Here is a 114,519-nt window from a genome sequence, read left to right on the forward strand (position 1 = left end):
AGGGGATGCGCCCGCGCAACGCGGTTAGCAGTAGATCCCTGGCCTCACGAATGCGGTGCCACAAATCCGGAGATACCAAACTTCGGGGTAGCCCACGGTTCAGGCTACGCCACAGCGGATGCAGATGCGGTCCGATAGCGTTCAGAGACGCGAAGGCCGGCCCGATTAGTGCCGTTTACTCGAGTTCCGGCTCCCGTCCTCGAGGAACAATGCGCCGCTTGTGACCCGTGTGACGGCGGTCAATGCAACCTGAATTTTCAAGGTGCAGGCACCCCCTGCCCGTGAGCCGACGTGTTTGCTTTCAAACGTAGTCGCCGGCAACACCGATACGCAGCCTTCTGGACGGCGACGTTCGAGGTTGCCGCGTGACCCGCAGGAGCAACTGTGCGAACTATAATTTGTTGGTGGATCAGTCGTGCGCGGTTCTCATGAGGAACGCTGCCCGGCCTTTCGCAGCGGCACTCACGCCCTTTCGTCTGACATGGCCATCCACCTGTCGCTAATGCCTGATATTGTTAGGCTTGGTTGCGGATGCGGCGCGGTTCTGGACAGTATGCCGGGGAGCGAAACATGTCAGACGAGCATCGTCGGAACGAGAATCACCTGCTTGCGGTTCTGTCTGAAGCCGAGTGGGCTCGCCTTTCCCCGCATCTGATGCTGGTCGATATGCCGCTCGGGCAGGTTGTATATGAGTCAGGCGATCGCCTCGACCACGTTTACTTTCCGACGACTTCAATCGTATCTTTGCTGTACGTGATGGAGGACGGCGCGTCGGCTGAAATCGCGATCGTGGGCAACGAAGGATTGATAGGTATTGCGCTTTTCATGGGCGGTGAGACCACCCCAAGCCGGGCGGTTGTGCAAAGCGCAGGGCGCGCATTTCGGCTAGACGCCCGATTAATGAAAGAGGAATTTCGTCGGGGCGGTCCCATGCAGCGACTTTTACTGCGCTACACCCAGGCACTGATCACGCAGATGGCGCAGACAGCCGTTTGCAACCGGCACCATTCGATCGACCAGCAATTGTGCAGATGGCTGCTGCTGAGCCTGGACCGTCTTGGGTCGAACGAGCTGAGGATGACGCAGGAGCTGATTGCTAACATGCTCGGTGTCCGGAGACCCGGCGTGACGGAAGCAGCGATGAGGCTGCAGGATGCGGGGCTGATTCGTTACAGCTACGGGCATATCGCGGTACTAGACCGACCGGGGCTCGAAAAGCGCGTGTGCGAGTGCTATGCCGTAGTGAAACGGGAATTCGACAGGCGCCGATTGAAGCGCCCATACAGCGTCACAACGGAAAACGACAAAAGATGCAGCCTCACAACGTTTCAACCAGCGTCAAGTTCGAATGTCCTGTTTGCGACAACCTGGTCGACACAGAAGTCGAAGTGCCCGAGGTCGACTGCAACTGATCTCAGGGCCGGACCAAGGCTATACGCCTTCGCGATGAGTCGTTCAACGCTGGCTGAGCCCAGCCTAACGCATAGCCAAGGCATTGTAGGACTTAAAGTCGTGACCGCTCAGGCAGACCCATGGTTAGCAACGGTCTAGCGAACGGCCGATATCCGCCGGAACTTGTCGTTGGGGCGATGTAGAGCTGGACGACGGGAATGGGTCGACTGCTGCCCGACGTGGGAGCCTCAATGTCGGAGCGCACTGTTGGCTCATCGTCGGACCGGGTTCGGCCACAACCGGTCATTCGACACTGACGCGAGAATCGTCAACAATCTGAGCGCGGGGACGACGGCGCGCTCTGGGAACAGCGTGATTCTCTACAATGTCTTTACGATATTCGAGTTCAACCTATGATTCCTGTTATGAACAATACGAAATGGGCCGAGCTGCGAATCGGAATGCATGAACTCGGGGAGTTGTCACCTCGATTCCGGGTTCAGAATCTTTGGAGTGGCAGTACCGGCGCGTGGGATCGAGAATGGTTTTATCATTTCTTCGGCCATCATGAAGAGGATGAATGGGTTGAGGTCGAAGTGACCTCGTCGGCTCAACACGACGCTGTGTTGCGGCTACTCCGGTCGGTGCATGTCCCCGGCGTAAAGACAAAGCACGGCTTCAAAATTTATGGTTACGTTGCTAGAGGCACGCAGGTCGACTACCTTTAGCCGCCCCGACCTAAGGACGAATTGCGGCCAGGAGCGGCCCTTCGACCCTACAGCGAAGATCGTCGACAATAAGCGCACTAGATTCGGTGGAGTTTTCACATGTCAAACGTTCACGACTACCGTTCGAACTGGAGCAAGACGTCAGAGTACCTTCGCGAAGCGAGAGCCAACCTTTCCGAAAGTGCAGACGGAGTCTGTGCGGACGAAATTGTCGAATTCGAAGAGTACCTAGGTCACAATGAATTCGAGTTGGCTTTAGATGCGATTGAGGCGGCGTTCGAGAAAGGCGATCAGGCCAATTGGCGCGTTCTTGAATATATGGGTATGGCAGCTTTGAGCATGCAGTTGCTTGATAGGCAACGACGGTACGATGATCGACTGACGCAGGCGCGAGGTTGGCCGTACAAAACGTTTTTGCCACGATAGATCAGGTCAATTCCAATGACCGCTATGTAGTAGCCCGGCTGACCGCAACGGGTCGACTACAGCCGGTCAGGAAGATCACAAGTTGGATTCGCAACGCGGCGTTCGCCGAGAACGGCTGTGCGCACACTATCGGCACGCGAAAGGAGTCTGCGCTGTTTTTGCAACAGGCGGCGCCAAAATATTATTTAACACACGCCTTCGCCGGATTTTGATAGCCTTGGTCGTGGCAGAAGAAGAGCATCCAACGACAGGAGGACTTCGCCATGTTGAAGTGGATCGCAAATTGGGCTGTGCACAATGCACTCACTCCGGAGAAACAAGCCGAAAGAGCATTGCGAGAACTGCGTTTGGAGCTTTTCCAGGCGGAACAGCGCATCCTCGACGCGCAGTTGCATGCAGATTACTACCGCGCACGTCTTGCCTTTTGCGAGGAAGTCATAAAAAACGGTATCGAGCAGGTGGCGGATCGGCGCAAAGGTCAACAGGAAACCTCACAGGTGTCGCGGCCGGGACTCAAGCTCACAGCAGCTCAATAGCGAGTTGATCAGAGACATTCAGTCCGTATGCCGCGTGCGGGAAGGCTCACCACATTTTTAAACCGTGAAGCAGTTATGACGGTTTAGATGCTGTTGATTTTCACCTTCAATGGTTCCAGACCGCGCGAATTGGCATATAGATCGGCAACCGCGCCGGTCATGTGGCCAAGCAGCGCCTTTGTATCGATCCCACCTTGTTCCATGTAAAGCCGCTTCGTCAGGCTTCGCATTTCGTGAAAGGTCGGTGCGTCGTCGCCCGTGATACCGGCGAGATCTCGCGCCTGTTTGAACTTCGACGTGAAGGTCTTGATCTTGATCGCCGCGCCTTTGGGGGCGTTGACGTTTGGCCGGATGTGATGGATCAAATATTTACTGACTATCCCTGTGGACCTGCAGCGCGCGATCACGTCGGCGAGTGACATTCCAAGCACATCGAGCCTCAGCTCGAGTGGGATCGCGATGCACACGCCTGTCTTGCCGCGCGTCAACACTGCATAGCCGTCCCGTTGGAAACCACGCTCCCAACGGGCAACTGTGGACTGGTCCTGCCCGGACACGAGTGCCAGCAACATGGCGTTCTGGAGCCATAACGCTACCTGTGGTGCCTTTTCGTAGATCGCCTGGAATTCCGCGAACGTTAGCCGGCGGCGCTTCACCGTGACCTTCGCCTTGTCGGTTGCGTCGGCCGGGTTCTTGTCCATCCAACCATGCGCCATCCCTCTGCGACACACTGCACGCATGCGACTACGGATGTTAACAGCCCATTGCATCTTGCCGCGCGCCTCGACCTTTTCCAGCATGTCGGCGACGTGTTTCGTCGTCAGGTCCGCGCACAGTACCTTCCCGATCTCGTCGCGGATTGCCGAATCCACATACTTCCTGTGGCGTACCGTCTCGGGCTTTGCTTTGCCAACGGGCATCTTGTCCAATAGATCGCCGATCGTCTCGCTCGGCGTGTCCAGGCGCTCAGCTAGGCTCTTCGTTACCTTGCCAGCGGCGGCCTTTGCGTTTGCCTCCTGCGCCTCAAAGATCGCGAGAGCGAGGTCGATGCGCCCGAGGACGTACGTCTTTCCGTCGCGCGGATCGCGCCAGGTGTAATAGCCGGGACGTGGTTCGTGCATATTGGCTGGCCAGTTGGCGCGGCGCCGGATGCGTGGTCGTGCTGCCATAGTTATTGTGGAATTCGTTGTGCGAGACGTGGGCGAACCGTACCGTCCTGAAAGACCGCGTTCTGTTCGACGTAGTAAGCGCGGCCGACCTTGACCGGCGTGGGAAAGATTTTTACCGCGTTGATCCAGAGGCGTGCTGTGCGGATCGCTGGCGGTGGATCGAACTCGCGTTTCAGCCACTCATCAAGCCTGATTTTCATTTGACCTCCCAGAGTTTTTGCATGGTTTTGAGTATTCGTTGAGTTGCTCGTGTCAGCATCTGCGAGCCATGGCCGCCACAGCCGACTAGCGTCACATTCACGCGTTTCTCGAGAAAAGTCGCGGGGGTACTGTGCGTCATGACCCCCCCCCCCGCAAAAGGGGCGCGCTCCTCCACCAAAGCGGGCCGAAATCGCGCCCGATCAATGCCGCGCATTCAGAGATCGCGCGGCGCGTCGCGCGACGCCGCTCAGCACAATCCAGGTCGGGCAGCTTGTCGACGTTGATATCTTCGTGCGTGAAGATTCGCATTGCACCAACGCCAGCCATCGCAGCGACATACTCGTCGTGATGGCTGACGTCGACGCGGGCACCCATATCAACGAAGGCGACATCCTCAACCGGTTGCAGCAGCAGCGCCTCGAGGTGCTGGAGCAGACCATGACCAAAGTAACAAGATAAGGAACGGATCAATGACACCTGATAAAAAAATCGATGCGCTGATCGGCCGCGAGGGCGGCTACTCGAACAATGCGGCCGACGCTGGCGGCGAAACGATGTGGGGCGTTACCGCCGCGGTCGCACGCGCATTCGGCTATACCGGCCCAATGCGCGACATGCCACATTCGACGGCAGTGCAGATCTATCGCAGCCGCTACTGGTTACAGCCGAAGTTCGATCTGGTCGACGCGGTCTCGCCCGCGCTCGCCGACAAATTGTTCGACATTGGCGTGAACGCCGGGCAGGCGACGGGCGTGCGGTTCCTGCAGCGTGCGCTGAATGTGCTGAACCAGAACCAGCGCGCGTTCGCCGATATCGCCGTCGACGGTGGCATTGGTGCCATGACGATTGCGGCGCTGAAGGCTTTCCTCGCCGCGCGCGGTGCGGACGGCCACCGGGTTCTGCTTGGCATGGTGACCGCACAGCAGTCTGTCTATTACATCGAGTGTGCCGAAAAGCGCGTGGAGAACGAGACGTTCGAATACGGCTGGCAGCTCAATCGTGCATTTGGGGTAAGCGCATGATGGATTTCCTGAAAACGGTGGCACCATGGCTTGTCACGGCACTGACAGGTGGGGTACCTGGCATTGCCGCGATGGCCGCATCAGCGATTGCCGGCAAGCTCGGCCTCGAAGATGGTTCAGCCGATGCGGTCAGGTCCGCACTGACCGGCCAGCAGATCACGCCCGAGCAACTGCTCGCGCTCAAGCAGGCCGACGACGAGTTCGCGCTGAAGATGCGGCAGGCGGGTTTCACACATGCGGAGAATATGGCCGGCATCCAGGTGCAGGCCGACAGGGTAGCGGCCGACGACCGTGCGAGCGCGCGCAATTTTGCGGCGGTGGAGCATGACCATACGGCGCGCAATCTTGCCTACATGTACACGGTCGCGCTTTTTGCCGTAATTGGCCTCGAGTTCCTGCTTGCGGCGCAGCAGATCAGGCTCGACGACGGCGTGATGCGCGCGCGCGATACGCTGTTCGGGATTCTGATTGCCATGGTGCTCGGCGCGAAAGAGTATTTCTTCGGGTCGTCTTCGCGCGCGGACAAGCAGGCTGCGGCCATCACGCAGTTTGCGGTGTCGCCGGACACCGTGGTGTCGCGTTCTGATGCGGTCGATGAACAGACGTCCGCACGGCACCAGACTAGAGCGGATTGAGCAGGTCGGGCCCGTCCGCGCCGGGCTATTGACCGTGCTCCAGTGGGCCTGCGACTCAGTTCTTTGCAGGTGTTTTGAGCGGCAGGTATTGCTCGCTGTCGTACGCGGTGGTGATGGCGTAGCCGTCGCGTTTGCGTATCTTCAGAAAGAACAGGGTAGGCGAGACGCCGGCGGCGCCCCCGCACGCCTCCGTGTGGTTTTCGCGCACCCGCACCAGAAAGTATTCGCCTTTGTCGGCAGTATCGAAGAGAAGGCACTCGGTCTTGTCTTTCGAGAGACCGTAGGTGCGCGTGATGTCGGCCGCTCGGGCGGCTGCGTTATCGTCATTCGTCACCGGTTGCTGGGCAGCGCACGCCTGCGTGCAGACGATCAGCGCTGCCGTGATGATCACGCGGCGCATCATCATGGCTCGGTCCTGCGCGCGTCATACTGGTCGAGCTTGTGCGCACGGATGATCGCGTTGAGCTTGACTGCGTAAGCCGGATCCGTCGCATAGCCGTTGTGGGCGAGCGCGTTAGCAAACTGCGAACTGCGGGTGTAGAGAAAGGACGACCGGAAGCGCGGGTTGTTTCGAAGCACCTGCGCATAGTCGTCGGCGGCATCTTCATAGCTGCCGTAGGCGCGGAACGCGTCATCGATCTTGATGGCCTTGCCATTGACCACTTCGTGCGTGGTGAACGTCGTGCTGTCGCCGCTCGGGGCGCGGCCCTTGACGCCGAAATAGGCGTTGCCGACGACCGACCTTCCCCAGTTGCTTTCAAGTGCAGACTGGGCAATGACAACGCCTGCTGGCACCTGGTACTTGCGCTGGATTTCCTGCGCCGCGGCCAGATGGGTATCGATGAATTGCTGCACATACGCCGGCGCCACGTGAGGCTTCGGCGTGTGCCGGGTCGCGGGGTGATGGTGCGTAGACGGCTGTGCCATGACCAAGCCTTTCCTCGTACGAAACGGCGTTCAGCATGCCACACGGGCGTGTCACGGGCAATCAGCCACCCGATGCACACAGCATAAAGTTACTTTGACCGTGCTTCGTGGCGCGGGAGAAGACAGGGCGACCGGGATGATGTTCTCGCATTTCCCCCAGCCGCCTTTCCACTGCACCAGCCAGTGAATTAGCCAAGGCCCTGACACCTACCGGTAGGCGGGGCGAATTCTAACAAATTCCCAACAAGGCAATCCACATATGGCAACACCCATCATTCCCTGGATCGGCGGCAAGCGTCGTCTGGCAGATCACATCATCCCGCGCTAGTGCTACGTCGAGGTTTTCGCGGGCGGGGCCGCGTTGTACTTCATGCGCCCCCCGGCGAAGGTCGAGGTTATCAACGACATCAACGGTGAGCTGGTGAATCTTTATCGCGTCGCGCAGCATCATCTCGAGGAATTCGTGCGCCAGTTCAAATGGGCGCTATCGAGCCGGCAGGTATTCACGTGGCTGCAGGACACGATTCCGGAAACACTCACCGATATCCAGCGTGCGGCACGCTTCTACTACCTTCAGCAGAATTGTTTCGGCGGCAAGATCGAGGGGCAGTCATTTGGTACGGCAACCACTGCGCCACCGGGACTGAACCTGCTGCGACTCGAAGAGACCCTGTCGGCCGCTCACCTTCGCCTGTCCAACACATTTGTCGAGCGTCTTGACTGGAAGACGTGTATCGACAAATACGACCGGCCGCATACGCTGTTCTATCTGGATCCGCCGTATTGGGAGACGGAAGGGTACGGCGTGCCGTTTCCGTACTCCGAGTATCTCGGGATTGCAGTCCGCCTGCGGTCGCTGAAGGGCAGGGCTATCGTAAGCCTCAACGACCATCCGGATATCCGTCGGGCGTTCGAAGGTTTTCACATTGAGACAGTCGACATCAAGTACACCGTGGGTGGCGGGGGCAAAGAAGCGTCGAGGAAGGAAGTGATTATCTTTAGTTGGGATGACGCGGCACAACCAACAGGTCTGTTTTAGGGGAGCTGGTCAATTCACTGATGGTTGGCGCCTTGACTACCGTTCGCAACTCGTGCGTTGGCTGCATGACGTTTGCGATGCCCATTTACACGGCAATGGTGGCTTGCCGTTCTTTGGCGCGCCTGTTCATAACCCTCAGTAACTGGTTGATTCCATTAGGAGGTGTCGAGCCGTTTTTGCATCCGATTTTTTGCTCAAAAGCGATCGTAAGTGATTGATTATAAGATGGAATCTGGCGTGCCCGAGCCTCTATCATTTCGACACGCATCGCCAGCTCGTCATGCTGCGCGGTCAGCCGGTCCAGCTATCGGGTACGCAATACCGGTTGGCGTCGCTGTTCTTTTCCAACATTGGCCGTGTGATGTCGCGCGACCATATCTTCGCGATGGTGTGGGGCCGTGAGTTCCGCGAGTTCACCCGCACGATCGACAGCCACGTGTCGCGCCTGCGTTTGCTGCTCGAGATCGAGCCGCAAAACGACTTCCGCCTGCAACCCGTTTACAAGAGCGGATACCGGCTGCTGCATCTGCGGCAAGGCGAGGCGGGTGCGGAAAAGCAGGCGGCCTGAGCGGGACTGGGTGGGCGTTGCGCGGCGGATGCCAGGCGCCACGCCGGGGCAACGCCCAGCGCGCTGCTCGATGTGCCGTCGGCGGCGACATCGGTGTAGCGTGGCTAGATACGATACCCGGCGCGACACCGGTGTGGCGTCTCAGCAAAACGGCGCATCACCCGTCACGCCACGACCGGGCGCGGCACCCCATCAACTTGCCGCAAGTCAAACCTACGGCAGCGCCGGCCGAGCCTCAATCTCCCGGCGGATCAACGCTTCCACCGCCTTGCGTTCCTCGCCGGCCAACGGCCGACGCTGCGCCCACCCAGCCATGTGCGCCCATCAAGATCGCTTCCATCGCCAGGTTATCGATTCCGTACAGCGACGCCGCACAGGATCGCGCCCGCCGTTCAGTCCGGCGCCAATCGGCACCTTGATGGCGGCGAGCGCGGAGCAGCCCCCGGTCGAATGACACCGGTATCCTGACGCTTGCCGGATATTATCGGTGGCGGCCCAGCCCTATAATCGAGCGCAGACGCACACCCGCAATCGCCTGGCTGCGTGGCTGCACGGATGATGAACGTACCGGAAAATGTAGCGGTCAACGCGGGGGAAAGCGCCGAAAAATGGAACAACGAACGCACCGCTGAATGTACGGGCGAGCACGCCGATAACGTACAGCCAACGCACAACCGCCCCGACCACGGAATCCGCACGATGAACACGCTGGCTCATCCGCTCGAACCGGACGACGCAACGCTGTCCGGCATGCTGTCGCATTTCACGCTGCTCGAGCCAGTGTTCGACGCGATGCCGGACGTCGCGTTCTTCGTCAAGGACGAGCACGCCCGCTATGTGCTGGTCAATCGGACGCTGGCCTCGCGCTGCGGTTTCAAGGAAAAGGCCGCGTTGCTCGGCAAGACCGCCGAGGACGTCTTTCCGCGCCGTTTCGGCCGCATCTACACCGCACAGGACAAAGCGATCATCAACGTCGGCAACCAGATGATCGATCAACTGGAGTTGCATCTGTATCCCGGCCGCCAGCCGGGTTGGTGCCTGACCTGCAAGCAGCCGTTGCGCGATCCGGCGGGCAAGGTTGTCGGCCTCGCCGGCATCTCCCGCGACCTGAAAGCGGACGAAAGCAGTCATCCCGCTTACAGCCGGCTGGCAGCGGTGGTGCAGTCCATCCAGGAAAATTACGTGCAGCCGTTAAATCTGAAACAGCTTGCTACGATGGCGGATATGTCGGTGGCGCAACTGGAGCGCTACTTTCACAAAGTGTTTCATTTGACGCCGCGCCAGGTGTTGCTGAAAACGCGACTGGACGCCGCCACCGCGCTGCTGGTCTCGCACGACAAAGTCACCGACGTCGCCGCGCTCTGCGGCTACACCGACCACAGCGCCTTTACGCGCCAATTCAAGGCGACCGTCGGCGTGACACCGACCGAATACCGGATGCTGCTGCACGGAACCACGCGAAGCTGAACTGCCGCCTATATGGTTCGTCGCAAGCATCATTACTACGTCTACGTTGTCGCACTCGACGATACGGTCTGGAACGAGGCGCGCTTTCGCCGCGCGAATCCGGATTACCGGTTCGACAAACCGTGCGTCTACGTGGGAATGACGGGACTGGACCCGGATCTGAGATTCGACCGGCACAAGGCCGGCATTCAGGCAAATCGCTATGTGCGCGATTACGGCCTGCGCCTCTTGCCCGAGCTATATGAAGTGTTCAATCCCATGCCTTACCGCGGCGCACAGGATATGGAGGTGGAATTGGCGATTGGACTGCGGGAGGCGGGGTACGGCGTATGGCAGGCGTAATGAAACGCAAGACTCGCCTTATTTCACGCCAAGCCCGCGCAGCACTGCATTGCCTTCTGGCGTGAGACGGATATGCGAGGCGCCTGCTTGGCCGGCGACCGTTTCGATCAATCCGGCTTCGTGAAGCTGCGGAATCTCGGGTTTCGCGGACGCGTCGATCGGCGCGTGCAACAACAGCAATAGCGTTGCCAGTTCGTGGTGGCTCAGCAGGCGGCGCAGAATCGTGGGCCGCTTTGCCGGTGCCGTCGTCTCGTTCGTGTTGTGATCGGGCTGGTTCATGGAGCGCACCTTGTGCGGGATAGTGTCGGACGGATCATGCGGACGAAGTCTTAAACGATTCTTAAGACACCATTGTGGTGTAACACCGTGACACTATGATTGCGCCGGAACAAGTTACCGACAGTTACACCTGGCCGATTATTACCTTTGCTTACCTTACGGCGCGCAGGTTTTGCTCGCGGATTCAATCCACATATTGTTCACGTGGCGCTTGCCCGCGTAGAAGCGATAAGTCGTCGCGCCATTGTCGCTGCGCACCTTGATGACATTCGAATCGCCGAAGTCGAGCATCTGACCCTGCGGGATGCCGGTCGACTTGAACGCGGCGTTGTGGCTGGTCGCCACTTGCGTCAGGCAGGCGACCACGTCGTTGACCGAGCGCTGCGTCGTGGTGTCGATGACGGGTTCGCCGGCATCCGGATTCTTCTGGAAGTACGCGCAAGCGCTGAGAAGCAGGGGCACTGACAGGACTAAGGCAAACTTCTTCATATCTCTCCTGGCGTTTCATTCGGACGACGGGTGCGCGCGGGACGCCCCGATGGAGCAGCGCGCGCGGCACCGGGCCGCGGATCAGGCCGCCATTATATCGGTGCGGCGCGCTCGCTTGAGCCGATGAAGCACGGGCCGTGCCCGATCCGCCTGAATCCACCTGAATCCGCCCGAATCTACGGACAGCAGGCCGCCAGCCGCCGTCCTCCCGCGTGGCGGCCCGAACGCCTATTTGCGGCGCTGGGCCTGCGCGGCGAGCCGCACAGCCGCATTGGCCGCGCCATAGCCGTCGTAACCGCCGCGCCGTTCGACAATCTCCATGAAAAAGCGCTGATCCAGTTGTTCGGTGTACGCGTGGAAGAACTCGCCACCGCGTTCGTCCCTGTCATACAGGATGTTGTGCGCGCGCAGCGCCTCGAGCGTCTCGTCCGGTAGCGCATAGCGCGCGGCGAGGTCGTCGTAGTAATTACGCGGGATGCGCAGCACCGGCAGACCGTCGGCGACGAATTCGGGAACCGCGCTGAAGATGTCGCCTGTGCTGAACGCAACGTGGTTCAGGCCCGAGCCGTGGTACGTGTGCAATGCCTCGGCCACCGCCGTGTGATGGTCCACCGACGCGTTCAGGACGATGCGCACCGACCCGTCATGACTGCGCAGCGCGCGGCTGCGCACCAGCCCGTACGGGTCCGGCACCAGAACGCCCGGCTCGGCCTGAAAGCCGAGCGCGGTCCGCAGAAACAGCACCCACGTATCCAGCGAAGGCGCCGGCACCGACAGACAGACGTGGTCGATGCGCGTGAGCGGCCCCACTTCGGTCGGCCCGTTAACGTCGGTGAGCACGAAATCGGCTTCGAACAGGGTGGGCTGGTCCGGCGTCTCGTCGACGAAATAGTTCAGGCTGCCGTCGGGCGCCTGCACCGCGGGCAGCACGCGTTCGTTCGGGCCGATCTGGCCGGAGAACGGTGCGTAGCCGAACCCGGCGGCGCGCTCGAACGCCTGATTGGCGTCGTCCACGCGAAACGCCGACGCGCAGAGTGACAAACCGTGCTGCTGAAAGAAGGCGTTGGCGAATGAATCCGGTTCGGCGTTCAGCACGATCGACGCCGCGCCGTGCTGAAACAGGGTCACATCTTTCGACCGATGCTGGCCGGCCTGGCGAAAGCGCAGCTTGCCGAGCCAGTCGACGAGATGCGCGCGGGTGGTGTGGTCGACCGCGAACTCGAGAAATTGATAGCCGACGTGCGCGGGCGCGGCGGGCGATTGATAAAGCTGGCCGACCGGCTGCTGCGTGGACTCGAGCAGCGCGCGGGTCTGCTCCTCGAGGAAGAGCAGCGAGCGATGGCCGTCCGCCGCGGTGATAGTGGTCGGCGCGGCGCGAAAGCCGTCGTTGAAAATTTCGAGCGAAAGTGGCCCTGTGTAACCGGTTTTCACGACCTGCGCAGTGAAACCTGCCAGATCGAAATCGCCCTGGCCCGGGAAGCAGCGGTAGTGGCGGCTCCATTCGAGCACGGCCATTGCCAGCTTAGGCGCGTCGGCGATCTGCACGAAGGCGATGCGTTCGCCCGGAATGTCGGCGATCCCGTCCACCGTATCGTTCAGCGAGAGCGTATGAAAGCTGTCGAGCACGAGCCCCAGATTCGGATGATTCACCGCGTTGACGAGCTTCCACGCATGGCGGTAGGTCTTCACATGCTTGCCCCATGCGAGCGCCTCATAACCGGCGATCACGCCGGCTGCTTCGGCCGCGCGGGCCAACGCGCCCAGCTGGTCGGTCATCAGCGAATCGTCGCCGATGGTGTCGGGCGAGACGTTGCTGCACACCAGAATCCGGTCCGTGCCCAGTTCGTGCATCACGTCGAACTTGCGCTTCGCCCGATCCAGGTTGCGCTCGAGGCGCTCCGGGCTCACTCCGTCGAAATCGCGGAATGGCTGGAACAGCATGATTTTCAGCCCGAGATCCTCGGCGATGCGCCGCACCTCGGCTGGCGAGCCGTCGAAATACAGCAGGTCGTTTTCGAAGATCTCGACGCCTTCGAAGCCCGCCGCCTGGATGGCGGTCAGCTTCTCGACAAGGGTCCCACTGATTGACACGGTGGCAATCGAACGCTGCATGAACGGCTCCTGCAAAAACAATGAAACGGCTGTTGGGAGGGCGCGAAACGGCCGCTGTGCCGCGTCCGTCTGCCTTGCGTCCTGCCATGTTGCAACGCGCAAAATGGTCTAGCTAGTTACCATCAACCAGAAAGAGGCAGGCTGCAAACACACATTAACCGCAATTTTCGACAGTTTATACAAACTAACTAGATGGTACAAATTCGTAGAAACCCCGAATGACGATTGCGGCCAATGCGCGCACACTGCGCTCATGTTGTAGAGCCGCGGCGCGTGCTGTGGCCCGCTTTATGTCTTACTTTTGCAGGAGTAGTCGTCATGAGTTTTGCATCAGTGCTGGTCCTCAACGGACCGAATCTCAACCTGCTCGGCACGCGTGAGCCGGCCATCTATGGCTCGGAAACGCTCGATGACGTCGCGCAACTTTGCCGCGACGCGGGCGATCGGCTGGATCTGGCGGTCGACTTCTGTCAATCGAACGCCGAGCATCAACTCATCGACTGGCTGCATGCGGCGCGTACCAAGGTCGACGGCATCGTGATCAATCCTGCCGCTTACACGCATACCTCGGTGGCGATTGCCGACGCGCTTACCGCCATCGAAAAGCCCGTCATCGAAGTGCATATTTCAAACGTGCATCGCCGCGAAGCGTTCCGGCACCACTCGTACGTGTCGGCGGTGGCCGAGGCGATCATCATCGGTTGCGGCACGCAGGGCTATGTGCTCGCGCTGGAGCGGATGGCGACCATCCTTAAGAATAGGGCGGCAAAATGAGCCAGCAAGCGAACACGCAAGCGAACCCACAGGCGAGCGCAAAATCGTTTCTGGTCGGCCTGATCGGCTCGGGCATCGGCGGATCGCTCAGCCCCGCGATGCATGAGGAGGAGGGCAGCAAGCTCGGCTTGCACTATGTGTACCGGCGCATCGATCTGGAAGCGTTGAAGCTGGACATCACGGCGCTCTCCGACTTGCTTGTTGCCGCCGAACGCATGGGCTACAACGGATTGAACATCACGTACCCGTGCAAGCAGGCCGTGATCCCGCTGCTCGACGAACTGTCCGACGACGCGCGCGCACTCGGCGCGGTCAACACGGTTCTGTTCAAGGACGGCAAACGTATCGGCCACAACACCGATTGGTCCGGTTTCGCCCGTGCGTTTCAGCGCGGCTTGCCTGACGTGTCGCTGGAGCGCGTCGTGCAGTTGGGCGCGGGCGGCGCGGGCGCGGCAGTCGCGCATGCCGCGCTGACGATGGGTGTGCAAACGCTCACGCTGTTCGACGTGGACGCCGCGCGCGCCGCATCGCTCGCTGCGGAATTGCAGCAGCGTTTCCCCGCATCCACCGTGACCGCCGGCAGCTCGCCCACGGAATCGCTCCATGAATCGCTCCATGAATCGCTCGTGGCCGCTAACGGCCTGATTCACGCGACGCCCACAGGAATGGCGAAATTGCCGGGCTTGCCGTTGCCGGTCGAATTGCTGCACCGCGATTTGTGGGTCGCCGATATCGTCTACTTTCCGATCCGCACCGCGCTATTGCAGGCAGCCGAAGCGCTCGGCTGCCGCACGCTGAGCGGCGGCGGGATGGCGGTGTATCAGGCGGTCGACGCGATGCGTATCTTCACGGGCCTGGAACCCGACGCCGAGCGCGTTTACACGCATTTCCAGTCGTTGTTACAACGCTAAGCCGGTAGCACGCGAGCCGGCCACAGCCGGACCACAACCAGACCGAGGAGACAGAGACGCCATGCCGCAACCCATTCAATCCACGCCCGCCGACGCACCAGGCCAAACGAACGCCACGGCGAGCACCGTACGCCGTTCGAAAGCCCGCTACCAGATTCTCTCGCTGCTGGCGGTCGGCACGATGATCAACTATCTGGACCGCACGGTGCTCGGCATCGCGGCGCCGCAGTTGACCAGGGAACTCGGCATCAACGCCGCGCTCATGGGGCTGCTGTTCTCCGTGTTCTCATGGAGCTATGTCGCTTCGCAGATTCCGGGCGGGCTCTTTCTCGACCGCTTCGGCAGCAAGCTGACGTATTTCCTGTCGATGACGTTCTGGTCGCTGTTCACGCTGGCACAAGGGCTCGTGCATGGCATTGGCGCGTTGTTCGTGTTCCGTCTCGGCCTCGGCGTCTCGGAAGCGCCGTGCTTCCCGACCAATAGCCGCGTGGTGGCCACATGGTTTCCGCAGAGCGAGCGCGCGATGGCGACCGGCACCTACACCGTCGGCGAATATATCGGCCTCGCGTTTTTCAGCCCGTTTCTGTTCATGCTGATGGGCGCGTTCGGCTGGCGTTCGTTGTTCTACGTGGTGGGCGGCGTGGGCCTGGTGTTCGGCGTGATCTGGTGGATGTTCTATCGCGAGCCGCACGATCATCCGTCCATCAATCAGGCGGAGCTCGACTATATCGAAGCAGGCGGCGGTCTGACGCACGGGAAGAAGGACGCCGATTCTGCCGGCGCACCGGCTGCACCGGCAGCGGTGGCAAAGAGCGGCTTCGAATGGCGCACCATCGGACGCCTGCTCAAGCATCGTCAACTGGCCGGCATCTGCCTTGGCCAGTTCGCCGGCAACTCGACGCTGGTGTTCTTCCTCACCTGGTTCCCCACGTATCTCGCCACCGAACGTCATATGGCGTGGCTGAAAATCGGTTTCTTCGCGATCATGCCGTTCATTGCCGCGTCGATCGGCGTGATGTTCGGCGGTATCTTCTCCGATTGGCTGCTGCGTCGCGGCAAGTCGCCGAATGTGGCGCGCAAGCTGCCGATCATTGCCGGCCTGCTGCTCGCGTCAACGATCATTCTTGCCAACTATGTCGAGAGCAACGTGGTGGTGATCGCGATTCTGTCGGTGGCGTTTTTCGCGCAGGGGATGGCGGCGCTGGGCTGGACACTGGTGTCGGACATTGCGCCCGAAGGCCTGCTCGGTGTGACCGGAGGCATCTTCAACTTCGCCGCCAATCTGGCCGGTATCGTCACACCGCTGGTGGTGGGTTTCATCGTCGCGGCAACCGGCTCGTTTGTCGGTGCGCTGGTGTTCATCGGCGCGGTCGCGTTGATCGGCGCGCTGTCGTACATCTTTATCGTCGGCGATATAAAGCGGATCGTGCTGGTGGATTGAGCCGCACGGCTTGATCCAATCGCCTGATGGAATGAAGAAGGGGGACGTGCCGATGCACGTCCCCCTTCTTTCGTTTCAGTCTTGCCTCAGTCTTCCTTGCGCACGAAACGCAGCACGGCGTCGACGATCATCGCGCGATGACGCGCACGCAGGCGCGGGTGCGACGGATCGCGGCCGAACGCCGTACCAAAGGTATGGCGATTGCCCACGCGGTGAAAGCACAGCGAACTGATCATCAGGTGCAGGTCGATCGCATCGACGTCGCTGCGGAACAGTCCCGCCGCGATGCCGCGCGAGAGCAGGTCTTCGATCGTATGAATGACGGTGACGTTGCGGCCTTTGAAGCTCTTTACCTGCTCGACGTACTTCGCGCCGTGAATGTTCTCGATCGTCACGAGGCGGACGAAGTCGCGCTGGCGGTCGTGATAGTCGAACGTAAACTCGACCAGCGCGCGCATGCCCTCGATCGGGTCGAGTTCGCTGACGTGCAGATCCTGCTCGAGTGCGCGAATGTCGCCGTACACTTTTTCCAGCACGGCCTGATACAACCCTTCCTTGCTGCCGAAGTAGTAGTACAGCATGCGCTTGGTGGTGTTCGTACGCTCCGCAATCGCGTCGACGCGCGCGCCCGTTAGCCCCATCGCGGAGAACTCCTGGGTCGCGACGTCGAGAATGTTGCGCTTGGTCTGTTCTGGATCGTACTTGCGTCGGGCGTCCGTTCGCGGGGCGTTCGACACGATGCCGGTGGTATCAGGCTCGGCGGCCTTGCTTCCCTTTTTCATTGTGTATTCGAGCGGCAGTGACGGCGCATTCTAGCACGGTCAAACCGGCCTCTGGAGCGGGTCTCCGGCATAAGCGCCCGCGTATTGCCTGGCGTCACGTCGTCGACCTGCCCGCGGGGCGCCGGGCGGCGAGTGCGTCGCGCGTCTGCATGGCGGTGTAGGTGAGTTGCGCGGCCGCGAGACCGAGCGCGCCGTAGGTCGGCGTCAGGCCGAAGGCCGCGAACGCGTCGGGCACTGGCCGTTCGCCGGAGATGGCCGCCGCCAGTAATTCGCCCGAGACGGTGGTGGGCGCCATGCCGTGCCCGCCGAAGCCGACCGCGTACCAGATGCCGTCCGTACTGCGGCCGATTTGCGGCATCTTGTGCCGCGCGTAGCTCATCAGGCCGCCCCAGGCGTGCTCGATACGCACGTCGTGCAATTGCGGATAAACCTTCAGCAGATCACGCCGCAACAGCCGCGCGATGGTCTCAGGGGCGCGGTCGCGAACCGAAATGCGGCCGCCCCACAGGATGCGTGTATCCGGCAGCGGGCGGTAGTAGTCGAAGGCGAAGCGCGTGTCGTAGACGGCGGCGCGGGTGTCCATCGCGTCTTTCAGACGTGCGCCGAGCGGTTCGGTGGCCATCACGTAGGTGGCGATCGGCAACACCGCGCGTTCGACCCGTGGATAGACGTTGCGCGCATAGCCGCCGCCGGCCATCACGACGTGGCGCGCTTCGAGCGCGCCGTGCGGCGTATGTACCACGAAATCCGAGCCTTCGAGCTGCAAGCGCACAACGGGCGATTGCTCGTGAATCTGCACACCCGCGTTAGCCGCGGCACTCGCGATACCGAGCACATATTTCAGCGGATGAAAGTGGAACGCGTTGCGCTCGAACAGGCCGCCGTGATACCGGCTCGTCTTTAGTTGTGAAGCGAGTTCCGCAGCCGCCACGGGTTCCCACTCGACACCGAACGAATCCCGCATCAAGCGCCGTTGCGTGTCGAGCCTTGCCGGTTCGTCGAACCAGTTGGCGAGGATTACACCGGCATCGGTCACGTCGCAATCGATCCGGTAGCGCCGAATACGCTTCCTCATCAGATCGACGGCCTCGGTGGTCAGCGTATAGAGTTCGCGCGCGCGGGCCGGCCCGAGGGTTTTCAGCAGATCCGCGCAATCGAGGCTGTAGCCGCCGAACACGAATCCGCCGTTGCGCCCGGAGGCGCCGAAGCCCACCTGCTCGGCTTCGAGGACGGCGACGTCGGTGACGCCGCGCTCGGCGAGTCCCAACGCCGTGGATAAACCCGCGAGCCCGCCGCCAATGATGCAGACGTTGACGCTACGCCGGCCGGTTAGCGGCGCGTAAGCGGACGGGTGCCCGGCAGAGCGGCTCACGGTGGCTTCATAAAAGCTTTGCATGCAGCTAGCGTAGCGGCAATGGCGCGCCCGCGTCCAGCCATCTGACAATGCTTGCACTTCCGAATGGTTAAACAGAAGGCCGGCATCCGCAAAAAACGGATGCCGGCCTTGTCCGCTGATGCCGGACCGGTTCAGGACACCGGCAGCAGCTTGCCGCTGAACACCACCGGCCCCGTAGGCGCATTGTGATCGGGCGAGCCGCCCGGCGCTTCGATCGAGACCGCCAGCGCTGCGTATTGCTCAGGCTTTTGCTGACCGGCCGTTACCTTGCCGGTGGCGCTGTCCGGCAGCATGCCGAGCGACACCGGATGGCCATTGGCCGGAATGCCCCATAGCTCCATCGCCCGTCCGGCCGGCAAGTCGACCTTGCCGAGCGGATGCAGCGTCATGGTGGCGTGGGCTTCGTCCCAGGCCACCAGCATGACCGGATGCGCTGCCTTGTCATTCAGCACCGCGACATGCGAAACGGCCGCTTCGGGTGTTTGCGGCTGTTGCGCGACGGTCGGCGCCGTGGCAGGCGTCACACTGGACGGCAACAGCGAGCGCACGGCGACCACCACGGCGACTGCGGCGAACCCTGTCACGCCGATCGCCCAGCCACGCCAGAACGCGAGGTTCTCGAAGATGCTGCCGGACGGACGCGCGGTTTTTTCGACCACGGTGCGGGGGTGGGTAACTTCGCGTGCCGCCTCACGTGCCGAGCTCAGGCCGAGACGCCGCTCGATGGCATCCCACACGGCGGCCGGCGGCATGCGCGGTTCCGCGAGTTCGGCCAGCGGCGAAATCCGTCGCTGCCACTCTTCGACGGCCTGACGAATCACCGTATCGTGGTCCGCGTACTGCTGGAAGCGGCGCCGCGCGCCACCACGCAGCGTACCGAGCGCATACTCGGCAGCCAGCATATCGACCAGCTGAGGATAGCGATGGAGATTCATCACTCACCTCCCAGGCAGGTTTTCAGCTTGGCAAGGCCGCGCCGGATCCAGGATTTGACGGTGCCGAGCGGCACGGTCAGCACTTCGGCGATCTCGCTATGGCTCTGATCGCGCAGGTAGGCGAGCGCAACCGCCTGACGCTGCGCCGGGTCCAGTTGCTGCATGCAACCGGCCAGCAGACGTGCCTGCAGGCTGACCGCGGTCAATGCTTCGGGATCCGGATCGCCGCTTGCCACAAGATCGTCCAACGCATCGCTCCATTCTGTTTCCTGCTTGCTCACCCGCCGCAGGTGATCGAGAGCACGGTTCCGGACGATTGCGGACATCCACGTCATCGGCGCGGATAGAGCCCGGCGGTAGTCGCCGGCAAAACGCCAGATGTTGACGAAGCTGTCCTGCAGTACTTCTTCGGCCCACTCGTGCTTGCTCAATATACGGAGGGCGAGGCCAAACAGTTTCGGGGCGGCGAGATCATATAGCTCGCGCAGTGCCGCAGCGTCTTCCTTGGCAATGCGTTCGAGCAACTCGGCGAGGGTTTCCGGCGTCAGTTCTCGAGGATTGGCGGTCATGGGAAGTGGTGTGGTGAGCGTGCGCGCCTATGGTACTCAATTTCTTCCCGGCCTTATATGCGGTTTTTTCCCCGCGGGCTGCCTTAGACGCCCCAGCGCAACACCAGCGGATCGAGCCGCCGCGCGACTTTCAGCAAGCCTGCACGCGTGGCCGGATGCATCGGCGGCAAAGGACGGCGCACCGCGTCCGATCGAATTACCCCGCCTTCTTTCATTAAAGCCTTACACGACGCAAGGCCACCCTGGCGATTTTCGTAGTTGATGAGCGGCAGCCATTCCTGATAGTGGGCGGCGGCCGCTTCGGTGTCGCCGGCCGCATAGGCGTCGACGATCAACCGGATGCCGTCCGCATAGCCACCACCGGTCATCGAACCGGTTGCGCCCGCATCGAGATCGGCCATCAGCGTGATCGCTTCTTCGCCATCCCACGGACCCACCACGGCGTCGCCGCCCAGTTCGATCAGCTCGCGCAGCTTGCGGCACTTCGATCTTGAAGTACGACACGTTCTGCAGTTCACGGGCCATGCGCGCGAGAAACGGCGCGGACAACGCGGTGCCGCTGACCGGCGCGTCCTGGATCATGATCGGGATCCCGATTGCATCGGACACCGTGCGATAGAACTCATAGATGCCGCGCTCGCCAATGCGGATCGTCGCGCCGTGGTACGGCGGCATGATCATGACCATCGCGGCGCCCGCAGCTTGCGCGCTGCGGCTGCGTTCAGCGCACAGGTGCGAGCTGAAATGCGTGGTCGTGACGATCACCGGCGCGCGCCCGGCGACGTGTTCGAGTACCAGGTGCATCAGCGTGTTGCGCTCGTCGTCGGATAGCGCGAACTGCTCGGAGAAGTTCGCCAGAATGCACAGGCCGTTGGAACCCGCGTCGATCATGAAATCGATGCAGCGTTTCTGGCCTTCCAGATCGAGACGGCCGGCCTCGTCGAAGATGGTCGGTGCGACGGGGAACACGCCGCGCATTGGAGCAGGGTTATGTGTTTGGGTCATGGCGATGTGCGTTGTGCCGAGGTGAGGTGATGACGCGATGAGGCGTGGGTTTTTGAATGTCTCCGTCGCTGACTATGCGGCGGCGTGCGTGGCGGGTATATTGAATTGTTTCCATCTTGTGATCGCTTTTACGACTCACCTCGTGGGTCCGCGGCAAGCCATGAAAGACACCCTGAACGTTCTGCTGTCGAGACTGCGGATGAAGCAGCTGCAATTGCTGATCGCGCTCGACGACCACACGTCGCTGCACAAGGCAGCCGGCGCGATGTCGATGACGCAATCGGCTGCCAGCAAGGCGTTACAGGAGCTGGAGTCGATGCTCGAGGCGCCGCTCTTCGAGCGCTCGAAGAGCGGCATGATTCCGAACCAGCTTGGCCACTGCGTGATCCGCTACGCGCGGCTCGTGGCGACGGACCTCACTGCGCTGTGCCAGGACGTTGCCGAGATACGCTCGGGGCGCGGCGGCCGTCTCGCGATCGGGGCGATCATGGGCGCGATTCCCGAGTGCGTGGCGCCGGCGCTGAATGAATTGCATGCCGGGCAGCCGGGCCTGTCGATCGAAGTGGTGGAAGACACGAGCGCGCGCATGCTGCTGCAACTCGACGAAGGTCGGCTCGATCTGGTGATCGGCCGTGCGGCAGTCGCCGCCGATCCGACGAAGTATCAGTACCATCCGCTCGATGACGAGCCGTTATCCGTGGTGGTGGGTTATGAGCATCCGTCCTTGTCCAGGAAGGAAGTGACACTGCGTGATCTGACCGGTCACCGCTGGGTGATGTATCCGTCGCATATGCCCTTGCACGCGTTGCTCGAACGCGAGATGGATCTGGCGGGGCTCGAGATGCCGGACAACCCGATCTCGACCGCCTCCACCTTTGTGACAGTCGCGTTACTGCAAAACAGTGTCGATCTGGTGTCACTTTTGCCGACCGCGATCGCTACGTTGTTCGCCCGGCAAAAAATGCTGCGTCTCGTGCCGGTCAAACTGAAGTCGCCATCGCAAACCTTCGGCATTGTGACGCGCAAAGGCGGCGTGCTGTCGCCGCCCGCCGAGCAATTCATTGAATTGCTGCGAGGACGAAAGTCGGGGCAGGTCGTGGATCAGGTGACGCAGAAGCAAAAAACCGCTTGAAACAGCGGTTTTTCGACTTGCGAAAGACATCCAATATCTCACGCTAACTGGCGCTCCGCCATGTCTTGCGATGGGGTGTTGCTGCGGCGACACTCTCGGGTAAATCCGAAGCGATTGCACGCTCGTTTTCCGCGCTACACTTGATCGAAGGTGCGCCGAATTCAAGAGCATGGCGCACGCTCGGGGAGAGCAGCCATGAATCGGCCACTGGTTCGGTTACCGCTTCGCGTGACAGGCATCGCGCCCGTCAGGAAGTGGCTTAAATGGGGGCTGGCAGCGGCGTTTCTGCTCGCGCTGGCTTTGGCGGCCCGCTTTATCCAGGTCGAGATCGAAACGTCGCGATTGCAGGCGCGCTATCTCTCCGAACTCACGCGCGACGTAGGTTTCTCCGTCGACAGCGGTCCAAGTCACTCCATCCGATTTCCTCAAGCGGACAAAGGCCCCTACGACAGCCGGCTCGGCTACGCGTTGCTGCCGTCGTTCCAGAAACGATTGCTCGAACGCGGGTTTGAAATCAGCGCACAGTCGCGTGATTCCGAGCGGATGCTGTCGCTGGCCGATGACGGTCTGTTTATTCCTTACGCTGAAAAAGACCAGGAGGGGCTGCAACTCTTCGACGGTACCGGCGCGCCGCTCTTTGGTGCACAGTTTCCTGGCCGCGTTTACGGCAGCTTCGATTCGATCCCGCCGCTGGTCGTCAATTCGCTGCTGTTTATTGAAGACCGCTATCTGCTCGATCCGGACCAGCCGAACCGTAATCCGGCGATCGACTGGGGGCGCTTTAGCCGCGCGCTAGTTGATCAGGGGGCGCGCGTGTTCAACCGGCATCAGTCGACGCCCGGCGGCAGCACGCTCGCTACGCAGATCGAGAAGTTCCGCCACTCGGCGGGCGGACGCACGGCAACGCCGCCGGAGAAATTGCGGCAAATCGCATCGGCCTCGGTACGCGCCTATCTGAACGGCCCGCAAACCATGCCCGCGCGCCAGCAGATTGTCGTCCACTATCTCAACTCGGTGCCGCTTGCCGCGCAACCGGGCATCGGCGAAATCAACGGGATTGGCGACGGTCTGGCCGCCTGGTACGGTCGCGATTTCAACGACGTCAACCGCATCCTCAAAGCGCCGTCGACAGAAGAGAATCTTGCGGAGCAGGGCACGGCGTTTCGCCAGGTGCTGTCGCTGATGATCGCGCAGCGTGCGCCGTCGTATTTGCTGAATCACGGCTATGCTGATCTCGAACGTCTGACGGATAGCTATCTACGGCTACTGGCGAGCGGTGGCGTGATTTCGACTCCGCTGCGCGATGCCGCGCTGTCGGCGCAAGTGGATTTGCGGCACGCACCGGGAAAAACGCAGAACGCGGACTCGTTTGTGTCGCGCAAGGCCGTGACGTCGATGCGCTCGCATCTGTTGGCGGCGCTCGGCATTCCGAGTTTCTATGAACTCGACCGGCTCGACTTGCAGGCAACGGGCACGCTCAACAACGCCGTGCAGCAGGCCGTAAGTGAACGCCTCGCCGCCGCCGCGACGCGCGATGGCGCGCAAGCCGCCGGGATTGTCGGTTATGAAATGCTGCGCCCCGCCGACGACCCGTCGAAGATCGCCTATAGCTTCACGCTGTTCGAACGGCGTGGCGGCGCGAACCTGGTACGGGTGCAAACCGACAGCGTCAACCAGCCGTTCGACATCAACTCGGGCGCGCGGCTGAATCTCGGTTCGACCGCAAAAATGCGCACCGTTGTGACGTATTTGCAGATTGTCTCCGATCTGCATGCGCGTTATGCCCCGCTGAGCATAGCGGAGCTGAAAGCGGTGAAGCCCGATCCGAACGATCAGCTAACGCGCTGGGCGCTCGATTATCTGACGCATACCTCGGATCGCTCGCTGCAAGCCATGCTCGATGCGGCGGTGGAACGCAAATACTCGGCGAGCCCGGGCGAAACGTTTTATACGGGCGGCGGCGCGCAGTCCTTCAACAACTTCGATTCCGACGACAACAGCCGCATTCTCACCGTGCACCGCGCATTCCAGCATTCGGTGAATCTGGTGTTTGTGCGGCTGATGCGCGATATCGTCCACTACGAGATGGTGCAGACCACCGGACCGTCGTCGCAATGGTTAGGCGATCCGGCGATCCGCAAGATGTATCTCACGCGTTTCGCCGATCAGGAAAGCCGCGTGTACATGAATCGTTTCTACACGAAGTACCACGGCAAAGCGCCCGAACAACAGCTCGCCTTGCTGCTGCTCGGCGTGCGCAAATCGCCGCCTAAAGTAGCGACGGTGTTGCGCAGCGTCGCACCGGACGAATCGAATGTGTGGTTCAACGCGAAGATGCGTGCCGCGTTGAAGAACACGCCGGCGGCCTCCATGCTGGACGATGAGGATCTGGGGAACCTGTACGACAAGTATGGGATCGACCGCTTCAACCTGAACGATCGCGGCTATATTTCGAGCGTGCATCCGCTGGAACTGTGGACCCTCAACTATCTGCGCGCCCATCCCGATGCGACGCTCGATCAGATAGAAAACGCGAGCCGCGACGTGCGCCTGTCGACGTATTCCTGGCTCTTCAAGACCCGCTATCACGCCACCCAGGATCGTCGCATCAAGCGGATGGTGGAACTGCGCGCATATGATGCGATCGGCAAGTCATGGCAGGCGCTCGGTTATCCGTTCGCGACGCTCACGCCGTCGTATGCGGCGGCGATTGGTGCGTCCGGTGACCGGCCGGCCGCGCTCGCGCAATTAATTGGCGTGATTTCCGACGGTGGCAACAAGCTGCCGACCGAAACCCTCACGCAACTCGACTTCGCGAACAATACGCCATACGAAACGCATTTCCAGCGCGCGGCAGTGGCGCCACAACAGCAGATTTCGCCGGAGATCGCCGGGGTGGTCAAGGGGCTGTTGCGTGATGTTGTATTAGGCGGTACAGCTAAGCGTCTCGCCCAGGGTATGACATTCCCTGATGGTCAGACACTGGAGATTTACGGCAAGACCGGCACCGGCGATCAGCGCTTCAATGTGTGGGCCAAGGGCGCGCGCCTGATTGAGTCGCGCAAGGTGAACCGCAGCGCAACCTTCGTGTTTGTGATGGGAGACCGGTTCTACGGCACGCTGACCGCCTGGGTGCATGAGCCGTATGCGGCCCATTACGAGTTCACGAGCGCGCTGTCGGTGCAATTGCTGAAGTCGCTTGCGCCGGTACTGCAACCGTTGCTGCAAAACCCGCCGGCCAAAACTGTTTCTGTGGCGAAGGTGGCGACACAATGAGCGGCTGGTGAAGCACGGGCAATGACTGCGTGAGGGCGGTGCAATCTTCATGGGCGACGGTGCGCTCGGTGCGGACCCGTGCGCAACAGGAAACCGATGCGTGTCGACGCCTAATATCCCGCGTCCGTCGCCGGCTTAAGGAAGAGTTCGTGCACGGGAGCGAAATGCGCGTATAGCGGCAGAATCGCGCCACCCATTGCCCGCGCATCGGCGCCGATGGTGCCTTCCAGGAGCTGCGGGCGCACCATGCCTTCCCATTCAAAGCGATCGAGCACGCGCTCGGTTCGGCGGATGATTTCGCGCACCAGTTGCCGGTCGAGCTCGCCGTCGATCACCACCGCTTCCAGGTCGAGCAGGGCAGCCGCATTGGTCAACGCATTGGCGATCGCGGGGCAAGCGGTGTCGAGCCATTGTTCGGTCTGCCGCCACAGTTCAGGCGACAGCGCGCGATGGTCATGCGCGGCGGCGGACGGCGCACCCGCGTCGATCAACAGCTTTTCCAGAACGAAACCCGATGCGGCGTGCAGCAGTTGCCGCGCTGGCTTACGCACGCTGCCGTCTCTCAACGGAATCGAACCGACAGCGCCCGCGTTGTCATGCGGGCCGCCATGCAAACGGCCGTCGATTACCAGACCGCCGCCTATAAAGGTGCCGACGAACAGGTAGAGGAAATTGTGAATCCCGCGGCCCTGGCCCATCACGAGTTCGGCGGCGCAGGCGGCGGTGGTGTCTTTGGCGAACTCGACGGGCAAGCCCGTCATAGCGCCGATACGGGTACGCAAGTCGATCTCGTGCCACGCGTCCAGCGCTTCCTGCGGTGCGCCGAGAAAATCGCGCCAACCGCCGAGCCACAACGGCGCCGCCACGCCCACGCCCACCACTTTGTTCGCCCTCGCGCCGAGCGTCTGATTCACGCGCGCCAGTTTGCTGTCGAGCGCCGGGAATAGCGTGCGCGGGTCGGGATAGGCATACTCGAAAACGTCGCGGCACACGACGTGACCCGCGAAATCCATTGCCAGCACGTCGAGACTGCGGCGCCCCACCTTGATGCCGATGGTGTACGCGCCGTCGGCACGCAATGCGATCGGCACCGAGGGTTGACCGATGCGGCCGCGCACGCGCGCCTGCTTCTCGAGCAGGCCGTCGTCGATCAGACGGTCGACAATCATCGACACGGTCTGCATCGACAGACGCGTGAGACGGCCCACCTCGGCTTTCGGCAGCGGCCCGTGCAGACGGATCGTCTGCAGGACGATCCGTTCGTTGAACTGCCGCATGCCGACCTGATTCGAGCCGACCGTGCGTTTGAGGGGTGAACGTGTACCGGTGGTTTCCATCGTCGTGTGCCCCTCAGCGGGATGCAGGCATCATGCAATCGCCTTGACGTCCGCTTCCTTTGCGCCCGTCATGATCGCCACGGCCTCCGACATATGGATGTCTTTGGTATTCACCACCGCGGCACGCCGGCCGAGCCGCTGGATATGAATGCGGTCCGCGACTTCGAACACGTGCGGCATGTTGTGGCTGATCAGGATCACCGGCAGTCCGCGCTCGCGCACGCGGCGGATCAGTTCGAGCACCATGTTGCCTTCCTTCACGCCGAGTGCGGCAGTGGGCTCGTCGAGAATCACCACATGTCGCGCGAACGCCGCGCTGCGCGCCACCGCCACGCCTTGGCGTTGACCGCCCGAGAGCGTTTCGACCGCCTGGCGCATCGAGCGGATACCGATTTGCAGATCCTTCATGTGCGCGGTGGCTTCGTCGAGCATGCGGCGCTTGTCGATCATCTTGAAGATCGAACCGCGCCAGCCTGGTTTGACGAGTTCACGGGCGAGGAACAGGTTCTCGGCGATACTCATGGCGGGCGCGACCGCGAGTTCCTGGTACACGGTTTCGATGCCTTGAGCGCGTGCATCCAAAGGGCTGCGGAATTTGACCGGCTTGCCGTCGAGCAGGATTTCGCCTTCATCGGGGACGGTCGCGCCTGAAAGCGCCTTGATCAACGACGACTTGCCCGCGCCGTTGTCGCCGATCACAGCGAGAATCTCGCCGGGCAGCACTTCGAAGTCGCAGCCGTCGAGCGCGGTGACGTTGCCGTAGCGTTTGACGAGTCCGCGCGCCTGTAGAACGGGCATCACGGCGGAAGCTGAAGTAGATGTCGACATGACAGGCTCCTGAGTGGTCAACCGCGACGATGGGAAAGTTTGTCCGCGGCCACCGCGAGAATCACGAGCATGCCGGTGATCAACACCTGGTAGACCGAGGAAACGCCGATCAGCGTCAAGCCATTGCGAAACACGCCGACAATCAGCGCGCCGAGTAGCGTGCCCACAATCGAGCCGCGTCCGCCGAACAGACTCGTGCCGCCCAGCACCACCGCGGTAATGCTGTCGAGGTTCTCGGTCTGCCCGGCCTGCGGGTCGCCGACACCGGTGCGCGACACCGACAATAGCGCGGCGATGCCGTAGATCGCACCGGCCAGCGAATACACGGTGAGCAAAATCTTTTGCGACGAGAGGCCCATCAGGCGCGCGGCTTCGGGGTTGTTGCCGAGCGCATACAAATGCCGGCCGGGCACGGTGTCGCGCAAGACGAACCACGTCGCCCCATACATCAGCAGTGTGAGGGCCGTGCCGTAGGTGACGTCGGCGGGGCCGAACTTGAACGTGTTGCCGAGGAACATGATCGCGTCCGGCAGGTTCGAGACGCTCTCCGCGTTCGAATAGATCTGCGTGAGCGCGAACGCAATATTCAGTGTGCCCAGCGTGACGATAAAGGCCGGCAATTTGATCCGTGTGATCAGCACGCCATTGAGTGCGCCGAACAGCGTGCTCGCGGCGACACCGCACAGAATCGCAAGAACGGGCGGCACGCCGAGCGTGACCGCGAATTTGGTCATGATGATCGAACCGAACGCCATCACCATCCCGCATGACAGATCGATCCCGCCTGTCAGCACGATCAGCGTCTGACCGATCGCGATGGTGGCGACCACCATCGTCTGTTGCAGGATCAGCGAGAGGTTCTGGAACGACAGGAACCGGTCGCTCTGTGAAATGAAGAAGCCGCAGGCCAGCAGCAGGGCGATCAGCGGTCCGATTTCAGCGAGCGAGGGCAGGCGGTCGGCGAAGGTGCGTGGGTGGCCGGCGGGCGCGGAAGGGGTCGACATGATAGGTGTCCTCGATGCATGAGCGTGGCGGGCAGGGCCACGCGGTAAATGCGCGGGGCCGGCCATCTGGTGGCCGGCGATCCAGCAATGAAGCAATCCAGCGGCCCAGCGCAGTGGGCCGCCGTTCAAGACGCGTTACTTGTTGCCCCAGCAGTTGTCGAGGCCGAACTTCGTATCCTTGCTATCGATGCCGGACATCGGCTTGTCGGTGATCAGCGTCACGCCGGTGTCCTGATAGCCGGAAACCTTCTTGCCGGTCTTCGCGTACTCCACGCCCGCCGTCACGCCGAGCGCCGCCATCTTCAATGGATACTGCTGCGAGGTCGCGGCAATCGCCCCGGCCTTCACATTGCGTACGCCTTCGCAGCCGCCGTCGATGGAAACGATCATCACGCTCTTGTCTTTGCCTGCCGCTTTGAGCGCGCGATACGCACCTGCGGCGGCCGGTTCGTTGATCGTGTAGACCACGTTGATATCCGGCGATTTCTGCAGGCAGTTTTCCATCGCCGTCTGGCCCTTCGCCTGATCGCCGCGGGTGTCCTGGCTGCAGACGATCGACGGATCGCCTTCCTTCACACCGAAGCCTTCCAGGAAGCCGTTATGGCGCAGCACGCCGACCGATACGCCGGGCGCCAAGTCGAGGGTGGCGATCTTCGCGGGCTTGCCGTTCATCGCAGCTTTCGCGTATTTCCCAATCAGCACGCCGGCTTTGAAGTTGTCGGTGGCGAAGAGGGCGTCCGTGGCATCCTGCGGATCGGTCGGCGTGTCGAGCGCGACCACCATGACACCGGCCGCGCGTGCTTTCCTGATGCTCGGCACGATCGCTTTCGTGTCGCTCGGTGTGATCAGAATTGCCTTTGCGCCGGCCGTCATCATGTTTTCGATGGCGGTGACCTGGCTCGCGTTGTCGCCGTCGAACTTGCCGGCGGCGGTGAGGAGCTTGGCGCCGTCTTTCGCGGCGGCCGCTTCGGCGCCTTCTTTCATCTTCACGAAGAACGGGTTGGTGTCCGTCTTGGTGATGAGGCCGACGACAGGCTGGTCAGCCGCCTGGCTCGCGCTCGCACACCACACCGCCGATGCCGCAACGCACATCGAGACGATTTTCCTGGCGACAGGATGCCTGCGGGAATTCAGATTCATGGGACGCTCCTCCGGTTATTGGCAACGACGTTGTGAACTGCGGGCGGTGGCGCACGCGAACGCTGCGCGCTTGCCACCTGTTTGCAATCGGGTTTGGAAACTGATGCGATTCATGGGCAGCCCGAAGTTGACTGCTTAAATCACTTTAGTTGATTTAGTACAGCAGGCGCGCGAGCTTCCGTCAAGAAAACGATTGTGAGGGAAACTGACGTGCAGAAACGGCCCCCAAGACGGGGAGGCTTATGTGGCGGGGCTTGACGGGCGTAGTGCGATGCAAGATCGAACACCGGACCTTCGGGAAAGTCCTGGCTCGGTTGAAAGGGAATTGAAGTCTTAAGAGTTCCTTTGCGACGGTATTGGCTACCGTCGTGAAGGTCTTAAGTGGCGGCTGAGCGCGTCGATTCTCTCGTCGATGACCGCAAACCTGATCGATGCCGTGAAAATCGGGGTGGGCGTGCTTTAAGACGCTTACCCGCGCGGTGCGAGCCTTTGACGCTTCGTTTCGAGGTGGGTGACGACACGCTGCAAGGTCCGCTCAGCCGGCCCCAGCGTCTCTACGAACTTGCAGCCGATCACGAAGCGCCGGTCGCCCTTCGGCGTCGTCAATTGCCGCGGCGCGACGATTTCCAGGTCGAGCCGTAGTGTGCCGAAGCCGCCGAGTTGCAGTGTGACGTCGCGCAATACGGAGCCGCTTTCAAGCGAGCCGAAGCGCGCATCGGCGGTGTTCAAGGCCACGCCGCCCAATGAAAGATCCTGCAGTTCAAGCCGGAATGAACCGCCGTCCACATACGATCCGCAAGCGATGTACGGATCTAGCACGGGCGTTTGTACACGGAAGAATTCGCGGCGTTGAACGTAGTACAGGAGCGAAGGGAAGGCCGCCTCGAAAGCCGGGCGCCCTTCGAACATGATCGGGTTGGCGTTGAGCGTCGTGAACTCAGTGCGAATGCCACCTGGCAAACTGCGGAAGATCAACTGGCGCGCAGCAGGAAGCGCGTAATTGTCCATCTCCACACTGCCGGCGTCGAAGATAAAGCGGGCATTGCGCGAATCGACATCGAGCACTTGCGTCACGATCTGGCGACCGTTGAATTCCACCGTGACGAAGTCCTGTCCGGCCATCAGCTTGCGCAGGCACACTGCGATTTGCAAGGGATGGCGCTGCGCGAAGGTCGAGTCTGCGCCGAAGGTCTTTTCGGCGACATCGGCGTCCAGCAGAAGATCGGCAATCATTTGAGTATCCATGCTTGTTATGGCCTTGGCCTGGCCTGTTGGGGGAGCGCAAGCAGCATGTGAGTCATGCCGGCGCTCGGCCTTTGCCTGCTTTATTGCAGGGACCGTGCCAACTGCATGGATGGATTGATCGAAGTGGCGTTTTTTTCGCCGAACCGCTTGATACGGGCGTTTGCGGCCGGTAGCCCGGGGGGGCGGGGACGGTCGTGTGTAGAGTTCGCTACGTAACGTGCTCGATGCTGTTACGGCCACACGGCCACACGGCCACACGGCCACAGAGCCACAGAGGCACAGAGGCACAGAGGCACAGAGGCACAGAGGCACAGAGGCACAGAGGCACAGAGGCACAGAGGCACAGAGGCACAGAGGCGGCGGTCAGGCGGACATGCTGCCGGGCGGCTTCGCTGCTACGACCGGCGCGTCACAAGAAACGGTGCCTCGCATTGAGCGGGACTCAACCAGCCCGATTTTCTCTCGCGTCATTCAACGCGCCTGACGTGCGGCTCCAGTCGATGCGCGCACAACGAGCTGAGGCGCCGAGGAAATTCGCATCGGCACGTTTGCCGGGACCTGGCGACCCGCTTGCCCATACGACGATTCGATCAACTCGCGCAACAGCTCGACCGCGAGGCCGGCGACTTCGACGGTCGGCACTGCGACCGTCGTCAACGCGGGCCGCGACTCGCGCGCCAGTTGAATGTCGGTAATGCCGATCACGGACAGATCGCCCGGCACGTTCAAACCGAGATCGGCGGCGGCGTGCATTGCGCCGAGCGCCGGCAGATCGTTGGTCGCGAAGATCGCGGTGAGTTTCGGATCGGCTTCCAGCAGCGCGCGCGCTGCGGTGTAACCGCCTTGTATCGTGTCGGGCGCATGCTTGACTCGGCCCTTCGGCACGCCGGCCGCACGCACTGCGTCGACAAATCCTTCGTAACGTGCCGCGTGAATCCCCGTTGCCTTGCTGCCGACAATCGCGCCGATCCGCCGATGACCGAGCGTTAGCAGATGCGTGCCGGCCAATTCGCCAGCCAGACGAAAATCGACCGCTACGCACGGCAGTCCCGGCGGCTCATTGGGACGTTCCCACATGCACAGCACCACCGGCGTGCCGCGCGATTCCGTCGCATGAAGATCCGCAAAATCGAGGTTCGCATTCGTCACGAGCACGCCCTCGGAAAGCGTGCCGGCGATCTGATCGAGATACGCCCGCCCGGTCGACGGATCTTCGTTCGTATTGCAGATGATCACGAACTGCCCGCTGCTGCGCGCCGCGCGTTCGACGGCAAGCGCGAACTCCGGATAGAACGGATTGGCGATGCTCGACACCATCAACGCCAACGTCGGCGCGCGGCCTTCGGCGAGCGCGCGGGCGGCGAGATGCGGACGGTAGCCGAGCGCGTCGACGGCGTCCAGCACGCGTTGGCGAGTGGTCGCGCCGACCCGCCCGCGATTGCGCAACACGTTCGATACCGTGGCAGGGGTGACGCCGGCGCGCTGCGCGACTTCGCTGAGGGTTGGCATGGATATTCAATATTTGGGATGGCTGTTCGACATTTGCATCGTAGCCGAAGGCGCGGCACCATTTGCCGCACAGACAAAACGATATCGGAGACAGGCAAGGCCCAGCGATCGCACGCGATCGATTTTTTTCGGCCCTGCTGATTAAGCGCTTAATCTCCGACATCGAGCCGATTAAATCACGGAGTCGATGCAATGGCGAGCATTTCGTTGAGAGGCGTGCAGAAGGCGTATGGCGACGGCGCGCTGGTGATCCGCGATGTCGATCTGGAGATCGGCGAGAACGAGTTCTGCGTGTTTCTCGGCCCGTCCGGCTGCGGTAAGTCCACCTTGCTGCGGATGATCGCCGGCCTCGAAGATGTGACTGACGGCGACCTGTCGATCGCCGGCCGCCTCGTCAACGACGTACCGGCGGCGCAGCGCGGCGTGGCGATGGTGTTCCAGAGCTACGCACTGTTTCCGCATATGACCGTGTTCGAGAACATGGCATTCGGCCTCAAGCTCGCCAAAACCCCCAAAGACGAAATTGACCGCAAGGTGCGGGAAGCCGCGCGCATCCTGCAACTGGAGGCCTTGCTCGAGCGCCGGCCGAAGGCGCTGTCCGGCGGGCAGCGGCAGCGCGTGGCGATTGGCCGGGCCATCGTGCGCCAGCCGGGCGTGTTTCTGTTCGACGAACCGCTCTCCAATCTCGACGCGACGCTGCGCGGCCAGACCCGCATCGAAATCGCGCGATTGCATAAGCAGTTCGCCAAAGCCAGCGTTGTGTATGTCACGCACGACCAGATCGAAGCGATGACGCTTGCCGACAAGATCGTGCTGCTGCACGCGGGCAAGGACACCGAGCGCTTCGGCAGCATCGCGCAGATCGGCGCGCCGCTCGAGTTGTATCACCGTCCCAAGAGCCGTTTCGTGGCCGGCTTCATCGGTTCGCCGCGCATGAACTTTTTGCCGGGGCGGGTAACGTCGGTCGATACGCGGGGCGTGACCGTCACGCTCGATCACACAGACGAAAAGGTGCGCGTGCCGGTCAGCGGCGACGGCTTGCAGGCATCGCAACCCGTCACGCTCGGTGTGCGCCCGGAACACCTGGAATTCATCGGTACGGCAATGGCTGAAAACGCGCAGGACGCCGTTTTGACCCGCACCGTGTCTCTCGTCGAACAACTCGGCGAGCACAGCTATGTCCACCTCGATCAGCCCGGCGGCGCCGCGCTGATCGCCAAGGCGCCGGGCGACACACGCCTCGCGCCGGGTGACCGCGCGAGCTTGCACGTCCCCAGCCGCGCTTGCCATTTGTTTACCGAGGACGGTTTTGCCGCCGCTTCGCTCGAATCCGTCGAACACTACGCATAGAGGACATTCGGATGCGCCTTGGAGTCTGTTATTACCCGGAACACTGGCCGGAGTCGATGTGGGAAGACGACGCGCGCCGGATGAAAGCACTCGGTATCGAGCAGGTGCGAATCGGCGAATTTGCGTGGAGCCGGATGGAGCCCACGCCAGGCGAATATGACTGGGGCTGGCTGGATCGCGCGATCGATGTGCTTGGCGCCGCCGGTCTGCAGGTGGTCATGTGCACGCCGACGGCGACGCCGCCCAAGTGGCTGATCGACCGTCATCCGGACATTCTGCCGATCGGTGCGGACGGCCGTCCGCGCGCTTTCGGCTCACGCCGTCATTACGATTTCTCCTCGCCCTCGTATTTCGCCGCATCGCAGCGGATCTGCATCGCAGTCGCCGAGCGTTACGGCAAGCATCCGGCTGTCGCCTACTGGCAGACCGATAACGAATTCGGTTGCCATCACACGGTGGTCAGCTATTCGCCGGCGGCAGTGGGGCGCTTTCGCGAATGGCTCAAGGCGCGCTATCAAACCATCGATGCGCTGAACCGTGCGTGGGGCACGGTGTTCTGGAGCATGGAATACCGCAGCTTCGACGAGATCGACGCGCCGGTGGCGACCGTCACCGAGGCGCATCCGTCGCACCGGCTCGATTACCGGCGTTTCGCCTCCGACGAAGTGGCGCGCTACAACCGCATGCAGGTCGAGATCATCCGCGCGCATTCGCCGGGGCGGCCAGTTGCGCACAACTTCATGCAGCTCTTTACCGAGTTCGATCACTACAAGGTGGCGGCCGATCTCGATGTCGCGACATGGGACAGCTATCCGCTCGGCGCGCTCGAAGAGCAGTGGTTCGCGCCGGACGTGAAGGCGCGCTGGTTACGCAGCGGGCATCCCGACTTCGCGTCGTTCAATCATGACGTGTACCGCGGTATGTCGAAGCTGCCGTTCTGGGTGATGGAGCAGCAGCCCGGTCCGGTGAACTGGGCGCAGTGGAATCCGGCGCCGCTGCCCGGCATGGTGCGGCTGTGGAGTTGGGAGGCGTTCGCGCACGGCGCGGGCTGCGTGTCGTATTTCCGCTGGCGCCAGGCGCCGTTTGCGCAGGAGCAGATGCACGCCGGCTTGAACACGCCTGATAACCAGCTCGACGTTGGCGGTCATGAAGCCGCGAAGGTCGCCGAAGAGATTCGCGCGGTGCTTGCGGCGAACGCCGACGCTGACGCCGCGATCCGTTCGAAGGTCGCGCTTGTCTACGACTACGAAGCGAAGTGGCTCTTCGAAATTCATCCTCAAGGTGCGGACTTTCACTATCCGCGCTTCGCATTCGAGTATTACTCGGCGCTGCGCGCGCTCGGGCTCGATGTCGATATCGTGCCGGTCGATGCATCGCTTGATGGTTATCGTCTGATCGTTGTGCCGCCGCTGCCGGTCGTGTCTGCCGATTTGGCCGCGCGGCTTGCAAGCTCGGGCGCCCAGGTCGTGTTGGGTCCGCGCACCGGTTCGAAGACAGAGGACCTGCAGATTCCGGCGAACTTGCCGCCAGGTGCGCTGGCCTCGGTGCTGCCGTTGCGCGTGTGGCGTGTCGAATCGATGCGGCCGAATGTGACCGAAGCCGTGCGGCTGGTGGACAGCAAGGACGCTAGTGCGGACGATGGCGTCGCGCGCCACTGGCGCGATTTCATCGATACCGACGGCGATGCGGCGGCTTCGCTTGACGTGCGGGCCCATTTCGCCGACGGCCATCCTGCCTACGTGAAAAGCGGCGCATTTCATTACCTCGCGAGCCTGTTCGACGATGCGCTCACCGTCCACCTGTTCGCGCAGATCGCGAGAGAAGCGGGTGTCGGCACGACGCCGCTCGGCGACAGCGTGCGCTTCAGCCGTCGTGGTGCGCTGACCTACGTGTTCAACTACGGTGATCAGACGCACACGCTGGCCGGTGTTGCCGACAACGCTTTCGTGATCGGTTCACGCGTTGTTGAACCGCAGGGTGTGGCCGTCTATCGATCGGGCAAATGATTTGAAGCGCCAAACGAAGGATTCCATGCAGTAACAACAACGACGCAAAATCAAGGAACAAAGGAGACAGCAACATGGCACTGAAACCACGCAAGATTCTGCTGGCACTCGCGCTGGCCGCGGCGGCTGCAGGGACATCCGTCGTCAGCACGGCGCAGGCCGGCACGCTCGAGGTCAACATCGCGTTCAAAGGCGCGAGTCAGCGCGCCGTCTGGCAATCGATCATCGACGACTTCAAGAAAACGCACCCCGGTACCGACGTGAAGGTGTCGTTCATCGACGAAGAAGCGTACAAAGTTCAGTTGCCCGGTTGGCTCTCCACCGTCGCGCCCGATATCGTCAACTGGCATGACGGCGAGCGGATGGCGTATTACGCGCAGCGCGGCCTCTTCGAAGATCTGAGCGGCGACTGGGCGAAGAACGGTTGGAACGACATGTATGCGTCGACGAAGGAAGCGTCGTCGTATAAGGGCAAGCAGTACGCCGCCCCGACCGTGTATTACTCGTGGGGTATGTTCTATCGCAAGGATCTGTTCCAGAAGGTCGGCATTGGCGGCGAACCGAAAACGTGGGACCAGTTTCTCGACGACTGCAAGAAGCTGAAAGCGGCAGGCATTACGCCGATTGCCGTGGCAGGCCGTGATTCATGGACGCTGGCCGGCTGGTTCGACTATCTCGACCTGCGCCTGAACGGCAACGCGTTCCATCAGAAACTGATGGCGGGCGACATCGCGTACACCGATCCGCGCGTGAAGAAGGTCTACACAACGTGGAAGCAACTGATCGACGCCGGCTATTTCATCGACAACTCGCTCTCCTACGATCTGGATGCCGTGCAGCCGTTCCTGTTCCAGGGCAAGGCCGCGATGATGCTGATGGGTACGTTCATCACCGGTGGTTTCCCGCCGAGCGTCAAGCCGGAAATGGGTTACTTCCAGTTCCCGATCATCGACGCGAACGTGCCGACTGCCGAAGAGGGCCCGGTCGAATCGCTGAATATTCCTTCGAAGGCTAAGAACAAGGCGGATGCGCGTACCTTCCTTGCGTTCGTCGAGACGCCGGAAAATGGCGCGAAGCTGGCGGCCGGGCTCGGTTCGCTGTCGGCGAACAGCAAGTCGCCTGAACCTGAGGATCCGATCTCGAAGATCGGCTTCCAGATTCTCGCGAACACGAAGGGCGGCATTGCGCAGTTCTACGATCGCGACATGACGAAGGAAATGGCCGATGAGGGGATGAAGGGGATGCAGCAGTTCATCTCCGATCCGTCGAAGCTCGACGACATCCTCGCGCAACTCGAGCAGACGCGTAAGCGGATTTACAAGAAGTGAGCGGTGGCGGCCCTGGCTTGGGCCGCTACTCGTTGTATCTGATTGGCAACTATCTTGCATGGGACCAGAGTACGTGCTAAAGCACCAACAGCTTTGCATGGGATCGGATTAGGCGCTGAAGCGCCAACTCCGATCGACATCTGGTCGACAGGAGAATGATTGTGTCGCACTCTGTCACCCGTCACACCGTCGGCGGTCCTGCCGAACCCGGCGGTGCTGGCTTGCCCGCATCGGGTGTACCGGCTTCGGGCGGGTCATCACGCGGTGGGCCGCCAGGCGTGGCACGCCGCCGCCGTCCATCGCCAACCGCGCGCCGGCAGCGGCGAGCCGCCTTTCTGTTTCTCGCGCCGGCCTGCGTGATGGTGGCGATCTACGTCGTGTGGCCGATCATCTCGACCATCCGCCTGAGCTTTTTCAACTGGGATGGGATGAGCGACCCGTCCTTCGTCGGCCTCGCAAACTACGTCGAGTTGTTCCATGCGCGGACGTTCTACACGGCGCTGAAGAACAACCTCATCTGGCTGCTGCTGTTCCTGCTTGCGCCGCCGATGGGGCTCGCCGTCGCGCTCTATCTGAACCAGGCGGTGGCGGGCATCCGCATCGTCAAATCGCTGTTCTTCGCACCGTTCGTCTTGTCGGGCGTGGTGGTCGGTTTGATCTTCTCGTGGTTCTACGACCCCACCTTTGGCCTGCTCGCGATGATTCTCGGGCATGGGGTGCCGGTACTCGGCGACCCGCGTTACGCGACCCTCGGCATCGTGTTCGCGGCGCTGTGGCCACAAACCGCGTATTGCATGATTCTATATCTGACCGGCCTGACGTCGCTCAACGCCGAGCAGATCGAGGCGGCGCGAATGGAGGGCGCGCGCGGCTGGTCGATGCTGTGGCACGTGATCCTGCCGCAGTTGCGGCCGACCACGTTCATGGCGATCGTCGTCACGGTGATCGGTGCGTTGCGCAGCTTCGATCTGATTTCGGTAATGACCGGTGGCGGACCGTTCGAAAGTTCGACCGTGCTCGCGTACTACATGTACGACCAGGCGATCAAGTACTACCGCATCGGCTATTCCGCGGCGGTGGCCGTCGTGCTGTTCGCGATCATGCTGGTGTACATCGTTTATCACTTGCGCCGCATGCTGCGCGCCGAACAATAGGGAGCCGCCCATGTTTCCGATCCCGATCGACAAATGGAAGCCGGTGACGCGCCGCGTGTACAAACTGACGTTGCCACTCGCGCTGCTGATCTGGCTGCTGCCGATGATCGCGGTTCTCGTGACTTCGGTGCGCTCAACGGAAGAACTGAGCGAGGGCAACTATTGGGGCTGGCCGAAGCACTTCGCGATGCTCGATAACTATCGCGAGGCGCTGACGACCTCGCCGATGCTGCATTACTTTTGGAACAGCGTGCTGATTACGGTGCCCGCTGTAGTGGGCTCGATTTCGCTTGCGGCGATGGCGGGGTTCGCGCTGGCTATCTATCGGTTTCGTGGGAATTCGGCGCTGTTTGCGACGTTCGTGGCGGGCAACTTTGTCCCGGTGCAGGTGTTGATGATTCCGGTGCGGGATCTCTCATTGCAACTCGGCTTGTTCAATACCGTGAGCGCGCTGATTCTGTTCCATGTGTCGTTCCAGACGGGATTCTGCGCGCTGTTCCTGCGGAATTTCATCAAGCAGCTGCCATTCGAACTGGTCGAGGCTGCACGGATCGAAGGCGCGAACGAATGGACGGTGTTCTTCAGGATTGTGTTGCCATTGATCCGTCCTGCGCTTGCGGCGCTGGCGATCCTCGTATTCACGTTCGTCTGGAATGACTACTTCTGGGCGCTATGTCTGACGCAAGGTGACGACGCCGCACCAATTACCGTGGGCGTCGCAGCGTTGAAGGGGCAGTGGACCACGGCGTGGAATCTGGTGTCCGCCGGGTCGATTCTGGCCGCCTTGCCTTCGGTCGCGATGTTCTTCGCGATGCAGAAGCATTTTGTGGCGGGGTTGACGTTTGGGGCGACGAAGGGGTGAGGGGGTGAGGGCGGCTCGCTACGCGAGGCAAGCTCGCGTAGTGCCACTCGGGAACGACCGGGATTGGGATTAGAACGTGTGCCGGATCGCCGCACGGAGAACAATCTGACTCGACGACGAAGACAGATCTTGCGCACCAGGCACGTATGCCTGATCCAAAGCGGACCCGGTTGCCTCGCCTGCAATCTTCTGAAAGGCACCCTGGACGTAGACGTCGGTGCGTTTTGACAGGTTGTAGTCCGCCATCAGGCCCACCGTGTGAATCTTCGGTCGTACGCTGCCTGTCGTTGCATCATAGTTCTCCAGCGTATAGACGTATTGCGCACCCACGAAGAACGCCGGCGTGAACTGATATTTTCCGTTCAGTTCGAAATTCTGATACTTCAGGCTGGTCAACGTGCCGCCTGCGAGCGCGCCGCGAGTCGGTTCGAGGCTCTCCTGTCCGCTGAGGTAGGCGAGGTTCGCAGTCGGATTACTCATGTTCGTGTTGGTGTAGACGAACCCGACTGTTGCCGGCCCGGCTGTATAGTTGATCCCTGCGCCAAAGATGCGCAAGCGCTCCGATTGAAAGTTTGCGTCTGCGGCGACCGTCGAACTTGAACCGGCAATCGCGCCGCCAGACGTGGCGCCAGGATTGTCCGCATTCAGATAGGACGCGGCGATCAACAATCCGCCGTTCGTGTACTGTGCGCCGACGCTCAACTGCCGGTTGTTGGCGAAGCCGGTGCTGTTGCTGAAGCTATACGTGCCGCCGAACTGGAAGCCCACGATATCCGGACTCGCATACTTGACCGTGTTGTTGACACGAAACGTGTTATCCGTGTTGTCGTTGTCGAATGGATGGGATAACAGATAGCCGCCCCAGTTACCGTTGGCTGTGGTTTGCGCGAGATAGTCGACCACCGAGTCGTATTGACGGCCGAACGTCACCGTCCCGTACTGCTCGCTCTCAAGACCGACATAGGCCTGGCGTCCGAACCCGAGTCCGCCTTGTGCGAGCTTGCCGGTGTTGACGTTGAAGCCGCTTTCGATCTGGAAGATCGTCTTGAGGCCACCGCCGAGATCTTCGGAGCCTTTCAGACCCCAGCGGCTGCCCTGTGCATAACCGCTTGTCATTTCGTACACGTGGCTTCCACCAACGTTGTTGGTGAAGTCGATCCCCTCGTCAATAACGCCATACAGCGTGACACTGCTCTGCGCAAAAGCCGACGTTGCACATGCGGACGTTATCGCAATGCAAATAATGGTTTTATTCAATTCGTCATCCTGAATATGTTGGATATTTTTCTATTCGATTGCTGTCGACCAAACCTGAGATTTACCGGAGCGGTAAATAGAGTGGCAAAGCGCTCAGGTCCGGCTCACTTTGCGCCGTAGATATCGAAGTCGAAGTACTTCCGGTTGATCTTTGCGTAAGTCCCGTTTGCCAGGATGGCAGCCAGTGCCTGATTGAATGCATCGCGCAGCGCGACGTCCTGCTTGCGAAGGCCAAGACCGTCGCCCAGACCGAAATACTTCGGATCGTCCAAAGCCGGGCCGGCAAACTTGTAGTCCTTGCCCTCAGGCTTCTTGAGAAAGCCGTCGTTTGCTTCGATCGATGCCTGAAATGCCGCATCGAGCCGTCCCGCTAACAGGTCCGTGTAGACCTGATCCTGATTCTGGTACGAGACGATCTGCACGCCCGCCGGTTGCCACTCCGCTTTGGCGTAATCTTCCTGGCTCGAACCCTGTTCGACACCGACACGTTTACCGTTTAGCGAAGCCGCCGTCGGCAGCAGATCGGAGTCGCGCTTGACGACCAGTCGTGCCGGCGCGTTGGAGATCTTGTTCGTGAACGCGATCTGCTGCATGCGCTTGGGTGTGATGGTCATCGAAGACGAAATCGCATCGAACTTTCTTGCGAGCAGGCCGGGGATCATGCCGTCGAAGCTGGTTTCGACCCATACGCAGCGCGCATGAAGTTCGGCACAGAGCGCGTTGGCGATGTCCACGCCGAAGCCGGTCAGCTTTCCGTCTGGCGTCTTGTACTCTAGCGGCGGATAAGTCGGATCGACCGCCAGCTTGATTTCCTTGCCGGACCAGTCGGCGGCATGGGCGGCGCCGGACAGCGCCATCAAAGCGAACGAGATTGCTGCAAGTTTTTTATTCATCTGTGTTTCTCCTCAACGACGTTGTTGAACTACTTGTGTTCCAAATGAACGGGTTTTGCCAGAAAGCGTTCGGTCAGCTTGACCCAATAGGTGGCGCCCACTGCCAGACAGTCATCATTAAAATCGTAGCCGGAGTGATGTAGCGCGCAACCGCGTTCGCCGTCGCCATTGCCGATTACGAAGTAGCTGCCCGGGCATTTTTCGAGCATGCATGCGAAGTCTTCGCTGGCCGTGAAGGGTTCGAGACCGTCGATGATGGATTGCGTGCCCAACCAGTCCGCAGCCACCTGGCGCGCGAAATCCGTTTCCGTACGGTGATTGATCAGCACCGGATGACACCGAACGTAGTCGATCTCAGCATGCGCGCCGAAACTTGCCGCCTGTCCGTGCACGAGTTCGCAAATCCTGCGTTCGAGCAGTTCGCGCACATCCGGCGCCAGCGCCCGGACGGTCAGCAGCATCTGCGCCGACGACGGGATCACATTCGACGCGACACCCGCATGAATCGAACCGACGCTGATAATGGCCAGGTCGCGCGGGCTCACGTTACGCGACACGATACTTTGCAACGCGGTCACGATCGACGCGCAAACGACAATCGGATCAATCGCCTTGTCCGGCACGGCACCGTGCCCGCCGCGACCCACCACGCGCACGGTGACGGTGTCGGCCGACGCCATGAATGCGCCGCTAAAGAAGCCCAGATGACCTGCCGGATAGCCAGGAACGTTGTGGAGCGCGAATACGGCATCGCACGGAAAGCGTTCGAAGAGGCCGTCTTCGATCATCTTTTGCGCGCCGCCGAGGCCTTCTTCAGCGGGTTGGAAAATCAGGTTCAGTGTGCCGGAGAACGCGCGTGTTTCGGCCAGGTACTTTGCAGCAGCCAGCAGCGTGGCCGTATGTCCATCGTGGCCGCATGCGTGCATGACGCCGTCGTTCCGGCTGGCATAGGGCAAGCCCGTAGTCTCGAGGATGGGAAGCGCGTCCATATCGGCGCGCAATCCGAGGGACGGCCCATGTCCGCTCTTTAGCGTGCCCACCACGCCCGTTTTACCGACAGCGCGCGTGACCTGATAGCCCCACTGGTTCAGGCATTCGGCAACCAGTTCGCTGGTTGCGACCTCCTGAAGGCCGAGTTCCGGATACGCGTGAATACGGCGACGCAGACCGATCATTTCCTCCTGGATGGCTGCGATGCCGGGCAAAACGAAGTCTTGAACCATCGATGAAGTCCTTTGAATAGCGGGCAGACCCGGTCGTCGCGCCCGGCCGTCTGGGCTTCGGGCGTCGCATCTGTCTGCACTGGTCGGAATGCTATTCAGCTAAATCTCGAGGGTGAAGCCGCAGTTTTGTTATGCTGACAACCATTTGTTGTCGGGGTGGTTTTGTGAAGATTCATCAGTTGCAGGCGTTGGTCGCGAGTGCGGAAACGGGCAGCATCAGAGCGGCCGCGCGGTCATTGGGAATTTCTCAGGCCGCAGTCACGCGCGCGTTGCGTGAACTCGAAGCCAACGAGCAACTGCCGCTGCTGATACGCGCGCCTGAAGGAATCAGCTTTACCGAATATGGCAAGGCGTTGCTCACGCACGCGCGTCTGGTCCTCAATCAGTTGGAACACGCGCAGAACGAGCTGGCAAGATTGCGCGGTCGGGCGGAGGGACGGCTTAGCGTCGGTGTGACACCGTGGGTCACGTTGACGTTTCTGGCCGAGACGGTATTGCTGTTTCGCAAGCGGATGCCCGATATTCAACTGGAGCTTTTCGAGAGTCTGATGGCCGTCGCGCAACCGCTTTTACGTGCCGGCGATATGGACTTTGTGATCGGTCAGTTGCATCCGTCTACTAGCACGCAGGAGTTTTCCTGCGAGCCGGTGTTGAACTACGAGACGGCCGTGATGGTTCGCCGGGGGCATCCGCTGCAGCATTGCCGTTCGATTCACGATCTACTGGATCAGGACTGGGCGCTAAATTTCGCGCCCGACGGCCAGGACGCGCTGATCGACTATCTGTTCACGCGCCATGGCGCGCAGATGGACGCGAACCGTATTGTGCGGGCACAGTCGCTAGGAACACTGCAGATGCTGGTTGAGCGCGCTGACATGTGTACGTGGTGCCCGACTGTCCTGCAGACGGCCCCCCTGTTTCAGGGCCGACTGGTGGCGCTAGCGCTGAAGGAAAAATTCGATTCGCGACAACTAAGCATTGTTACGCGTCGAAACAGCACGCTCGGCGGCGCGGCCCGTTGCTTTATTGAGTGTCTGTTGCAAGTGATCCGCAAGCATGCGCGATCGGCGACGAAAGAAGACCTTGCGCTGTTTGACACCTTGACCCTGCTTGTGTGAGCAGGTCCCCTAAGCGATGCCCAATGACTCAAGGGCGGCACTGATTAGCACCGGCTCGCAAGCGGTAAGCACTATCGGCAATGCGAGTCAGGCATGAAATGATGCCGTCGATGGATGAGTCATAGGAAAGGGCCGGCGATTGCCTTTCCAAACCCTTTCATTTTTATGCTGCGCGTGAGGTGAGACGCTCGCATTTCGCCCTGCTTATGCAGCTCGAATTTTCCTGGCACATCCAACTTGAGTTTCCACTCCCGGCACGTTAAATTGCGGCTCGCAGCGCTATGCGTTAGCCTCGGGGGCGAAGGCCGATTATTCGATTTGTAACTCATTCGTAGGGATTCCTGATGTCGGACCAGGTCGGGCGCGAGAAGGAAGCATCGGATGAGCGGCTGGCCGGACGTGACGAAGTTTTGCTGCTGGGATGGGCGGCTGCGGCACTGGCGGCCGTGCTTGGCGCGCTGAGTTTTTTCTCGAACAGCCTACCCGCTGATTCGCGCTGGTGCGCGGTACTGGCGAGTGCATGCCTGAATGTGCTTGCCGTCACACTCTGGAGTCCGTCGCCCGCGCATAGGTCGGCTGAGCGCGCGGCGGGACCGGGCTGGAAACACGCCTTCCTATTCCTCTGGCAGATCATCCGGCAGGATCCCGATGCAGAGGACTTGAAGCTGGAGGTCCGTGCCATCCGCTGGCAACCCTGGGCCGTGCTCATCTGCACCTGCCTGTCCGTGGCAATCGCCGTGAAGGCCTTGAAGCCGTTTCCGCCCGCCGCGCTCTTTCACGCGATGGTCTCACCGTCGCTGGTCATCGCATGCGGTGCAACGGCGCTGGTGCTTGCCTTCCTCACGCTCGTCGTCGAACGCTTCTATACACACGATGCACAGCGGACAGGTGCCGCACGGTCGGCGTCGCTGGCGGGGATGTTGCGCGTCGTGCTTCTGTGCGCGCTTGCCGCAGCGGTATCGGCGGCGTGGTTCGTCTACATGCATACGACGCTCGATCTGCTGGTCCATGCCGTGGCGATTTTCAGTGCGGCGATCGCGGTCGAGTTGATGTTGCGCGTGTTCATCCGGTGGTTTTTCCCGCCGCGTGCCGGCTCGAATGCGGCGCAGGTCCCGTCGAGCGTGCTCGCGGGGATGCTGAGTGTCGGCCAATCACCCCTGTCGACGCTGGGCGCCGAACTGCACGGCCGCTACGGAATCGATCTGCGGCAGAACTGGGTGTTACGCAGCTTCGTGCGACTGTTGCCTGCCACCGTTGCAACGATGATGGTCTGTGCCTGGCTTCTGACTTCCGTTGTCGTGCTCGGCCCGGACCAGCGCGCGGTCTATGAACGTTTCGGTGCGCCCGTCGCGGTCTGGCAACCCGGCCTGCATGTAGGCATCCCCTGGCCCTTCGGCCGGGCGCGTATCGTCGATAACGGCGCCGTGCATCAGTTCATCGTCTCGGGCGGGGCGGACGACAGTAGCGTCGCGGCGCCTTCCGCTCCCGCCGACGGGCCGACGCCAGAACAGTTGAATCGTCTGTGGGATGTGCAGCACCCATGGGAGACGACTCAGGTGATCGCCGGCGCGACTGGCGAACAGCAGAACTTTCAGATCGTCAACGCCGACGTGCGGCTCGATTATCGCGTGGGCCTGAGCGATGCGGCCGCGCGCGCCGCGCTATACCGGTCTGTCGATCCAGAAACCACGGTCCGGTCGATCGCCAACCGCGAGGTCGTGCATTACCTCGCATCGCATACGCTGCGATCCTTGCTGGAGACGAGCCAGAACGCGATGGCGGAGAGCGTGCGACGCGCCGTGCAGCAGCAACTCGACCGGCTGATGAGCGGCATCGACGTCGTCGCGGTCGTGATCGAGAGCGTGCATCCGCCCGCAGGGGCGGCAGCGGCCTATCACGATGTGCAGGCCGCGCAGATTCGGGCTCAGGCAAGCGTCGCGCTAGCGCATGGCTTCGCGGCAGAAATGTTGGGCAATGCGCAGCAGCAGGCGCAGACCAAGGTCGCCGAGGCAAGCGCGGACGCGGGCAACACGGTGGTGACGGCGCGCGTGCAGCAGATCGATTTCGAGGCCGACATGGTGGCTTACCGGCTCGGTGGACCTGCGTTTGCCTTCGAGTACTACTTGAGCCGCTTGCAACAGGGCTTGCAGAACGCGCGTATTACGGTGATCGACGATCGGCTGGTCGCCGACCGGCGCGCCACCATCGATCTGCGCGCATTGACTGCCGGCGATCTCGCCGGTATCCCGCACGGCAACTGACGCGCACAGCAGAGATAGGCGGGTGCGTGCGTCGAACGTCGCAGAGGCTGTTTTCAGGGTGGCTTTATGAGTTTGCTTCATTCGCATGCCGATGGCCACGGGCACCACCATCACCACCACGGTCACGGTGATGGGCAGGCCGGGCGCGGCGGTCCGTTTTTTCTGCGCGTGCTGCTTGCACTGCTGTGCGTGATCGTCGCGATCACCGTGGCGAGTTTCATTTCGGTGCGCGCGGGCGAAGCCGCAGTGATCACGCGCTTCGGGCAACCCGTGCGCGTGCTGCTCGAACCTGGCCTCGGCTGGCGTCTGCCCGCGCCGATCGAAGCGGCCGTGCCGGTCGACCTGCGTTTGCATACCACGTCGAGCGGATTGCAGGACGTGGGCACGCGCGACGGCTTGCGGATCATCGTGCAGGCCTATGTTGCGTGGCGCGTGGCGGCGGACCCGAACGACGTACGCCGTTTCGTGCGCGCCGTGGGCAACCAGCCGGACGAAGCCGCGCAGCAGATCCGCTCCCTGCTCGGTTCCTCGTTGCAAACCACATCTGCCGGTTTCGATCTGGCGTCGCTGGTGAACACGGATCCTTCCAAGGTCCGTATTTCCGCTTTCGAAGACGCATTGCTTAGCCAGATCGACGCCCAACTGTATTCGGCCTACGGCGTGCACGTCGTCCAGGTCGGTCTGGAGCGGTTGACGCTGCCGGCCGTGACGCTGGCGGCGACGGTTGGCCGGATGAGCGCCGAACGCGAGACCGTCGCCGCCCAGCGCACGGCCGACGGCAATCGGGAAGCGGCTCAGATTCGTTCTGATGCGGACCGCGACGCGCGACTTGCGGTCGCCGACGCGAACGTCAAGGCGGCGGAGATCGAAGCGCAGTCGCGCAAGGATGCCGCCGAGATCTACGGCAACACCTATGCGGGCAATCCGCATCTGTACACCATGCTGCGTTCGCTCGACACGCTCGACACGGTCGTCAGCGCCAACACGAATCTGATTCTGCGCACCGATGCCGCGCCGTTTCAGGCGCTGGTGCAGGGTCCGACGGACGTGAAGCCGGAACCGTCATCGCAGGCCGCGCCGGCGGCGAAAAAAACCAGGTCCACGCGATGAGCACGGACGCCGACTTGCCGCCGCTGGGGCCTGGCGCTCAGGCGGTGCGGCTCTCGTTCTGGTTCGTGGTCGTCGTCGCCGTGCTGGCCGCGTGTGCGTGGGCAGGGTCGAACATCCGGCGCATCCCTCCCGATAGCCGGGCGGTCGTGTTGCGCTTCGGCGCGTTCGTCCGCACTCAGGACGCGGGCTTGCTGATTGCCTGGCCGCGTCCATTCGAGTCGACGTTACTCGTGCCCGGCAGTGCGCGAGTCCTCGAGCAACGCATTCAGTCGCTCGAACGTGATCCGCGCGCGCGTGAAGCCGACGCTAACGTGTCGCAACTACCGCCTGTCGCGCAGGGGGCGGCGGATGCGGCGGCCGTGGCCAGTGGGACGCCGGATGTGCCGCCGGGTTCGCCGGCCGCGGCGAACGCCGACGCTGATGCCGCTGCACCGCCCGACGCGTTGCCGCAGGTTGCGTTGCTGCCCGATGCGCTGGCCGGTTCCGGTTACGTGCTCACGGGCGACAACGGCGTGTTGCAGTTGCGTGCAACGCTGTACTACCGCGTCGTCGACCCCTACGCCTATGTGCTGCAAAAGGACCGGCTCGATGCGGCGATCGAGCGGATCGTATCCGCGTCGGCGGTGGAGGTCGTGGCGAAACGTGATCTGGATGCGATTCTGGTCGCGCGCCCCGAACTGCTGTCTGCTGATCAGCAGGTCGCGATCAAGCGTGAGCGATTGCGCGGCGATCTCGCGCAGGAGATTGAGCGGCATTTGCGCCAGCTCGACGCGCAACATGCGGGACTCGGCATCGAAGTCGCACGCGTGGATGTCGAAGCGTCGTTCCCGGCACCCGCCGTCAATGCGTTCAACTCGGTGCTGACCTCGTTGCAGGTCGCCGAGCGCAGCATGGACGAGGCGCGCACGTCCGCTGAAAAAATACGCCAGGACGCGCAGCAGGATGCCGACCGGATCGTGCAGAACGCGCAGGCGAGCGCGGTGGAACGGGTGACGTCCGCGCAGGCTAAAACCCTGACCATCCAGCAACTGGGGGCGCCGTTGCGGACCAACAGCGATCCGGGTCTCCTCGCGCGCGTGTATCGGGAGCGTGTTCAGGCGATCCTGTCGAAAGCGGCCCGCGTGACGACCGTCGACCCGCACAACACGTCAAATCTTATTCTGCCGGGGAATGCCCGATGAGCGCGAGAGCCGGGCACACCCTGCATACAGACACCGTCGCCGCGCCGGCGGACGCAGTGGATCGTACGCCTCATAGTCCGGAGATTGCCTTGTCGGCATTGGAGCAGCGTGCGGTCACGCGACAGATCGCGCTCGCGCTGCTGGCCGGCGGCCTGCTCGTGCTGTCTACCGCATGGCACTACTTCGCTCCGGCCGATGAAGTGATCGCGCAAGTGCTGGCGGGACTCGCGTCGCTCGTCGTCGCCGGGTCGGTTTTCGCGAGCGCATGGCGAAGTCTGAAGTCGCCCAGTCTGCACGGCGTCACCGATCGTCTGATCGCGCTCGCGATGCTGGCGGCGTGGGCCGTGGGGGACATGGCGACGGCAGCGCTCCTGCCTATCGTCATGACGTTCGGCCATGCGCTCGAAGAGCGCAGCGTGCTCGGCTCGCAAGAGGCGATCCGGGCACTCGGCCGGCTGACCTCGGGCAAGGTGCGGCGGGTCAACGCCGACGGTTCGATCGAAGAAGTGCCGTATGACTCGGTGCGGGCCGCGGATCAAATCGAAGTCGTAGCGGGCGCGCGAATTCCCGCCGATGGCGTCGTGCTGCACGGGCAGTCCAGTGTCGACAACGGTCCGATTACCGGCGAGTCGGTGCCGCTCGACGTCGAAGCGGGCGCTGCCGTATTCGGTGGCGCGATGAACCTGGACGGTCCGTTGCGTATCGAGGTCACGCATGCGGGCAAGCAGTCGACGCTCGGCAAGATCATCGAGCTGATGCAACGCGCGGAGCAGGCCAAGCCGCCGATCACGCAGATACTCGAACGCTACATGGGCGGCTATCTCTGCCTCGTCCTGCTGATCGCCGCGATTGTGTGGTTCGTCTCGGCGAACGCATCGGCGATGCTGGCCGTGATCGTCGCGGCGTGTCCGTGCGCGCTCGTGCTCGCCGCACCGTCCACGGCCATTGCCGGCATCGCGGTGGCGGCGCGGCACGGCATCCTGTTCAGGAGCGCGGCGTTCCTCGACAAGTTCGCGCAGATCGATTCGCTGGTGATCGACAAGACCGGCACGCTGACTTATGGCGAGTTGCGCGTCGAGGACGTGTTGCTGGAGCCGGGCGTCGATATGGCAGTGGTGCTTGAACTCGCTTCCCGGCTCGGCGGCAGCAGTGCGCATCCGGTGAGCCGCGCGCTGGTGCGTTACGTGGCCGACGTCCAGCCGGCCGGATTCGAACGCGTGCCGTTCGAACATGCACGCGAACTGAGAGGCATGGGCATCGTCGCCGAGACGCCTGAAGGTGTGGCGGTGCTCGGCCGCGCGGGCCTGCTCGCGGAGCACATACCGGCGCTCCCGGAACCGCGTCGCGCGATCGACGGACCTTGCGTCGGTCTTGCGCTGAACGGCCGCTTCCTTGCATGGTTCGGGTTCGCCGATCCGATGCGCGTGGAGGCGCAGAGCGCGCTGGCGGAGTTACGCGAACTGGGGCTGACGCGCCAGACGCTGCTGACCGGCGATCGCGAACCGGTGGCGCGCAAGCTGGCAGCGCAAACCGGCATTGGCGTCGTGGTGGCGCAGGCTTTGCCGCACGACAAGCTCGACTACGTGGTGCGCGAAATGGCGGCCGGTTATCACCCGCTGGTGGTCGGCGACGGCTTGAACGATGTCCTCGCGATCAAGGCGGGTCCCACCAGCATTGCCATGGGCGAACGGGGCATCGACATCGCGGTCGCATCGGCGGATGTCGTGTTGCTCGGCGACGATCTCCGCCGCATCGCGACTTGCGTGAGGCTTGGGCGGCGGTGCCTGCATACCGCGACGGTCAACGCCGCGATCGGGTTGGCGTGGACCGTCGCCGTGATCGTGCTTGCTGCGACGGGCGTGCTTGGCGCAGTCTGGATCGCTCTCCTGCATAACCTCGGCACGTTTATCGTGATCGCCAACGCAGGGCGGTTGCTGCGGGTAGACGAAGAGACGCGCCTCGGTGAGCGCCTGCCGGTTGACGGCTGAGGGGCGATGAGGGACGGGCAGCGCGTTGGTGCGGTACGAGCGCTGCCCGGGTTGCCTTAGTTCACATTGAAGTGGACACGGATGTCCTGGCGGCTTTCTACCGGATGCCCGGCCTGCATCGCGGGAAAGAATCGCCATTTACGGAGCGATTCGAGCAGGATCTGGTTGAGCCTCGGGTTCGGTGTTGGCTTGATGAGTTCGACATCGACTGAGCCGTCGACGTGAATCATGAAGCGGGCGGTTGCAACGGTTTGATACGCCTGCTCGCGCAAGTCGTCGGGGAGTTCCGGCAGCGGCTGGGAAATGGAATGCGCCGCCGCGTCGCCGGATGCCGTGGCGGCTGATTTTTCTTCCGAAGGTGCAGCAGCATGCGCGGGCGGCTCAGCGGCCGGCTTCGCTTCTTCTGTTGTTTGCGCGGGCGGGGCAGGCGCTACGCTGTGCATCGATTGCATTTCAGGCTGGGATCGTGCGGGCGGTACGGCGCGTTGTGGCAAGGCGCGAGCGCGCTTGTCCGCCGGCTTCGTCGCCGGTGCCGGAGCAGGCGCAGTGTGCACCACCGGCGCAGGTGGGGGATCGAGTTCCACCATGCGCATTTCGAGCGGCTTAGCCGGTGGACGCGCTGTTGTTGCGCCGAGCCAGTGTCCAAATGCAGAAAGGAACACGATCCATACCATCAGCGCAACCAGCAACGCTAGCGTGATTCGAACCTTCTGAGACTCGTCCACAGCGACCGCGAATCGCATCCGGCTATTCACGATGTACTGCAATCAGAAACCGCTCAGCGCCTGCGCGGCGCGCGGCCAGCATCGCCTGAACGACCACGCCGTGATCCGCTGCGTCGTCAGCGGCGATCACCACATTGCCGTCCGGTTGCAGCAGGCGCTTGACGGTGGACTCGATCTGATCGAGATGAACGGATTGGTGATTCACGAATATCTCATTGCTTCGGTCCACCGAGATCGTCAGCGGTTCATGCGCCGCCATCGGCTGCGCGATGCCGGCCGGGAGGTTGACCTTGACGGTGTCGAGCCGCTGCATCGCAAGCGATGCGAGCATGAAGGTCGCCAGCAGAAAGAACATCACATCGATCATCGGAATGATTTCGATGCGACCGCGCTTTACCGCGCGTGAGCGCTTGAACTTCACGGCTGCGCTCCCACGGGCGGCTCGGTAAGACGGATTTCGCTGAGCCGCGCATTTGCGAACGATTCGAGTTCATCCATGAGTCGTTCAAGCCGGCGGGAAAAATAGTTGAACGCGAAGAGCGCGAACAAGGCGACCACGAGCCCAATCGCGGTGGCCACCAACGACTGCGCCACACCACCGGTCACGCCCCCCGGGTCGACGAGACCGTCGCCGCCGAACAACTGGAACGAATGCATCATGCCGACGATGGTGCCGAGCAGCCCCAGTAGCGGCGCTGCTGTCACGATGGTTTCCAGCACCCAGAACCCTTTACTCATCTCGCGTTCGATTTGCGAGGCTACCGATTGCGCCTTGGCCTCGCGCAGCCACAGCGGGACAGAGGGATCGGGCACCCAGGGCGCGCTCACCCGCGCGAACGCATTCTGACCGGCGGTATCGTTCAATCTGCCGGCCCAATCAAGGGCCGACCCCGGTGAACCGATTTCGTGTGTCGCACGCATCGCGCCTGGCAAACGGCCGAAACGCAGAAACACATAGGCGCGGTCGAGGGTGATGGCGACCGCCAGAATGGCGAGTATCGTCAGCGGATAGATGACCCATCCGCCTACGCGTACCGCCGCCAGAACACTTGCCCAATCTTGCATGACCGACCTCTTTGTAGCCTGATGGAATTAGAAATGCTTGGTGATTCCGGCGTAGACGGCGAAATGCGGGCCGTATTGCGGTGCGCCGACGCCGATCCCAGAACCGTCGCGCAACTCGTAGACGCGATTGAACGCGTTGATCACCACCAGGCGTGCATCGAATTTCCCGATGATCGGCTGGTTGAAGTGCTGTATCACACCGAGATTGACCTGCGCATAGAGCGGCAGCCGATCGGTGTTCGCAAAGCCGCTACGCAAACCGCTTCCCACCAGCCCATCGAACGTGAAGGTCGTTCTGCCGAAATCGTAGGTTCCGCCGAATGACGCGGTGACGCGCTGGTCATGATCGAGATAGACCCAGTGGCTGTTGATATAGGCGAGTTCCGCCGGGTCGAAATTGAACTGCGCTGAATCGATCTGCGTTCCCTGCGCGCGGCTCCACGCGAGATTCATATACGCCGATACGTTGTCCTGCTTGTAGTTGGCCGTGAACTCGACCCCATACACGCGTCCTTCCCGGTAGTTGAACGGCGTGAAGATGAGCGCGGAGCCGAACTGCCCTTCATCGAGCAGGTTCGTCGATTTCTTGTAGTAGGCGTCAAGCCCGACCGTCACGTTCGACCCGAGGCGTTGCGTCACGCCGAGATCGAAATAATGGCTGCGTTCCGGTTGCACCGGATCGTTCTGGCTCGACGGACTCTGATTGGTCGTGCCAGTGAAGCGGCTGATGGTCGAGCCGGACACCAGCTCGAACGCAGGCGGCGTGAAATAGCGCGCGTAACCGGCATGGAACGTCGTGGCCGGCGTCAGCGCATAGACGAGACCGATGCGAGGGCTGAGCTGGCTCGCACTGACATACTCATCCATCTTGTCGTAGCGAAGACCATAGTTCAGCGTGAGCTTGTCCGTGATTTTCCACTCGTCCTGCACATAGGCGCTGTACAGATAACCGGTCTTGCTGCTGGAGTCCTGAATATTAAAGGGCTGATCGGAAATCTGATTGCCATTGCTATCCGTCGCGAATACGTTGACGCTGTCGTCGAACACCGCGTGTTCCTGCTGGAAAAAGAGGCCCGCTCGAATCGTATGCTTGTCGTTCAGCCGCCAGGTCGTGTCCACCTGTGCGCCGTTGGCCGAGTTGCTGTGAAAGTCCTGTGACGCCACGCCGTTAAAGAGCAGATCGCCGACCGGATCGGGATTGAATTGCGTGCGCGTGTAGCGCGTAAAGAGGGCAACCTGATAGTCCAGTGCGGCGCCATTGGTGCCCTGGAGGGCCACCACGGCGAAGTTGTTCAACTCCGATTGCGTTTCGTTCAACTGGCTCGAATTGAACGTGTTGTTGCCGTTGAGCGTGAAATTGGTGGCCAGACCCGGCGTGTTGGGAATCTCGAACTGGTTGCTCGTCGTGCCGAACATCACACTCACGCGCGTGAGCGGATTGATGATGTACGACATGTAGCCGAACGCGTCGCCCTGGCGGGTGTGGTCATGGATCGCGTTGGCACTGGCGGTGGGATTCTCGATCCCGAGATTGTTCTTGCCCGCCGAACCGCTGAAGTAATAGCTGAACGGCCCCTGACTGCCGAATACATCCGCGCTGGTCTTGATCGTCTGATGGCTGCCGCCGAAAACGTCGATGGATCCACCGTTGCCTGCATCGCCCGTCTTCGTGCGGATGTCCACCACCCCCGCCGTGCGGTAGCCATACTGCGCCGGCAACGCGCCGGTGAGCAGGTTCACCTGGTCGATGATACGGGTGTCGAGCGACTGCCCGAAACCGCTGATCGGCTCGGGAATGATGATGCCGTTGATGCGGTATTGCAGGTTCGCGTGGTCGCCGCGCACGTGCAACTGTCCGTATGAGTCGCTTGCCACGCCGGGCGCCTGGAGCAGCACCTGGTTCAGCGGTGTGTCTTGCCCTGCGGGCAGCGCATTGATATCTGCCTGGCTGAAACGGTACACGCTGCTGCCGGTTTCCGGCAACAGTCCGTTGCGGGCCCGGTCTAGCCGCTTTGCGTTCACCTGCACGTCGAGTGTGTCGCTTTGAGCGAGTTTGACGCTCACCGCGCTTGCTGCGCCCGCAGTCGTCGTCGCAATGCTGTTGCCACTCGCGAACCCCGGTGCTGTGACGACAATCGCGTAGGTGCCCGGTGTCACGTGAGCGATCGCGAAATGGCCGTCTGCGTCCGTTTTCGCCTCGCTGATAGCGGCGCCGCTTGCGTTCTGAACGCTCACGGTGGCGTTTCGGACGGGCTTGCCCGCTGCGTCGGTAACGGCGCCGGTCACCGAACCTTCATCGGGTGCGGCATGGGCATGGGCAGCGATTGCGAACAGCAGCAGGGCTGCATGAGAGACACGCGTGCGATTTTTCATCGTTATTTATTTAGGGTTGACCACTGGGTGGATGTGTTTCCGTCTTGTTGACGTTTTTCTTGCGTGCGATGCGGACGAGCAGGCGTGCGTTTACCGGTCCCGTTCAAGCGGGAACCGTGCAGTCATCTGTCGTGAGGAATGTTATATCATTACATCGAAAATAAAAAATCACAACCCGATGGAAGGCGCTGCGAGCGATTTGAGGGGGCGTGAGGAGGGCGCTTGACGCGCGCGTGGCGGCCCGGATTCGGGCCGCCATAATCGTTTGGCACGGAGGCGTGCCTTGATCGTGCTTACTTGTGCTTCGGCATCGCCAACGAATGGTGTGCACCGACGCCCGCCGCTACGCCGGCAGCCGAGGCAAACGTCGCGTTGGTCATCTTGTTTGTCGCGTCTCCTGCTGCATAAACGCCTTCGACCGTCGTCTGCTTCAAGTCGTCGACCTTGATGACCGCGCCAAGCGGACCGTCATCGAATGCACACCCGAGTTGCTCCGCGAGCGGACTGCCCATGTGCGTCCTGGGCGCGACGAACAGCGCGTCGATCGCGACAACGCGGCCGTCGGCGAGCCTGAGCGCCTCGAGGTGCGGTGCTTGACCGAGTAGTTCCGTCACCGGTGAACGCTCGATCCGAACGCTGCGCGCGTCCAGTTGGGCGATCTGCTCCGCGTCGGGTTCGAAGATGCCCTGGGTGAAATACGTTGTCGGACCCCACTCAGGAATGAGAAGCGCCTGATGAACGGACAGCGCGTGATTACCCAGTACGCCGAGACGGCGATCCCGAACCTCGAAGCCGTGACAATAAGGGCAGTGCAGTGCCGTTGTGCCCCATCGTTCCTGCAAGCCCGGTATGGCTGGCAACTCGTCTCGCACGCCCGTTGCGAGAATGAGCCGGGAACCGAATTCAGTGTGGCCGTCCGCAAGCGCGACACAGAAAGCGTTGTCGGTCCGTCGGGCGGTCACAGCCTCGCCATTGACCCATTGAACCGTAGGGTAGGCCGCAAGCTGTAAAGCGGCCTCGCGAATGATCTCGGCGGGCGGTTTACCATCCTGGCCGAAAAAGCCGTGCGCGTGCGAGGCAAATCGATTGCGTGGAAATCCCGCGTCGACCACGAGAACTTTTCTTCTGGCGCGGGCAAGCTGCATGGCGGCCGACAAGCCAGCGAAACTACCGCCGACAACTATCACATCATGTTGGGTCTGCATGACCTCTCTCCTGTATCGTGCGGCGCCGATGCTGATAGGGCATCAGTCTGACTGACGCCGACCGTTTCATGAAACATCACGAGTTGCATGATACGGCGATGTTATACTTCACGCAACTTTAAGTGTTGCGTGAAGTGGATTCGCGCACCATGCTGCTTGAACAAGAGGCGATGAATGAGAACAGATAGCCGTCTGTCGCGGATGCTGCATGTCCTGATTCACATGGATCGACATGACGGTCCGATGACGTCTGAAACGATCGCGCAGATGCTGCGCACGAATCCCGTCGTGGTGCGGCGAATGTTGGCCGGGCTAAGAGATCAAGGCTACGTGCAGTCCGAAAAAGGGCACGGGGGCGGTTGGGTTGTGTCAATCAACCTGGACGAACTCACGTTACTGGACGTCTATCGGGCGGTCGGGGAGCCGCCGATTTTTTCCGAATTGCTGACTGAAGATCACCCGGAGTGTCTCGTTGAGCAAGCCGTCAACGCCGGTCTGTCAGAAACGGTTCGAGAGGCTGAAGCTGCGCTGCTCGCGCGATTCGGCGAAATTACAGTAGGGATGCTCGCCCGCGATTTCGACGAACGGTTTGCCCGTAGTCGCCGATGACCCGTCTGTCACGAAGTCATCGGCGAGCGTTCAGGCATTCCCATCAACCGGCCTGCGGACTCGATGTCGTAGTCTGTTCGTCGGCATTGGGCCGAAGACCCGCGCATGGGCGCGCTCACAACTGAGCATGCTTCGCCGCGTCCTCGATCACTGCGGCGACTTCCTTCGGGCGCGATTCGTAGACCGAATGGCTCGCGCCGGCGAGGACGGTCGTGTGACTATGCGCACGCGCGTAGTACCAGCGTTCGAGGTCGGGATTGATGATCTTGTCGTCGGCCGCGACGATGCCCCAACTCGGTTTGCTGGTCCATGCGGCGACCGTCATTGGCGTTGAGAAGACCTTCGCTGCCGTCAGGATTTGCGCGTGCGATTCGAACTGGGCTTCTTTAAGCGGCAGATCGGCGGCGAAATCGCTCGGGAAATCCGCGGGATTCAGGTACGTGTAGCCGTCGCCGGTCTTCTCGATGGCGCCCGGCTGCTTCGACGTGTAGCTCGGCGTACCTTTACCAAGCGTGCTTTCGTCTTCGCCGACGGCTGGCGCATGTGCGGCCACGTACACCAGACCGACGACATTCGGGTGCACACCGGCCTCCGTGATGACCGAGCCGCCGTAGCTATGGGCCACGAGGATCGTCGGGCCGTTCTGCTCGTCGAGGACGCGTTTGGTTGCGGCGACGTCGTCTTCGAGGGAGCTCAATGGTTCCTGCACAATGGTGACGTGGTAGCCATCTTTGGTCAGCCGGTCATAGACCGGCTTCCAGCCTGATCCGTCCACCCACGCGCCGTGCACGAGAACAATATTGTGGACCGGGGCATGCTGCGGCTGGACGTCCTGTGCCATCACACCGGTAGACGCGAAAAGACTAGCCGACAGTGACAAGGCCGAGGCGACGAGAGGCAAAACTTTCATGACACACTCCGTTATGGGTTGAGGTAGGTCAGGGTAGTGAGCGGAAATCGATTAATTTATGAAAAATGGTAGGAGTACTGTGCATGTTGTGTGTGGCATAGAACCCCTTGTCCCACTGTTCAGCTACCGAAGAAGGTATTGCAGAAGCTCACCGGACCCACACAGGAAGAGGGCATCGACACGCGCGCGCCGGACGACGAACTGCCGTACTGCGCTACGCCGCCGTAGCCCTGCTGCGTCATCGGCTGATCGCCCTGCGCGGCGATCGTCGCTTCAGCGGCCTGAATGTCGGCCGGATAATCGGCGTCGTTGCCGCGCGACGGGTTGTAGCCCGCCTGTTCGAGACGCACCAGATCGGCGCGGACTTCGGCACGTGTCACCGGCGCGTTCGATTGCGCGAAACTCAGAGCGGGAGCGGCCAATGTACCGACAGCGAGAGCGAAACAGACAAGAGCGTTCTTCATGATTGATATTCCTTCTGGAATGGATGAACTGAAAGAAAACGACTGCGCGAAAAGGGTGATTCCTTAGCTGCCGAAGTACGGTGTGCAGAATCCGGCCGGACCGACACACGCCGATATCGCCGCGCCTGCAGAATGGGCGGGTGCATTGGATGAGCGTTGACCCGCCGCCGTCGAACCTGACATCGCCGGACCTTCACCGCTCATGCTCACCTTCATGCGGGCAGCCTGTCGCGAGAAGATCGGGTTGATCTCGGGATACGACGTGTCGGTTACGAGGCGCGAGCCGTCAGCTTCTGCCTGAACCAGTTCCTGGCGCACTTCCGCGCGAGTTTTTTCCTGTGCCGATGCCTGGGTGACTGCGCCGGCCGATGCGAGGAGAATCATCGAAAGAGTAATAGCAAGGTTGTGTTTCATTTTGGATGCCTAATTGATGGTGATTGAATCTAACTATTTACGTGATTGAAAAACTGCGTCTTTACTTGTCCACCTGGGTGATCCACGTGCGGCTGGAACTGCGCAGTAGCGCTTCTGCTTTCGCTCGTGGACCGTCTGCTTGTTGTCGTCTATGTAGGGGCAAACACATCGCGCGGCTGCTTATTCCACTTTTTTCTGCAGCCTCGAAGAAGGGCGTGAGCCTTACATTCCCCTGAATAGATCTGCATACAAACGGCTAACAACCAGCCGGGCCAGTTTCCCTCGGCATCGAAGCTCTCGGGAAAGCGCTTGCGCAGCCAGTACACCCGGCCGTGACGTTCTGCGGCTACCAGGGCCTGGGTGAAAGACACGACAAAAAATGCATAAACGAGATCTTCAGCGAAGGACTCACGATAGATCGTGCTGTAGAGCCAGGCGCATCCGACCGTGGTCGGGATGGTGATGCGTAGTGTCCGTAGAAGCCATCGGGGCTGGGTCAGAAGTGTGTGCATGGGGTATTTCGCGTCCGGGACTTGCTGTCGTGAACCTGCTATGACGCTATCTTCGTCGGCGCGCCCGTCACACGCTATCGATTTGCGATGAATGGACGGATGGCGTCGCGAAATGACCCTGGCGGGCGCCGGCCTACCGGAAGATCTCGGCGATGAGGTTGGCAACGGTCCGGATGCGCTCGCTGTCGCGCAGGGCGGGATGCAGCACCATCCACACGTCCTGGTCGAGTGCCTTGATGTGCTTCTCGATGCAGACGAGATCGCTCGTCGTGTCGCCCGCGAGCTGGGCGAGCACGCCGAGCCCGGAACCGCCCAGCACGCCGTCGAATACGCCCATGCCATAGCTGCTTCGAAGCGAAGGGGCGGGTGCGCCGGGCAGGGTTTTCAGCCATTGCGTGGCCGGATGATCCGGCTGCCGGTCGTCATAACCAACGAACGACAGTTTGTCCCATTCCTTCCTCGTGATTGCCGCCTTGTGACGCAGATAGTAGTCGCGCGAACCAAACAGCCCAAAGCGGATCCTGCCGATGCGCCGGACATACAGATCGCCCTCGTCGGGGCATTCGGACCACAGCGCGATGTCCGCTTCGCGGCGGGCAAGGCTATACGGCCGTCGCGAAGTCAGCACTTCGATGGCGAGGCCGGGCAGCCGCTCCTGGAACGAGCCGAGCAGCTTAAGCAAAATGTAAGACGGCCATTCGACGGCGTTGATCCGCACCGTGCCGTGCGCGCCTGCGCCGCCCGTCACGTCCGCGGCGCGCTCGATCTGGTGGGCGAGATCTTCCATCTGCTCGGCCCAGGCCAGCACGCGCGCACCGAATGCCGTGACCGTACAGCCTGACGGCACCCGGTCGATCAGCGGTTCGCCCAGCCGCCGTTCAAGCTCGGTCAGGCGGCGCGACAGGGTCGGCGCGCTCAGATCGCAGGCCGCTGCGGCCGCGCGCATGGTCCCGCCGCGCGCGATCTCCACCAGAATCCGCAGGTCATCCCAGTCTACGTGTTCCATTTTTGAAACGCTAGATTTTGAAATTAGGCATAGCATAACGTGGATCGCGAGGATAGCATTGGACCTGGCCATACTCGTCCCAGCATCTGGCAAAGAAACCTGAGGGTTTCAAGGGCAGCCGGCGGCAGGTGTGGCGAACCAACCTATCCATCACACGACTCAACGGCTATCAGTATGTAGACCGAACGAGCGATACGGAGACATCAATGATTCGTCATTTCCAACCGGCGCGGCGTCGCGCCATCGTAGCCAGCGCAGCCTTCCTCGCAGTGTCGATTCTGCCGATGCCCGCCGCGTTCGCTCAGGCCGCACACAAGCCGAAAGTCGCCCTGGTGATGAAGTCGTTGGCGAACGAGTTTTTCCTGACCATGGAAACCGGCGCAAAAAACTATCAGAAGCAGAATCCCACGAAATTCGACCTCGTCACGAACGGCATCAAGGACGAAACCGATACGGCTAACCAGATTCGCATCGTCGAGCAGATGATCGTGTCGAAGGTCGACGCACTCGTGATCGCCCCGGCCGATTCCAAGGCGCTGGTGCCGGTTCTCAAGAAAGCGGTCGACGCCGGCATTATCGTGGTCAACATCGATAACCAGCTGGATCCGGACGTGCTCAAGTCGAAAGACCTGAACATCCCGTTCGTCGGCCCGGATAACGCGAAGGGCGCGTTGAAGGTCGGCGACTACCTGGCCAAGCACCTGAAGTCGGGCGACAACGTCGCCATTATCGAAGGCGTCTCGACGACCACCAACGCGCAGCAACGCACGGCCGGCTTCAAGCAGGCCATGGCGACGGGCGGCATGAAGGTCGTCTCGCTGCAATCGGGTGAATGGGAAATCGACAAGGGCAACGCCGTAGCAAGCCAGATTCTCAACGCCAACCCGGACGTCAAGGCGCTCCTGTGCGGCAATGACAACATGGCAATCGGTGCGGTTTCGGCCGTGCGCGCGGCAGGCAAGGCCGGCAAGGTGCAGGTGGTGGGCTACGACGACATCGATGCGATCAAGCCGATGCTCGCCGACGGCCGCGTTCTCGCTACAGCCAATCAGTACGCCGCCAAACAGGCCGTGTTCGGTATCGATACAGCGCTGAAGGCACTCGCCGAACACAAGAAGCAGTCGGAATTGTCGGGCGTCGTCGAAACGCCGGTCGATCTGGTCACCAAGTAAGACAGGCACACCGCGTGGCCCGTGTTGCATGACGGGTCACGCCGCCTGATCTTTATCCCGCTTTATCAATGTGATGTCTACTCCCATCCTATCCTTGCCCGTTGCCCCGCCCGTGCTGACTGTTCACGGCATCGGCAAGACCTACGCCGGGCCCGTGCTCGCCGATATTTCGCTGGACCTTTACGCAGGCGAGGTGCTGGCGCTGACCGGTGAAAACGGCGCGGGCAAGAGCACCTTGTCCAAGATCATCGGCGGTCTCGTCACGCCGACGACCGGTTCGATGACGCTGGGCGGCGCGGCCTACACGCCGGCCAGCCGCAAGGACGCCGAGGCGCTCGGCGTGCGCATGGTCATGCAGGAGTTGAATCTTCTGCCGACCCTCTCGGTGGCGGAGAACCTGTTCCTGAACCGCTTGCCGCAGCGCGGCATGTTCGGCTGGATCGATCGCGCCAAATTGCGCGAGGACGCCCGGCACGCCATGGCGCAAGTCGGGCTCGATGCGATCCACCCTGACACGCTGGTGGGCACGCTGGGCATCGGGCATCAGCAGATGGTCGAGATCGCGCGCAATCTGATCGGTGATTGCCGTGTGCTGATCCTGGACGAACCCACCGCGATGCTGACCGCCCGCGAGGTGGACCTGCTGTTCGAGCAGGTCGAACGGCTCAAGGCGCGTGGCGTGGCGCTGGTGTACATCTCGCACAGACTGGAAGAATTGAAGCGTATTGCGCGGCGCGCTGCCGTGCTGCGCGACGGGCGGCTTGTGCATGTCGACGAGATGGCGAATCTGTCGGCCGACCGCCTGGTCACACTGATGGTCGGGCGCGATATCGGCGAGCGGATCGATCTCGGCGAACGGCGCATCGGCGACGTGGCGCTCAAGGTGACGGGGATGACCCGCGAGCCGGTCGTGCGCGACGTGTCCTTCGAAGTGAAGGCGGGCGAGATTTTCGGCATCAGCGGGTTGATCGGCGCGGGCCGCACGGAACTGATGCGGCTCATCTACGGCGCCGATCGCGCGGATGCCGGCACGGTGTCGATCGCACAGGGCGGCGGGCCGCTCGTGCCCGTGAAGGTGTCATCGCCATCGGACGCTGTGAAGAACGGCATCGCGCTGATTACGGAGGATCGCAAGGGCGAGGGCCTCCTGCTGACGCAGCCCATTGCCGCCAATATCTCGCTCGGCCATTTGCGCGCGGTGTCGAGCAAGGGTGTGGTGGACGCCCGGCGCGAGGCGGCGCTGGCGCGCAAACAGATCGACGCGATGAGCATCCGCAGTTCGGGACCGTCGCAGCCGGTGTCCGAGCTCTCCGGCGGCAATCAGCAGAAGGTGGTGATCGGCCGCTGGCTCGCGCGCGATTGCACGGTGTTGCTGTTCGACGAGCCCACGCGCGGCATCGATGTCGGTGCGAAGTTCGATATCTATGCCTTGATGGGTGCGCTCGCGCGGGAAGGCCGCGCGTTGGTGGTGGTGTCGAGCGATCTGCGCGAGTTGATGTCGATATGCGACCGGATCGGGGTGATGTCGGCAGGACGGATGACAGGCATGTTCGAGCGCGGAAGCTGGACCCAGGACGCGCTGCTCGCGGCGGCGTTCGCGGGCTACACGAAACGCGACGCGCTGCTGCACGATCCGATCGAACCCGACGCAGGGGCGCCCCACGCGAAAGCGCCCGACGCCCCGGCGCCCGACACAAAATCAGTGGAGTATTGAAGCATGACCGCACCAACCAGCCTGCCCACGTTGCAGAACGAACCGCCCAAAGACGCGAAGCCGATCGGCACGCGCCTTGGATTCTCGAACTACCTTGGACTGCTCGGCGCGCTGCTCGGGATGATCGTCCTGTTCTCGCTGCTGAGCTCGCACTTCCTGAGCTACGACACGTTCAGCACGATCGCGAATCAGATTCCCGATCTTGTCGTGATGTCGATCGGCATGACCTTCGTGCTCATCATCGCCGGGATCGATCTGTCGGTCGGCTCCGTGCTGGCGCTCGGCGCGGCGCTCACGAGCGTCGCGGCCTTGCAGTGGCACTGGCCGGCGTTGCCCGCCGCCTTGCTCGGCATGGCGGGGGCGGCCCTGACGGGTTGCGTGACCGGCGCGATTACCGTGGCGTGGCGGATTCCGTCGTTCATCGTGTCGCTCGGCGTGCTCGAAGCGGCGCGCGGTCTCGCCTATCAGTTGACTAACTCCCGTACCGCCTATATCGGCGATGCGTTCGATTTCCTGTCCAATCCGATTGCGTTCGGCATTTCTCCCGCGTTCCTGATTGCCATCGTCGTGATGGTCGCGGCGCAACTGGTGCTGACCCGCACGGTCTTCGGGCGTTATCTGATCGGTATCGGCACGAACGAGGAAGCGGTGCGTCTCGCGGGCGTCAACCCGCGGCCGTACAAGATTGCCGTCTTCGCGATGATGGGCCTGCTGGCTGGTTTGGCTTCGCTGTTCCAGATCTCGCGCCTTGAGGCCGCGGATCCGAACGCCGGCCAGGGCATCGAATTGCAGGTGATCGCGGCCGTCGTCATCGGCGGAACGAGCTTGATGGGTGGGCGCGGCTCGGTGATCAGCACGTTCTTTGGCGTACTGATCATCTCGGTGCTGGCCGCGGGTCTCGCCCAGATTGGGGCGACCGAGCCGACCAAGCGCATTATCACGGGGGCTGTGATTGTCGTGGCCGTCGTGCTGGATACTTATAGAAGCCGGCGTCGCGCCGCATGAAATGACCATGAGCGACCATCCGTGGATGGTCAGCAGGAGAGTGAAAGTGTCGAAAGAAGCAAAGCAGGGCCGCGTGCTCGTGGTGGGCAGCATCAATACCGACCTGGTCGCCCGCGCGCCGCATTTGCCGCGGCCCGGTGAGACGATCGGCGGACAGGAGTTTTCGCAGGTTGCCGGCGGCAAGGGCGGCAACCAGGCGGTGGCGGCGGCCCGGATTGGTGCACGCGTGGCGATGATCGGACGCGTGGGGAAGGATGCGAACGGGGTTCAGCGGGTCAAGGATCTGGAGGCGGAAGGTATCGACTGCGCGGGTATCGAGGTGGACCCGGCCCAGCCCACCGGCGTGGCGATGGTGACCGTGTCGGACGACGGACAGAACACGATCGTGGTGGTCGCGGGCAGTAACGGTGAACTTACGCCTGAGAGCGTCGCGCGTCACGAAGCGGCGGTCAAGGCCAGCGACGTTGTGGTCTGCCAACTGGAAACGCCCTGGGCTTCCGTTCACGCAACACTCGCGCTCGCGCGGCGCCTGGGCAAGGTTACCGTGCTGAATCCGGCACCGGCAACCGGTCCGCTCCCCGCGGAATGGCTGCCGCTCGTCGACTACCTCGTGCCGAACGAGGTCGAAGCCGCGATACTCGCGGGCCTGCCGGTCGAATCGCAAAGCGGCGCGAGAAGGGCTGCGCTGGAGTTGCAACGCGGCGGCGCCCGCAACGTGATCGTTACGCTCGGTGCGCAAGGGGCTTATCTGTTGCCGGAAGGCGGCGAGGGCACGCATTTTCAAGCGCCGCAGGTACGGGCGGTGGATACGACCGCTGCTGGTGACACGTTTATTGGCGTCTTTGCCGCACAACTTGCAGCCCGGCAGCCGCTGGAAGGCGCGATCAGCCTCGCGCAACGTGCGGCTTCGATTTCCGTCACGCGCGCGGGGGCGCAGCCGTCGATCCCGACTCGCGCGGAAGTGGATAGCGCAGCCTGAGAAGGATCGAGGTCCCGCTCAGACCCGGCCCGGATCAAGCAGGTTCGAACTGAAATCACAACACTGCGCTGCGAGCCGTGCGATCTCAGCATTGAGCGAGTGCGGCTGTTCCGCCCGGTGCATCGCGACGTATGAGACCGGCGGCAGCGCCGGTCGCGTCTGAATCATACCGAGCGCGCCGCGTGTGATCATGTGGTTCAGGCACGCCTTCGGCAGATAGCTGACGCCGAGGCCCGACAGCGTCAGCCCGATCTGCGCGATCAGGCTGTTGCTCGCAAGAATTCTTTGCATGCTGACCCCGTGCTCCTGCAGAAATCGGCTATAGATAAAGCCGGTTCCAGACAGGCCGCCCTGCAGGATCAGCGGAAACTGCGCAATCTCGGCGAGCGAAATAGCAGCCTTCCTCGGCGCCAGTGCAGGCGCACACATCCACGCGTTATCCACTTCACCGACCTTCGTCATCGCGAAGGGCTCGGTGCTGTGGATTTGTGGAACGACGATGATGTCGATCGTGTCGTCGGCGAGCCGATCGCGCAGCGTCGCGTTCAGATCCACCTCGGCTTCGACGACAACCTTCGGATACGCCGCCTGGATCGCGCCGATCAGGCGAGGCAGCCACGTCAGCGCGGTCAGTTCAGTCACCCCAATGCGGACCTGCCGCACCAGCGCCTCCTTTGAACTGATCCGCTCGACGATCTGGTCGCGCCGTTCGAGCAATTCTTTCGCGTAGGCGAAGAACTCAGCGCCTTTCTGGGTCAGCCTTGCGCTGCGGTGAGCACGGTCGAATACCGTCAGGTCGAAGGCGCGCTCAAGCTCCTGAATTCGCTTCGATACGGCCGATTGCGTGGTGTTGAGTCGGCTTGACGCCGCTTCGAACGAGCCGAGCTGAACGATCCAGTACAGCGCTTCCATCTGCTTGAACGTCAGCATCGCGCCATCCTTCATATGAGATAAAGCGATAGTTTCTCATATAAAAAAATCGCTTTTTTTACTTATTTCGGCTGCTTAAGGTTCCTCCATCGCCCCCGTCCCCAATCTGGAGAGAGCATGGATACCGTCGTCGAAAACCCACCCGCCCGCCATATCGAGCGCAAACCGCGTGTCGGCCTCGCGTGGCAAATCCTGATCGGTCTCGTCATCGGCATCGTGATGGGACTCGTGTTGAACCACTTCCCGCAGATGCGGGACGCGACCATTTCTGGGCTGTTGCAGCCGGCCGGCGACATCTTCATCAAGCTGATCAAAATGATTGTCGTGCCGATCGTGTTCACCAGCATGGTGGTCGGGATCGCCGGCGTCGGAGACGGCAAATCGCTCGGGCGTATCGGCCTGAAGACGCTGGTGTACTTCGAGGTGATCACCACGATCGCGATCCTGCTCGGCCTCATTCTCGGCAACGTGCTGCAGCCGGGCGTGGGCACGGATATGTCGCAACTCGGGCATACCGACATTTCCCGCTATCAGCAGGTGACCCAGCAGGTGCAGGGGCATCACGGATTGATGACCCTCCTGCTCGGCGTGATTCCCGACAACATCCTCGCTTCGATGGCGAAGGGCGACCTGCTGCCGGTGATCTTCTTTTCCGTCCTGTTTGGCCTCGGCCTGCAGTCGGTCCCGGAAGAAGTCCGCAAACCGGTGATCGCCATGCTCAAGGGCGTCGCGGAAGCGATGTTCAAGGTGACGAACATGGTGATGCATTACGCGCCGATCGGTGTGTGCGCGCTAATCGCGGTCACGGTCGCGAGCTTCGGTTTCGGATCGCTGCTGCCGTTGCTCAAGCTGGTGGCCGTCACGTATCTCGCGATCGTGCTGTTTGTGCTCATCGTGCTCGGCATCACGGCCCGGTTGTTCGGTTTTCGGATCTTCACGCTGCTGCGCGTCATTAAGGACGAGCTGATCATCGCGTTCTCGACCTGCAGTTCGGCGACGGTACTGCCGCAACTGATGAAGAAGATGGAGGACTACGGCGTGCCGAAGAGCATCGCGACCTTCGTCGTGCCGACCGGCTACACCTTCAATCTCGACGGAGCGTCGATCTATCTCGGCATCGGCACGCTGTTCGTCGCACAGCTGTATGGCATTCATCTCGGCTGGCAGGAACAGATGGTCCTTGTATTGACGATGGTCGTGACATCCAAGGGCGCGGCCGGTGTGCCGGGCTTCATGTTCGTGATTCTTCTCGCGACGCTTGCAAGCGCGGGGCTGCCGCTCGAAGGGCTCGCTTTTATCGCCGGCGTGGACCGTGTGATGGACATGGGACGTACCGCCCTTAACGTGGTGGGCAACGCGCTTGCACCGCTCGTCATCGCGAAGTGGGAGCGCCAGTACGACGCAGAGAAGGGCAAAGCCTATCTCGCGTCGCTCGACGCTTGAGCCGACGCAGTTCGCAGCACGACAATCATTTATCAGAAAGATCAGGAGCATTCAGATGAGCAGTAGCCAAGGCGAGTTTTTTTCCGCGTCGTTGATTGAGGAGATCAAAGCACGGTTTCACCATGTCGACCGCGACCTCGATGGGCGCGAGCGACTCTTCTTCGACAACGCAGGCGGCTCGTTCCGCCTCAAGGCGGCCGTCGACGCGTTCGCGCGAGTCGACGCGCTGCCCGATTGCCCGGAGCGCATCCACGCGCGCGCACGCCATCTTCAGGACGTTCAGGCACGTGGCGAAGCGGATATCCGCACGATCCTCAACGCGCGCGACGGCAGCATTTACACGTCGTTGACCGCGTCGGGCGCAATGTTCGACATGGTGCGCGCGATCATGGAGAACGTGCCGGGCACCAATGCCGTCACGACGATCCTGGAACACCCGTCTTCATTCGACGCGATGACGTGCTACGCCCAACGCACGGGCAAGTCGTTGCGTGTTGCGCCCAGCAATCCGGAGACGGGCGGGGTGGACGTGGAGGCGATTCTGTCGTTGATCGACGCGGACACGGCGCTGCTCAGCGTGATGTTTGCATCGAACATTTCCGGCGCGAAGTTCGACATCGCGACGCTTGTCGAGCGCGCGAGAGAGAAGAAGCCCGGACTCTTCATCGTCGTAGATGCGGTCCAGCACGCGCCGCATGGTGTCATCGACCTGCAGAAGACGCCGGTCGACGGTATCAATTTCGCGCCCTATAAGTTTTTTGGCTGCCGCGGCTCCGGTATTTCCTGGCTGTCGCCGCGCGCGGCCGTTTTGCCGCATCACCGTCTCGACGCGAAACAGGAAGGCGCGTGGGAACTTGGCAGCCCGGCACCCGCGCAGTTTGCGGTCGTGACCGAGATTGTCGAGTACGTGACGTGGATCGGCGGTCAATTCAGCGATGCCGATACCCGCCGGGCGCTTTTCGTGGAAGGGATGAAACGCATCGAGTTGCATGAGCGTGCGCTGCTGGCGGCGCTGCTCGACGGTCACGACGGGCGGCGCGGTCTGCGGCGGCTCGACGGCGTCGACGTCTTCTGGGATCACGCCGATCTGACGAAGCGCGACCTGATCCTCGGTATCGGCTTCGCGAACCTGAGCCCCACCGACGCCGTGCGCGAATACGAAAAACGTGGCGTGATCGTCTACGAGCGGATCGCTTCGAGCCTGTACTCCGGACGGATGCTGAAGTCGTTCGATCTCGCGGGCGCGGTGCGGATTTCGCCGCTGCACTGTCATGCACCCAGCGACGTCGAGCGCTTTCTTTCGATTACTGAAGCGCTCACGACGCTGTGAGGCGACGGTCCGGGTTCTGCTGGGCCGCGGCGCTGAACGCTTAAGCGGACTTGTAAGGTTGCGTGACGGCATGACCGGCGACAGGCCCGACCAGCCCGTCCCGTGGCCGATACGCAGGCCCCAATTACGATGCGCGCGGAAAGTGTTGCGCCTCTTTACCTGCTCACGTCACGCACCACCTTTGCAGCAAGGCGCGGCAGCGGTTTGCCACCGACGCTTACAGCACTGCAGGTAATCCACGGAAACACAACCGTAGCCAAACTGTAGCGTCGCGAGTCTAGGATGCTTCCATCGCTCATGTATCGATCAATGGAGGTACCGGATGCTCAGCCACCACGAACTTGCGACACTCATGCTGCTTGGCGATACGGACAAGCGGCTGGAAGCTTTCGATCCGGATGTACAGGCCTTGCGTCATTACGAGCTCGTTGAAGTACGGCAGCGTGATCCGCAAGGATCGACGCTGCAACTCACCCGCCAGGGCCGTGAATTACTGGAACGGTTGCGCATGGGCGCAGGGGGCTGAGCGCAGCGCCGGGTCAAAGGCGGGCTCGCCTGACCTGCAGGACCGCGCACGAAGCGCGGGGTGTTCTAATGTGGCGGTGTGGAATCCGGTTTTGCTTCTTCGCCATCGACCGCCGCCTGCCGGCTTTCATCCCACTGCCAGCCGCCTCCCAGATTCTTGATCAGCGCGACGCTGCCTTGCGTCAACAGCGACTGACTATCCTTGAGCGATTGCTCAGCCTGCAACAAGGTGAGCTGCTGCGTCAGCATGTTTTCCTCGCTCGCCGTCCCGGCCAGCAACTGCGCGCGTTCGCTGGCAAACAACTGCTGGTTACGCTGGTAAATGTTTTCAAATGACTGCGTCTGCTGCTGGAGATGATTGATCGATGACAGACTGTCCTCGACATTCTGAAACGCCGTGAGCACAGCACCGCGATAGGTGGCCACGTCCTCGTCATAGGTCGCGCGTGCTTCGCGCACCGCCGCGCTGCGTGCGCCACCGTCGAAGATCGTCGCGGCTAGATCGGGACCCAACGTCCAGACGCGGCTCGGCAACGAGAACAGATGCGCGAACATGTTGTGCTCGAAACCCCCCTCCGCGGCGAGATCCAGCACCGGGAAGAAGGCGGCCTCGGCCACGCCGATTTTTGCGTTGGCCGACGCGGCGGTGCGTTCGGCGCTAACCACGTCGTAGCGCCGCTCGAGCAGTTGCGACGGCAAGGCGAGCGGTACCTGCGGATTGGCGAAGACGTAGTCGAGCTTCGGCGCCACGGAGAAGCCGGCCGGCGGCTGGCCGATCAACACCGCAATCGCATGTTCGTCCTGCTCGCGCGACGTTTCGGTACTCTGCAGATCGGCCACCACGACCTCTAACGTGTCCTGCGCGGTCAGCACATCGTCGTTCGACGCGGTGCCTTGCAGGAATGCGGCGCGGGTGATGTCCAGAATGCGTTCATCAATGCCTTGCTGCTGCTTGAGCGATGCGATGTCCAGATCGGCCTGGCGCAACGCAAAGTAATCGGTCGCGACGCTCGCGGTGATTGACAGGCGTTCGCCGGCCAACTGGGCGTCGCTGGCCTGCGCGCTCGCTTTGGCGGACTCGATCTCGCGGCGAATTTCGCCCCATAGGTCAGGCTCCCAGCTTGCCGTCGCGGTCACGCTGACCGAGTTGCGCACTCCGGCTATGGTGCCGGTGGTGTTGCTGATGCCTGCGCTTGCCGCTGCGGGGCCGGTGCCGCTGCGCGTGGCGGACAGACCCGCCGTGACGACCGGAAAGAGGCTCGCGCGATTGGCGTCGACGGTGGCTTGCGCGAGCCGGTAGGCGGCCTCTGCCGCGGCGATCGACTGATTCGCCTTGAGCGACTGCCCGATCAGTTGCGTGAGCGTATCGTCCTGATACATGCGCCACCAGGTGCTGGAGAGCGACGCTTGTGGATTGGCCTCTGCGCGTTGCCAGTTCACGCCTTCCTTGAAAGTCGCCGGGATCGCCACGGCCGGTTTGCTGTAATCCGGTCCGACGGCGCAGCCCGCGATGCACAGCGAGGCAAGCGCGACGCAGGCCCCGTGCCGGGCGCGCGACGTGAGGCGTGCCCGGCGCGAGTAGGGAACAGGAGACGTCACCGAAGACGTGAGCGGATGCGTAACGAAACACACAAGCTCAAACAATGGCTTCGTCTTCATGATCGTGCGTCCTTCTTGTGGCGCCGCATGCGCCGATGGACCCGGTCGAGCCACAGATAGATGACCGGCGTCGTATAGAGCGTGAGCATCTGGCTAAAGAGCAGGCCGCCGATAATCGAAATGCCGAGCGGCTTGCGGAATTCGGATCCGTAGCCGGAGCCGAATACGAGCGGTATTGCGCCGAGGATCGCCGCGCTGGTGGTCATCATGATCGGGCGGAAGCGGATCAGGCAGGCGCGCGTAATGGCCTGCTTCGCCGGCAAATTCGACTGGCGTTCCTCGGTGATGGCGAAGTCGATCATGATGATCGCGTTCTTCTTGACGATACCGATCAGCAGGATTACGCCGACCAGCGCGATGATCGATAACTCGGTATTCGTCACGAGTAGCGCGATCAACGCGCCGACCCCTGCAGAGGGCAGGGTGGAGAGAATCGTCAGCGGGTGGATCAGGTTCTCGTAGAGCATGCCGAGCACGATATACACCGTCATCAAGGCGGCAATGATCAGGATCGGTTCGTCCGACACCGATTGCTGAAACACCTGGGCGGTCCCCGCGAAACTGCCGACGATGCTGGCCGGCATGCGTAACTGGGCGACGGCTTCGTCGACCTGCTGGGTTGCCTGGCCGATCGACGCCCCCGGACCGAGGTTGAACGAGGCGGTGACGGCCGGGAAGGTACCCTGGTGATTGATGGAGATTGCGGTCCTGCCGATCGAGAAATGCGCGATCGCCGACAGCGGCACCAGCGCGTTGCCGTTCGACTGCACGGCGGTCGAGGGCGTGACCGTCTGGCTGCCGGGGCCGGCCACGGCCGCCGCGCTCGCTGCGGCAGCGGCCGCCGAGGCCGCGCTTGCCGACGTCGCGACACTCGCCGCGCTCGACGTGCCGCTGCCGGTCGATCCGCTGCTCGACGTCGCCGGCGCACCGGCCGGCACGTAGATGCCCTTTAACGCCACGGGATCGCTCCAGTATTCGGGTGCGAGTTCCATCACCACGTGATACTGGTTCGCCGCCTTATAGATGGTCGATACCTGGCGTTGACCGAAGGCGTCGTACAGGCCCTGGTCGATCGAATCGAAGTTCACGCCGACGCGTGCGGCTGCGTCGCGATTCACGTCGACGCTCGCCTGCATGCTGTTGTCCTGCTGGTCGGTGTTGATGTCCTGCAGCATCGGCAGCTTTTGCATCGCGGCGACCACCTCGGGCACCCACTTGTCGAGATCGGTCTGCTCGTCGGCGGTCATGGTGAACTGGTATTGCGCGCCGCTTTGCCGTCCGCCCACGGTGATGTCCTGGGCCGACTGCAAGTACAACCGCGCCCCGGGAATATCGCCCAGCGTGCGGCGCAACTGGGCGATCACCTGGTCGGCCGTCGCCTTGCGCGGGCCGAGCGGCTTGAGTGTCACGAACAGCAAGGCCGTATTGACCGGATTGGTGCCGCCCACGAAACCGCCCACCGCCTGGACGTTCGGGTTCTTCAGGACCAGTTGGTTGATCCTGAGGAATTTCTGCTGCATCGCGTGGTACGAAATGCTTTGCGAAGCCTGGATCTGGCCGATCAGCCGCCCGGTATCCTCCTGCGGGAAAAATCCCTTCGGTACGACGATATAGAGCAGTACGTTGAGCGCCAGCACGAGAATGGTGACGATGCCCATCAGGACCGGGTGGAGAATCACCCAGCCGAGCGTGCGGCCGTAGAAGCGGTGAAAGCGCGAGTCGGGGTACTCGTTCTCTTCATGGGCGGTACCGCTGCTGCGCAACGCGATGCTCGAGAGCATCGGCGTGACGGTGAGCGAGATTAGCATCGAGATGATGATCGCCACCGAAAGCGACACCGAGAACTCACGAAACAGCCGCCCGACGATGCCGCCCATTAGCAGCAGGGGGATGAACACCGCGATCAGCGAGACGCTGATCGTCAGCACCGTGAAGCCGACTTCGCGCGCGCCGTTCAAGGCGGCCAGCATTGGCGGCTCGCCGCGCTCCAGGTGACGCATGATGTTCTCGACTACGACGATCGCGTCGTCGACCACGAAGCCGGTCGAGATGGTCAGCGCCATCAGCGAGAGGTTGTTCAGGCTGAAGCCGAGAAAGTACATCACGCCGAAGGTGCCGAGCAGCGAAAGCGGCACGACAATCGCCGGCACGAGCGTGGTGCGCCAGTTGCGGAAAAACACGAACGTGACGGCCGTGACGAGCAGCACCGAGATCATCAGCGTGATTTCCACTTCCAGCAGTGACGCGCGGATCGTCGTGGTGCGGTCCATCAGGATGTTGAGCTCGATGGTCGGCAGGATCGAGGCTTCCAGAAACGGCAGGGCGGCCTTCACGTTGTTGACGGTGTCGATGACGTTCGCCCCCGGCTGCTTGTAGACGATCAGCAGCACTGCCGGCTTGCCATTCGACAAACCATAGTTCTCGAGATTTTCGACATCCTGGCGTACGTAGCCCAGATCAGAGATATGCACGACGTCGTTACCGCTCTGTTTGACGATCAGCGGCGCGTAGTCCGGCGCGTTGTACAACATGTCGTTGGCGCCGATGGTGTACTTGACGCCGCCCACCGCCGTCGAGCCCTTCGGCAGATCGACGTTGGCGTTCTCGATGGTGGTGCGGATCTGTTCGAGACTGATGCCATAGTGGTTCACCCGATCCGGGTTCAGCTCGATCCGCACCGCGGGCAGGGCGCCGCCGCCCACCGAGACATCGCCGACGCCGGGCGTCTCCAGCAGCTTCTGTTGCAGCACGGTGGAGGCTGCATCGTAGAGTTGGCCGCGGGTTGCCGAGTCGGACGTGAGGCTGACGATCAGGATCGGCGCATCGGCGGGATTCACCTTGCGATAGGTCGGATTGCCGTCGAGGTTGGCCGGCAGGTTGGTGCGTGCCGCGTTGATGGCGGCCTGCACGTCGCGCGCGGCGCCGTCGATATTGCGGTCCAGGTCGAACTGCATCGTGATGCGCGTCGCGCCGAGCGAGCTCACCGAGGTCATCTGCGTGATGCCGGAGATCTGCCCGAACTGGCGCTCCAGCGGCGTTGCGACGGAGGTGGCAACCGTGTTCGGATCGGCGCCGGGCAGCGTCGCCTGCACGCTGATGGTCGGGAAATCCACTTCGGGTAGCGGCGCGACCGGCAGCAGTTTGAACGCGAGCGCACCGAACAGCGCGATGCCGATTGCCAGCAGCGTGGTCGCGACGGGGCGCTGGATGAACGGTTCGGAGAGGTTCATCGCGCGTTACTCCGCAACGGCCGGTTTGCGCTTGCTGAAGTGGTCTTCGACGCGATGCATCGCAAGATACATCACAGGCGTGGAGAACAGCGTCAGCAATTGGCTGATGATCAGCCCGCCGATGATCGCGATACCGAGCGGATGCCGCAATTCCGAACCCATGCCGGTGCCGAACGCGAGCGGCACGGCGCCGAACAGTGAGGCCATGGTGGTCATCAGGATCGGCCGGAAACGCAGTTCGGCGGCGCGGCGAATCGCCTCGACGGCGGGCAGCTTGTCGTGACGCTCCAGTTCGAGCGCGAAGTCGATCATCATGATGGCGTTCTTCATCACGATGCCAATCAGCAGCACGATGCCGATCAGTCCGATGATGTCGAACTGGGTGCCCGTGATGACCAGCGCCAGCAACGCGCCGAGTGCCGCCGAGGGCAGTGTCGACAGGATCGTCACTGGATGGATGAAGCTTTCGTACAGCACGCCGAGCATCAGATACACGACGATGATGGCGGCGCCCACCAGAAACGCCTCATTGGACAACGACGACTGGAAGGTCGCCGCCGCGCCTTCCAGCGAGGCCTTCACGGTTATCGGCAAGCCGATCTGCTTCTTGATGTCGGTGAGCCGCGAGACCGCAGTGCCGAGCGTGTAGCCCGGTTGCAGATTGAACGAGACGTCGGCATACGGGAATTGACCCTGGCGGTTGATTGTCACCGGTGCATGGATCAACTTCATCGTCGCCATGCTGGCGAGGGGCGCCACCTCGCCCGAGGACGTGTCCACGTAGAGGCCCGAGAGCAGGTCGGACGGATCGCCGGAGGCCTTGTCCGCCACCAGCACGACGTGATACTGGTTGAGTTGCGTGTAGATGGTGGAGACCTGGCGCTGGCCGAAGGCGTCGTACAGCACGTCGTCGATGGCTTGCGGCGTGATGCCGAGACGTGAGGCGGTGGCGCGGTCGAAGGTCAGCTGAATCTGGTTGCCTTGCTGCAGCGCCTGGCTTTGCACATCGGCGAACGCCGGGTCTTGCCGGAGCGCGGCGATCAGCTTGCCGGTCCATTGATCGAGCACCGCCGGCTCGGTGGCCTGCAGGCCGACGCGGTAGCTGGTGGTCGAGATCGTGTCGTCGAGCGTCAGATCCTGCACGGGATGCAGGAACAGCCGCATGCCGGCGAGACTGCCGGTGGCGTCCGAGAGGCGCCGGATCACCGCGACGCTGCTATCGCGATCGCCTTTGTCCTTCAGATTGATCAGCACCGTGCCCTGGTTGAGCGTGGGGCTGGTCTGATTGATGCCGACAAACGAAGACAGGCTTTCCACCGCCGGGTCCTTCAGCAGATCGTTGACCAGTTGCTGCTGTTTCTGGACCATGTACGGAAACGAGATGGTCGGCGCGGCTTGCGAGATGCCCTCGATCAGACCGGTGTCCTGTTCCGGGAAGAAGCCCTTGGGCATCAGCAACAACACCAGAAAGGTCAGTGCCGCCGTGAGCGCTACAGACAACAGCGTCAGGCCGCGATGCTCCAGCACCCAGCCGAGGCTTTGCCCGTAGCGGCGATTCACACGGTCGAAGAAATCGACGCGGTGTTCCGCCTCATGTTCCTTGAACATGCGCGAGCTCATCATCGGCGTGAGGGTGAGCGATACGACAGCCGAGATCACGATCGCAATCGCGAGCGTCAGCGCGAATTCGCGGAACAACCGGCCCACCACATCGCCCATGAAGAGCAGCGGAATCATCACCGCGATCAGCGACACCGACAGCGAAATGATCGTAAAGCCGATCTGCTTTGAGCCTTTCAACGCGGCTTCGAGCGGCTTGTCGCCTGCCTCGATATAGCGCGTGATGTTCTCGATCATCACGATGGCGTCGTCAACCACGAAGCCTGTCGCGACGGTGAGCGACATCAGCGTCAGGTTGTTCAGCGAAAAGCCGAGACCATAGGCCACCGCGAGCGTGCCGATCAGCGACAGCGGCACGGTTACGGCGGGAATGATCGTCGCGGCCAGCTTGCGCAGGAAGATGAAAATCACCATCACGACCAGCGCGACGGCCACCGCGAGTTCGTATTCGACGTCGGTGACGGAGGCACGGATCGTTTGCGTGCGGTCGGTCAGCACGTCGACTTTGAGCGTGCCCGGCAAGCTCGCGCGCAACTGCGGCAGCAGTTTCTGCACGCGATCGACCACGGCGATCACGTTGGCGCCCGGTTGCCGCTGGATATTCAGCACGATCGACGGTGTGCTGTTCGTCCACGCCGCCTGCTGAACGTCTTCGGCCGCCTCGACCGAGGTGGCGACCTGGGCGAGCCGGATCGGCGCACCGTTCTTGTAGGCGAGAATGACGTCGGGGTACTGATCGGCAGTCTGCAACTGGTCGTTCGCACCGATCGAGTAGGCCTGGTATTTGCCGTCGAGATTGCCCTTCGCCTGATTGACGTTAGCGTTGCCAAGCGCGGTGCGCACATCGTCGAGCGAGAGCCCCAGCGAATTGAGCGCGCCCGAATTGGCTTCGATACGTACGGCCGGCCGCTGGCCGCCGCTGATCGTCACAAGGCCGACGCCGGAGATCTGCGAAATCTTCTGCGCGAGGCGCGTATCGGCAAGATCTTCGATCCGGGTGAGCGGCAGCACGTTCGAGGTGAGCGACAGCGTGAGTACGGGCGCGTCCGCCGGATTGACCTTGCTGTAGACCGGTGGGTAGGGCAGGTTGGTCGGCAGATAGCTGGCGGACGCGTTGATGGCCGCTTGCACTTCCTGTTCGGCAACGTCGAGGGAGAGCGCGAGATCGAATTCGAGCGTGATGACCGAGACGCCGTTCGAACTCGTCGAGTTCATGGTTTTCAGTCCCGCCATTTCGCCGAGCTGGACCTCGAGCGGCGCTGTGATCGACGAGCTGACCACATCGGGGCTTGCCCCGGGATACTGGGTGTAGACCTGGATCGTCGGGTAGTCGACCTCCGGCAACGCGGAGACCGGCAGCAGGTGATAACCGAGCAGGCCGGCAAGCAGCACGGCGACCATCAGCAGCGAAGTCGCGATCGGCCGCTCGATGAAAGGGCGGGAAATGTTCATGAAGGCCGCCCGTTAATTGGACGTCACCCTGGACGCTGCCGCAGCGGACGAGGCTGAGGAAGCCGAGGCGGCCGATGCCGAGGAAGCCGCGGACGCCCGCGCCGGCGTCGCCGACACCACGCGTACCAGCGAGCCGTTGTCGAGCTTGTCGGCGCCGTCGGTCACTACCCGCTCGCCGGCCTTGATGCCGCCGTCGAGAATCGCCGTGTTGTCGCCGCTGACCGGGCCGGACTTCACATTGCGCAGCGCAACCTTGCCGCCTGCGCCGACCACGAATACGAAGTCGCCATTGGAGCCGTGCTGGATCGCCGCCGTGGGGATCACGGGGATCTGATTTAACGTGTCCGCCTGCATGCGTGCGTTCACGAACTGATTCGGAAACAGCGCGTCGCCGGACTGCGGGAATTCAGCCTTGACCTTGATCGTGCCGGTGGCGGTGTCCACCTGGTTGTCGACGGCGAGCAAGCTGCCGTGGGCCAGCAGGGTCTTCTTGTCGCGGTCGTAGGCGAGCACCGCGACGGCGCCGCGCGACATCGCCTGACGGATCTGGCCGAGATAGTCTTCGGGCACCGCATACACCACGGTGGCCGGCTGCAACTGCGTGATGACCGCGACGCCGGTGGTGCTGGTCGTCGTCACGTAGTTGCCCGGATCGACGAGGCGCAAACCTACCACGCCGTCCACGGGCGACGTGATCGTGCAATAGCTCACCTGCACCTGCAGGTTCTTCACATTGCCGGTATCGGAGACGACCGTGCCCTGATCTTCGTTGACGGTCGCCACCTGGGTATCGAGAGTCTGCTGGGTGATCGAGCCGACCTTGATCAACTGGCGGTAGCGCTGCAAGTCGAGTTGCGCATTGGCGAGCGCGGCCTTGTCATGCGTTAGCGTGCCTTGCGCCTGGACGAGTTGCGCCTCCAGCGCGCGCGAATCGATGCGCGCGATCACCTGGCCTCGATGGACGAACTGGCCTTCCTTGAAGTCGACCGAATCGAGTATGCCGTTGACCTGGGTGATCACCGTCACGGTTCGCGTCGGTGTCACGGTGCCGAGTGAATCGATGTAAACGGGCACGTCGGCCAGTCTCGCGGCGACGGCCGAAACGGGCGTGCCGCGCGGTGTCGCCGGCGCTTTCTGCGCGGGATGCCGGAAGTGAAAAAACCAGACCGCCACGACAGCCAGCAACACGATCACGACGGCCGCGGTCCAGTTCAGATGGTGTCTTTTCATGCGCGCCTCGTTTGCGAAAGCGGGGGTGTGCCGCCATCGAGAGGCTGCTTGCCAGGATTTGCAACGACTATGCCAGGTGAGTGGCGCCGATGCAGCGGGGCTTGTGCGCGCGGGACAGGTCCGGCGTTGTCGTGATTTGTGACGGCTACTGTCGCAAATCACGACAACCCGGCACGACAATCCGGCGTCCGCTTTCATCGGGCCTGCGCCTGACGGCGGCGCGACGGCCACTGCGGCGCGGGCTGCCGGCCGGTGTCATGTCAGTCGGGTTCAGCCTGGCATACCATTCGCATCAGATCGTCTTGTCGATGTGCAACACCCGAACACCCCAGGACCCTCATGCTTCGATCGTTACGCGGCCGTCTGATCGTGCTGCTCGTGCTGCTGGTTGTGGCCGCAGGCGCGACGGCCACCTTGATGATCGGGCTGTTCCATCAGTCGGCTGCGGCGCGGGTCGGCCAGGCGGCGGCTGAGAACAGCCGCGCCTGCGAATCGATTGCCGCGGCGTACCGCCTGCATGGCGCCGAACTGGCCGGGCTCCCACCTTCGCCCGACAACGCCGCCGTGCGCGAACGCCTGACCTCGCTCGTGCAAGGCGCGCTGCGCAACCGGCCGGGCGTGCAAGGCGGCATCTGGGCGGGCGACATGGGCTCGGTGGCCTACGCCTTTCCGACCTACGACGGCGCCACCCCGCGCACCGATCCGCCCGGCGGTGAGCTGCCACGCATCCGCGCCACCAATGCCGCCGCATTGAGTGGCGACCGCGCGGCCAGCAACCGTTACGGCGTGCTCTCCCGAACCCTGCTGATCGCGGCGTGTCCGCTGCCGGGGCCGGTTCCGCGCCTGACCGCCTGGACCATGACATGGACCTTCACGTTTGCGGGCAGCAGCTACTATCAGATGATGGCGGGGCAAGCCGTGCTGCTCGTCACGGTGCTGGTTGCCGCTGCCTTGCTGACGCACCTGACGATGACATGGTCGCGCCATGTCTCGCAGATCGAGGCGGCGCTCAATACGTACGACGTCGCTGATATGCCGGTGCTGCCGGCCACGCGCGAACGCGAGCTGGATCGCATCGTGCTGGCGTTGAACGAGGCCGGGCGCCGGCTCTCCGCTGCGCGGCTGCGTGGCGACCAGCTCGCGCGGCAGATGGCGACCGCCGAGCGGCTGGCCGCGATTGGCCGGGTCGCGGCCGGTGTCGCGCATGAGATCCGCAACCCCATCGCGGCGATGCGTCTGAAAGCCGAGAGCGCGGTGGCCGGCGGAGCCGAGCGCCAGCCCCAGGCGTTGCGTGTGATCCTCGGCGAGATCGAACGGCTCGACGCCCTGGTGCGCCGGCTGCTGAGCATTACTGAACATGACGAACCCAAGCGCGAGCGGCTCGACGTCGGCGCGTTTCTCGACGGGTGTATTGCACAGCATACTGAGCGTGCCGCGGCGAAGCAGGTAACGATTGCCTGCACGGCCGAGCCAGGGGAGGCACGTTTCGATCCGGACCAGCTTCAGCGCGCGCTGGATAATCTGATTCTGAACGCGATCAATGCGGCGCCGGAAGGCAGCCGGATCGACGTCGCCGCGGTGCACCGCACGGATGCGCTAGTCTTATCCGTACATGATCGAGGCGTGGGCCCGCCTGAGGGCATTCGGGATCATCTGTTCGAGCCGTTCGTGACCGGGCGGCCGGATGGAACGGGTTTAGGCCTGTCGATCGTGCGTGAAGTGGCTGAAGCGCACGGCGGCTCGGCGCGTTTTATATTGACGGACAACGGAACCTCCTTCGAGATTATCTTGCCATGGCCCACATCCTGATCGTCGACGACGACGCGACCATGCGCGACGCACTCGCCGAAGTGGTCATCGACCTGGGCCACAGCGCGTGCCTGGCCGCTAACGGCATGCTTGCGCTCGAGTTGCTCGACAGTGAATCCGTCAACGCCATGATCCTCGACCTGCGCATGCCCGGCATCGACGGGCTCGAGGTGCTGCGCCGCATGCGCGAGCGCGCCGGTGCGCCTCCGGTGACCGTGTTGACGGCCCACGCGACGGCTTCCAATACGATCGAAGCCATGCGTCTGGGCGCTTTCGATCATCTGACCAAGCCGATCGGCCGCGCCGATCTCGCCCAGGTTCTGCAGCGCATGCTAGCCAGCGTCGTAGAGTCCAGCGGGGGCGTCCGCGCGATGGAATCCGAGGCGCTGATCGGTTCGAGCGAGGCGATGCGGACCGTACAGAAGACGATCGGCGTGCTCGCCGATAGCGACGCCACCGTGTTGATCACGGGGGATACGGGAACCGGAAAAGAGGTCGTCGCACGTGCGATTCACGAACACGGTCAGCGCAATCGCGGGCCATTCGTCGCGGTCAATTGCGCGGCGATTCCCGCCGATCTGCTGGAAAGCGAACTCTTCGGCCATGTTCGCGGCGCGTTCACCGGCGCGAGCGCCGATCGCGAAGGGGCGTTCCGCCAGGCCGAATGCGGCACGCTGTTTCTCGACGAGATCGGCGATATGAACATTGCGATGCAGGCGAAGATCCTGCGCGCGTTGCAGGAACGCGTCGTCGTGCCGGTGGGCGGCAGACCTGTTCCAGTCAAGGTGCGCGTGATCGCGGCGACCCATCGCGATCTCCTCCGCGCTGTGCGTGACGGCACGTTTCGCGAGGATCTCTTCTACCGGTTGCACGTGGTGCCCATTCACTTGCCGCCGCTGTCCGAAAGGATCGCTGACATCGTCCCGCTCGCCGAGTATTTTCTGAATCGCGCGACGGCGGGTAAGCGCCTGTCCGCCGACGCGGCGGCGCATCTGATCCGCTATGGCTGGCCCGGCAATGCGCGCGAACTGAAGAATGCGATGGAGCGGGCCGCGGTGATGGTGCGCGGCGAATACATTCACGCAACCGATCTGGCGTTCCTTGAAGACGCACGCTCGCGGCAGGATCACGTGGTCGACTGGCCGGATGAAGACCTGCCCTCGGCGCTGGCACGGCTGGAGGAAATGCTGATTCGCCGGGCGTTAAAACATAGCGGCAACAACCGCACCGACGCCGCACGTCGGCTCAATGTAAACCGCCAACTGCTTTACGCGAAGCTCAAGCGTTATGGGATCGAGGTGGCCGACGCTCCACACGAGGGCAAGGACGGTATTGAAGGCAGCGAGAGTGGTGAAGGCGAGCTGTAGTCACTGCGAAGGGCTCGCCAAACGTTTGCGCCGTTGCAGCTATTGGTCTGACGATTTGTCAGGTTAAAGATTTGCGTTTTGCATGTCGTTATCCAGTCAAATAAGTCGGGACCATCGCGCATACCTGTGCCTTACGAAGGCGCGGGATGCACGAGGCAATAGCTCTTCGGGGGAAATGAATCTTGAATCACCAACGATCGCCATGGTCGCGCGCAGCGGCCCCAGGTGAAGTCATCTATTCGGAAGGCTTCGCAGGCGACGCCGTCATCTACGTGATCGCAGACGGCAAAGTCGAAATCTCCACCCAATGCGACGAAAAGAAAGTCATCCTCGCAACGCTCGGCAAGGGCGAGTTTTTTGGCGAGGCGTCGTTGTTGCCGGCCGAACCGCGAGCGCACACCGCGAGGGCCCTTAGCTTCTGTCAATTGACGGTCATTGCAGCGAACGTCGTGGAAGAGGAGCTCGAGCGCGTATCGCCGCTGCTGCGTCATATCGTGCGCACCATGATTCGACGCGTGAAGAAGAAGGACGATGTTCTTGCCACCAATACGCATGCCGATTTTCTGCCCGGTGTGCTCTCGTACGCCCATGTTCTCTCGCTGATGGCGGGTATCGAGAACGTAGACCGGCTGGACGGACGCGGGCGCCGCGCTCAAGGGGAAGAGTGCTCGGTGCCCCTGCCTGACGTCATCAAGAAGTGCAATGCGATTGCCGGTCATTCCCGTCCGCATGTAATGGCGATGCTCAAGCGTATGGAAAAACTCAACCTCGTGACGCTCGAGCCGGGCCGCTCCGATCGCGTGAGCACGATGTCGGCGCGATACTCGGCGCAAGACGGCGCAGCCGGCCGGCAGCTCGTGACCTTCGATCCCGTGCGGATCACGGAACGGGCTCAGCAGGTGGCGGACCACGATCTCGACGTTTCGATCAACAGTGAACTGGAACTGATCGAGCTGGCCGACCTGGAGGCGCTGATCGGCGTCGAGAAGAATCTGATCCTCAACAAACTCTCGCATGCGGAAATCGCCGAAGACATCTTCGCGTTTCGCAAGACCAAGGTACTGAATTACGTCGAGGAAAAGGGCATCACGTATTTTTCGCGGCGCAATCCCCGTGGCACAAGCGAGCTGAAGTCGCTGGACGATCTGGAGTTCGTCGACCAGCGAACCTTGTTCGAAGCCGTGAGCGCTTTCGATACCTATGACCTCGCGAAACTGCTCGCCGCTGTGACAGGCGAGCCTGTCTGCGACCGGTTGTTCTCGGTGATGACCGAGGCGCGCAAGAAGGAGGTGTCGTGGGTCATGCGGCGTGAAATCAAGATCGATCCGCTCGAGGTTGCCGAGATCGAGGAGCGATTCATTGAGACCGTACGCGCGATCAAATCTCCGGTGGCCAATGGTGCGCTGCTTTCCAATGTGAATGCCTGACACCTGGTGGTCGGACGACGGGCCGCGTTCAGGCCTGGTCCGACGACCAGAGTGGCCGTTCGAGAGGATGTATGGATCTTTTGACGCTATTTGGCGCCCTGTTCGGCGTGACGGCCATCGTGGCCGGCTTCTCGCTCGAGGGTGGGCACTTCACCTCGCTGTTTCAACTGGAGGCACTCGTCATCGTAGTGGGCGGCACCTTCGGCGCGGTGATGATCCAGAACACGTGGGCCCGGTTTTACGACGGCTTGAAGCAGTTGCGCCTTGCTTTTGTGAAAGCGCGGCAGGTGGACCGGGAAAGCTTGTCGGTGCTGCTCGAGTGGGGCGATCAGGCGAAGGTGAACGGCATGCTCGTGTTCGAGTCGATCGAGGCGGGCGGCATCAATCCGTTTGCCAAACGCGGTTTGGAGTTGCTGGCCAACGGTGTGTCGACTGCCGTGCTCGAAGACGCTTTGCAACGCGAACTGGATGCCTATGAGCGCAATCACATGGCGGCCGCGCGGATATGGCAGCAGGCGGGGGGCTATGCGCCGACGTTCGGCATCCTGGGGGCGGTGCTCGGCCTGATTCAGGTCACCGGTCATATGCTCGAGCCGGCGCAACTCGGGCAAGGGATTGCCGTTGCGTTTGTGGCCACGCTGTACGGTCTCGCACTGGCGAACCTGGTGTTTCTGCCCTTGTACGGAAAGATCAGGGCGCAGGTGGATAGCGAATTGCGTTTCAGACGTTTATACCTCGATGGCCTGCTTGCGATATCGCGCAAGGAGTCGCCCCACACGATCGAAACCCGGCTCGCGGGCGACATCCGGGAAAGATCAGCTGAGTTGCTCGGTTAATCGCTCTCGAAGCCGACCTTCAACCCGGCTTCGAAGCCGGCCTTGATCGCTGGGCTAAAACTCGCTAGGCGCCCATTCAAACGCAATACGGAAGCAGACGTTTCGAGCATGAACACTTCTTCGGGTAACAGGCGCCTGGCCGCAAACAAAACCGGTTATCAGCACCACGCTGACGGCAGCGACGGCGATGACGAGGCACAGTCCGGGCGCTGGTTGATTTCCTATGCGGACCTCGTCACCACGCTGATGGTGTTGTTCCTGGCGCTCTATGCGCTGCAGTTGGCGAAAACCCGGGAGCTCGAAATAAAGATCCTCGAGCGTCGTGCGATGAAAACGGAGACGGCCGCCGGCAGCGCCCACGCACCGGTCGCCGTGCCTGGTGCGCCCGATGCCGCAAGGCGGCAGCTTCTTTCATTGCTTGCGCCGCTGCAGGACAGCCAGCAGATTACGATTTCGAATGCCGCGCAGGGTGTGGAAATCGCCATCAACGCGAAGGTGCTCTTCAACTCGGGTGACGCGCGTTTGCTGCCGGAATCGTTCGGGGTGCTGGAGCAGATCGCCGGAGTACTGCGCGACCGGTCAAAGAACAACATCCTCGTCGAGGGACACACGGACAGTGTGCCGATATCGACCGCGAAATATGAATCCAACTGGGAACTGTCGTCGGCGCGGGCCGGTGCCGTGGTTCGATTCTTTGCCGACAAAGGAATCGAACCTCACAGAATGGCCGCCATCGGCCGGGCGGACAATTTCCCCCTGATCATCGGCGACGATGCGGCCGCGCGCGCCGCGAATCGTCGCGTCACCATCCTCGTGGAATATTGAGTGACAAGACCGGTGAGCGCGTGGCGGATCGCACCATGTCGATTGCTACGTGTTTATACCGGGAACCTGCGCACCAAACGGTACTTGCGCACCGCCGAACAGGCTGCGAAGATCGCGTTAAAACCGCGCTTTCCTCTGATGTTTTTATTCTCCCGACGCCTCCGGCCGTGCTGATTGACCCATCGGCGATCCAGGCCGTGGGCTGACCGTTACCGGTCATGGCTGCCAGGTCGGGTGGTTGAGCGATTGAGCGCACCGTATTGACCAGGGAATTACATGTTTGCGTCGAGCCCGCTTACCGAACTGCTGGTCCATGCGAGTCGCTGGCTGTACGGTTACGCGCTCGCTCTGGTGATGATGGCCGTGGGCTCGGTGCTGGAGCGGCGCTGGCCGGCCGAGTTATTACAATCGCGGGCCGGAAAGCGCTTTAACGTCTTCTACGCCGCGCTGTATCTGGCGCTCGCGGAAGCCATGCGGCCGCTGATGGCGATGACCAGTGTCGCCATCGTCAATGCGCTCGGCGGCGGCTGGGTCGTGCTGGCTTCGCGGGGATGGGGCGCATTGGCCTCCATCGTGATCGTGCTATTGACGTTCGATCTGCTCGAATATGCGTTTCACCGCTTGCAGCATGCATGGCCCGTGCTGTGGAAGCTGCATTCGCTGCACCATAGTGCGGCCGAGTTCAACGTCACGGTGACGTTCCGGCATCACTGGTTCGAAGTGCTCATCAAGGGCTGCCTGCTTTATCCGATCGCGGGCGTACTGTTCAAGGTCGAGCCGTGGATCGTCGGCGTGACCACGATCATTTTCATGTTCGGCAATTACTTCGCGCATATGAACCTGCGCGTTGACCTGGGCCGCTTCACGACGTGGGTCAACAATCCGCAATACCACCGCCTGCACCACTCGAACCGCGCCGAGCATTTCGACCACAACTTCACGCAACTGCTGCCGCTGTGGGACCACCTGTTCGGCACGCTGTGGGTGCCGGCGAAGCACGAATGGCCGGCCACCGGTCTGGACGACGGCGCGCAACCGCGCTCGCTCCTAGGCGCCTTGAGCTGGCCGCTGCGCGCGCATGCCGGGCGTGATCTAGGCCAGCCTCGCGCTGCGCACCGCTTTGCCGCCCAGCAGGCAAACGATCAGGGTCGCCACGACGAGCACGCCTAACGCGAGGCGCAAGCCGAACAAGCCCGCGCCGAATCCGATCAGGGGCGGGCCGACCAGGAAACCGGCATAGCCCGCGGTGGCCGCCATCGACACGCCGACAGCCGGCGTGACGGTCGAGCGGCCCGCCGCACTGAAAATGACAGGAACGATATTCGCGAGGCCGACGCCGACCATCGCGAAGCCCGCGCAGGCCGTGAACACGGTCGGCAGGCTCAACACCAGCGTGAGCCCGGCGACCGCGAGCAGGCCGCCGAGGCCGATCACCTTGCTCGAGCCGAAGCGTCGCACGGAGACGTCGCCGACAAGGCGGCAAGCGGCCATTGAGAATGCAAACGCGGAATAGCCGACTGCGGCGACACTGGCCTCTTCGCTCAAGGCCGAGCGCAAGTACACCGCGCTCCAGTCGGCGACCGCGCCTTCCACCATCATGCACAGGAACGCGAGCATCGCCAGTTTCATCACACCGGCAGTGGGCCACGCAAATCCACTGGAGGCGGCCGCCGCCCGGGGGCCGAGATCGCGCAACGCGAGCGCCGCGGCAGCGACAATGAGGACGGCGATGAACACGTCCGGCAGAATGAGACCGCCCATCACGCCGACGCCGCCTTTCTGGAGCATGGCGCCGGTTGCCGCGCCAAGCAGGCCGCCCGCACTCCACGACGCATGAAAAGACGACATGATCGGCGACTTCCATTGCGTTTCGATCGTGCTGGCGTGGCCGTTCATCGACACGTCGAGCGCGCCGTTCGCCGCACCCAGTGCGAGAAGCGCGATGCACAACGTGGCCAGGTTCGGCGCGAAGGCGGGGAGCGGCAGCGCCACGACAAAGGCCGCGCCGAGCAGCGCGGTGGCCCGGCCGCTGCCGAAGCGCGGCGCCAACTGTCCCGCCAGCGGCATCGCGACGATGGCCCCCAGCGCAAAGGCGAATAACGCGATGCCTAACGAGGCGTCGCTAAGGGACAGGCTTTCCTTGATGCGCGGCACTTCGACCGCCCAGGCGCCGATCCCGAAGCCGTTGGCGAGAAACACGCCGAGGGTGGCCACACGCTCCTTGAGCGGTTTCATGGAGGGTGTGCTGACCGGTTGAGCGAGTGAAGTCATGAGCGCGCCACCATCACGTTGTCGCAGACCGCTTCGAACAGGGCGCGCCGTTCGGCTATCACATCCGCTTCGATGAACAGATAGTCCACGGCGTCAGTTGGTGCCACGAAAAACGGCGCGGCGGTCATCAGCTTTTCCGATGTCAGGGCAATCGCGATCTGGCTGCTGGCTTTCACCATCGCGCGCTTGAGTTCAGCGTCTTCGGCCTCGAAGGCGGCGACCCCTTCGTCTGGATCGAACGCGCAGGCGCCCAGGAAGCACAGGTCGGGCTTGATCTGCTGGATCTGCAGCAAGGCCGTGGCGCCGGTCGCGCCGGCCGCGTGCTGGGCGATGCGCCCGCCGATCATGATGATGTCGAACCCGGGCCGGTTCAGGAGCCGCGCGCACGCCTCAGGCGAGTTCGTCACGACGGTTAGATCCGCGTTGTCCGGCAACGCCGCGGCAATCGCGACGTTGGTCGAGCCGGCGTCCAGCAAAATGATCTGCTTCGGCCGGACGATTGACGCAGCGGTGGCGGCGAGACAGGCCTTCCGGTCCACGGCTTCGCCCATGCGCACCGCTGCGCTTTTGGCGGAAGGCGAGATCAGCAGGGCGCCGCCATAAACGCGCTTGCAATGGCCCTGATCGGCCAGTTCGCGCAGGTGACGGCGTATCGTGTGTTCGGATGTCTGGAGTTCAGCCGCGAGTTCGGACGCCAATACGCGGCCCTGCGCCCGCAGCCGTTCCAGAATCAGCTGTTCCCGCTCCTCGGGCAGAAGCCCGTCCATCGCATCCTGTCGCGTTCGTTGCATGACTTCACCTTGCCTGATTGCAAATCGATCATAATTAAGCATAATGTATCGTAAACGAGCGGGGTGTGCAATGGCGAGAAAGTGGTGAGGCGGTGAGGCGGTGAGGCGGAAAGGCGGAAAGGCGGAAAGGCGGAAAGGCGGTGAGGCGGAAAGGCGGAAAGGCGGAAAGGCGGTGACGCGGTCATTGCGTCACCGCGAGCCTTTGACGGTCCGGTCAGCACCGCCACGGTGGAATGTCACGCGCCCAGGCAGGTTGTCGAATGCAATCGAGAACCCGCTGAATGGATCGCATCGGCAGGTCGTTAAGGTCCTGGCGTAACCATAGGTTCAGCGGTCTGCGTGCCGCGCTGGAGCCCTGTAATCGCCGAGGCCGTGATCCACGCGCGCCATTGGGACGTGAAATCGAAGTCGGCATCGATTGCGAATGCCGAGTCGAGCGCTTCGTTGAGCGTCGCGCCGCGCTGCAACGCGTCGAAAGCCAAATGCGCGGCGGCGGATTGAACGAGTATGTACGGCCGCCATTGTGGTCGCACGACTAGCGCATGGGTCCGTGACTCGAGATCTGCCGGAACAGAGCCCGCCGGCTGATGCGCATTCCAGATCTCGGCGATGGCATAGCGCGACGAGACGAGCGCGCAGGCAGGGTGCACGGCTAGTTTCGCGTCGAGCAAGTCTTCGGGACGGATGGCGGCCCATTCCGATGGCGTAAGCACGTTAGCGTCCGTGGCAAAGTAGGCCAGATGCAGCGACCATTCGAGCCTCGCGAGGTCGGCGGCATAGCAGAAGCGGGGAGCCTGTTCGTATGTTTCGATGAAAGCCGGCAGCGCTGCGCCGAAGCGATTGAGGTCGCCGCTCTGCGACGGGTGCGCTTGCGCGTAAGCCATGGACAGCGCATCGAAGTGGGCTTCGCCGATCAGCGCCAGCAAGACGGGATAGGCGCTCGCGAGTGCAGCCCGCCGATTGGCCCGGATGCTGCTCCGATAGAGATCGACGCGTCGGCGCAGGTTGTCTGCGCGTTCGTTACTGTTGCCGTTGCCGTTGCCGTTGCCGCTGCCGCTGGAGCAGGGCGTTTGTCCTGTGGCACATGCCTCGTTATCGGCGCGAGCTTGCGCGTGCTCGGCTTCGCGCGGTGTGCATTGCAGTCGCTCAAGCACAGGCCGCTGTTCGCCCTCCAGCGATTCGGCAAACATGCGCTGCAGTGACTCAAGCGCTGTGAGCATCGCTGGCGTCATGTTGAGTCGAAGGAGGGAGGGCCGATTTCTGGGCGTGAACGCTTGCCTGAATATCACGGGCGCGGCCGGCTTCATCGAGCACGACGCTTAACGCAGGTATATCGGTATCCCACTCGATCAGCGCCGGTATTGTGCCGAACCGCTGTAGTGCGTATTCATAGAGCGCCCAGACTTCGTTGGCGACACGTGAGCCGTGATCGTCGATGACAGCGATGTCCGTCACGCGATGACCCGCAAGATGAATCTCGCCGATCGTGCCGATCGCCAGCGCGTTCATGGCCGCGATGGCGTCCTCTCCATGATTGCATTGGTTCACATACAGGTTGTTCACGTCGAGCAATACGCCGCAACCGGTGCGGGATGCGAGCTCGGCAAGGAATGCCGCCTCGCTGTACTGATCGTCGCGGAAGCGAACGTAGGTGGAGACGTTTTCCAGCAGAACTGGCCGGCCCAGCGCGTCCTGCAATTCGCTGACACGCGAAGAAAGCAGCGCGAGCGACGCTTCAGTCAAGGGCATCGGCAAAAGATCGTTCAGATGGCCGGCTGACGTCGCGCCCCAACAAAGATGTTCAGAGACGACAGCCGGCTCGATCCGCCTGATCAGACGTTTGAGCTTCGCAACGTGATCGAGGTCGAACGGGTTCGCTGAGCCAAGGCCGAGGCCGACGCCATGCAAACTGACGGGCAGGTCGCGTCGCACGGTGTCGAGCACGTGCAGGTCAAAGCCACCGTCACCGAAGTAGTTTTCACTGTGCACCTCGACCCAGTCGAGCGCCGGTGTAGCGCTGAGGAAGTCGCGGTAATGGGCATGGCGCAACCCGATACCGATGCCCGGCGGCGCGCCGGCAGAAGGGGCGAAGGGATGCATCAAAGGCCTCGAGCAGCACGGGAGCGCCGCGTTGCCATCAGGAATGCTGTTCGTCGATCTTGCCGCCCATCTTCGCGCAAGTTTCCTTCGGGACGGTTTTGAAGTCGCCTTTATCGTTGTCGACCTTGGCTTCCCCGGCGCAGTCATGGACACCGGTCTTGCTCGCGCAGTCGTTCTGACCGGCCTTGGCGATGCCAAAACACTGAACCTTCTCGTCAGCATGCGCTGCGCTGATGCCGGTGACCGTGAGTCCTGCGAGGGCCGCGGCGATCAAGGCCGGCCGGCTAAGTTTCGAGTTCATAGTGATTCTCCTGAGTAAGCGGCGGTGGATCGCCGCAGCACTTCAACTGTCGCTCCGCCATAGGTTGCCTTGGGGCGGATGCGTCGCGCCTGATGCGCCGCGCCAGGCACGTTTGTAAACCGATTTTAAGCTTGCGATATGGCCTGCCCAGTATCTTACTGGCTCATCGTACTCGCGCTTTTCACGGCGCAGGCGGCGGTGACCTTCTCGCCGTCGCTGAACGAGAACGTCAGCGGGATCGTCGTGCCGATCTTGAGCGGCTGTTTCGGATGCTCCAGCATCACGTGATAGTTGCCCGGCGCAAAGACGAGCGAGCCGTGCGCGGGCACCGCCACCTGATTGACCATCGCCATCGACGACGTGCTGCCCTGGCTTTGCGTCTGATGCAACATGGCCATGCTGAAAGCGTCGGCGCTGACCCCGACGAGATTGACTGGTTGGTCACCGTTATTGCTTGCCTTGAAATAGCCGCCCGATGGCAGATCGCCCGGCAAGGCGCGGATCCAGCAGTCGGATACGCTTGCCGCTGTTGAACCGTTTGCCGCGGCACCGGCGAACGCCTGAATGGATGATCCGCACAGCAAGGCGGCGAGTAGAAGCTTGCGTGATGTATTCATGATGTGGCTCCTTGGTTTTGACAGCGGGAATGAAGCGTTAAGTGGATTGCATAAGCAGGTTGCCTAAGCAGGCTGCCGCGTGGCGCGGCCAAAAATCGTGCGGTCGGCGAGCCACACCGCGAGCAGCGTGGCGCCCATCAATGGGAAGACGACGCCAAACAGAACGAGGCCGGTTTTCCAGCCACGCATCGGCGGCGCGGCGCGCTCGCGCGAGGGGGCGCCGAGCGAACGCTGCGGCCGCCGTTTCCACCACATCACGCAACCGGTCACGGCCATCCCCGCTAGCCCAAGCGAAATCGCGGCGCAGAGAATCTGATTGGCGACGCCGAAATAGCGGCCCATATGCAAGGACGTGCCGTACGAGACCGCCTTCGACACAGCGCCGTAGTCGCCGTAGCGAATGTCTTTCAGCACCGCGCCGCTGTATTGGTCGATGTACAGCGTGCGCTCGTCTTTCGGGTCGGCGGGAAAGTACGAAACGGTGTAGACGCCCGTAGCTGAGGTGGGCAGCACGATGTCGTAACCGCTTGAGACACCGAGCGAGGCGACGAGCGCAACGATGCGTCCGAGCGGCAGCGCTTGCGCCGCGTGTGCATCGGCGGATTGCGGTACCGGGGTGTTGCCGACGGCCCATGGCGTGAGCGGCAATGGCAGATCGTCCATGACCATGCCCGGCATCGAGTCCATGTTCGCTTCGTGCGCGCTGTGCCCGGCGTGTTCACCGCGCTCATCGTGGCTAGCGTGCGCTTCGTGCTTATCGTTTGATGCGTGGGTGCCGTGCTCCGATTGCGTCTCGGTGCCTGCATGCTCACCGGCACGCATGCCTGGCAGTACAGAGCGCAACGGCAAGCCGCCCCACGATCCCGGCGGCGCACCAAGATTGGCGGCGGTCGCGAGCGCCTTGAACTGCTTACCCCATGAACCTGTCCACGGCAGACCGCTCAGCACGAATACGAGTGCGCCGAGCGCGAGCCAGATGCCCATTACCACGTGTAGGTTCTTCCAAAGCGCGCGACCTTGTAGCGAAAACTGAGGCACCAGCGCTGCGCGTGCAGTGGTCTTCTCGCGCGGCCACCAGAGTGCGATGCCGGTGCCGATCATCACCAGTGTCCAGCACGCGGCGAGTTCCATCAGCAACTCGCCTGGTTTGCCGAGCAGCAGCTTGCGGTGAAGCATGCGGTCCACCTGCATGAAACGGTCTTCGACGCTCAGCGTGCCCAATACTTCGCCGCTGTACGGGTTCAGATAGACACTTTGCTTTTCGCCGTTGGCGAGACGGAAGATGAACTCGGTGCTGCGATCCGGTGCGCTCGCGATGGGGGCCGTCACCGCGCGCGCATCGGCTGGCATCGCTGCGCGGGCTTTAGCAAGCAAGGCGTCTTCAGTCAGCCTGGAGGTGGCTTGCGGTTCGACGACCAGGCGGTGCGGGTAAAGCAGCGGCTCGATTTGCGGCTGGAAGCAATACAGCGTGCCGGTGATCGCAAGCACCACCAGAAACGGCATGACAAAGAGTCCGGCGTAAAAGTGCCAGCGCCAGAGCGTCCGGTAGCCGGCGCTCGCAGCGCCCGTTGCCGGGGTCGTGCGTTGAGCGGTCGTGGTGGACATTTAATCCTCCTGAAGCAAAAAGTGGGTCGATCGGTGTGCGCAGCGATGGTCGTGTTGGTTTGCAACTCGCGAGTGCCTTGAGTGCGAGGCGCACACGAGGCGAGTGCAAACCACACATGACAATCACGTGTTCACATGCGCAGCTTCGCTTCGACGTAGAACGTGCGGCCCGGATAGGGGTGATAGACGAAATAGCGCTCGTCGAAGAGGTTATCCACGCCGATACCGATCTCGCTCAGCCTGGTCGGCTTGAAGGTAAACTTCGCATCGACCACCGTGTACGAACTGGTGCCGCCGAATACATCGGGATTCGTGTCGGTATTGGTGAGCGTGTTGTATTGGCGGCCGGAGTAGCGTGCGGCGAGCGTCAGCGCCGCGCGTTCGTCGATGTGATACGTCGCGGCGAGATTGACGCGCCACAGCGGAATCCGATAGAAGTACTTGCCGACGGTTGCCGGGTTCTGCGCATTCGCGAGGATCTTCGACTGGGTGTACGCCACGCTCCCCAGCAGGTCGAGACCGCGTACGAACACGTCCTGTCCCGAGTAGCTTGTTTCGACGCCGCGCGAACGCACCTTGCCGATGTTCTGGAAGTTCGTCACATTCGGAATCACGGTCGTATCGGTCTGACTGAAGATCGTGTTCTTCACATCGTCCTGAAACAGCGAGAAGCGAAACACGCCGTTCCAGTGCGCCCATTCGGCGGTCAGCTCTTTCGATAGATCGTCTTCAGGCTGCAGGTTCGGATTGTTGTTGATGATCGACGAGCCGTTGATTTGCCCTTGGAACAACTCGCCCACGGTCGGAAACCGATAGGCGCGGCCAATGGAGGCGCGCAGGATCAGGTCGTCGGTGACATCGAACGACAACGAGGCTTTCGGCGAGAAGTGTTGCTGGTTCGCGTCGCTGTACGGAATGGCTTTGCCGGGCAGCGCCTGCGAGCCGCCGTATGCTTGCCAGTCTTCATACCGCACGCCGTAGACCAACTTCCAGCGCGGCAGGAAGTGCCACGCATCCTGTGCGTACAGCGCCTGGGTCTGCGTCTTGCCCTTGAACGCATTGGCAAACGACGTGGCCGCGCCGTCGCGCCAGTTCAGCGTGTTGTAACTCTCGTTGTCGAGGAAGTAGTTGTCGTAGTGATAGCCGAAGCTCAGCGCGTGGCTCGTCAACCCTGCTTGCGGCGTGACGGGTGTGTACGTGGTGCGCAGATCGAGCGTTTTCCAGCCGGTGCCGTCGCCGAAAATCACTGTGCCGGGGCCGTTGCCTGGCGCACCTGAACTCGCCGTGCGCGCCACGCTATTGGCAATGTCATAGTACGAAGCGGTCGCTTCGCCGTTCCAGCCGATGGCGTTGCGGGTCTTGAGCGTGACGCCGTACAGCCAGTTCTCGCTATAGCCGAGACTCGGGGCGAGAGCAGCGGCCGGAATCGTATACTCGTAGCCGCCGATCGCGACCTTGCCGCTGTATACGGGGTTGCCGTTTGCGTCGCGCAGGAAGCTCGACGTCCCGCTGTTATAGGTCTGGTGCCAGTAGCCGAGCGTGAAGGCGGCCTGCAGTGTCGGCGTGAAGTCGTACTGCATCTTCAGCTTGAACTGGTCCTGTACCGTGTGTTCGATCCCTTCGCCGTTCACGCCGAGCACCGCGGTCGGTGTGTTGGTCTGGTTGTTGTAGAAGTACGCCCCGGTAACAGGCGTGTCACCGGCTTTCGCGGGCGTGCTGGATTTCACGAGTGTGGCGAATTGCAGCGGCTGGCTCGTGTTTTCCAGGTGATTCACACCGAGGAAATACGAGAATTTCCCGATCCGGTCGCCGATCGACGCGCTCGCTGCGCTGCCGTTGAAATTCTGATTCACACCGAACAGGCTGAAATGCTGGGTAAAGGCTTTGACATCCGCATCGGCTTCGAACTTGGTCGGCATGTGGGTGCTGATGAGTACCGTAGCGCCCAGCGAATTGCCCGGATAGAGCGCGGAGAACGGCCCGTAGATCACGTCGACCTGCTGGATCTCGTCGGCAAACACCATCGACCAGCGGGGCGGAAACGAATAGCTGTTGCCGAGCAGATTGCTGAGCAGCAGTCCGTCCGCGTAGACCAGACCGCGCGCGCTCTGCGTGTTGCTGGTGCCGCGTACGGCGATGATCGAATTCAGATCGCCGATAAAACGCTTGCGCACGGCAAGGTTCGGCATGGTCTTCAAGACGTCTTCGGTGTTGACGACGTTCCAGTTGTCGAACTGGTCGCGCGTCACGGTCTCGACTGAGGCCGGCAGGTTCGGCTCGACAGCGCGCGGGGCGGCGACGGCATTGGCATTGGCATTGGCGCTGACGCTGACAGCGGGCAGCGTGGCGTCGGCGGGCACACTCTGCGCGTGAGCCGGGGAGGCGATAAATGCCGGTACGAACGCCGGAATGAGCGCGGGAGCAAGCGCTTGAAATTGCGCGGGAAAAACCGACAGCGGTCGCCGAGCGGATGTGGATGTGATGCGCCGGGCGCCGCGGTGGGCGCAAACGGGCAGCCTTCGCAGAGCGAAGTTGAACATGAACGTTTCCTTGATGCATTGAACAGGCGATCGCGCGCTCCCTTAACGGGTGCGACAAGATGCGCGATCAGGAACAACGGCGATCAGGAAACGGCGGGCGGGTCTCGTGGGCGTCCGGACGGGAACGCGCCGAGCGGCGTGAAGCGGGTGGAGAGGGCGGGCGGCGCGGTGCCGGCCAACGCGAGCGCGGCCGGCGGTTCGACGGCCGCGACGCTAGGCATGGCGACGTGATGTTCAAGCAGGTGGCAGTAGCCGCATGCGCCGAAGGCGTCGTCGTGGCTGAGATGGACCGGTGCCGGGCTGGCAGGCGTGGACTGGCTCGCGAGGCTCTGGTTGGGCGGCTGTAGCGCCGAACAAAGCGCGGCGAAGGGTTCGTGCGCGCGGTTCGACACCAGCATCTGACTCACGACCGGCGCGAACACGACGAGCCACATGGCGATCAGGCCAAGCCATGCGGTCATGCGGTTGCGGGAGTGTTGAGTCATGTTGGGTGAATGTAAAGACGCGGGCGATTCTAGCATTGCCGCGCATTCTTTTCTCGTGTGATTCCGTTTATAGCGGTGGATTAGAAGCCCGAAATCCGCTCATTTCCAGGCGTTGCCGCGTGGCCGTTTCCCTTAAGCTGCGTGGTACATGTCCCGCTTTCCCTGTCGGCGCTTCGACCCACCTACGCAGACGCGCAGAGTCGTGAGGCACCGGACAGGGCGCGAAACACACGATTGCCCCGGCCTGAAAGCCGCCGACCCCAGCTACCACGACTCATGACATCCACGCCGACGCGCGCATCCTCGATAACCGACATCAATCAGCGGGCAGCGTCGCTCTGCTCAGCCGGGCAATTCGCCGAAGCCTGGTCGTTGGTGAAGCCGCTCCTCGAAGCGCACGCCGACGTAATGGACGACACGCGGGCCGACGCCCGGGCCGACACGTTGAATATTGCGGGGGCCTGTTCGTACGGCTTGCGCATTCTTCCGGACGCGGAAAACTATTGGCGCCAATGTCTGCGCGTCAAGCCCGGCTACGCCGGGGTGTACGGCAGTCTCGGCATGCTGCTCAAATCGGACGGGCGCCTGTCGGCGGCCAAGGCGGTCTTTCGGCAACTGGTCGCGCTGCGGCCCGGTCAGGCCGACGCACACCACAATCTGGGCACCGTGCTCCACGGCATGGGCTACAGGGACGAGGCGGAGGCGTCGTATCGTCAGGCGCTGGCGATCCGCCCCGACTACGCCCAAGCGCATTACAACCGGGCCATCGTGCTGCACGAACTGCGCCGGTTGCAAGAAGCCGAAGTGGCCTATCGCCAGGCGCTGATCGGACTGCCCCTCCATGCCGAGGCGCACAACAACCTGGGCAACGTGCTCATGGAACTCGGCCGTATTGCCGACGCGGACACCGCGTACCGGCATGCGCTGACCATCAAGCCGCAGTATCCCGAGGCGCTCAATAACCTCGGCGGCGCGCTGAAGGCCGCGCACCGCCTGCCTGAAGCCGAACTGGCCTGCCGGCTCGCGCTGGCCATTCGCCCGGACTACGCGGAGGCGCACCTCAACCTGGGTGCGGTGCTGGCCGATCTCAAGCGCCTGCCCGAGGCTGAGGCGGCTTACCGGGTGGCCATCACGCATCGCCCGGACTATGCAGAGGCGCACTACAACCTCGGCCTCGCGCTGTCCAACCTCGAACGTCTGCCCGAGGCCGAAATGGCTTACCGGAAGGCGATTCGCTTTCGCCCCGACATCGTCCAGGCACACAACAATCTTGGCGGTGTGCTTCGTCTGCTTGACCGTTTTCCCGAGGCCCTCGAGGCCTTCGCGCAAGCGCTCGCGCTCCGTCCCGACATGGCCGAGGCGCACTACAACCTCGGGACCGCGCTGGCTCAACTCATGCGGTTGCCTGAAGCCGAAGCCGCCTACCTTCGGGCGCTCGCGCTACGCCCCGATTACCACGATGCCAGATTCGGTCTGGCCGTGCTAATGCTCGGCACGGGCCGGTACGAAGAGGGCTGGCGCTTGTACGAGTGCCGTTACGAACAGCCGGGTTTCGTGCATAAGAAGACGCACGCCATGTTGATCTGTCCGCAGTGGCAAGGCGACACGCTCGCTGGCAAGTCCCTGCTGGTCTGGCAGGAGGACGGACTCGGCGATATGGTTCAATTCAGCCGCTATTTCGCCTTGCTCAAGGCGCAAGGGGCGGCGCATATCGCCTTTGCGTGCATGCCCGCTTTACACAGATTGATGGCTTTGGTGGACGGTGTCGATGCCGTGCTCGATCACAACACGGCATTGGCTCGCGTGGCCGCCTCCACCTACGACTGCTGGACGAGTCTGTTGAGCGCGCCAATGCACTTGCGTACGACGGTGGACACGATTCCGCGCGCGGTTCGCTTCGCCGCCGAGCCGTCGCTTGTCGAAAAGTGGCGGCCGATGCTTGAGACCCTGGCGCCTGGCCGCAAAATTGGGCTGGTCTGGAAGGGCAATGCGAAACACCATAACGACGCGAACAGGTCGATCCCGACGCTGGCCACGCTTGCGCCGCTCTGGAGCGTGCCGGGGCTGAGCTTTGTGAGTCTGCAAAAAGGCCAGGGCGAGGATGAGGCGCAAAACCCGCCCGCCGGTCAGCCGCTACTCGATCTCGGCTCGGCAGTGAGCGATTTCGCGGACAGTGCCGCAATCATCGAGCAACTCGATCTGGTGATTTGCGTGGATACGTCCATGGCGCATCTGGCCGCGTCGCTGGGCAAACCGTGCTGGGTGATGCTGCCGGAGAGAGACATCGACTGGCGCTGGATGCACGAGCGCAGCGATTCGCCGTGGTATCCGCACACGCTGCGGTTGTTCCGCCGCACCGCGGGAGAAGATTGGTCCGTGACAGTCGAGAGGGTGAGGCAGGCGTGTGTGGAGCGATTCGCAGCCGCCGATGCTACTGAATCCTGCAGCGCTAAAAAATGATCTTGTAACCCTCGTGACTCGCAACGAAGCCGAGTTTTTCATAGAACCGGTGCGCGTCCGGGCGGCCCTTGTCGGTTGTCAGTTGCACGATTGCGCAGCCGCGTGATTTGCACTCGGCGATTGCCCACTCGAACATGTGCTGACCGATGCCCGTGCTGCGGTACACCGCAGCGATCCGAACGGCTTCGATCTGCCCGCGCCATGCGCCTCGGCGAGCGATGCCGGGTATGAATGACAACTGCAGTGTGCCGATCACGGCCTCCCCGTCGACCGCAACAACGAGCCGCTGATTCGCGTCCGATTCGATGGCACTGAACGCAGCAACATATCGTTCATCCGGCGGGTTGCTGACGGTCTCGCGCTGGCTGCCGAGCTTGTCGTCCGCCAACAGGCCGATGATGGCGGGAAGATCGGCGAGTACCGCGGTCCTGAAGGTGGCGTGTTCCATGGTGGCGTCGTGGGTCGTGCTGCTATTGGGAAAGAAAAAGTATAGCGCCACGGCTCACTGCCGAGCCGAATTGAATGCCTTCTGATGCTTCATTTGACTCGCTGCCCACGCTTGCGACTCGCTTGCGCTGAAGCGTGGAACTGGCTCTCGGTCGCCTCAATCGCGTGGCCGAGGAACTGCAGGAACATGCTCATCGCGACGGTCGTGGTCAGGTCAGATCGTTGATAAAGACAACTGAACGACTTGGCGGCGGCATCGGCAAGCGGAGTCCACGCGAGCTTGCGTTGCGTCACGTCCTCCGCGACGTTTTCCGCAATCAGGAAGCCGATGCCGACACCGTCCGCAACGAGCCGGCGCACCATCGACACCGAACTCGTTTCCACCAGCGGACGTGCCTTGCGCTGCTCGCGGTGGTCGATCTGATCGACCATGGCCCGCAACTCCGTATCCGGTGTCATGAGGATGAGCGGGTAGTCGAGACAGTCACGCAGCCGGGGCCGCTTGCCGAGTTTCGTCAGCGGATGCCCGGGCGGCGTGACGAGCCCGAGGTGCTGCGAGAAGGCGCGCACTTCCACGACGCCAGGCGGCGGCTTGCGACGCAGGCCATAGCCGATGTCGGCTTCGCCGGTCTCCACCCATTTGAGGATGCTTTCGCCGTTGCCCGAGCGCACGCTGTAAGTCACCCCGGGATAGCTTTGCATGGCCGCCTGAATGGCGTCAGGCACCAACTGCTCGGCTGACGAAGGCGACACCGCGAGGTTGATATGTCCGCGCCGCAGCGAGCGCAAGTCTTCCACCTGGGTCATCGCATTATCGAAATCGCGCTGCCCACGCCGCACCGCAGCAATAATGATCTCGCCGGCCGTGGTGAGTTGCATGCCGCGCGGCAAACGGTCGAAGAGCGGCGAGCCGACTTGCTCTTCCAGGTTGAGGATTTGCTGGTGCACCGCGGCAGCGGTCAGGTGCAGCGATTCGGCCGCTTTGCGGATCGAGCCACGCCTGACCACTTCGTCGAAACAACGGAATGTCTGCGATATTGGACGCATAAATTGACCGTATAGTTTTTCCATACGGGCCGTAAAGAATAATCAGATTTTATTGACGGATCGAATAGCCTAGATTTCGCTTCATCATCTTAACGGAGCGAACCGTGACCACGACAGTCGACCAAATTACCCAACGGCGCCGCGGCGTCGGCCTCATCGCTCACGACCCCAAGGCTTCTGCCGGCGGGTATACGCTGATTGCACCGCAAACGGCGGGCGGCCACGTCTATCTCATCGATATCAACGGCGCAGTCGTTCACGAGTGGAAGATGCCGGTGCGGGCAGGACGCCACGCTGTGATTCTTCCCAACGGCAATCTCGGCTACAACGGCAACCACGCAAAATCGGAGAACCGTTACGCGCCGTGGTCGATGTGGCATGGCGGCGATTTCTCCGAAGTCACGCCTGAGGGCGAGGTGGTCTGGCACTACGAAGATCCGGCGCATCACCATGACGCGCAGTGGCTTGCCAACGGCAATCTGCTTTACGCCGCGTGCGCGCCGGTGCCGGCGGGGTTTGCCGAGCGCGTGCCGGGTGGCACGGCGCACGGGCCCGACGAAGTCATGTACGCCGATGTGATCCGCGAAGTGAATCGCGCGGGCGAGTTGGTGTGGGAATGGAAGGCTTGGGAACACCTCAAGCCCGAAGACTTTCCGATCGCACCCGGTTTCGGCCGGTATCACTGGCCGCTCGTGAACGGGCTCGGCGTGAATGCGAAGGGCGAGGTGCTGATGAGTCTGCGCACCACGTCAGGCATTATCGCCGTCGACCGCAAGACCGGCGGCGTCACCATGCACATTCCGCCGAGCGTGGTGTCGCATCAGCACGCACCCGTAGCGCTTGCCAACGGCAACATTCTCACGTTCGACAACGGCAATTTCCGCACCGGTGCGCACGTGGCTTTCTCACGCGTGCTCGAGATCGATCCCTCGAACAACGAGGTGGTGTGGTCGTACGCCGACGACATGGTGAATGCGTTCTACAGCGCCTTCATGGGTAACGCGCAGCGCCTGGCGAATGGAAACACGCACATCACCGAATCGGCGACCGGCCGCCTCTTCGAAGTGACGCCCGCGGGCGAGGTGGTGTGGGAATACGTGATTCCCTGGTTCGGTGAGTACCCGGACGAAGCGGCGCGCAAAACCGGCCCCGGCCAGTTGAACAGCGTCTTCCAGACCTTCCGCTACAGCCGCGAGCAATTGCCGTGGCTGCGTGCCTGAACGCCGCGTTTTCGATCCCCCGGGGGTAACGTGAATCCAGACCCAGCCACACATAGCGTCGATACGCGCTTGCCCGCGTGGCAACTCGTGCTGTTCGGCTTGCAACATGTTCTGTCGATGGCGGCTTCGCCCGTCACGGCGGTTTTTCTGGTGTCGAGGATGTTGTCGCTCTCATCGGACTTGACCGTGCAACTGATCGGCGCGACCTTCTTTGCCTGCGGCGCCGGCACATTGCTCCAATCGCTCGGGGTGGGGTCGATCGGGGCACGGCTGCCGTTCGTGATGGTGCCGGGCGGCGCGCCCGCCATGCTGTTCGCCGTCATCGCCACGCAGACGGATCTGCGCACTGCCGCGGGCGCGGCGATCCTCACCAGCCTGTTCTACTGGCTGGTACTGCCGGTATTCGCGCGCTGCCTGCGGTTTTTCCCGCGCGTGGTGGTGGGCACGATGCTGCTGCTCGTCTCGGTGAGTCTTATCAAGATCTATGCCGGCATCGTCGTCGGCCAGCCGGGAACACCAGGCTTTGCGCGGCCGCAGTCGCTGGGCCTCGCGCTGCTCACGATCGTGGCCACGCTGGCCGTCGCGCGTCTCTTCAAGGGCACGGCGGGGCGGCTTGCCGTGCTGATCGGCCTCGCGATCGGCACGTGTGCAGGCTGGGCAATCGGGCTGATGCCGGCAGGCGGCATGTGGGCCGGTCCGCTCATCACGCTGCCGACGTTGCTGCCTTTTGGCATGCCGCGCTTCGACGTGCTCGCCGCGCTGCCGATGCTGATCTTCAGTGTCATCTCGATGGCCGAGGCAACAGGGCAGACGGTTGCCGTCGGCGAGATCACCGGCAAGAAGGTCGACATGCGCCGCGATGTGCCGAGGACCATTCGCGGCGATGCGGTGGCGTCGCTGCTCGGCTCGTTGATGGGCACCTCGCTCATCATTACCAGCGCGGAGAACATTGGCGTCGTGCAGACCACTGGCGTGCGCTCGCGTTATGTGACCGCGACGGCCGGTGCGATGCTGATGGTCATCGCGCTGTTTGCGCCGCTCGGGCGCTTCGCTTACGCGATTCCCGCGCCGGTAGTGGGCGGCACGGCGCTGATCGTGTTCGCGATGATCGGTGTGATGGGCGTCAACCTGCTCGGCAAGGTCGATCTGCATGCACGCGGCAATCAGTACACGCTCGCCGCCGCGCTCGTGGTGGGGCTGATACCGATTCTGGTCCCCAATGTGTATGCCTCGTTCCCCAGCTATTTGCAGATCGTATTGGGCAACGGAATGGCGGCGGGGACACTCGCCGCAATCGTCGTCAATCTGGTTTTCGGCCCTTGGCGCCTCGCGCCTGCAGAGAAGATCCAGACAACCTGATCTCGGGCATTCACTTTTAACGCACGCCCTCGCAGTCCTCCCTCCAACGCTTCAACCCACACTCAATGAAAACCCATTTCGCTTTCCGCGCGACGGACGTCGCGTGCCTGGCTGCGCTCGTCGTTTGTACCGCGGCCAACGCTCAGAGCAGCGTCACACTTTATGGCAGCCTCGACGCAGGCCTTGGCTACGTGAGCAACCTGCACGGCGCCCACGCTTATATCGCTGAGCAGGGCACATTCCAAGCCGACCGTTTCGGCTTCCAGGGCGTCGAAGATATCGGCGCGGGCAGGTCGGTCGTGTTCAGGCTCGAAAGCGGCTTTGTCACGACGACCGGTGCGTCCGCCAGCAGCAGTACGTTCTTTAATCGTCAGGCATACGTAGGGATATCCGATCCGATGTTCGGCACCGTGACGCTCGGCCGCCAGACCGACTGGAATTTCGACTGGCTCGGTTCGGTGTCGACCGGTCAACTGCTTGGCGACTTCTCGGCGTTTCACCCCGGCAATCTCGACGGTCTCGGAAGTACGTTGCCGGTGCAGTTGTCTAGCACGGTGAAATGGAAGAGCGCGAATTACAGCGGACTGAGTTTCGGCGCGCTCTATGGATTTCCCGGCGCGGCTGCCAGCAATACGAATGGGCGGACCATCAGCTTCGGTGCTAACTACACGAATGGGCCGCTCAAGCTGGTGGCGGTGTATTCCGAGTACCACGACCGTTTGCTGCCACTGTCCAATGGACTCGGCCTGACTTCGTTCGAAGGACAGGCGCTCGCGCCCGGCGCAACTTTCAACGCGAACCAGGTGCGCGACATGGGGATCGGTGGTTCGTATCGCTTCGAACGCGTGACGCTGCATGCGCTCGCCACGGATGTGCGGATCCAGTCGGATGGCGGCAGCGAGCAATTTCGTACCGTCGACGGCGGCGTCAACGTGCGCTTGACACCTGCGGAGGAAATCGCGGCTGGGGCGTGGACCGCGACGCTGGCCGGGCATCGCTGGAGTCAGTTCACCGTGGCCAATGTGTACTCACTGTCGAAGGCGACGCAAGTCTACGCCGACCTGATGGTCGAGACCGCGGCTGGTGGGGTGGTGGCGAATACGCTTGGGATCGGGGCGGCGTCAGGTGGACGGCAGACTGTGTTTCTGAGTGGGATACACCACCTGTTCTGAGGCGGGCGCTGGTACGGATGGGTCGTGCAAGACAGCCACGTGCGATAAATATGTCAGAAGCCTTTTTTTTGTCCGGATCGAAATTATAACTATTGCGAAAAATAACGTGTGTATGTAATAAATGTTTCGCAAAGCCATAGTATGAGCGCGTGCGGTAAAGGGTCGCTCTGTAAATAATATATTCAAATATAAACAAGCGCGCTGAAATCAAATTGAATTGATTTTGTTAATTATGCAATCAATTCAGACGCGGGCGGGGTGGCCGGATTGACCTGTCGGCCATGCCGGGCGGGCATCTGCGGGGTTGATGAGGGGGGTGATGAGGGCGTTGTGGGGGCCGCCGCACGGCCATCCGACGCGCTAATATTCAGCAGACGAAACAGATTTAAGCAGACGAAACAGTGGCTTGAATAAAGCGCATCCAGCATATTGCAATCGAATATTTAACAGTTATGATGACGTCTCCGTGAGGTGATTTCTCGAATGATCACTCTACGGAGACGGCAGAAAAATTTGCCGGGCATTCACCCTAGAGGAAGTAATCAATACTTCCCGCGCAGATAGACTAAATCGAGGAGACGATATGTTGAGTCCCCATGAATTTGCTACCTTAATGCTCATCAAGAACGCGCCGGATCAGATTGAACTGGGCCGCGCCGAGCTCGACGCCCTGCTCGAACGGCAACTCATATCGCTGGAAAACCTCGCGTCAGGACACTCACGTCCCCGGATCACAAGCGAAGGAGATTCCATTCTCAAGGCGGTTGCCCGGATGCGCTAGGCGCCCGCGGCATCCACATCGATTTATCCACCAACGCGATCCGCCGCAACACACCCGTCCGATCGGGGCTTCGCGCGTCGGACCGAATTTTGAGGAATTCAACAATGACTCTTTTGAGTCCCGAGCATATTGCTGCCGCGAAGGCCAACGTCGACGCGTACTTTGGGGTGACCGGAAAGTTCTTTGAAGGCGTTGAAAAACTGGTCGCGCTGAATCTGCAGGTCGTCAAGGCCACGCTGGCCGAGGCGCAGGAGAACCTGACGAAGGCGTCCGGCACGACGGAGCCGCAGCAATGGTTCACGCAGCAAGCCGGTTTCACCGGGCCCTTTGCGGAAAAATCGCTGTCATACGGCCGGCAAGTGTTCGACATCGCATCGACCACTCAGGCTGAAGTCACGCAACTCACACAGACGTACTACGAACGGTATAACGATCGCGTGCAGGAACTCGTCGAGCAAGCGGCGAAGCATGCGCCCGGAGGTTCCGAAGCCGCGATCGCTGCGTGGAAATCCGCGATTGCCGCCACCTCGACCCTGTGCGAAACACTGCAGAGAACGGCGCAACAGGCTGTGCAGGCTGCCGAAAGCAATTTCGATGCAGTCACAGCCACTGCGTCAAAGGCCGTGCGAAGCAACGCCGAGCAGGCACCCGTAGCCGCAGGCACGAAGCGGTAGCACTGACGCGGGCAGCAATGCCCGTGGTCAGGTCTATGTAATATATGAAGGATTCCTTATAAGTACGAAATAAGGAATCCAGGATTCAAGCATCCAGTTCGTGGACTGAAAATCCAGCTTTTATGAGGACGATTCGATGGCAAAGCAGATCGCGGTGGTGACGGGTGGAACGGGCGGACTTGGCGAAGCGATTAGCATCAAGCTGCATGACGCCGGGTATGCGGTTGTGGTCACCTGTTCGCCGGGCAACACGGGCGCGAACGAGTGGCTAGGCCGGATGGAAGCGCAGGGACGGCAATTCCTCGCCTACACGGTCGACGTCGCCAACTACGACTCGTGCGAAAGATGCATGGCGCAAATCAGAACTGAAGTCGGACCGGTCGACATTCTGATCAACAACGCCGGCATCACGCGAGACGCCAGCTTCAAGAAGCTCGACAAGGTCAATTGGGACGCAGTGATCCGGACCAACCTCGATTCGGTGTTCAACATGACGAAGCCGGTGTGCGACAGCATGGTCGAGCGAGGCTGGGGCCGCATCATCAACGTATCGTCGATCATCGGCTCCAAGGGCGGGTTCGGCCAGAGCAATTATGCGGCGGCGAAGGCTGGCATGCATGGCTTCACGAAATCGCTGGCGCTTGAGGTGGCGAAGAAAGGTGTTACCGTCAACACGATCTCGCCCGGTTATATCGCGACGAAGATGGTGATGGCGGTGCCCGAGGAGATCCGCGAGACGAAGATCATTCCGCAGATTCCGGTCGGCCGGCTCGGACAACCTGACGAAGTCGCCGCACTCGTGCTGTATCTGTGCTCGCGCGACGCGGGTTTCGTGACCGGCGCCAACATTGCAATCAACGGGGGGCAGCACCTGCAGTGAGCCGATAGTTCTGCCATGGAGGTTGCGATGAGTGAAGCAGTGGGAATCGTAGTGGGTTCGTTCGTGCTGGCGATGGCACCCGTGTTCGTCGCCGCTCATTATTACCGGGAGCAGATGCGTCGAAAGCGGCTTGGACAACTGGATCACCGTCACTACTGGCCGCACTGGAGCAACGCGCTGTATTGCGATGCGTTGAGCGGTCCACGCACGCAGCGGCTATCTGGCGGTGAGACTGATGGTTCGCGTGGCATCGACAACTGACAGACGGATCGCATCGATCAACGCCCGCGCGGCAGGTGAGGGCGTACCGGCTGCCCGCATGGTCAGTCCTATGTCGCGCCGGGTGTTGTGCAACTGCACGTCGAGCACCGCTAATTGACCGGATTGAACCTCATAGTGCAACTGCTGCGCGGATAGCGCCGCAATCATGTCCGAGCCGACCAGCAGTCCGCGGATCACCGCAAGGTCGGCCGTCTCGACCGTGGGCATGGGCGGCTTCACTTTCATTCGCTTGAATTGCGCTTCGAACAATGCGCGCGCCGGCGCATTGCTGCGCGGCACGACCCACTGCGCGTCGCGCAAATCCATGATGCTCAGATCGCGCGCGTGAGTGAGCGGGTGATCGTGGCGCACCAGAACCACCATATCCTCCGACATCAGGCGCTCGTTCTTCAGGCCACTGCTGGCGTCGTTGTCGCGCAGCGCGCCGAGAATGAAGTCGATATCGCCCGCACGCAGGTTCGCGACCAGCGCCTCGTAGGCGCTTTCGTCCGTGACGACCCGCACGCCCGGATGCTCCGCGGTCATTCGCGCGATCGCCCTGGGAAGAAGCAACGTGCGCCCGAGTGGCAACGCGCCCACCGTCACCGCACCCTGAATTTTGCCGTGCAGCGCGGCGATATCGTCGGGTACGTGCCGCAATTCGTTTAGCACGCGACGCACGTGAAGCAGAAATGTTTCGCCCTCCGCTGTCAGCAGGATCCCGCGCGGGCTGCGGTGGAACAGGCTCAAACCGGAGCCGCTTTCCAGCGTCCGAATCGCGGTGCTCACTGCCGGCTGACTGATGCCGAAGGTCTTCGCCGTACTTGGCATATGCCGATGACGCGCCAATGCAGTGAATAGCTGAAGCCGCCGGGTGTTGAGCAGATAAGCCGGCAGCGCGCCTTCTGCTGCAGGCCGCCGACGCGCCTGTTTCGCCGAACACCACTGCGCGAGTTCCTCCAGTTCGGCGAAGATCCGCTCGCAACGCTGGAGCATCGCGCGGCCAACCGGTGTTGGGAGCATGCCTGAGGGGCCGCGATCGAAGAGCGGCTCGCCAAGTGCCGACTCCAGTTCCTGAACCGAACGCGTCACAGCCGACTGGGCGCGAAACAGCGCCGCCGCTGCACGCGTTGCGCTGCCCATATCGGCCACAAGTCGAATTGCGCGCAGTTGCGCCAGGTTGAGAAGTTCTTTGTTGCTCACGGATGGCGATGCGCTGGCTGGCGGATGTTGAACGCGCTCATGATCGTGTGCTGGGTGATCTCGTTCATGGGTCTCGACTCATTTGACGCCATTCAGTATAGCGACGCATCGAGTCTCGCACCACGCTTGACGGGCGGCTTGCGACTTCGTTTCGTGGCCATCTGTTTTATTTATCGCGTGCAGGCAGCCGGGAGGGTGGGCCGGGACGCGATACGCTCACCCGGCACACGCAAAACCCTATATCCAGTAAGGCTTGCAGCGCCTATCCGAGCTCCGGCCACAGGCGATGAGCGAGCTTGCGAGCAGTTTAATCGGTGCGGATGTGATTTACCCGTACTTTCCGCGAGTCTGCATGATCCCTATCGTCGTATCCGAGGATAGTTGCTATGGCGACCTATCCGATTGGCGCGCGCTTGGCGCACAGCACGAAGCAAGGGAAGGCAACGAGATATGGCAAGGATCATTGGTGGAATCGGCACGTCGCATGTGCCTACTATCGGCATGGCGTACGACAAGGGCAAGCAGAACGATCCCGCATGGGCGCCACTCTTCAAAGGCTACGAACCCGTGGCCAACTGGCTCGCGGAGCGTAAGCCGGATGTGATGGTCATGTTCTACAACGACCACGCCAATAGTTTCTTCTTCGATTGCTATCCGACGTTCGCGTTAGGGGTGTCGGCCAATCATGAGTTCGCGGACGAGGGAGCGGGCAAGCGCCCGCTGCCGGACATCGCCGGCCATCCCGATCTGGCTATTCATATCGCCGAACAGCTCGTCAACGACGAGTTCGACCTGACGATTTTCCAGGACCGTGCGCTCGATCACGGGTGCAATTCGCCGCTCTCGCTGATGTTGCCGCATGACGGTGGCTGGCCGATGTCGCTCGTACCGATGGAAGTCAACGTGCTGCAATATCCGCTGCCCACGGCGAACCGCTGCTACCGCCTCGGTCAGGCGCTGCGCCGCGCGATCGAGTCGTTCGATCAGGATCTGGATGTGGTGGTGGTCGGCACCGGCGGACTGTCTCACCAGGTCCACGGCGAGCGAAGCGGTTTCAACAATACCGATTGGGACATGGAGTTCCTCGATCTGATCGTCCATGACCCGCAGCGTCTTGCTGCGATGAAACATGTCGACTACGTGCGCCTTGGCGGTGCGGAGAGTGTGGAGACAATCATGTGGCTGGCGATGCGCGGTGCACTGGGGCCTAAGATTCGTGAGGTGCATCGCAACTATTATCTTGCGACGAGCACCGCGATGGCCGCGACCCTCTACGAAGATGAGGTGACGCAATGAACCCGCAACTGATCGGCGTCGAAGAATTGACGGGCACGTATCCGTTCGATATCCGCCAGAGTATGAAGGCGATGCGTCTGAACCGCTTCTTCTGGCAGATGCGCGAAGCACCGGCGCGCACGCTCTGGCTGGAGAACCGGAGCGCCGCCTACGACGCCGCGAGTCTGACGGCGGAGGAACGTGTGCTCGTCGACAACGCAGACTGGATCGGCCTGATCCGGTATGGCGTGTGTTTCTTCGTCCTCGAGAAATTCGCGCGCGTGGTGAAGATCACGAATCTCGGCATGTACGCCAGCATGCGGGGCGAAACACTCGAAGCGTTTCTGAAAACGCGCAAGGTGCCGGACGCCGTCTAGGACGACTCGCCCCAGCGTCGCACCCCCCTGGCGGCTTTTCATTTCGATAGCAGGAAGAGTCAAACCTATTACATCCGAGGTAATTGGCGAGCCTCTTCCTCACGCCTACTCTTCGGTCATCGCACAGCTCATCCCGAGCGGCGTTCATGATCGAGGACACACCATGTCGACGTTTCACATTCATACGATTGAATCCGCACCCGAACAGTCCAAGCCGGTGTTGCGGCAGCTCCAGCAAAACTTCGGCCTGATCCCCAACATCGCGGGAGCGATGGCTGAATCGCCCGTACTGATCGGCGGCTTCATCGGCATCTTCCAGAAAGTCCATGCGGGCACCTTCACGGAAGCGCAGATACAGACCCTGTTGCTGACTAATGCGGTGACCAACGCGTGTTCATGGGCGGTCGCATTCCACACCGCACTCGCGCTGAAAGAGGGACTTACACCTGCCGACGTCGAAGCGATTCGCGACGGCCGTGCGCCTGCCGATCGCAAGTATGCGGCACTCTCGACCTTGACGAAAACAGCCATCGAGAAGCGTGGACACCTGGATGACAAGGACGTAGATCAATTTCTCGAGGCCGGTTTCCGTCAGGATCAGGTGCTCGAGGTTCTCACGGCACTGGCCGCTTCGACGATAACGAACTACGCCGGCAACATCACTCAACCTCCTCTGGAAGCGCCGTTCCAGGAATACGTCTGGAACGCGTAGATCCCGCCTGGAAAGACCCGGTCAGCATGAGAGAGTATGCTGACCGGCACGGTTCGAACGACCGGTTGGCGTCAGACATCCGCGATGCGTCGGCGCCACCGGTCACCCAAGCTGCTCTGTACCAACTTGCGGACAAGGAGAGCGATGAATCCTGCGAATCCAGAAGGGAAGGCGCCGCCGAATGAACTCGGCGCGCTATTGCGTCACTGGAGAGACATGCGCGGCATCAGCCAGTTGGACTTGTCGTTCAACGCGGGCGTCTCCCAGCGGCACATCAGTTTTATCGAAAGCGGACGGAGCGTGCCGAGCCGTCAGATGCTGATCGATATCGCGCAAACGCTCGACATTCCTCTGCGCGAACGCAACACGCTGCTACTGGCAGCAGGCTATGCGCCGATGTATGCCGACACAGCCTGGGACGCTCAGGAAATGCAGAGTGTTACGAAAGCGCTCGGGCGAATGTTGCGTCAACACGAGCCGTTCCCCGCGCTCGTCATGGATCGCTACTGGAACGTGTTGCTGACCAACGAATCCGCACCGCGCTTTTTCAATTGCTTCATCGATATGGCTGCGCGCAAGGAGCCGCGCAATATGCTGCATCTGATTTTCGATCCGGATGGGATGCGTCCGTTCGTGGCCGATTGGCAAGCAGTGGCGAACAGCCTGATTCAGCGTGTCTATCGGGAGTCGGTCGGCCGCGTGGTCGACGATCAGACGCACGCGTTGCTTGCGGCGCTGCGTGCTTATCCGGATGTGCAGGCTGACCTGAAGTCTTCTCCGCGCACCTTGGGAGCCGGGTCCGCGACAGCGGCCATGCCGGTGATTCCCATCGGCTTCGTCAAGGACGGCAAGGTCCTGAACTACTTCTCAATGGTTGCAACCGTGGGCACGCCGCAAACCGTCGCGGCGCAGGAACTGCGTATCGAATGCATGTTCCCCGCGGACGACGAGACCGAAGCGCGTCATCTTGAGATGATCAACGCGGTCCCGCAACAACACTGAGCGTCAGTGGCAAGCCGATCGCGGCCGCTGCTTGCTCATCAGCGCCACGTGGCGAACTACTGGACCGGTTGAGCTCACAGGTAAGCTGAAAGCCTTGCTCGATCCGAAGGGGATATTCAACAACGCGCGGGTGATTGCGCGATGCGGCCACCAGGTTTTGCGCGCGGACGCCTGGCGGGTCTTGCTGAAATCGAAGCGGCGCCGGCCAACCGCGCCAGCGCCGCATAGCCTCATCAGAACCGGTGCCGCAAACCAATGCTGACGATCGCCTGCGACTGCGCGTCCGACGAGTGGCTGTTGCCCTTGTCGCTGACGGACGCCGTCGCCGCGACCGGATTGCCGAGCGCATCCAGGGTGACACCGGACGCGTGCTGATAGCCGCCCATCAGATAGACCGTTGAGCGCTTCGAGAAGTTGTACTGCGCGCCGAGCGACACGTTGTGATACTGCGCACGCTCATCCACACCTTCCACTTCGCCACCACGCGTATAGCTATAGCCCGCGAACAGTTGCACGGCCGGGCGGATCGTCCACTGTCCGAACACGCCCGCGATGTTGAACGTCGCATGCCCGTTGAACAACGAATCCGAGCCTGAGCGGTATTGCACGTTGCTGTAGTTCACGCCGACGATGGCCGGGCCGAAATCATACGTGGCGCCTGCTGCGATGATCTGTTGCGATTGCGCACTCGCGTAACCTTCATTGATCGACGAATTGAACAGGCCGTCATCCGTGCCGCTCCATTTGCCGTACGTGCTGTCCTGCGTCCCGCTCTTGCTGTTATCCGAACGCTCGTAGCCGACGCCCACCTGCAGCGGGCCGTTGCCGTACGCCGCGCCCACGCTCCATGTGTTCTGCTGCTTCAGGCTACCCGGTTGACCGCCGAAGCCATACAGCGCGCCGAACGTAAAGCCCGAGTAGTTCGCGCTCGTGTACTTGATCGAGTTGTTGACGCGCGCGGTCTGATCGAGATCGTCGATGTCGCCCGGATGCGCGCCGTAGCCGCCCACCATGGCGACCGGCGCAACGGGCGCGACGAAGTCGTTCAGCGACGTGTACTCACGGCCGAGCGTGACCGTGCCGTATTGCTGGCTGCCGATGCCGACGAATGCCTGACGGCCGAACAGGCCACCGTTCTGGCCAGTCTTGCCGTTCGTGATGTCAAAGCCGTCTTCAAGCAGGAACAGGGCCTTCCAGCCGCCGCCGAGCTCTTCCTGGCCATTGATGCCAAAGCGGCTGCCAGAGAGGTTGCCGCTCGTCATCGCAACGTTCGAATGTCCCGTGTAAGCACCGGTGGAGCCGGTGCGCTCGTTGCTGCGATACGTGATACCCGCATCGACGATGCCATACAGCATGACGGAGCTCTGCGCGGACGCAATGCCGGCGAAGGACAACAGCAGGGGTGCAGCAATCAGATGCTTTTTCATCGTAGATATAGCCCGGTTGGATCGTCTATCTCAAGTCGCCTGAATGGCGATCTCTCTTTTTTCCGCGCGCACGCAGTCCGCTCCTGAACAACGGAGCAGATTGCGTGAAGCGGGGGAAGTGGTTTGCGCGGCCCTTGTTACTCGCCCTGACTATGGACGCGCTTCAAGGGCGCGATGTTTGTGGCTAAGCTAGTGGCTGAGTGCGGCACCGGGCGGCATCTCGGGCGCACGCACCGTGACGGTCTTGCGGACCTTGGCGACATCCGACGCGCTGACCGTCGACCCGGTGTTGCCCCAACTGTTGCGCACGAAGTTCGTCACGTCGGCGACTTCCTGATCGTTCAGGCGCCAGCCGAAGCCCGGCATCGTGAACGAGGAGGGCGCGGTCTGCGTGCTTTCGAGCGTGCTGCCGGTCAGCAGCACGTGAATCAGCGAGGTCGCGTCCTTGCCTTGGACGACCGGATTGCCGCCCAGTGCCGGAAACACGCGCGTGTAGCCGCGGCCGTCGCTGCGGTGGCAGGCGGTGCAGTTGTCGCGGTACACGGCGGTGCCGGGTGCGGTGGCGTCACCGGTACGCAGGGCGTGAGCCGCCGTATCGTTGTACACGTACGCGGTTTCCTTCGGATCGGTCGACGGCAGTGTCTTCAGGTAGCGCGCGATCGCGGTCAGGTCGGCGTCGCTCATGTGCTGCATGCTGTGCTGCACGACGTCCGTCATGCCGCCGAATGCCGCGGTGTGCTGCGTGCGACCGGTCTTCAGAAATTGCACGAGGTCGGTTTCGCTCCATGCGCCGATGCCGGTGCGTTGATTGCCGCGCAGGCTCGATGGGGTCCAGCCGTCGATCGCTGCGCCGCCTGCGAGAAACTCGGTGCCGTCGAGATCGCTCAAAGCGCGTTCCTGCATCGTCACCGCACGTGGCGTGTGACAGGCACCGCAGTGGCCGAGGCCTTGCACGAGATACGCACCGCGTGCGACCACCGGATCGGCATAGTGCTTCGCGTCGAACGTGAGGGGATCAGGCGCGAACAGGTAACGCCAGATGCCGAGCGGCCAGCGCATCGACAGCGGCCAGACGATATCGACCGCACGGTTCGCCTGGCTTACCGGCGCGACCCCTTGCTTGAAGTACGCATACAGCGCGTGCATGTCGTCTTTGCTCAACCGCGCATACGACGGGTACGGCATCGCCGGATACAGCGTGTCGCCGTTTGGCCGTACGCCTGCGCGCACCGCGCGATCAAACTGCGCGAAGGTCCATGAGCCGATGCCTGTATTGCGATCGGGCGTGATGTTGGTCGAGTAGATCGCACCGATCGGTGTGTCGAACTTCAGGCCGCCCGCGAAGGGCTTGCCCGATGGCGTCGAGTGACAGGCGATGCAGTCGCCCGCACGCGCGAGGTATTCGCCGTGCGCGATCAGGGCCGCGTCGTTTTGCACCGGCGGTGTCGCCGCTTGCGCGGCAAGCGGAGCGGACAAGGCAGCCGCCACGCAGAAAGACGCTGCACCCACGCGTTTGAATGCCTGCCCCAGGCGTTGGATATCGATCTTCTTCTTCATACGCTCACCAGCGGCCCCGGGTTCTTCAGATACTGCGTGCGAATCGCCCGCGCCGACCAATAGGCAAGCGCGGCGACAAGGCCGGTCGGGTTGTAGCCGATGCCTTGCGGAAACGCTGACGCGCCCATGACGAACACGTTGTGCACGTCCCAGCTTTGCAGGTAACGGTTCAGTACGCTCGTCTTCGGATCGGTGCCCATAATCGCGCCACCGACCAGGTGAGTGGTCTGATAGCGGCGCGAGTCGAAGTGCGCGCCGAATTCGCGCGTATAGACGCCGATGGATTTCGGCCCCATCTGCTGCGCGATCTTGTGCATCTGCCCGGTCACGTATTGCGCCATCTTGATGTCGTTGTCCTTCCAGTCGAAGGTCATGCGCAACAGCGGCTGGCCGTATGAGTCGCGATAGGTCGGATCGAGGTCGAGAAAGACGTCGCGATACGACATGTTGGAACCGTGCGCATCCATCGAAATCGTGTGCGCGTAGTGGTCCTTGACCGATTTCTTCCAGTCCGTGCCCCAGTTCGGCGTGCCGGCCGGGGTCGCGATGCCGCTGATCGGTTTGGTGCCGGCCTGATTCACCCACAACGGCGAGCCGCCGACAAAGCCGAGCGGACCGTGATCGAAGTTGTCGGCATTGAAGTCGTCCACGGCGACGCCGTTGCCACCCGCACCGATGAACGGATTGGTGAAGGTGTCCTTGTCGAAGAACGCGGTGATCGTCGAGAGGTTCTGATACGCGAAATTGCGGCCGACCACGCCTTCGCCCGAGATCGGGTCATACGGCTTGCCGATGCCCGACAGCAGAAGCAGGTGGACGTTGTGATACTGGAACGCCGCGACGATCACGAGATCGGCGGGCTGAAACACTTCGTTGCCGGCCGGATCGACATACGTCACGCCTTTGGCGCGCTTTTTGGTGTCGTCGAGTTCGACGCGCAGCACGTGGCAACGCGAGCGCAGTTCGAAGTTCGGCAACTGCTTCAACGCCGGCAGGATGTTCAGATTCGGCGATGCCTTCGAGTACATGTAGCACGCGTAGCCGCTGCAGAATCCGCAGAAGTTGCACGGCCCCATCTGCACGCCGTACGGGTTCGTGTACGGACCCGACGTATTCGCCGAAGGCAAGCGGTAAGGGTGCAGTCCGAGTTCGCGCGCGGCCTTGCCGAAGCGCTCGGCTGAATACGTGTTCAACTGCGCGGCGAGCGGGAAGTTGTCGCTGCGCGGCGCTTCGAACACGTTGCCGTCGCCGACTACCTTGCCGTTGACCTTATAAGCCTGGCCAGAGGTGCCGAACACTTTCTCGGCGAAGTCGAAATGCGGTTCGAGTTCCTCGTAGCTGACGCCGTAATCCTGGATCGTCATGCCTTCGGGAATGAAGCGCTTGCCGTAGCGTTCTTCGTAGTGGCTCTTCAGGCGCAACTCTTCCGGCGTGATGCGGAAATGCACGCCTGACCAATGCAGCCCCGCGCCACCGACCCCTTCGCCCGGCAGAAACGCGGCAAGCTGCCGATAGGGCAGCGCCGTCTCGCCGACGTTATGACGGATCGACACGGTGGTCTTGGAGAGATCGAGAAACAGCTTCTTGCGGACGTTGTAGGTCAGTTCATCGATCGTGTTCGGATACGCGCCATCCGGATAGGTATCGCGATACTCGCCGCGTTCGAGCGCGGCCACTTTGAGGCCTGCCTCGGTGAGTTCCTTCGCGAGGATCGCGCCGGTCCAGCCGAAGCCGATGATCACCGCGTCGACGTGCGGTTTGGTTTGGGTAGT

Annotated in this window: 99 protein-coding genes and 4 pseudogenes (1 of these 103 only partly in view); 52 read left to right on the forward strand and 51 right to left on the reverse strand. The window is 62.1% G+C overall.

Going from position 1 to position 114,519, the window contains the following annotated elements; genetic code table 11:
- Window positions 1-570: 570 nt before the first annotated feature.
- The 4 genes and pseudogenes from PQQ96_RS02265 to PQQ96_RS02280 all read left to right on the forward strand — a co-directional run.
- Window positions 571-1,263 (forward strand): annotated as a pseudogene (locus tag PQQ96_RS02265) (Crp/Fnr family transcriptional regulator); the annotation flags it as partial.
- Between the two features lie 542 nt (window positions 1,264-1,805).
- On the forward strand, window positions 1,806-2,120 hold the full coding sequence (locus PQQ96_RS02270) for a DUF6678 family protein (protein ID WP_408288177.1): 315 nt from the start codon (window positions 1,806-1,808) through the stop codon (window positions 2,118-2,120).
- 99 nt (window positions 2,121-2,219) lie between these two features.
- Entirely contained in the window at window positions 2,220-2,546 is a 327-nt protein-coding gene (locus PQQ96_RS02275; protein WP_408288180.1) for a hypothetical protein, read from the forward strand.
- Between the two features lie 263 nt (window positions 2,547-2,809).
- On the forward strand, window positions 2,810-3,082 hold the full coding sequence (locus PQQ96_RS02280; RefSeq protein WP_408288183.1) for a hypothetical protein: 273 nt from the start codon (window positions 2,810-2,812) through the stop codon (window positions 3,080-3,082).
- An 83-nt stretch (window positions 3,083-3,165) separates the two neighbouring features.
- Here the strand turns inward: PQQ96_RS02280 and PQQ96_RS02285 are convergent, their stop codons facing one another.
- Both PQQ96_RS02285 and PQQ96_RS02290 read right to left on the reverse strand, forming a co-directional pair.
- Window positions 3,166-4,251, reverse strand: a complete 1,086-nt coding sequence (locus tag PQQ96_RS02285; protein ID WP_408288186.1) for a phage integrase central domain-containing protein — start codon at window positions 4,249-4,251, stop codon at window positions 3,166-3,168.
- 2 nt (window positions 4,252-4,253) lie between these two features.
- Window positions 4,254-4,451, reverse strand: a complete 198-nt coding sequence (locus PQQ96_RS02290) for an excisionase (protein ID WP_408288189.1) — start codon at window positions 4,449-4,451, stop codon at window positions 4,254-4,256.
- A gap of 292 nt (window positions 4,452-4,743) precedes the next feature.
- Between PQQ96_RS02290 and PQQ96_RS02295 the strand changes: the two genes are divergently transcribed.
- The 3 genes from PQQ96_RS02295 to PQQ96_RS02305 are packed head-to-tail and all read left to right on the forward strand — an operon-like array spanning window position 4,744 to window position 6,109.
- Window positions 4,744-4,911, forward strand: a complete 168-nt coding sequence (locus tag PQQ96_RS02295) for a hypothetical protein (protein ID WP_408288192.1) — start codon at window positions 4,744-4,746, stop codon at window positions 4,909-4,911.
- Between the two features lie 11 nt (window positions 4,912-4,922).
- Window positions 4,923-5,474, forward strand: a complete 552-nt coding sequence (locus PQQ96_RS02300) for a glycoside hydrolase family 108 protein (RefSeq protein ID WP_408288195.1) — start codon at window positions 4,923-4,925, stop codon at window positions 5,472-5,474.
- A complete protein-coding gene (locus tag PQQ96_RS02305) occupies window positions 5,471-6,109 on the forward strand; it encodes a hypothetical protein (RefSeq protein ID WP_408288197.1) in 639 nt (212 codons plus the stop codon). The genes PQQ96_RS02300 and PQQ96_RS02305 overlap by 4 nt, the downstream gene beginning before the upstream one ends.
- Before the next feature lie 55 nt (window positions 6,110-6,164).
- Here PQQ96_RS02305 and PQQ96_RS02310 read toward each other — a convergent pair whose 3' ends face one another.
- Together PQQ96_RS02310 and PQQ96_RS02315 are read right to left on the reverse strand one after the other, a co-directional pair.
- Window positions 6,165-6,515: a hypothetical protein gene (locus PQQ96_RS02310; protein ID WP_408288200.1), complete on the reverse strand. Its 351-nt coding sequence runs from the start codon at window positions 6,513-6,515 to the stop codon at window positions 6,165-6,167.
- On the reverse strand, window positions 6,512-7,036 hold the full coding sequence (locus PQQ96_RS02315) for a glycoside hydrolase family 73 protein (protein ID WP_408288203.1): 525 nt from the start codon (window positions 7,034-7,036) through the stop codon (window positions 6,512-6,514). The genes PQQ96_RS02310 and PQQ96_RS02315 overlap by 4 nt, the downstream gene beginning before the upstream one ends.
- Before the next feature lie 259 nt (window positions 7,037-7,295).
- On the opposite strand from PQQ96_RS02315, the pseudogene PQQ96_RS02320 reads away from it, so the two are divergent.
- From PQQ96_RS02320 to PQQ96_RS02335, 4 genes and pseudogenes are all read left to right on the forward strand, one after another.
- Window positions 7,296-8,075, forward strand: a pseudogene (locus PQQ96_RS02320) (DNA adenine methylase).
- Window positions 8,076-8,325: 250 nt separating this feature from the next.
- Window positions 8,326-8,643, forward strand: a pseudogene (locus PQQ96_RS02325) (winged helix-turn-helix domain-containing protein); the annotation flags it as partial.
- 699 nt (window positions 8,644-9,342) lie between these two features.
- A complete protein-coding gene (locus tag PQQ96_RS02330; protein ID WP_408288206.1) occupies window positions 9,343-10,110 on the forward strand; it encodes an AraC family transcriptional regulator in 768 nt (255 codons plus the stop codon).
- Window positions 10,111-10,122: 12 nt separating this feature from the next.
- Window positions 10,123-10,452 (forward strand): hypothetical protein, encoded by a 330-nt coding sequence (locus tag PQQ96_RS02335; protein ID WP_028194912.1) that lies wholly within the window; start codon window positions 10,123-10,125, stop codon window positions 10,450-10,452.
- Between the two features lie 18 nt (window positions 10,453-10,470).
- Here the strand turns inward: PQQ96_RS02335 and PQQ96_RS02340 are convergent, their stop codons facing one another.
- The 3 genes from PQQ96_RS02340 to PQQ96_RS02350 form a co-directional block, all read right to left on the reverse strand.
- Complete coding sequence (locus tag PQQ96_RS02340) at window positions 10,471-10,731, reverse strand: hypothetical protein (protein ID WP_408288209.1); 261 nt, start codon at window positions 10,729-10,731, stop codon at window positions 10,471-10,473.
- Between the two features lie 156 nt (window positions 10,732-10,887).
- The gene (locus PQQ96_RS02345; RefSeq protein ID WP_408288212.1) at window positions 10,888-11,220 is read right to left on the reverse strand and encodes a hypothetical protein; all 333 of its coding nucleotides are present in this window, start codon (window positions 11,218-11,220) and stop codon (window positions 10,888-10,890) included.
- 228 nt (window positions 11,221-11,448) lie between these two features.
- Window positions 11,449-13,332, reverse strand: coding sequence for a bifunctional sugar phosphate isomerase/epimerase/4-hydroxyphenylpyruvate dioxygenase family protein (locus PQQ96_RS02350; protein ID WP_408288214.1), 1,884 nt, complete (start codon window positions 13,330-13,332; stop codon window positions 11,449-11,451).
- Between the two features lie 318 nt (window positions 13,333-13,650).
- Between PQQ96_RS02350 and aroQ the strand changes: the two genes are divergently transcribed.
- From aroQ to PQQ96_RS02365, 3 genes are all read left to right on the forward strand, one after another.
- Window positions 13,651-14,106, forward strand: coding sequence for a type II 3-dehydroquinate dehydratase (aroQ, locus tag PQQ96_RS02355; RefSeq protein WP_408288217.1), 456 nt, complete (start codon window positions 13,651-13,653; stop codon window positions 14,104-14,106).
- Window positions 14,103-15,017: a shikimate dehydrogenase gene (locus tag PQQ96_RS02360; RefSeq protein WP_408288219.1), complete on the forward strand. Its 915-nt coding sequence runs from the start codon at window positions 14,103-14,105 to the stop codon at window positions 15,015-15,017. Before aroQ ends, PQQ96_RS02360 begins: the two co-directional genes overlap by 4 nt.
- Before the next feature lie 61 nt (window positions 15,018-15,078).
- Window positions 15,079-16,458, forward strand: a complete 1,380-nt coding sequence (locus tag PQQ96_RS02365; protein WP_408288222.1) for an MFS transporter — start codon at window positions 15,079-15,081, stop codon at window positions 16,456-16,458.
- An 86-nt stretch (window positions 16,459-16,544) separates the two neighbouring features.
- On the opposite strand, the gene PQQ96_RS02370 is transcribed toward PQQ96_RS02365, so the two are convergent.
- The 5 genes and pseudogenes from PQQ96_RS02370 to PQQ96_RS02390 form a co-directional block, all read right to left on the reverse strand.
- Complete coding sequence (locus PQQ96_RS02370) at window positions 16,545-17,240, reverse strand: TetR/AcrR family transcriptional regulator (protein ID WP_408288225.1); 696 nt, start codon at window positions 17,238-17,240, stop codon at window positions 16,545-16,547.
- 94 nt (window positions 17,241-17,334) lie between these two features.
- Window positions 17,335-18,636: an NAD(P)/FAD-dependent oxidoreductase gene (locus PQQ96_RS02375; protein ID WP_408288228.1), complete on the reverse strand. Its 1,302-nt coding sequence runs from the start codon at window positions 18,634-18,636 to the stop codon at window positions 17,335-17,337.
- 131 nt (window positions 18,637-18,767) lie between these two features.
- The gene (locus PQQ96_RS02380) at window positions 18,768-19,571 is read right to left on the reverse strand and encodes an anti-sigma factor (RefSeq protein ID WP_408288231.1); all 804 of its coding nucleotides are present in this window, start codon (window positions 19,569-19,571) and stop codon (window positions 18,768-18,770) included.
- Entirely contained in the window at window positions 19,571-20,140 is a 570-nt protein-coding gene (locus PQQ96_RS02385; RefSeq protein ID WP_408288234.1) for an RNA polymerase sigma factor, read from the reverse strand. Before PQQ96_RS02385 ends, PQQ96_RS02380 begins: the two co-directional genes overlap by 1 nt.
- 83 nt (window positions 20,141-20,223) lie before the next feature.
- Window positions 20,224-21,145 (reverse strand): annotated as a pseudogene (locus PQQ96_RS02390) (dihydrodipicolinate synthase family protein).
- Window positions 21,146-21,305: 160 nt separating this feature from the next.
- Here PQQ96_RS02390 and PQQ96_RS02395 point away from each other — a divergent pair.
- Window positions 21,306-22,277 (forward strand): LysR family transcriptional regulator, encoded by a 972-nt coding sequence (locus PQQ96_RS02395; RefSeq protein WP_408288237.1) that lies wholly within the window; start codon window positions 21,306-21,308, stop codon window positions 22,275-22,277.
- A gap of 195 nt (window positions 22,278-22,472) precedes the next feature.
- Complete coding sequence (locus PQQ96_RS02400) at window positions 22,473-25,553, forward strand: transglycosylase domain-containing protein (RefSeq protein WP_408288240.1); 3,081 nt, start codon at window positions 22,473-22,475, stop codon at window positions 25,551-25,553.
- 110 nt (window positions 25,554-25,663) lie between these two features.
- Here PQQ96_RS02400 and PQQ96_RS02405 read toward each other — a convergent pair whose 3' ends face one another.
- From PQQ96_RS02405 to PQQ96_RS02430, 6 genes are all read right to left on the reverse strand, one after another.
- Window positions 25,664-26,890, reverse strand: a complete 1,227-nt coding sequence (locus PQQ96_RS02405) for an ROK family transcriptional regulator (protein ID WP_408288243.1) — start codon at window positions 26,888-26,890, stop codon at window positions 25,664-25,666.
- 30 nt (window positions 26,891-26,920) lie between these two features.
- A complete protein-coding gene (locus PQQ96_RS02410) occupies window positions 26,921-27,718 on the reverse strand; it encodes an ATP-binding cassette domain-containing protein (RefSeq protein WP_408288245.1) in 798 nt (265 codons plus the stop codon).
- 17 nt (window positions 27,719-27,735) lie between these two features.
- Window positions 27,736-28,722 carry an ABC transporter permease gene (locus PQQ96_RS02415; protein ID WP_408288248.1) on the reverse strand — a complete coding sequence of 329 codons (987 nt, stop codon included), beginning with the start codon at window positions 28,720-28,722 and terminating at the stop codon, window positions 27,736-27,738.
- A 135-nt stretch (window positions 28,723-28,857) separates the two neighbouring features.
- A complete protein-coding gene (locus PQQ96_RS02420) occupies window positions 28,858-29,862 on the reverse strand; it encodes a sugar ABC transporter substrate-binding protein (RefSeq protein WP_120307325.1) in 1,005 nt (334 codons plus the stop codon).
- Between the two features lie 468 nt (window positions 29,863-30,330).
- On the reverse strand, window positions 30,331-31,095 hold the full coding sequence (locus tag PQQ96_RS02425; protein WP_408288251.1) for a flagellar brake protein: 765 nt from the start codon (window positions 31,093-31,095) through the stop codon (window positions 30,331-30,333).
- A 483-nt stretch (window positions 31,096-31,578) separates the two neighbouring features.
- Window positions 31,579-32,616, reverse strand: a complete 1,038-nt coding sequence (locus tag PQQ96_RS02430) for a LacI family DNA-binding transcriptional regulator (RefSeq protein ID WP_408288253.1) — start codon at window positions 32,614-32,616, stop codon at window positions 31,579-31,581.
- Between the two features lie 192 nt (window positions 32,617-32,808).
- Here PQQ96_RS02430 and PQQ96_RS02435 point away from each other — a divergent pair, with 192 nt between their 5' ends.
- From PQQ96_RS02435 to PQQ96_RS02455, 5 genes are all read left to right on the forward strand, one after another.
- On the forward strand, window positions 32,809-33,966 hold the full coding sequence (locus tag PQQ96_RS02435) for an ABC transporter ATP-binding protein (protein ID WP_408288255.1): 1,158 nt from the start codon (window positions 32,809-32,811) through the stop codon (window positions 33,964-33,966).
- An 11-nt stretch (window positions 33,967-33,977) separates the two neighbouring features.
- The gene (locus PQQ96_RS02440; protein WP_408288258.1) at window positions 33,978-35,972 is read left to right on the forward strand and encodes a beta-galactosidase; all 1,995 of its coding nucleotides are present in this window, start codon (window positions 33,978-33,980) and stop codon (window positions 35,970-35,972) included.
- 74 nt (window positions 35,973-36,046) lie between these two features.
- Entirely contained in the window at window positions 36,047-37,300 is a 1,254-nt protein-coding gene (locus tag PQQ96_RS02445) for an ABC transporter substrate-binding protein (RefSeq protein WP_408288260.1), read from the forward strand.
- Window positions 37,301-37,455: 155 nt separating this feature from the next.
- A complete protein-coding gene (locus tag PQQ96_RS02450) occupies window positions 37,456-38,454 on the forward strand; it encodes a carbohydrate ABC transporter permease (protein WP_408288263.1) in 999 nt (332 codons plus the stop codon).
- A 10-nt stretch (window positions 38,455-38,464) separates the two neighbouring features.
- Window positions 38,465-39,316 carry a carbohydrate ABC transporter permease gene (locus tag PQQ96_RS02455; RefSeq protein WP_408288266.1) on the forward strand — a complete coding sequence of 284 codons (852 nt, stop codon included), beginning with the start codon at window positions 38,465-38,467 and terminating at the stop codon, window positions 39,314-39,316.
- Window positions 39,317-39,385: 69 nt separating this feature from the next.
- On the opposite strand, the gene PQQ96_RS02460 is transcribed toward PQQ96_RS02455, so the two are convergent.
- The 3 genes from PQQ96_RS02460 to PQQ96_RS02470 all read right to left on the reverse strand — a co-directional run bounded on the left by PQQ96_RS02460 (window position 39,386) and on the right by PQQ96_RS02470 (window position 42,689).
- Window positions 39,386-40,573 (reverse strand): porin, encoded by a 1,188-nt coding sequence (locus tag PQQ96_RS02460; protein ID WP_408288269.1) that lies wholly within the window; start codon window positions 40,571-40,573, stop codon window positions 39,386-39,388.
- 104 nt (window positions 40,574-40,677) lie between these two features.
- A complete protein-coding gene (locus PQQ96_RS02465; protein ID WP_408288272.1) occupies window positions 40,678-41,466 on the reverse strand; it encodes an ABC transporter substrate-binding protein in 789 nt (262 codons plus the stop codon).
- A gap of 29 nt (window positions 41,467-41,495) precedes the next feature.
- Window positions 41,496-42,689 carry a M20 aminoacylase family protein gene (locus PQQ96_RS02470; protein ID WP_408288274.1) on the reverse strand — a complete coding sequence of 398 codons (1,194 nt, stop codon included), beginning with the start codon at window positions 42,687-42,689 and terminating at the stop codon, window positions 41,496-41,498.
- A 131-nt stretch (window positions 42,690-42,820) separates the two neighbouring features.
- Between PQQ96_RS02470 and PQQ96_RS02475 the strand changes: the two genes are divergently transcribed.
- From PQQ96_RS02475 to PQQ96_RS02495, 5 genes are all read left to right on the forward strand, one after another.
- Window positions 42,821-43,807 (forward strand): LysR substrate-binding domain-containing protein, encoded by a 987-nt coding sequence (locus tag PQQ96_RS02475; protein WP_408288277.1) that lies wholly within the window; start codon window positions 42,821-42,823, stop codon window positions 43,805-43,807.
- A gap of 344 nt (window positions 43,808-44,151) precedes the next feature.
- Window positions 44,152-46,068: a protease modulator HflK gene (gene hflK / locus PQQ96_RS02480; RefSeq protein WP_408288280.1), complete on the forward strand. Its 1,917-nt coding sequence runs from the start codon at window positions 44,152-44,154 to the stop codon at window positions 46,066-46,068.
- 66 nt (window positions 46,069-46,134) lie between these two features.
- Window positions 46,135-47,178, forward strand: coding sequence for a protease modulator HflC (hflC, locus tag PQQ96_RS02485; RefSeq protein ID WP_408288283.1), 1,044 nt, complete (start codon window positions 46,135-46,137; stop codon window positions 47,176-47,178).
- Window positions 47,175-48,359, forward strand: a complete 1,185-nt coding sequence (locus tag PQQ96_RS02490; RefSeq protein WP_408288286.1) for an SPFH domain-containing protein — start codon at window positions 47,175-47,177, stop codon at window positions 48,357-48,359. The genes hflC and PQQ96_RS02490 overlap by 4 nt, the downstream gene beginning before the upstream one ends.
- Window positions 48,356-50,347, forward strand: coding sequence for a heavy metal translocating P-type ATPase (locus tag PQQ96_RS02495; protein ID WP_408288288.1), 1,992 nt, complete (start codon window positions 48,356-48,358; stop codon window positions 50,345-50,347). The genes PQQ96_RS02490 and PQQ96_RS02495 overlap by 4 nt, the downstream gene beginning before the upstream one ends.
- Window positions 50,348-50,403: 56 nt before the next feature.
- Here the strand turns inward: PQQ96_RS02495 and PQQ96_RS02500 are convergent, their stop codons facing one another.
- The 5 genes from PQQ96_RS02500 to PQQ96_RS02520 all read right to left on the reverse strand — a co-directional run bounded on the left by PQQ96_RS02500 (window position 50,404) and on the right by PQQ96_RS02520 (window position 55,715).
- Window positions 50,404-51,072, reverse strand: coding sequence for an energy transducer TonB (locus PQQ96_RS02500; protein ID WP_408288291.1), 669 nt, complete (start codon window positions 51,070-51,072; stop codon window positions 50,404-50,406).
- A 22-nt stretch (window positions 51,073-51,094) separates the two neighbouring features.
- Window positions 51,095-51,493: an ExbD/TolR family protein gene (locus tag PQQ96_RS02505; RefSeq protein WP_408288294.1), complete on the reverse strand. Its 399-nt coding sequence runs from the start codon at window positions 51,491-51,493 to the stop codon at window positions 51,095-51,097.
- Window positions 51,490-52,137: a MotA/TolQ/ExbB proton channel family protein gene (locus tag PQQ96_RS02510; RefSeq protein ID WP_408288297.1), complete on the reverse strand. Its 648-nt coding sequence runs from the start codon at window positions 52,135-52,137 to the stop codon at window positions 51,490-51,492. Before PQQ96_RS02510 ends, PQQ96_RS02505 begins: the two co-directional genes overlap by 4 nt.
- A gap of 27 nt (window positions 52,138-52,164) precedes the next feature.
- Window positions 52,165-54,510 carry a TonB-dependent receptor gene (locus PQQ96_RS02515; RefSeq protein ID WP_408288300.1) on the reverse strand — a complete coding sequence of 782 codons (2,346 nt, stop codon included), beginning with the start codon at window positions 54,508-54,510 and terminating at the stop codon, window positions 52,165-52,167.
- A gap of 293 nt (window positions 54,511-54,803) precedes the next feature.
- On the reverse strand, window positions 54,804-55,715 hold the full coding sequence (locus PQQ96_RS02520) for an NAD(P)/FAD-dependent oxidoreductase (RefSeq protein WP_408288302.1): 912 nt from the start codon (window positions 55,713-55,715) through the stop codon (window positions 54,804-54,806).
- A 174-nt stretch (window positions 55,716-55,889) separates the two neighbouring features.
- Between PQQ96_RS02520 and PQQ96_RS02525 the strand changes: the two genes are divergently transcribed.
- Window positions 55,890-56,324: an Rrf2 family transcriptional regulator gene (locus tag PQQ96_RS02525; protein ID WP_408288305.1), complete on the forward strand. Its 435-nt coding sequence runs from the start codon at window positions 55,890-55,892 to the stop codon at window positions 56,322-56,324.
- Between the two features lie 115 nt (window positions 56,325-56,439).
- On the opposite strand, the gene PQQ96_RS02530 is transcribed toward PQQ96_RS02525, so the two are convergent.
- The 5 genes from PQQ96_RS02530 to PQQ96_RS02550 all read right to left on the reverse strand — a co-directional run bounded on the left by PQQ96_RS02530 (window position 56,440) and on the right by PQQ96_RS02550 (window position 59,702).
- Window positions 56,440-57,234 (reverse strand): alpha/beta hydrolase, encoded by a 795-nt coding sequence (locus PQQ96_RS02530; RefSeq protein ID WP_408288307.1) that lies wholly within the window; start codon window positions 57,232-57,234, stop codon window positions 56,440-56,442.
- A gap of 119 nt (window positions 57,235-57,353) precedes the next feature.
- Complete coding sequence (locus PQQ96_RS02535) at window positions 57,354-57,698, reverse strand: DUF4148 domain-containing protein (RefSeq protein WP_408288310.1); 345 nt, start codon at window positions 57,696-57,698, stop codon at window positions 57,354-57,356.
- Window positions 57,699-57,761: 63 nt separating this feature from the next.
- On the reverse strand, window positions 57,762-58,112 hold the full coding sequence (locus tag PQQ96_RS02540; RefSeq protein WP_408288313.1) for a DUF4148 domain-containing protein: 351 nt from the start codon (window positions 58,110-58,112) through the stop codon (window positions 57,762-57,764).
- 149 nt (window positions 58,113-58,261) lie between these two features.
- Complete coding sequence (locus PQQ96_RS02545; protein ID WP_408288315.1) at window positions 58,262-58,624, reverse strand: hypothetical protein; 363 nt, start codon at window positions 58,622-58,624, stop codon at window positions 58,262-58,264.
- A gap of 133 nt (window positions 58,625-58,757) precedes the next feature.
- Window positions 58,758-59,702, reverse strand: a complete 945-nt coding sequence (locus tag PQQ96_RS02550) for a LysR family transcriptional regulator (RefSeq protein WP_408288318.1) — start codon at window positions 59,700-59,702, stop codon at window positions 58,758-58,760.
- 134 nt (window positions 59,703-59,836) lie between these two features.
- Here PQQ96_RS02550 and PQQ96_RS02555 point away from each other — a divergent pair, with 134 nt between their 5' ends.
- From PQQ96_RS02555 to rbsK, 4 genes are all read left to right on the forward strand, one after another.
- The gene (locus PQQ96_RS02555; protein ID WP_408288320.1) at window positions 59,837-60,802 is read left to right on the forward strand and encodes a sugar ABC transporter substrate-binding protein; all 966 of its coding nucleotides are present in this window, start codon (window positions 59,837-59,839) and stop codon (window positions 60,800-60,802) included.
- A gap of 73 nt (window positions 60,803-60,875) precedes the next feature.
- Complete coding sequence (locus tag PQQ96_RS02560) at window positions 60,876-62,516, forward strand: sugar ABC transporter ATP-binding protein (RefSeq protein ID WP_408288323.1); 1,641 nt, start codon at window positions 60,876-60,878, stop codon at window positions 62,514-62,516.
- Between the two features lie 3 nt (window positions 62,517-62,519).
- A complete protein-coding gene (locus PQQ96_RS02565; protein ID WP_408288325.1) occupies window positions 62,520-63,521 on the forward strand; it encodes an ABC transporter permease in 1,002 nt (333 codons plus the stop codon).
- 25 nt (window positions 63,522-63,546) lie between these two features.
- A complete protein-coding gene (gene rbsK, locus PQQ96_RS02570) occupies window positions 63,547-64,500 on the forward strand; it encodes a ribokinase (RefSeq protein ID WP_408288612.1) in 954 nt (317 codons plus the stop codon).
- A gap of 18 nt (window positions 64,501-64,518) precedes the next feature.
- On the opposite strand, the gene PQQ96_RS02575 is transcribed toward rbsK, so the two are convergent.
- Complete coding sequence (locus PQQ96_RS02575) at window positions 64,519-65,430, reverse strand: LysR family transcriptional regulator (RefSeq protein WP_408288328.1); 912 nt, start codon at window positions 65,428-65,430, stop codon at window positions 64,519-64,521.
- 117 nt (window positions 65,431-65,547) lie between these two features.
- Between PQQ96_RS02575 and gltP the strand changes: the two genes are divergently transcribed.
- The 3 genes from gltP (at window position 65,548) to PQQ96_RS02590 (ending at window position 68,729) form a co-directional block, all read left to right on the forward strand.
- Window positions 65,548-66,873, forward strand: a complete 1,326-nt coding sequence (gene gltP / locus PQQ96_RS02580; RefSeq protein WP_408288331.1) for a glutamate/aspartate:proton symporter GltP — start codon at window positions 65,548-65,550, stop codon at window positions 66,871-66,873.
- 55 nt (window positions 66,874-66,928) lie between these two features.
- Window positions 66,929-68,203 (forward strand): aminotransferase class V-fold PLP-dependent enzyme, encoded by a 1,275-nt coding sequence (locus tag PQQ96_RS02585; protein ID WP_408288334.1) that lies wholly within the window; start codon window positions 66,929-66,931, stop codon window positions 68,201-68,203.
- Between the two features lie 322 nt (window positions 68,204-68,525).
- Window positions 68,526-68,729, forward strand: coding sequence for a hypothetical protein (locus PQQ96_RS02590; protein ID WP_408288337.1), 204 nt, complete (start codon window positions 68,526-68,528; stop codon window positions 68,727-68,729).
- Window positions 68,730-68,794: 65 nt separating this feature from the next.
- Here PQQ96_RS02590 and PQQ96_RS02595 read toward each other — a convergent pair whose 3' ends face one another.
- Genes PQQ96_RS02595 through PQQ96_RS02610 form a run of 4 tightly spaced genes read right to left on the reverse strand, consistent with a single transcriptional unit; the run spans window position 68,795 to window position 77,919 of the window.
- The gene (locus PQQ96_RS02595) at window positions 68,795-70,387 is read right to left on the reverse strand and encodes an efflux transporter outer membrane subunit (RefSeq protein ID WP_408288340.1); all 1,593 of its coding nucleotides are present in this window, start codon (window positions 70,385-70,387) and stop codon (window positions 68,795-68,797) included.
- Window positions 70,384-73,617 carry an efflux RND transporter permease subunit gene (locus tag PQQ96_RS02600; protein WP_408288343.1) on the reverse strand — a complete coding sequence of 1,078 codons (3,234 nt, stop codon included), beginning with the start codon at window positions 73,615-73,617 and terminating at the stop codon, window positions 70,384-70,386. The genes PQQ96_RS02595 and PQQ96_RS02600 overlap by 4 nt, the downstream gene beginning before the upstream one ends.
- A 6-nt stretch (window positions 73,618-73,623) precedes the next feature.
- Window positions 73,624-76,689: an efflux RND transporter permease subunit gene (locus PQQ96_RS02605; RefSeq protein WP_408288345.1), complete on the reverse strand. Its 3,066-nt coding sequence runs from the start codon at window positions 76,687-76,689 to the stop codon at window positions 73,624-73,626.
- Between the two features lie 12 nt (window positions 76,690-76,701).
- Window positions 76,702-77,919, reverse strand: coding sequence for an efflux RND transporter periplasmic adaptor subunit (locus PQQ96_RS02610; protein WP_408288348.1), 1,218 nt, complete (start codon window positions 77,917-77,919; stop codon window positions 76,702-76,704).
- 339 nt (window positions 77,920-78,258) lie between these two features.
- Between PQQ96_RS02610 and PQQ96_RS02615 the strand changes: the two genes are divergently transcribed.
- The 6 genes from PQQ96_RS02615 (at window position 78,259) to PQQ96_RS02640 (ending at window position 85,353) form a co-directional block, all read left to right on the forward strand.
- Complete coding sequence (locus PQQ96_RS02615; RefSeq protein WP_408288351.1) at window positions 78,259-79,728, forward strand: sensor histidine kinase; 1,470 nt, start codon at window positions 78,259-78,261, stop codon at window positions 79,726-79,728.
- The gene (locus tag PQQ96_RS02620; protein WP_408288354.1) at window positions 79,713-81,095 is read left to right on the forward strand and encodes a sigma-54-dependent transcriptional regulator; all 1,383 of its coding nucleotides are present in this window, start codon (window positions 79,713-79,715) and stop codon (window positions 81,093-81,095) included. The genes PQQ96_RS02615 and PQQ96_RS02620 overlap by 16 nt, the downstream gene beginning before the upstream one ends.
- A 182-nt stretch (window positions 81,096-81,277) precedes the next feature.
- A complete protein-coding gene (locus tag PQQ96_RS02625) occupies window positions 81,278-82,522 on the forward strand; it encodes a Crp/Fnr family transcriptional regulator (protein ID WP_408288356.1) in 1,245 nt (414 codons plus the stop codon).
- 71 nt (window positions 82,523-82,593) lie between these two features.
- On the forward strand, window positions 82,594-83,358 hold the full coding sequence (locus tag PQQ96_RS02630; protein ID WP_074286921.1) for a flagellar motor protein: 765 nt from the start codon (window positions 82,594-82,596) through the stop codon (window positions 83,356-83,358).
- A 108-nt stretch (window positions 83,359-83,466) separates the two neighbouring features.
- Window positions 83,467-84,183 (forward strand): OmpA family protein, encoded by a 717-nt coding sequence (locus tag PQQ96_RS02635; RefSeq protein WP_408288359.1) that lies wholly within the window; start codon window positions 83,467-83,469, stop codon window positions 84,181-84,183.
- A 276-nt stretch (window positions 84,184-84,459) separates the two neighbouring features.
- Window positions 84,460-85,353, forward strand: coding sequence for a sterol desaturase family protein (locus PQQ96_RS02640; RefSeq protein WP_408288362.1), 894 nt, complete (start codon window positions 84,460-84,462; stop codon window positions 85,351-85,353).
- On the opposite strand, the gene PQQ96_RS02645 is transcribed toward PQQ96_RS02640, so the two are convergent.
- The 9 genes from PQQ96_RS02645 to PQQ96_RS02685 all read right to left on the reverse strand — a co-directional run bounded on the left by PQQ96_RS02645 (window position 85,276) and on the right by PQQ96_RS02685 (window position 94,893).
- Window positions 85,276-86,454 carry an MFS transporter gene (locus tag PQQ96_RS02645; RefSeq protein WP_408288365.1) on the reverse strand — a complete coding sequence of 393 codons (1,179 nt, stop codon included), beginning with the start codon at window positions 86,452-86,454 and terminating at the stop codon, window positions 85,276-85,278. The two genes, PQQ96_RS02640 and PQQ96_RS02645, sit on opposite strands and share 78 nt — an antisense overlap.
- Window positions 86,451-87,245: a DeoR/GlpR family DNA-binding transcription regulator gene (locus tag PQQ96_RS02650; protein WP_408288368.1), complete on the reverse strand. Its 795-nt coding sequence runs from the start codon at window positions 87,243-87,245 to the stop codon at window positions 86,451-86,453. The genes PQQ96_RS02645 and PQQ96_RS02650 overlap by 4 nt, the downstream gene beginning before the upstream one ends.
- Before the next feature lie 302 nt (window positions 87,246-87,547).
- Window positions 87,548-88,465, reverse strand: a complete 918-nt coding sequence (locus tag PQQ96_RS02655) for an HvfC/BufC family peptide modification chaperone (RefSeq protein ID WP_408288371.1) — start codon at window positions 88,463-88,465, stop codon at window positions 87,548-87,550.
- Window positions 88,449-89,345 (reverse strand): MNIO family bufferin maturase, encoded by an 897-nt coding sequence (gene bufB, locus PQQ96_RS02660; RefSeq protein WP_408288374.1) that lies wholly within the window; start codon window positions 89,343-89,345, stop codon window positions 88,449-88,451. Before bufB ends, PQQ96_RS02655 begins: the two co-directional genes overlap by 17 nt.
- A gap of 37 nt (window positions 89,346-89,382) precedes the next feature.
- A complete protein-coding gene (locus PQQ96_RS02665; RefSeq protein ID WP_408288377.1) occupies window positions 89,383-89,646 on the reverse strand; it encodes a BufA1 family periplasmic bufferin-type metallophore in 264 nt (87 codons plus the stop codon).
- 155 nt (window positions 89,647-89,801) lie between these two features.
- Complete coding sequence (locus PQQ96_RS02670; protein ID WP_408288380.1) at window positions 89,802-90,263, reverse strand: copper chaperone PCu(A)C; 462 nt, start codon at window positions 90,261-90,263, stop codon at window positions 89,802-89,804.
- 63 nt (window positions 90,264-90,326) lie between these two features.
- On the reverse strand, window positions 90,327-91,868 hold the full coding sequence (locus tag PQQ96_RS02675) for a PepSY-associated TM helix domain-containing protein (RefSeq protein WP_408288383.1): 1,542 nt from the start codon (window positions 91,866-91,868) through the stop codon (window positions 90,327-90,329).
- Between the two features lie 131 nt (window positions 91,869-91,999).
- On the reverse strand, window positions 92,000-94,408 hold the full coding sequence (locus PQQ96_RS02680) for a TonB-dependent receptor (protein WP_408288386.1): 2,409 nt from the start codon (window positions 94,406-94,408) through the stop codon (window positions 92,000-92,002).
- 83 nt (window positions 94,409-94,491) lie between these two features.
- Window positions 94,492-94,893, reverse strand: a complete 402-nt coding sequence (locus PQQ96_RS02685) for a DUF2946 domain-containing protein (protein ID WP_408288389.1) — start codon at window positions 94,891-94,893, stop codon at window positions 94,492-94,494.
- A gap of 276 nt (window positions 94,894-95,169) precedes the next feature.
- On the opposite strand from PQQ96_RS02685, the gene PQQ96_RS02690 reads away from it, so the two are divergent.
- On the forward strand, window positions 95,170-97,353 hold the full coding sequence (locus PQQ96_RS02690; RefSeq protein ID WP_408288392.1) for a tetratricopeptide repeat protein: 2,184 nt from the start codon (window positions 95,170-95,172) through the stop codon (window positions 97,351-97,353).
- Here PQQ96_RS02690 and PQQ96_RS02695 read toward each other — a convergent pair.
- Entirely contained in the window at window positions 97,343-97,801 is a 459-nt protein-coding gene (locus tag PQQ96_RS02695; RefSeq protein ID WP_408288395.1) for a GNAT family N-acetyltransferase, read from the reverse strand. The two genes, PQQ96_RS02690 and PQQ96_RS02695, sit on opposite strands and share 11 nt — an antisense overlap.
- Before the next feature lie 89 nt (window positions 97,802-97,890).
- Window positions 97,891-98,847, reverse strand: a complete 957-nt coding sequence (locus tag PQQ96_RS02700; RefSeq protein ID WP_408288397.1) for a LysR family transcriptional regulator — start codon at window positions 98,845-98,847, stop codon at window positions 97,891-97,893.
- Between the two features lie 104 nt (window positions 98,848-98,951).
- Between PQQ96_RS02700 and PQQ96_RS02705 the strand changes: the two genes are divergently transcribed.
- From PQQ96_RS02705 to PQQ96_RS02735, 7 genes are all read left to right on the forward strand, one after another.
- Entirely contained in the window at window positions 98,952-100,067 is a 1,116-nt protein-coding gene (locus PQQ96_RS02705; RefSeq protein ID WP_408288400.1) for an aryl-sulfate sulfotransferase, read from the forward strand.
- Between the two features lie 30 nt (window positions 100,068-100,097).
- On the forward strand, window positions 100,098-101,426 hold the full coding sequence (locus PQQ96_RS02710; protein ID WP_408288402.1) for a uracil-xanthine permease family protein: 1,329 nt from the start codon (window positions 100,098-100,100) through the stop codon (window positions 101,424-101,426).
- Window positions 101,427-101,491: 65 nt separating this feature from the next.
- Window positions 101,492-102,598 carry a porin gene (locus PQQ96_RS02715; RefSeq protein WP_408288405.1) on the forward strand — a complete coding sequence of 369 codons (1,107 nt, stop codon included), beginning with the start codon at window positions 101,492-101,494 and terminating at the stop codon, window positions 102,596-102,598.
- Between the two features lie 583 nt (window positions 102,599-103,181).
- A complete protein-coding gene (locus PQQ96_RS02720; protein WP_408288407.1) occupies window positions 103,182-103,379 on the forward strand; it encodes a hypothetical protein in 198 nt (65 codons plus the stop codon).
- 104 nt (window positions 103,380-103,483) lie between these two features.
- Window positions 103,484-104,053 (forward strand): TIGR01841 family phasin, encoded by a 570-nt coding sequence (gene phaP, locus PQQ96_RS02725; RefSeq protein WP_408288409.1) that lies wholly within the window; start codon window positions 103,484-103,486, stop codon window positions 104,051-104,053.
- 136 nt (window positions 104,054-104,189) lie between these two features.
- Complete coding sequence (gene phbB / locus PQQ96_RS02730) at window positions 104,190-104,933, forward strand: acetoacetyl-CoA reductase (RefSeq protein ID WP_408288412.1); 744 nt, start codon at window positions 104,190-104,192, stop codon at window positions 104,931-104,933.
- Between the two features lie 27 nt (window positions 104,934-104,960).
- Window positions 104,961-105,194 (forward strand): hypothetical protein, encoded by a 234-nt coding sequence (locus PQQ96_RS02735; protein ID WP_408288415.1) that lies wholly within the window; start codon window positions 104,961-104,963, stop codon window positions 105,192-105,194.
- On the opposite strand, the gene PQQ96_RS02740 is transcribed toward PQQ96_RS02735, so the two are convergent.
- On the reverse strand, window positions 105,150-106,397 hold the full coding sequence (locus tag PQQ96_RS02740) for a LysR family transcriptional regulator (protein ID WP_408288418.1): 1,248 nt from the start codon (window positions 106,395-106,397) through the stop codon (window positions 105,150-105,152). The two genes, PQQ96_RS02735 and PQQ96_RS02740, sit on opposite strands and share 45 nt — an antisense overlap.
- 450 nt (window positions 106,398-106,847) lie before the next feature.
- Here PQQ96_RS02740 and PQQ96_RS02745 point away from each other — a divergent pair, with 450 nt between their 5' ends.
- From PQQ96_RS02745 to PQQ96_RS02760, 4 genes are all read left to right on the forward strand, one after another.
- Window positions 106,848-107,693 carry a gallate dioxygenase gene (locus tag PQQ96_RS02745; protein ID WP_408288420.1) on the forward strand — a complete coding sequence of 282 codons (846 nt, stop codon included), beginning with the start codon at window positions 106,848-106,850 and terminating at the stop codon, window positions 107,691-107,693.
- Window positions 107,690-108,049, forward strand: coding sequence for a protocatechuate 3,4-dioxygenase (locus PQQ96_RS02750; RefSeq protein ID WP_408288423.1), 360 nt, complete (start codon window positions 107,690-107,692; stop codon window positions 108,047-108,049). Before PQQ96_RS02745 ends, PQQ96_RS02750 begins: the two co-directional genes overlap by 4 nt.
- A 163-nt stretch (window positions 108,050-108,212) precedes the next feature.
- Window positions 108,213-108,761, forward strand: a complete 549-nt coding sequence (locus PQQ96_RS02755) for a carboxymuconolactone decarboxylase family protein (RefSeq protein ID WP_408288426.1) — start codon at window positions 108,213-108,215, stop codon at window positions 108,759-108,761.
- Window positions 108,762-108,905: 144 nt separating this feature from the next.
- Window positions 108,906-109,763: a helix-turn-helix domain-containing protein gene (locus PQQ96_RS02760; protein ID WP_408288429.1), complete on the forward strand. Its 858-nt coding sequence runs from the start codon at window positions 108,906-108,908 to the stop codon at window positions 109,761-109,763.
- Window positions 109,764-109,996: 233 nt separating this feature from the next.
- On the opposite strand, the gene PQQ96_RS02765 is transcribed toward PQQ96_RS02760, so the two are convergent.
- The 3 genes from PQQ96_RS02765 to PQQ96_RS02775 all read right to left on the reverse strand — a co-directional run.
- Entirely contained in the window at window positions 109,997-111,190 is a 1,194-nt protein-coding gene (locus tag PQQ96_RS02765) for a porin (RefSeq protein WP_408288431.1), read from the reverse strand.
- Between the two features lie 189 nt (window positions 111,191-111,379).
- Window positions 111,380-112,747, reverse strand: coding sequence for a c-type cytochrome (locus tag PQQ96_RS02770; RefSeq protein ID WP_408288433.1), 1,368 nt, complete (start codon window positions 112,745-112,747; stop codon window positions 111,380-111,382).
- Window positions 112,744-114,519: the 3' portion of a GMC family oxidoreductase gene (locus PQQ96_RS02775; protein WP_408288436.1), read on the reverse strand. The gene runs 3 nt beyond the window's last position; 1,776 of the gene's 1,779 nt are visible here — the last part of the coding sequence; its start codon lies beyond the right edge, outside the window — the gene reads right to left on this strand; it ends in the stop codon at window positions 112,744-112,746. The genes PQQ96_RS02770 and PQQ96_RS02775 overlap by 4 nt, the downstream gene beginning before the upstream one ends.

The organism is Paraburkholderia sediminicola (assembly GCF_046027825.1).
Lineage (GTDB): Bacteria > Pseudomonadota > Gammaproteobacteria > Burkholderiales > Burkholderiaceae > Paraburkholderia > Paraburkholderia sediminicola_D.

Bases quoted from the DNA above. Each gene is read 5' to 3' on its own strand.
- PQQ96_RS02510 (WP_408288297.1), bottom strand. From the start codon at position 52,137: ATGCAAGATTGGGCAAGTGTTCTGGCGGCGGTACGCGTAGGCGGATGG.
- PQQ96_RS02360 (WP_408288219.1), top strand. From the start codon at position 14,103: ATGAGCCAGCAAGCGAACACGCAAGCGAACCCACAGGCGAGCGCAAAA.
- PQQ96_RS02455 (WP_408288266.1), top strand. From the start codon at position 38,465: ATGTTTCCGATCCCGATCGACAAATGGAAGCCGGTGACGCGCCGCGTG.
- PQQ96_RS02395 (WP_408288237.1), top strand. From the start codon at position 21,306: ATGAAAGACACCCTGAACGTTCTGCTGTCGAGACTGCGGATGAAGCAG.
- PQQ96_RS02515 (WP_408288300.1), bottom strand. From the start codon at position 54,510: ATGAAAAATCGCACGCGTGTCTCTCATGCAGCCCTGCTGCTGTTCGCA.
- PQQ96_RS02305 (WP_408288197.1), top strand. From the start codon at position 5,471: ATGATGGATTTCCTGAAAACGGTGGCACCATGGCTTGTCACGGCACTG.
- PQQ96_RS02315 (WP_408288203.1), bottom strand. From the start codon at position 7,036: ATGGCACAGCCGTCTACGCACCATCACCCCGCGACCCGGCACACGCCG.
- PQQ96_RS02720 (WP_408288407.1), top strand. From the start codon at position 103,182: ATGTTGAGTCCCCATGAATTTGCTACCTTAATGCTCATCAAGAACGCG.
- PQQ96_RS02690 (WP_408288392.1), top strand. From the start codon at position 95,170: ATGACATCCACGCCGACGCGCGCATCCTCGATAACCGACATCAATCAG.
- PQQ96_RS02440 (WP_408288258.1), top strand. From the start codon at position 33,978: ATGCGCCTTGGAGTCTGTTATTACCCGGAACACTGGCCGGAGTCGATG.
- PQQ96_RS02605 (WP_408288345.1), bottom strand. From the start codon at position 76,689: ATGAACATTTCCCGCCCTTTCATCGAGCGGCCGATCGCGACTTCGCTG.
- PQQ96_RS02290 (WP_408288189.1), bottom strand. From the start codon at position 4,451: ATGAAAATCAGGCTTGATGAGTGGCTGAAACGCGAGTTCGATCCACCG.
- PQQ96_RS02565 (WP_408288325.1), top strand. From the start codon at position 62,520: ATGACCGCACCAACCAGCCTGCCCACGTTGCAGAACGAACCGCCCAAA.
- PQQ96_RS02375 (WP_408288228.1), bottom strand. From the start codon at position 18,636: ATGCAAAGCTTTTATGAAGCCACCGTGAGCCGCTCTGCCGGGCACCCG.
- PQQ96_RS02770 (WP_408288433.1), bottom strand. From the start codon at position 112,747: ATGAAGAAGAAGATCGATATCCAACGCCTGGGGCAGGCATTCAAACGC.
- PQQ96_RS02310 (WP_408288200.1), bottom strand. From the start codon at position 6,515: ATGATGATGCGCCGCGTGATCATCACGGCAGCGCTGATCGTCTGCACG.
- PQQ96_RS02695 (WP_408288395.1), bottom strand. From the start codon at position 97,801: ATGGAACACGCCACCTTCAGGACCGCGGTACTCGCCGATCTTCCCGCC.
- PQQ96_RS02550 (WP_408288318.1), bottom strand. From the start codon at position 59,702: ATGGCCAGGTCCAATGCTATCCTCGCGATCCACGTTATGCTATGCCTA.
- PQQ96_RS02615 (WP_408288351.1), top strand. From the start codon at position 78,259: ATGCTTCGATCGTTACGCGGCCGTCTGATCGTGCTGCTCGTGCTGCTG.
- PQQ96_RS02685 (WP_408288389.1), bottom strand. From the start codon at position 94,893: ATGACTCAACACTCCCGCAACCGCATGACCGCATGGCTTGGCCTGATC.
- PQQ96_RS02340 (WP_408288209.1), bottom strand. From the start codon at position 10,731: ATGAACCAGCCCGATCACAACACGAACGAGACGACGGCACCGGCAAAG.
- PQQ96_RS02400 (WP_408288240.1), top strand. From the start codon at position 22,473: ATGAATCGGCCACTGGTTCGGTTACCGCTTCGCGTGACAGGCATCGCG.
- PQQ96_RS02465 (WP_408288272.1), bottom strand. From the start codon at position 41,466: ATGAATAAAAAACTTGCAGCAATCTCGTTCGCTTTGATGGCGCTGTCC.
- PQQ96_RS02525 (WP_408288305.1), top strand. From the start codon at position 55,890: ATGAGAACAGATAGCCGTCTGTCGCGGATGCTGCATGTCCTGATTCAC.
- hflC (WP_408288283.1), top strand. From the start codon at position 46,135: ATGAGTTTGCTTCATTCGCATGCCGATGGCCACGGGCACCACCATCAC.
- rbsK (WP_408288612.1), top strand. From the start codon at position 63,547: ATGGTCAGCAGGAGAGTGAAAGTGTCGAAAGAAGCAAAGCAGGGCCGC.
- PQQ96_RS02380 (WP_408288231.1), bottom strand. From the start codon at position 19,571: ATGAATCTCCATCGCTATCCTCAGCTGGTCGATATGCTGGCTGCCGAG.
- PQQ96_RS02415 (WP_408288248.1), bottom strand. From the start codon at position 28,722: ATGTCGACCCCTTCCGCGCCCGCCGGCCACCCACGCACCTTCGCCGAC.
- PQQ96_RS02275 (WP_408288180.1), top strand. From the start codon at position 2,220: ATGTCAAACGTTCACGACTACCGTTCGAACTGGAGCAAGACGTCAGAG.
- PQQ96_RS02755 (WP_408288426.1), top strand. From the start codon at position 108,213: ATGTCGACGTTTCACATTCATACGATTGAATCCGCACCCGAACAGTCC.
- PQQ96_RS02675 (WP_408288383.1), bottom strand. From the start codon at position 91,868: ATGTCCACCACGACCGCTCAACGCACGACCCCGGCAACGGGCGCTGCG.
- PQQ96_RS02530 (WP_408288307.1), bottom strand. From the start codon at position 57,234: ATGAAAGTTTTGCCTCTCGTCGCCTCGGCCTTGTCACTGTCGGCTAGT.
- PQQ96_RS02650 (WP_408288368.1), bottom strand. From the start codon at position 87,245: ATGCAACGAACGCGACAGGATGCGATGGACGGGCTTCTGCCCGAGGAG.
- PQQ96_RS02385 (WP_408288234.1), bottom strand. From the start codon at position 20,140: ATGACCGCCAATCCTCGAGAACTGACGCCGGAAACCCTCGCCGAGTTG.
- PQQ96_RS02745 (WP_408288420.1), top strand. From the start codon at position 106,848: ATGGCAAGGATCATTGGTGGAATCGGCACGTCGCATGTGCCTACTATC.
- PQQ96_RS02435 (WP_408288255.1), top strand. From the start codon at position 32,809: ATGGCGAGCATTTCGTTGAGAGGCGTGCAGAAGGCGTATGGCGACGGC.
- PQQ96_RS02410 (WP_408288245.1), bottom strand. From the start codon at position 27,718: ATGTCGACATCTACTTCAGCTTCCGCCGTGATGCCCGTTCTACAGGCG.
- bufB (WP_408288374.1), bottom strand. From the start codon at position 89,345: ATGCATCCCTTCGCCCCTTCTGCCGGCGCGCCGCCGGGCATCGGTATC.
- PQQ96_RS02750 (WP_408288423.1), top strand. From the start codon at position 107,690: ATGAACCCGCAACTGATCGGCGTCGAAGAATTGACGGGCACGTATCCG.
- PQQ96_RS02425 (WP_408288251.1), bottom strand. From the start codon at position 31,095: ATGATTGCCGATCTTCTGCTGGACGCCGATGTCGCCGAAAAGACCTTC.
- PQQ96_RS02270 (WP_408288177.1), top strand. From the start codon at position 1,806: ATGATTCCTGTTATGAACAATACGAAATGGGCCGAGCTGCGAATCGGA.
- PQQ96_RS02445 (WP_408288260.1), top strand. From the start codon at position 36,047: ATGGCACTGAAACCACGCAAGATTCTGCTGGCACTCGCGCTGGCCGCG.
- PQQ96_RS02285 (WP_408288186.1), bottom strand. From the start codon at position 4,251: ATGGCAGCACGACCACGCATCCGGCGCCGCGCCAACTGGCCAGCCAAT.
- PQQ96_RS02520 (WP_408288302.1), bottom strand. From the start codon at position 55,715: ATGCAGACCCAACATGATGTGATAGTTGTCGGCGGTAGTTTCGCTGGC.
- PQQ96_RS02405 (WP_408288243.1), bottom strand. From the start codon at position 26,890: ATGGAAACCACCGGTACACGTTCACCCCTCAAACGCACGGTCGGCTCG.
- PQQ96_RS02590 (WP_408288337.1), top strand. From the start codon at position 68,526: ATGCTCAGCCACCACGAACTTGCGACACTCATGCTGCTTGGCGATACG.
- PQQ96_RS02630 (WP_074286921.1), top strand. From the start codon at position 82,594: ATGGATCTTTTGACGCTATTTGGCGCCCTGTTCGGCGTGACGGCCATC.
- PQQ96_RS02700 (WP_408288397.1), bottom strand. From the start codon at position 98,847: ATGCGTCCAATATCGCAGACATTCCGTTGTTTCGACGAAGTGGTCAGG.
- PQQ96_RS02665 (WP_408288377.1), bottom strand. From the start codon at position 89,646: ATGAACTCGAAACTTAGCCGGCCGGCCTTGATCGCCGCGGCCCTCGCA.
- PQQ96_RS02470 (WP_408288274.1), bottom strand. From the start codon at position 42,689: ATGGTTCAAGACTTCGTTTTGCCCGGCATCGCAGCCATCCAGGAGGAA.
- PQQ96_RS02335 (WP_028194912.1), top strand. From the start codon at position 10,123: ATGGTTCGTCGCAAGCATCATTACTACGTCTACGTTGTCGCACTCGAC.
- PQQ96_RS02495 (WP_408288288.1), top strand. From the start codon at position 48,356: ATGAGCGCGAGAGCCGGGCACACCCTGCATACAGACACCGTCGCCGCG.
- PQQ96_RS02620 (WP_408288354.1), top strand. From the start codon at position 79,713: ATGGCCCACATCCTGATCGTCGACGACGACGCGACCATGCGCGACGCA.
- PQQ96_RS02490 (WP_408288286.1), top strand. From the start codon at position 47,175: ATGAGCACGGACGCCGACTTGCCGCCGCTGGGGCCTGGCGCTCAGGCG.
- PQQ96_RS02560 (WP_408288323.1), top strand. From the start codon at position 60,876: ATGTCTACTCCCATCCTATCCTTGCCCGTTGCCCCGCCCGTGCTGACT.
- PQQ96_RS02715 (WP_408288405.1), top strand. From the start codon at position 101,492: ATGAAAACCCATTTCGCTTTCCGCGCGACGGACGTCGCGTGCCTGGCT.
- PQQ96_RS02420 (WP_120307325.1), bottom strand. From the start codon at position 29,862: ATGAATCTGAATTCCCGCAGGCATCCTGTCGCCAGGAAAATCGTCTCG.
- gltP (WP_408288331.1), top strand. From the start codon at position 65,548: ATGGATACCGTCGTCGAAAACCCACCCGCCCGCCATATCGAGCGCAAA.
- PQQ96_RS02640 (WP_408288362.1), top strand. From the start codon at position 84,460: ATGTTTGCGTCGAGCCCGCTTACCGAACTGCTGGTCCATGCGAGTCGC.
- PQQ96_RS02535 (WP_408288310.1), bottom strand. From the start codon at position 57,698: ATGAAGAACGCTCTTGTCTGTTTCGCTCTCGCTGTCGGTACATTGGCC.
- PQQ96_RS02365 (WP_408288222.1), top strand. From the start codon at position 15,079: ATGCCGCAACCCATTCAATCCACGCCCGCCGACGCACCAGGCCAAACG.
- PQQ96_RS02350 (WP_408288214.1), bottom strand. From the start codon at position 13,332: ATGCAGCGTTCGATTGCCACCGTGTCAATCAGTGGGACCCTTGTCGAG.
- phbB (WP_408288412.1), top strand. From the start codon at position 104,190: ATGGCAAAGCAGATCGCGGTGGTGACGGGTGGAACGGGCGGACTTGGC.
- PQQ96_RS02655 (WP_408288371.1), bottom strand. From the start codon at position 88,465: ATGCTCACAGCGCTTGAGTCACTGCAGCGCATGTTTGCCGAATCGCTG.
- PQQ96_RS02280 (WP_408288183.1), top strand. From the start codon at position 2,810: ATGTTGAAGTGGATCGCAAATTGGGCTGTGCACAATGCACTCACTCCG.
- PQQ96_RS02540 (WP_408288313.1), bottom strand. From the start codon at position 58,112: ATGAAACACAACCTTGCTATTACTCTTTCGATGATTCTCCTCGCATCG.
- PQQ96_RS02545 (WP_408288315.1), bottom strand. From the start codon at position 58,624: ATGCACACACTTCTGACCCAGCCCCGATGGCTTCTACGGACACTACGC.
- PQQ96_RS02595 (WP_408288340.1), bottom strand. From the start codon at position 70,387: ATGAAGACGAAGCCATTGTTTGAGCTTGTGTGTTTCGTTACGCATCCG.
- PQQ96_RS02370 (WP_408288225.1), bottom strand. From the start codon at position 17,240: ATGAAAAAGGGAAGCAAGGCCGCCGAGCCTGATACCACCGGCATCGTG.
- PQQ96_RS02760 (WP_408288429.1), top strand. From the start codon at position 108,906: ATGAATCCTGCGAATCCAGAAGGGAAGGCGCCGCCGAATGAACTCGGC.
- PQQ96_RS02600 (WP_408288343.1), bottom strand. From the start codon at position 73,617: ATGAACCTCTCCGAACCGTTCATCCAGCGCCCCGTCGCGACCACGCTG.
- PQQ96_RS02345 (WP_408288212.1), bottom strand. From the start codon at position 11,220: ATGAAGAAGTTTGCCTTAGTCCTGTCAGTGCCCCTGCTTCTCAGCGCT.
- PQQ96_RS02585 (WP_408288334.1), top strand. From the start codon at position 66,929: ATGAGCAGTAGCCAAGGCGAGTTTTTTTCCGCGTCGTTGATTGAGGAG.
- aroQ (WP_408288217.1), top strand. From the start codon at position 13,651: ATGAGTTTTGCATCAGTGCTGGTCCTCAACGGACCGAATCTCAACCTG.
- PQQ96_RS02645 (WP_408288365.1), bottom strand. From the start codon at position 86,454: ATGACTTCACTCGCTCAACCGGTCAGCACACCCTCCATGAAACCGCTC.
- phaP (WP_408288409.1), top strand. From the start codon at position 103,484: ATGACTCTTTTGAGTCCCGAGCATATTGCTGCCGCGAAGGCCAACGTC.
- PQQ96_RS02430 (WP_408288253.1), bottom strand. From the start codon at position 32,616: ATGCCAACCCTCAGCGAAGTCGCGCAGCGCGCCGGCGTCACCCCTGCC.
- PQQ96_RS02635 (WP_408288359.1), top strand. From the start codon at position 83,467: ATGAACACTTCTTCGGGTAACAGGCGCCTGGCCGCAAACAAAACCGGT.
- PQQ96_RS02610 (WP_408288348.1), bottom strand. From the start codon at position 77,919: ATGAAAAGACACCATCTGAACTGGACCGCGGCCGTCGTGATCGTGTTG.
- PQQ96_RS02735 (WP_408288415.1), top strand. From the start codon at position 104,961: ATGAGTGAAGCAGTGGGAATCGTAGTGGGTTCGTTCGTGCTGGCGATG.
- PQQ96_RS02300 (WP_408288195.1), top strand. From the start codon at position 4,923: ATGACACCTGATAAAAAAATCGATGCGCTGATCGGCCGCGAGGGCGGC.
- PQQ96_RS02555 (WP_408288320.1), top strand. From the start codon at position 59,837: ATGATTCGTCATTTCCAACCGGCGCGGCGTCGCGCCATCGTAGCCAGC.
- PQQ96_RS02330 (WP_408288206.1), top strand. From the start codon at position 9,343: ATGAACACGCTGGCTCATCCGCTCGAACCGGACGACGCAACGCTGTCC.
- PQQ96_RS02575 (WP_408288328.1), bottom strand. From the start codon at position 65,430: ATGCTGACGTTCAAGCAGATGGAAGCGCTGTACTGGATCGTTCAGCTC.
- PQQ96_RS02670 (WP_408288380.1), bottom strand. From the start codon at position 90,263: ATGAATACATCACGCAAGCTTCTACTCGCCGCCTTGCTGTGCGGATCA.
- PQQ96_RS02680 (WP_408288386.1), bottom strand. From the start codon at position 94,408: ATGTTCAACTTCGCTCTGCGAAGGCTGCCCGTTTGCGCCCACCGCGGC.
- PQQ96_RS02450 (WP_408288263.1), top strand. From the start codon at position 37,456: ATGATTGTGTCGCACTCTGTCACCCGTCACACCGTCGGCGGTCCTGCC.
- PQQ96_RS02475 (WP_408288277.1), top strand. From the start codon at position 42,821: ATGCTGACAACCATTTGTTGTCGGGGTGGTTTTGTGAAGATTCATCAG.
- hflK (WP_408288280.1), top strand. From the start codon at position 44,152: ATGTCGGACCAGGTCGGGCGCGAGAAGGAAGCATCGGATGAGCGGCTG.
- PQQ96_RS02765 (WP_408288431.1), bottom strand. From the start codon at position 111,190: ATGAAAAAGCATCTGATTGCTGCACCCCTGCTGTTGTCCTTCGCCGGC.